Raw genomic sequence first — 88,753 nt, 5'->3', positions numbered from 1 at the left:
TAACTTCAAGAAGTAACGCAATGAAAATGGAATACAGGTTTCTAAAACTAAAACAGGCAATAGTAGGATGGGTAAACTATTTTGCTATCGCTGATATGAAAAATATTCTTAAAATACTTGATGAATGGTTAAGACGAAGGATAAGAATGTGCTTTTGGAAACAGTGGAAAAAGATTAAGACTAAACATGATAATCTTTTAAGATTAGGAATTTCCAATAATAAAGCGTGGGAATATGCAAACACAAGAAAAGGCTATTGGAGAATATCCAACAGCCCTATATTATCCAGAGCATTAACCAAAAAATACCTCAAAGAAATAGGTTTGGTTTCAATATCTGAGATTTATTCATGTGCACATTAATTTCTATTGAACCGCCGTGTACCGAACGGTACGCACGGTGGTGTGAGAGGACGCTGAATAAAATAATTATTCAGCTCCTACTCGATTAAAATTTTAAATTAATACAATTATTTCCTTGGAAATTTTTTGAAACATTATAAATTCTTCGTAATTTTTTATGCAGTAGCTTTTGAATTAAAGTAATACAAATTATAGCAGTAATGATGTTTTTAATTTATACTAGTACTGCTTCCAACAAAAATAGCACTCTCTATTTTTACACTAGAATATTTTTTTTAGAAATAGTAAATATTCTTAGAGTATGGAATGTTTATGTATATAGTAAATTTTAAAAAAATATAATTTATTATTACAATATGAGATTCTATTTTTAGGGGGACAATAGTAATGTTTAAATCTAAAGAATGGAGATTTATAGAAAATGAAGAAAAGGATACTATTGAAATAAATATAGATATAAAAAATATAGAAGATATATTAAAAAACAATGAAAGTGCTACTTCTATAGAAGAATGCTTGAATAAAGAAATAGAGGAATATTTATTTAAATCAATAAAATGTTATCCTCTTAGCCAAAAAATAAAGCTGCTTATTATTAAGGAAAATCAAAAACCATGTAATAAAAAGTTAGTTACCGAAATCATACATAGTCACTTTTGCTATAAGCAAAAGGAAACGGAAATATATCTAAAGCAGCAATTTAGACAATGGGTAATTAACTTTGTTATAGGTATTCTTTTTTTAATACTTTGTCTTATATTAGGAGAAATATTTGATAAGTTTGCTTATATAAGAATAATAAAAATAGCAAAAGAAAGTTTAGTTATAATTGGATGGGTAGCACTATGGGAGCCAGTAACTTTTATTCTTTTTGGTTGGAGAGTTATTCATAAGGATAAGCTATATTATAGAAAGCTCTGTAACATACCAATTGAAATTGTTGAAAAAAGGTTTATAACACCAATTAAAATAGGGAAATAATAAAATTTTAAAACTAGGTAGCTACCTAGTTTTTTGAATAAATATCATAAATTTAGTTGGATATTATGTTTTTATGGTCTATAATATGAAAATAGAGCGACAATATTAAATAAAATAGGTGAGATTATGTTGGAAAGACTACAAAAGTACATGGCCGAATGTGGAGTTGCTTCTAGAAGAAAGTGCGAAGAAATAATACTTTCAGGCAGAGTAAAGGTTAATGGAACAATAATAAAAGAATTAGGTTATAAAATAGACAGGGAAAAAGATAAAATTCTAATAGACGATAAGTTAATAAAATTAGAGGAAAGAAAGCTCTATATAGCTTTAAACAAGCCAGTAGGTTATCTATCAACCGTTAAAGATGAGAGAGGTAGAAGTACAATATTAGATTTAGTAAAGGTTAATGAAAGAATCTATCCTATTGGAAGGCTGGATTATGATACCTCAGGACTTATTCTTCTAACAAATGATGGAGAAGTTTACAATAAGGTTATTCATCCTAGGCAGGTAGTAGAAAAAACCTACATAGCAGAGCTAAATGGTATTCCCTTAGAAGAAGAAATTAAAAGATTCTGTACTGGTATTGACATAGGAGGTTATATTACAGCTCCTGCAAAGTTTAAAATATTAAAGCAAGGCTCTAAAATCTGTGAAGCTGAAATAGTTATACATGAAGGAAAAAACAGACAAATTAGGAAAATGTGCAGTGCAATTAATCATCCTGTGATAAAGTTAAAAAGGATTTCTATTGGTGCAATAAAAATAGGTAATTTAAAGCTTGGAACATGGAGATACTTAACAAAAAAAGAAGTAGATTATTTGAAAAATTTATAAAATGATGGTGATGTTATGTTTAAATATGTCGGAGATATAAGTAAAATAGCACAGAATATAATTTCTTTCTATTGCAGCAATTTTAATATAGCTGTAGATGCAACTCTAGGGAATGGATATGATACTGATTTTTTATGCGAAAAATTCAACAAGGTCTATTCTTTTGATATTCAGAAAACTGCTATTGAAAATTATTTAATCAGAAAAAAAGATAATGTAATATTAATAAACGACAGTCATGAAAAATTAAGTACATACATAAAAACGGAAGTTGGCTGTATTATGTATAATCTAGGTTTTTTGCCAGGAGGAAACAAAAATATAACAACGAAGACTGAAAGTACAATTAGTAGCATAAAGGAAGGATTATATCTTTTATGCCCTGGAGGAATAATGAGTATAGCTATCTACACTGGACATGATGAAGGTATAAAAGAAAAGGATGCAATTTTAAACCTTGTAAGCAGTCTCTCTAAAAAAGATTATGGAGTTCTCATGCATTCTTTTATAAATAGAAGCTCCACATCTCCATTACTAGTAATAGTAGAGAAAAACGGTATTTAAAGCTTAAATTTATCATACTAGAACACTTATAAAATTTATCAGTATAAAAGTTGAAGTATATTTTTATTTTAATAAAATTGAAAGTTGTATTGATAAAATTTTCATTAGATGATAAACTGAAATAAATAATTCATTTATCTGTCAAATGTGAAGAAAGGATTGAAAGTAACATGGAAGAAAATAAGCATGATTTGATGCGAACTATACAAATGAAATTTCAGAGAATGAGTAAAGGTCAAAAACTAATTGCAGAATATATTTTAAAGCATTATGATAAGGCTGCTTTTATGACTGCGGCTAAATTGGGTACAAGTGTTGGAGTAAGTGAATCTACAGTAGTAAGGTTCGCAAATGAATTAGGCTTTAGTGGTTATCCAAAATTGCAAAAGGCCCTACAGGAATTAATAAAAACAAGATTAACAACAGTTCAAAGAATCGAACTGTCAAATGATTTAATAAGCGAAGAAACTGCACTAAAGGGTGTGTTAAAATCTGATATGGAGAACATAAGATCTACCCTTGAAAAAATAAATCATAAAGCTTTTGAAGAAGTTGTAAACAGTATATTTAATGCAAAAAAAATATATATAATAGGACTTAGAAGTTCAACTGCTCTAGCAGAGTTTTTAGGTTTTTATCTAAATCTTATTTTGGATAATGTAAAAGTAGTTGCATATGGTATAAGCGATATATTTGAGCAAATGATTAACATATCAGATAATGATCTGCTTATTGGAATAGGATTTCCAAGATATGCAGCCAGAACTATTGAGGCTTTAAACTTTGCACAGAGCAGAGGAACTAAAGTAGTAGCGATAACAGACAGTTTATTGTCTCCTCTTGCTGCGAAAGCTGACTACACATTAATAGCTCAAAGCAATATGGCTTCATTCGTTGATTCATTAGTTGCACCTATGAGTGTAATAAATGCACTTATTATTGCAGTAGGTTTAAGAGAAAAAGAAAAAATTTCAAATACCTTTAGTGATTTAGAAAGTATTTGGGGAGAATATCAGGTATATTCATATAGAGAAAAAGAGGATGAATAACTATCCTCTTTTATTTTTAATTATAATATGATGGCACCTTATTGATAGTTATTTTTGACATTTATTATTGAATAAATTACATTAATATATTAAATTATAATAGTAAAAGATATTCAAAAGAATGGTGGTGATTTTTTGTCCACAGTTATAGTTATAGGAGGCGGTCCTGCAGGAATGATGGCTGCAATTGCAGCTGCAGATAGACATAATGTTATACTTGTTGAGAAAAATGAAAAACTAGGTAAAAAGCTTTTTATTACTGGCAAAGGACGCTGCAATATAACCAATGCAAAAAATATTAATGATTTTTTTAATTACATTCCTAGTAATCCTTACTTTCTATATAGCGCACTTTATAGTTATACAAATGAAGATACTATGAGTTTTTTTGAAAAACTTGGAGTAAAGCTGAAAATTGAAAGAGGAGATAGAGTATTTCCTGAATCTGATAAATCTTCTGATATTATAAGCGCATTTCAAAGGGAACTTCGAAGAAAAAAAGTAGATATAAGACTTAATTGTACTGTGAAAAAACTAATTGTAAAAAATAAAATTATAGAAGGAATAGAACTTCAAGATAAATCTATTATTAAAGGAGATTATTTTATAATTTGCACCGGTGGATTGTCTTATCCAAGTACAGGTTCTACTGGAGATGGTTTGTATTTTGCAAAAGAGCTTGGACATAATATTGTTAATCCTAGACCTTCTCTAGTTCCTATAACCATAAAGGAAGAATGGGTTAAAGAGCTTCAGGGATTATCTCTAAAAAATATAGAGTTAAGCATAATAAATAAAAATAATAAGGTGCTTTTTAGAGATTTTGGAGAAATGCTTTTTACCCACTTTGGAATATCTGGGCCATTAGTGTTAAGTGCTAGCGGAGTAGTTCATAAAGATAAGCAGATTAAGGCAGTTATTAACCTGAAGCCTGCTTTAAGCTTTGAAGATTTAGATAAAAGAATACAAAGCGATTTTATAAAATATGCTAACAAAAACTTTAAAAACAGTCTTGATGATTTGCTTCCACAAAAATTGATACCTGTTGTCATAAGACTATCGGGAATTAGCGAAGATAAAAAGGTAAATTCAATAACAAGAGATGAAAGAAAAAATCTTGTTAAGCTTCTGCAAAATTTCACTTTAACTATTAACGGTTTAAGACCTATCGAAGAAGCTATTGTTACTGCTGGCGGAGTAGATATCAAGGAAATAAATCCTTCAACTATGCAGTCAAAAATAATACACAATCTTTATTTTGCTGGAGAAGTTATGGATGTAGACGCTTATACTGGAGGCTTTAATATACAAATAGCACTTTCAACTGGATATTTAGCTGGAACAAAACTAGGAGAAAGTTATTAATATAAGCTTCAAAGAATAAATATTATAAATAAAATAGAAGGTTTTTTACAATTAATCTAGAATACTTATGTTAATGATTAATAAAATTATTATAAATAATCCAGTTATAAAAAACTAATAAATAATCTTTTTTGCCCCAATTATACCTAATATGTTATTTAGAAAGGCGGAATACAATTGAGATTGTCAGTGGCCATTGATGGACCTGCAGGTGCAGGAAAAAGTACTATTGCAAAACTTCTTGCAAAGAGATTTAATCTTATGTACATAAATACAGGTGCAATGTATAGAGCTGTTACTTTAAAGGCTATAAAAGAAGATATTTCACCAGAAGATAAGGAGAACCTGCTCAAATTAATAGATAAGATGGAAATGCATTTTGAAAATGATGATTTAATACTAAATGGTGAAAATATAAGTGAAGAAATTTACTTGCCTTTTATAAGTAATAATGTTTCAAATTATGCTGCTATACCAGAAGTAAGGGAAAAGCTTGTAGCTCTCCAGAGAAAAATGGCAGAAAAATATAATGTTGTAATGGATGGAAGAGATATTGGAACTGTAGTTTTAAAAGAGGCTTCTTTTAAATTCTTTCTTACTGCAAGTGCAGAAGAAAGAGCAAGGAGAAGGTGCGACGAATTATGTTCTAAAGGAATATCTGTTAATCATAAGGAAATATTAAATGAAATTATTAAAAGAGACTATATAGATTCACATAGAAAAATAAATCCTTTAACAAAAGCAAAGGATGCTATAGAAATAGATTCGTCTTATCTTACTATTGAAGAAGTAGTTGATAAAATGTCAGGTTATATAACAAAAGGGGGAAGCTCTAATTTAGCGAAATAGTTATGGAAATAATATTAGCAAACAAAGCTGGATTTTGCTTTGGTGTAAAAAGGGCAGTAGATGAAGCGATAAATGTTAAAGAAAAGTATGATAAAAAAATTTATACTTTGGGTCCGCTTATTCATAATAAAGATGTTGTAAATCATTTAAAAAAAAATGATGTATATCCTATTGATTTAGAAGATGTCAGTGAACTTAGGTCTGGAGATGTGGTTATTATAAGATCACATGGAGTTACTCCACAGATACTTAAGACTTTAAGCGATAAAGGTATTACAATAGTAAATGCGACTTGTCCTTATGTTTCAAATATACAGCAAAAGGTTAAGGAATATTTTAATAAGGGATATTCTATTGTAATAGTTGGAGATAAAAGCCACCCAGAAGTTATAGGTATTAACGGATGGTGTGATAATAAAGCTATAATTGCAAAAAGTGGAGCAGAATTAGAAATACTTTCAAAAAAAGTATGTGTAGTTTCTCAAACTACCGAAAAGCAGGCAAATTGGGAAAGTGTGTTAAATTATATAGTTAAAAACTGTAAAGAAATAGTAGCATTTAATACTATATGTAATGCTACAGAGGTTAGACAAAGAGAAGCTGAGGAACTTTCAAAGAATGTAGATGCCATGATTGTTCTTGGAGGATTTAATAGCTCAAATACTACTAAACTTTATGATATATGCAGACAGAATTGTGCAAATACAATACATGTTGAAAATTTTAGTCAAATACCTGATAATTTTATTAAACATAAAAATATAAAAAAGATAGGTATTACAGCAGGTGCTTCAACGCCTGACTGGATTATAGAGGAGGTAATTACTAATATGAATAATGAAAATAATTTAGATGTAAATGAGCAGCTTGAGTATATGAAAGAAAATGAAGTTGCAATATCTGTAGGTCAAATTGTTAAAGGGACTATTATATCCTTAAATGAAAAAGAAGCCTACGTTGACTTAGGCACTAAGTCTGAAGGATACATATCAAAGGAAGAGATTACAACGGATGAAAATATTAAACTTACAGAGCTACTCAATATTGGTGATGAAATAGAAGCTAAAGTTATAAGAAGAAAAAATGAAGATGGATATATAGTCTTATCAAGAGTTGAGATCGAAAGAGAAAATGCTTACAAGGAGATAAAAGCAGCTTATGATAATAAGACTGCATTAATAGTAACTGTTTCTGAAGCAGTTACTGGTGGATTGGTAGCACGTTATAAGGGTGTTAGAGTGTTTGTTCCAGCATCACACGTAGAACTTTTTCATGTAGAGGATTTAAACCAATATGTGAAAAAAGAATTGGAAGTAAATATAATAGAATATAAAGAGGAGAGAAAAGGAACTAAAATTGTTGCCTCCAGAAGAGAAATTTTAAAGAATGAGAAGATTGCAAAGGAAGAGGAAACGTGGGCTTCACTTCAATCTGGAGAGAAAGTAACAGGGGAAGTTAAAAGACTTACTGATTTTGGAGCTTTTATTGATATAAATGGTGTAGACGGTCTTCTGCATGTATCTGAAATATCCTGGGGAAGAATTAATAAGCCAAGTGATGTTTTAAAAATAGGAGATAAAATAGAGGTTTATATTCTTGAGGCTGATAAGGAAAATAAAAAACTATCCTTAAGTATAAAAAAATTAATAGAAAATCCTTGGACAAATGTAGAAGAAAAGTATCCAGCAGGAAATATAGTACTTGGTAAGGTTGTTAGGTTTGCAAGTTTTGGTGCTTTCGTTGAACTAGAACCTGGGGTGGATGGATTGGTTCATATTTCTCAAATAAGCAATAAAAGAATTAATAAGCCCGAAGATGTTCTTAAAGTTGGTGAGCTTATAAAGGCAAAAATTATTGAGGTAGATAAAGACGCTAAAAAGATAGGCCTAAGCATTAAGGAAGTTGAAGATTTTTAAACTTATAAAAAAGATCACTTATGTGATCTTTTTTATAAGTTTAAACAAAAAATAAAAAGACAGAACAAAGTCTGTCTTTTGGTGGAGGAAGATGGATTCGAACCATCGAAGTCAGAGACAACAGATTTACAGTCTGCCCCCTTTGGCCACTCGGGAATTCCTCCTTAAATGGAGCTGGCAATAGGAATCGAACCTACAACCTGCTGATTACAAGTCAGCTGCTCTACCGTTGAGCCATGCCAGCAAATGGTGGACCTTCAGGGACTCGAACCCCGGACCGACCGGTTATGAGCCGGTTGCTCTAACCAACTGAGCTAAAGATCCACAAGACATTTTATATTATATATCAACATATTTTTTTTGTCAACAATTAAGTAATAAAAAATTTTAGTTTTAATATAATTTAAGTGAATAAATTAAATCTAGGAGGCTGTTTTAAAATAAACCAGAATGAAAAAAATATTTCTTCTTTTTAACTTTTTAGGGTATCTGTGACTAAACATAAGTTTTTTGTGAGGAGGTGATAATATGGAGTGATATAAAAAAGATACGTTTGAAAATTTACCAAGTTTAAAAGAAAATATAACTATAAATAATTTGTTAAATAAATACAATTTCAATGTGAAGGATATAGAAAAAGTAAAAAATGCTTACAGAGTAAGTACAAATTTAGGAACCCTATGTTTAAAAAGATTAAATACTTCTAGATATAAAAAATTAAATGCTAGTATAGTTGCAGAGGCTTTAAGAAAAAATAATTTTCTTAACATACCTAGATATATAAGGACAAAAAATGGACACTTGTTTTCACAAACTAAAAAGTCTTTATTTTATGCTGAGGAATGGATTGATGGAGAAGAATGTAATTTCAATGAAATAAATGATGCCACAAATTATGTAATACTTTTAGCTCATAGCTCAGTTTCATAAATTAACTCAAATAATAGATTTAAGAGAATTAAAAATTAAAAGTAAGACGAAAAATTATACTAAAATATTTAACAGCTATCTTTTAGATCTTAAAAAATTCAAAAAGATGATTTACAAAAAAAGTATTAAAAATAAATTTGATGCAGCTTATTATAATCATATAGAGCAGTTTTATAATATAGGAATTACGGCTCTTCATATTTTAAATAGATTAAATTATCATAGATTTTTAAAAAAAGCAACGGAAAATAAAAGCATATGCTTAAATAGCTTTAGTCATAAAGATATAATAAAAAAAACCGGAAAGTACTATTTAACAAAATTAGATGACATAAGTGTAGATATTCAAATAAATGATTTAGCAAAATTTATTAAAATGCTTATGTATAAATCCTCATATAAATGGAGTTTTTTTAAAGCTAAACAACTAATAGATGCATATGAAAAAATTAATACTTTAGATAGAGAACAATTAGAAATTTTGCTTTCACTAATAATATTTCTTGAAAAATTTTGGAAACTTGGAAAAAAGAGATACATTAAACAGAAAAAGTGGGATGAAGCTAAGTATACTAAAAAGCTCAAGCGACAGTTAATCTATATTGATTTACAACAAAGTTTTTTAGAGGAATACTTAAAATATCTAGAGAAATATTATAATGAATAAATCTTTTGTTTGACTTAAACATTTACAACAATTATACTAATAATTGAATTTATATTAAGGTTATAAGAGGATTTTTTTATGTTTAATATTATTCCTTTAAATAATAGAAATATGTATCAATTCTTGAAGTTAAATAATTTAAGAAAACATTTTAACAATCTAAATGAAGACTTTTGTCAATATTATAATAATATGAATATATTAAAACAATTTCTACTTCGTAAAAGCATTAAAATTTTATGTTACAGCAATGAAATAATTGGATATATTTGGACAACTAGCTATGATAAAAACACTAATGTTATAAAATCTATGTATGTAAAAGATAATGATGATTTTTCCCAAAAATACAATTTTATGCTTCGTTCACTTATGTCAAAAAAAAATTTAATATATAGCTGCGAAAAAAATAGCTATAACTTTGACGTATTAGAGAAACTTGGCTTTAAAAAGCTTCAAGGAACTTTTGAAATGTGTGCAAAGGTAGAAGGTTATAAATATGAAGTTTTAGACACGGATTTAATTTTTCAAGTTTTAAAAAAAGGGGAAGATGAAGAGATACGGTGTAAAATACAAAATGAGGTATTTAAGAATGAAACAAGACTGCCTCTTACTGTAGAAGATATGTATTTAGATGAGACTCAACACTACTACTTTAATAAAGGGGCAATCTTTATTAAAAAAGATAATCAATATATTGGATATGGGCAAATAATCATAAACGGACAGATTCCTACTATAGTTAATTTAGGCATACTAAAAGAATTTAGAGGAAAAGGCTATGGTAAAGCTTTAATGAACTATTTGTTTAAGCTTTTAAATGATTATGGATTTAAGGAAGTTAACTTGAAAGTATCAGCTGATAATTATATTGCTTTAAATCTATATAAAAGCTTGGGTTTTATCTTAGAAAAAGAAATTTATAAGTGGGAGTACGGCGTTAAATAAACGCCGATTTTTTATTGATTTTTTAAGTCTATATAAGTATTTAATGCAATAGACAATACATTCATAGCACATTTTAAATCTTCAGAATTTATGCAATAAGATAATCTAATTTCATTTTTACCTAGACCTTTGGTTGCGTAAAAACCTTCTGCAGGAGCAAACATAACTGTTTTATTATCATAATTAAAATCTGTTAAAATCCATCTTGCAAAGTCATCTGCATCTTCAATAGGCAACTTTGCTATTATATAAAAGGCTCCTGTAGGTTTTTTACATATAACTCCAGGTATTTTAGAAAGACTTTCAAAGGCTATGTTTCGTCTATTCTCATATTCTGATCTTACTTCTTCAAAATACGCTCTAGGAGTATTAATCAAATTAGCGGCTGCTATTTGTTCAAGTGTAGCACAGCAAAGTCTTGATTGGCACAACTTTAATATTTGACTTATAATCTCTTTATTTTTTGAAGCTACTAAACCAATTCTAGCTCCACAAGCACTGTAACGTTTTGAAATGCTGTCGATAAGTATAACTCTATCTAATATATCTTCCATATACATTGCAGAAGTATATTGTAAACCATCATATACAAATTCTCTATAAACTTCATCTGCTATTAAATATAAATCATATTCCTTTGCGATGTCTGCTAACATTCTTACTTCCTCATATGTATATACAGTTCCAGTTGGATTTCCAGGATTAGTAATTAGTAATGCTTTTGTTTTAGAAGTTATTTTGCTTATTATTTCTTTTTTATTTGGCAAATGAAATCCATCTTCTGCTTTGGTTATAAAAGAAACTACCCTAACTCCTGCAGCATCTGCAAAGCTGTTATAGTTTGTATAAAATGGTTCAGGAATTACTATTTCATCTCCATAATCACATACCGCCATTATTGTAAAAAGCAGAGCTTCACTGCCACCATTTGTAACCAATAGTTCGTCCTTTTCAAAGTTAATGTTCCATTCTTTATAATATTTAATAAAGCTTTCTAGTAAGGAATCTATTCCTTGAGAACTGGAATATTTTATAACACTTTCATTGAAGCTATTGATTCCCTGAAAAAAAGTGTGCGGTGTAACTACATCAGGTTGACCGATATTAAGGTGAAAAACCTTTATTCCTTTTTCTTTAGCCATTTCAGCATAGGAAGCTAATTTTCTTATGGGAGAAAATTGCATATTTTGTATTCTTTTTGAGACGTTCATATTCATCCTCCTTAAATAAGCCACAGTATACTGCAGTATTGTTTGTAAAATTATTCAATTGACTAAAGATTAAACGCAATTGAAATTTTCCATATATTTTATTTCATTCTATTATATTATAAAATTACAGATTAGTATAGAGGAATAATTTTAATTTAAGAAAATAAACTTTAAAAATTAGCATAAATTATATATAATATTAATGATATATGTCAAAATAAAAGCTTACATTTTGACATAGATGTACATTTAGAAGGAGAATTATAATGAATAAAGAACTAAATTTAAAATATTTTATAGAAACTTGGGGATGCCAGATGAATGAAGAAGATTCAGAGAAACTGTCAGGCATGCTTAAAACTCTTGGATATACCAAAACAGATATAAAGGAAGAAGCATCAATTATTATATTTAACACTTGCTGCGTTAGAGAAAATGCAGAACTTAAAGTATACGGAAACTTAGGGGCATTAAAGAACTTAAAAAAGAAAAATCCTAACTTAGTTATAGCTGTATGTGGCTGCATGATGCAGCAGGAAGGAATGGCAGAGAATATAATTAAAAAATATCCTTTTGTAGATATTATATTTGGAACACATAATTCCTATAAATTTCCTGAGTACTTAAATAGAGTTAAACAAGAAGGAAAATCTATTATAGAAATAATGAATAAGGAAGAAGGAATTGTAGAGGGAATACCAATAGATAGAGAGAGCGCCATAAAAGCTTTTGTTACAATTATGTATGGCTGTAATAATTTTTGTACTTACTGTATAGTACCTTATGTTAGAGGTCGTGAAAGAAGCAGGAATCCTGAAGATATAGAAAGAGAAATAAAAGATTTAGTATCTAAAGGATATAAGGAAGTAACATTACTTGGTCAAAATGTTAATTCTTATGGAAAAAATCTTCAAGGAAATATGAATTTTGCAAAACTTTTAAGAAGAATAAATGAAATTGAAGGACTTGAAAGAATTAGATTTATGACTTCACATCCTAAAGATTTAACACAAGAGCTTATAGATACCATTGCAGAATGTGATAAAATTTGTGAGCATATTCATCTTCCAGTTCAATCTGGTTCAACTAATATGCTAAAAAAGATGAATAGACAGTATAATAGAGAGCAATACTTGGATTTAGTTAACAGAATTAAAAAAGCCATACCAAATGTAGCATTGACAACTGATATAATAGTTGGCTTTCCTGGGGAAACAGAGGAGGATTTTGAGGATACACTAAGTCTGGTTAAGGAAGTAGAATATGATTCTGCCTTTACATTTATATATTCAAAACGTAAAGGTACTCCTGCAGATGAAATGGAGGAACAAATCCCGGATGAAGTTAAACATGAAAGATTTAATAGACTTATAAGTGAAGTAAATATTATATGTGCTAAAAAAAATAATGAATATCAAGATAAGGTTGTTGAGGTGCTAGTAGAAGGTTTTAGCAAGAATGATGTGAATAAACTTATGGGAAGAACTAGAACCGGAAAACTGGTTAACTTTACAGGAGATTTTGAAAGTATAGGAAAACTGGTAAAGGTTAAAATTACTGAAGCTTTATCTTTCTCCTTAAATGGTAAACAAATTTAATTTTTTAATAAAAAAGCTCTTGTTTATAAGAGCTTTTTTAAAACTACAGGAGGCAATAATATGGTATTAACTCCCATGATGCAGCAATATCTGCAGGTTAAAGAAAAATGTAAAGATTGTATTTTGTTTTTTAGACTTGGTGATTTTTATGAGATGTTTTTTGAGGATGCAGTAACTGCCTCAAGAGAATTAGAACTGGTACTTACAGGTAGAGACTGTGGATTAGAAGAAAAAGCTCCTATGTGCGGCGTACCTTTCCACGCAGCAAATTCTTATATTGGAAGACTTGTAAGCAAAGGGTATAAAATTGCAATTTGTGAGCAGCTTGAAGATCCAAGCACAGCAAAAGGTATAGTTAAAAGAGATATAATAAAGATTATAACTCCAGGAACTTACATGGACTCAGATTTTCTTGAAGATAATAAAAATAATTTTATAATGAGCCTTTATATAGACTATAAAACAAATATAGCTGGAATTTGTTTTGCAGACATTTCTACAGGAGATTTTTACTGTACTGACACTAACATTCAAGAGAGTGTTATTCTTGATGAAATATCTAAATATTCACCAAAAGAAATGCTTGTTCAAGAAAATATTGAAGAGGTACTATTACAGAAAATAAATGAAAGATTTAATATTTTATATACAAAGAAAAACGATATATTTTTTTATGAAAATTCAACTAAAAATTTACAGAAGCAATTTGCAAATTTTCATATGAGACAGTTTAGTAATAGTTTGATTAATGCAGCTAATGGACTATTAAATTATATTTTAGAAACTCAAAAAATAAATTTGTGTAATATTGATAGTCTTGAATATTACAATATAGTTGATTTTTTAAGTATTGATATTAATTCCAGAAGGAATTTAGAGCTTACAGAATCTTTAAGAGATAAGACTAAAAAAGGTTCGCTACTTTGGGCTATTGATAAAACCTGTACAGCTATGGGAGGTAGGCAGTTAAGAAAATGGATTGAGCAGCCTTTAATCAACAAGGACAAAATAGAAGCCAGACTTGACGCAGTAGATGAGCTTACAAAAAACTTCTCTCTTCAGGAAGATTTAAGAAGTTCATTAAGCAAAATTTACGATGTAGAAAGAATGGTAGGCAAACTTGCTTCTAAAAGTATTAATGCAAAGGAATTAATTTCTTTAAAAAACTCTATAGAAAAACTACCAAAGCTTAAAGATGACTTAAAATATTTTAATTCCCCAAGGTTAAAGTATATATATGAAAATTTAGATGAGCTTAGGGATATATATAATTTATTAAATAAAGCAATAATGGATAATCCTGCTGTATCAGTTAAAGAAGGTAATATTATTAAAGAAGGGTATAATGCAAATGTTGATGAACTAAGAGAAGCAAAATCTAACGGTAAGGAATGGATAGCTTCACTTGAAAGTAGAGAAAGAGAAGTTACGGGGATAAAGTCCTTAAAAGTAGGATATAATAAAGTATTTGGGTACTATATTGAAATAACTAACGCTAATAAAGCACAAATTCCTGCTGGAAGATATATAAGAAAGCAAACCTTAGCTAATGCAGAGAGGTATATTACTCCTGAGCTTAAAGAAATGGAAGAAAAAATTCTTGGAGCAGAGGAAAAACTAAACATCCTAGAATATGAGCTTTTTGTTTCTATAAGAGATAATATTGAAAATCAGGTTGATAGAATAAAGGAGACAGCCAAGTATATTGCAGAATTAGATTGTTTTTGTTCTTTAGCTTTAGTAGCTTTAGAATATAATTATTGTAAGCCTAAAATTGCGCAAGACGGTAAAATCTTCATAGAAGAAGGAAGACACCCAGTAGTTGAAAAAATGATTTCAACAGGAACTTTTGTAGCCAATGATACAAGTATAGATAATACTGAAGAAAATTTACTACTAATAACAGGACCTAACATGGCAGGTAAATCTACTTACATGAGACAGGTCGCCCTTATAACTATAATGGCTCAAATAGGAAGCTTTGTTCCAGCTAAAACCGCTCATGTTTCCATCTGTGACAAAGTATTTACCCGAATTGGAGCTTCAGATGATCTTTCTGCAGGTAAAAGTACCTTTATGGTTGAAATGTGGGAAGTATCAAATATACTTAAAAACGCTACAAATAAATCCTTAGTTCTTTTAGACGAAGTTGGAAGAGGAACCAGTACCTATGATGGCTTAAGCATTGCCTGGGCTGTTATAGAACATATATGTAATAATACAAGCATTAAATGTAAAACATTATTTGCTACACACTATCATGAGCTTACTAGACTTGAAGGCTTAATATCCGGGGTTAAAAATTATTCAGTAGCTGTTAAAGAGGTTGGTAAGGATATTGTATTTCTTCGTAAAATAATAAGAGGAGGAGCAGATCAATCTTATGGAATTGAAGTTGCAAAACTTGCAGGACTTCCTGAAGAGGTTATTAGTAGAGCAAAAGAACTTTTAATAACTTTTGAACAAAAAGGCAGTTTAAAAGATAACAAAGCAGAAATATTTAAAATTGATACTACGGTTCAGAATGCTAAAATAAGAGAAACAGCTGTAAGTAAAGAAGATAAAACTCTACAGCTTAGTTTTAATGATATTGAAAAAGAGAATTTAATAAAAGATTTAAAAAACCTTGACGTGTTAAACCTTACTCCAATGGAAGGATTTAATAAGCTTTACGAATTTATAAAGAGAGCAAAAGCTTTATGATATACGAAGGTGATAAATTGAAGAGAATTAATGTACTGGATATAAACACTTCAAACAAAATTGCTGCAGGAGAGGTAGTTGAAAGACCTTTCTCTGTAGTAAAAGAGCTTGTAGAAAACAGTTTAGATGCTCAAGCTAAAAATATAACGATAGAAATAGTAGAAGGCGGCCAAAAATCTATAAAAATTACAGATGATGGAGATGGGATACACCCTGAAGATATAGAAAAAGCATTTTTACCTCATGCTACAAGCAAAATACAATATATAGATGATATTTATAAAGTAAATACCTTTGGTTTTAGAGGTGAGGCTTTAGCTAGTATTGCAGCTGTATCAGAAGTTAATATTAAAAGCAGAACTGCAGAATTTGATTATGGAAAAGAGCTTACTATATCAGGAGGAAAAGTAAATTACATTAAAGATGTAGGCATAAATATAGGAACCTGCATAGAGGTAAAAGATTTATTTTTTAACGTACCTGCTAGGTTGAAATTTTTAAAATCTCCTCAAAGGGAAACTGCACTTATAAATGATATTGTTGAAAGGCTTGCTTTGATTAATCCGTCAGTATCCTTTAAGCTATTCAATAATAACAACAAAGTTCTATCTACATTTGCCAGTAGTAATTTAACAGATACTATTAGAACTATCTACGGCAAAAATATACAGGAAAATATTATGTATTTTGAAAATCATTCTGATATGGCATCTGTGTATGGATATATAGGTAATGCAGAGATAAGCAAAGGAAGTAGAAACAATCAAAGTATCTATGTTAATAAAAGATATATTAAAAACAAGCTAATTACTACTGCAGTAGAAAATGCTTTTAAATCTTTTTTAACAATAAATAGGTTTCCTTTTTTTATTCTATTTTTAGATATATTCCCAGAGTTTATTGATGTGAATGTTCATCCTACAAAATCGGAAATTAAGTTTAAAGATGATAGATTTATATTTAAATTAGTTTTTGATGCAGTGCATGAAGCAATTCGTAGAAACTTACGCAACAGCTTTGATATACCTTCAGAAGATATTTTCGAAATGAAACCTACGGAGGAATTTGACAGTAAGACTTTAGTGCAGATTCCTTTAGATTTAAAAGAAAATTATGTATTCAATAATAAATTATTTAAAGACAATAATAGTCTACAAGATGTCGCATACACTAAAATAGAAAATAATAATTATTTAAAGGAATCATCTGCAGATTTTTTAGTGGAGAACTCTATAATTCAAACTGAAATGAATAATTCAACAAAAATTAATTTGGAATATAAAGAAGCAAAGTTTCCAGAACTTAATGTAATTGGACAATTCAACGCTACCTATATACTTGCTCAATATGGGGAGGAGTTATATATCCTTGACCAGCATGCTGCCCATGAGAAAATATTGTTTGAAAAGTACATAGAAGAAGTAAAAAACGGTCAGGTAATTGCTCAAGTGCTAGCTGCACCGGAAGTTATAGAGTTAAGCACTGAAAATTTTATAGTTTACAGCGAAAATATAGAAATATTTAAAACTACTGGATTTAATATCGAAATTTTTGGAAAAAATACTATTAGTATAAGAGAAGTTCCTATAATACTGGGAGAAATAAGTATTAGAAGTTTATTTCTTGATATCATTGATAATATTAAGATTATGGGAACAGGAGAAGCTACTGAGGTAAAATATGATAAAATTGCTAAGCTTGCCTGCAAATCAGCAGTAAAAGCAAACGATAAACTTTCTATTTTGGAGATGAAATCATTAGTTAATAAACTAAGATTTATTAATAATCCTTTTACTTGTCCTCATGGAAGACCTACAATTATTAAAATAACTTTAAATGAAATTGAAAAGAGGTTTAAAAGGATATAATAATCAATCCCGTTATAGAAAGGAGAAAAACACTATGAAAGATTTATTAATATTAGCTGGTCCAACGGCGGTAGGGAAAACCTCTATATCTATTGAGTTAGCTAAAAGAATAAATGGTGAGATAATTTCAGCTGATTCCATGCAGATTTATAAATATATGGATATAGGTTCAGCAAAAATAACCAAAGAAGAAATGTCAAATGTACCTCACTATTTAATTGATATTGTTGAACCTAGCGAAAACTTCAGTGTAGCAGAGTTTAAAAAATTGGCCTGCAAAGCAATTGATGATATATCATCTAAAGGCAAGTTTCCTATGCTGGTGGGCGGTACTGGTTTGTATATAAATTCGATTATATATAATTATGGTTTTACTCAAGCTAATAAAGATGAAGACTATAGAGCTTATCTTGAAAAACTTGCTTTGGAACATGGCAAAGAATATGTGCACAATATGCTTAAAGAGGTAGATATTGAATCTTATAACAGATTGTATTCTAATGACTTGAAGCGAGTTATAAGAGCTCTTGAAGTATATAAGCTTACCGGAACAACTATCAGTGAATTCAGTAAAAATGAAGATATATTCAACATTCCTTATAGAATCTTTTATTTTGTACTTAACATGGATAGAGCAAAGCTGTATAGCAGAATAAATAAAAGAGTAGATATGATGATAGAAAATGGGCTTATAGATGAAGTTATTAAACTAAAAGAAAGTGGATATAATTCAAATATGCAGTCTATGAAAGGAATAGGATATAAGGAAATACTCTCTTATTTAGAAGGAAAAATAAAGCTAGAAGAGGCAGTTGATATGATAAAACAGGGAAGCAGAAACTATGCTAAAAGACAGATAACTTGGTTTAAAAAAGATAATAGAGCTATCTGGATAGACAAAGATAAATTTAATGATGAAGGTGAGATCGTTGAATATATAATAAATAAAATAGATGAATTAAAGAATTTATAAAATTATAAAGGAATTTTACAATAATTATAGAATATTTAATTTATACAAATAATACTTGGAGGGGAACATAATGAACAAAACAACAAATAATCTACAGGACATATTTTTAAATGGAGCAAGGAAAGGAAAGATACCTGTAACCATATATTTGACAAATGGTTTTCAAATAAGAGGAAACGTGAAAGGCTTCGACAGTTTTACAGTTGTTTTAGATTGTGAAGGTAAACAAATGCTTATTTATAAACATGCTATATCTACAATAACACCTTTAAAGCCAATTTTATTTAACAATCAAGGTGGGGAAGAAGAATTAGTATAGTTTTTATATCAATTAAAAAGATTAGGTAATTAATTGCCTATTCTTTTTTTATGTGTTAATATTATTTAGTGTTTATATTAAGGTACTTATTGCTTTTTCTAGGAGGTAACAAGATGCTCGATATTACGAAAGAATTCTTAAAGAATAAATATAAAATTAATGATACAGTACTCAAGTTGTACAATGATGCTATGACCGATGTAGAAGATGAATTTAAATACTATGACAACATAAGAGAATATAATCAGTTGAAGGTTCTTAATGCACTGCAAGAAGAAAGAATAAGCGATGCTCATTTTACTAATTCTACCGGCTATGGCTATGGAGATATAGGCAGAGATGCTTTAGATAAAGTATATGCAAGAATTTTCAACTGTGAAAGTTCTTTAGTAAGACCTCATTTTGTAAACGGAACCCATGCTATAGGAGCTGCTTTATTTGGAAATCTTAGACCAAAAGATACTATGTTATCTATTTGTGGAACTCCTTATGATACATTGCATAATATTATTGGGATAAAAGAAGGAAAAAATATCGGTTCCTTAAGGGAATATGGAATTATATATAAGCAAGTAGATTTAAATAATGAAGGTAAAGTTGATTTAATTGCTATTAAAAAGCAGCTAGAAGAGGATGATACTATTAAATTAATACATATTCAACGTTCTACAGGCTATGGGTGGAGAAACTCTTTAATGATATCCGAAATAAGAGATATAATAAAATTTATTAAAAATATTAAACCTAATGTAATTTGTTTTGTGGACAACTGTTATGGAGAATTTATTGATAAATTAGAACCAACTGATGTAGGCGCTGATTTAATAGCGGGCTCTCTTATAAAAAATATCGGTGGTGGTATAGCTCCTACAGGAGGATATATAGCTGGAAAAGAAAAGTATGTAGAACAGGCAGCGTATAGGCTTACAATTCCTGGAATAGGAGGGGAATGCGGTTCAACCTTTGGAGTAATGAGACTTTTATACCAAGGTTTGTTTTTTGCTCCTCATGTAGCCATAGAAGCTGTTAAGGGCGCTATTTTTTGCTCAAGGATTATGGAGCTTGCAGGATTTGAAGTACTTCCTAAATATAACGATAAAAGAAGCGATATTATACAAGCTATAAAATTCAATGATAAAAACAAATTAATTAACTTCTGTAAGGGAATACAGGCAGGCTCGCCAATAGATTCTTTTGTTCAATGTGAACCTTGGGATATGCCAGGTTATGATGATCAAGTTATAATGGCTGCAGGTGCTTTTATACAGGGAGCCTCTATAGAATTATCTGCTGATGCCCCTATAAGAGAACCTTATATAGCTTATTTACAGGGAGGACTTACTTTTGATCATGCAAAGACCGGTATTTTAATATCATTAGCAAAAATTTTAGAACAAATATAATATTTATTAAAAAAGAAGGAACTACTAACTTTCCTTCTTTTTTAATAAACTAATAAATATAAAAATTAATATGTTCTATATATTCCTACTAATCTGCCAAGAATTTGACAGTCTTTAACAATAATTGGACTCATTGTACTGTTTTCTGGTTGAAGTCTTATATAATCCTTTTCTTTAAAAAATCTTTTTAGTGTAGCTTCATTTTCAATTAGTGCTACAACTATCTCCCCGTTCTCAGCTACATTTACCTTTTCTATTATAGCTAAATCACCATCTAGAATACCAGCCTCAATCATACTTTCTCCGGAAACATTTAAAATGAATAGTTCTTTATTGCTCTTAACATAATTTAACGGAATAGAAAAAGTATCTTCAATATTTTCTACAGCAAGTATAGGCTGTCCTGCGGTTATTTTACCTACAATAGGTATATCAATTATTTCTCTTTTAGTAACACTATCTTTAATGAGTTCTATCGCTCTAGGTTTAGTAGGATCTCTTTTGATTAAGCCTTTTTTTTCTAATCTTTCCAAGTGACCATGAACTGTTGAAGTGGATTTTAGTCCTACTGCTTCACAAATTTCTCTTACAGAAGGTGGATAACCTTTATCCAATACATAGTTTTTCATAAACTCATAAATTTCCATTTGCTTGCTGCTTCTGCCGTCTATCACTAATGAACACCTCTCAATCTTTATGTAAATTATAACATATAATTTCAATAATATCAAACTGGTGTTCTATGCAATATTGATTTATTTTAAACAGTTTGATATAATTGCTTCAGTATCGATAGGAGTGTTTGTTTTAAAGGTGGTGAGAAATATGAGTAAAACGTGTATTTTTTATAACGATAAACTTTGCAATGATTGCAATGAATGTTTTATCTGTGACCTTAATGCTAATAAAAAATGTAATAATTGCGGTAAATGCTTAGAATTAGAAGGTTATGATATGAGAGCTATCAATATTGATGAAATATTTGATGATGAATCTGAATTTAATGAGTATGAATATCTTGATAAAATACATAATCAGGCTAATATAAGCCTAAGTGAAGATAGTGAACAGTGGGATTATATTGATGATATTAAGGAATTAAAAGAGTTATTTGAAGAAGATAAAGAATTAAGTGTACTAGAAGAATTTCCAGGACTTATTTCAATAAATAAAAAAGAAAAGTAGAAGAGGCTTTGCTTCTACTTTTCTTTTTTATTTATTCATTTAAAGGATTTAAATTTACAGCTTCTCTTAGTTTTTCATCATCTACATGAGTGTAGATTTGAGTGGTTGAAATATTTTCATGACCAAGTATTTTTTGTAGACTTCTAATATCTACATTACCATGCTTGTACATCAATGTTGCTGCTGTATGTCTTAATTTATGAGGTGTATACTTTGACTTATCAAGCCCTGCAATTTCAATATATTTTTTTACTATTAGTTCAACAGTACGTTTATTAATTCTGCGTTTTCTTTCACTTATAAAAAGTGCATCTTTATCTCTAGGCAAAACTTCAATACAATTTCGTTCATTCATATAATCAGAAATTGCAGTTAAACAAGCTTTATTTAAATAAACAGTACGTTCCTTATTACCTTTACCTACTATTGTTAATATGTCACCTTTAATCTTTGAGATATCTATGCTACATAATTCCGAAAGTCTTAGACCACAATTAAGAAATAAAGTAATAATGCAAAAATCTCTTTTATTATGTTTATAGGTTTCATCTATAGAGCTAAGTAAATTTTTACTTTCTTTAAGAGTTAAATAAATAGGGTTTTTTTTACTGATTTTAGGAGACTCTAGATCAGAAGCAGGGTTTTCATATAAAATCCTTGTTTTAGAATAAAGATACTTGAAAAAGGATTTTATAGCAGCAACTTTTCTAGCTCTTGTGTAGGAGGTATTGTTTCTTCTGTTTTCAACAAAAGATAAAAAAGCATATAAATCGGGCAGCTTTATACTTCTTATAAAATTATCATCAACATCATTAATAATTATATCACTGAAGTTAATGTTTTTACCGCATAATTCTTTATAAAGCTTTAAAAACCTAAAAAACATAATCAGATCTATCTTATAGCCTTCTACAGTATTAAGAGATTTACCTCTTATTACTAATAAATAATTTAAAAACTCTCTTAGTCGCTCAGGAATGTTATTATTTTGAAAGCTTGTATAATTTTCGTTTATATAATCATCAGTTGAAGCAATCTTCAAAATTTTAACCTTTTTTCTTTTCTGAGCTTTTTTATTTCCTGCTATTTTTTGAGCTTCATATCTATTTCTATTAATTCCTAATTCTTTAAAAATATTTTGTATCTGCCTGATGCTAACTTTAAATATATAAGCTATATCAGAAGTAGAATAATTATTTTTATGAAACTTGTAAAGATCTTCTATTACTGATGAATAAGGTTTTGCTTTAAACTCTAATTTTAAATTATTTATTATAAGCTTATCTTCCTCTGTTAACACTGTATTATCTAATATTTTTTTATCATTATCCGTGTATGTAATTATTTCATATCTATTTTTCATAAAAATTACCACCCCCTCCTATTATTATACTTTATTTAATTTCGCTAGTAAAGCGAAATTTCACTAAATGTATATTTAGCGAAATTTTAAATCGAGTTTTAAGAAGGGTTAAAGCTTATATTAATTTAGATATTGTTATAAATTAATAATATTTAATAATTTACAAGTCGCTTAATTACAACTTACTTTTCTAAGACATACTAAATAATAAAAATATAGTTAAATATTTTTAGAAGCTAAAAATTGATAACTTACTAACGGCTTTTAAATTAATTATTTCCCAGATTTGATGCTAGGGTATATCAATGATGTTATACTCGAGCTATGACCTTTATATAGAGTTTTAAATACGTATACGGGGTATAATATTTTCGGTAGGATGCAAACAAATAAGTTTTTTACATTATTATGTAATTTTTGCTTTGAAAAATAAAAAAGGAGAATATAAATTCTCCTAAAGTTCTACTTTTGCTTCTATATCAATTGAAGAAGCATTTTCCTCTAAAATTGGATTAATATAGTTTTCGATAAATTCAACAACTTGACTTGGTGCTCTCCCTACGAATTTTTCAGGACATAAAATCGAAGATATTTCCTTATCAGTCATATTAAACGCTGGATCATTTGATATTCTCTGAAGCAAATCATTATTTAACCCTAATTCCTTTACTCGTCTTGCCGCTTCCATAGAATGCATCCTAATTCTTTCATGTAATTCTTGTCTATCTCCACCCTTTTTCACTGCTTCCATTAAAATATTTTCTGTAGCCATAAATGGTAATTCATTATCTATGTGGGCTTTTATAATCTTCTCATATACTACCATATTACTAGTAATATTAATATATAAATTCAAAACACCATCAAGTGCAAGAAAAGCTTCTGGTACTGCTAATCTTTTATTGGCAGAATCATCAAGTGTTCTCTCAAACCATTGTGTAGCTGCTGTAATGGCTGGATTAATTGAATCTACTATTATATATCTGCAGAGAGCACTCATTCTTTCACTTCTCATCGGGTTTCTCTTGTAAGCCATTGCGGAAGATCCAATCTGATTTTTTTCAAAAGGTTCTTCCATTTCCTTCATGCTTTGAAGAAGACGCAAATCATTGCTAAATTTATATGCACTTTGAGCAATTTCTGATAAAGTATTTAATATTATAGAGTCTACTTTTCTAGGATATGTTTGCCCAGTAACAGGAAATCTATCTTTAAATCCCATTTTTTCTGTTACAAGTATATCTAATTTTTTCACTGCTTCTTCATTACCATCAAATAACTCCATAAAACTTGCTTGAGTTCCTGTTGTTCCCTTTACCCCTCTAAATTTCATTTTTTCTATTACAAAATCTAAATTTTCTAAATCCATTAGAAGATCCTGCATCCAAAGTGTAGCTCTTTTACCTACAGTAGTTAATTGAGCAGGTTGAAAATGCGTAAATCCTAGAGTTGGTAAATCTTTATATTTTAACGCAAATTTAGAAAGATTATTCAATACTTTTATTAGCTTTTTTTTGATTAAATATAAACCCTCTCTCATTATAATTAAGTCTGTATTATCACCAACATAACAACTAGTAGCACCTAAATGTATTATTCCTTTAGCAGCTGGACATTGAAGACCATAAGCATAAACATGACTCATTACATCATGTCTTGTTATTCTTTCTCTTTTTTCAGCTTCTTCATAATTGATATTATCTATATTTTTTCTTAATTCTTCTATTTGTTCATCGGTGATATTTAAACCTAATTCTTTTTCACATTCTGCTAAAGCAACCCAGAGTTTTCTCCAAGTTTTAAATTTCATTTCGTCTGAAAATAAGTAAGACATTTCTTTTGAAGCATATCTTGTGTTTAGTGGTGTATTATAAGTATCTCTCATAAAGAACCTCCGTATATAAATAGTTTATCATTACTAATCATTCATATTATATCATACATTTATATAATTAAAATACATTTTTGTTCGTTTTTAAGTTAAATTTATTACTATAGTTCTTATTCAAACAAACAAACAATATAATTTACTATAAACATTATATATTCAAGGAGGAAATATGTACAAACTAAGCGTTTTGGATAAAATATCTTTTTTATTAGTAATTATAGGAGCTCTAAATTGGGGATTATACGGATTACTAAATATTGACTTAGTGCAACTTATATTTGGAACAAGTCTTCAAATACTATCAAGAATCATTTATATAATAATTGGAGTTGCAGGAATTGATATGGTACTATTCTTGTTTAAAGCAAGAAAAAGTAAAATATAAATAAAAGGCTCAAATATCTGAGCCTTTTATTTATTCCTCTAAAGAATCTATTAATTTAACAATTTCTTCAACTGCTAAATTTTCATCATCTCCAGAAGCTATAACTTTAACTGTGGAGTTTTTTGTAACACCTAATGATAAAACGCCTATTAGACTTTTAACATTAGCCTTTCTTCCGTTAAATTCTATACTTACGTCTGATTTAAAGGATGATGCTTTCTTAACTAATAAAGTTGCTGGTCTAGCATGTAATCCTGTTGAATTTTTAACTAACACTTCTTTAGTTACCAATTTTATATCACCTCTACACATAATATTATTAAACTATCATTAATATTATAGCATTTTTTGAATATAATACAATGATAAATTCATTATTTTAATTAAATGTTATAAGAGTTTTTTGTAATTTTATTTTAAGAAATTATTTAATTTTTGTCTTATTATAAATTATTTAAAAAATGCTCTAATCTATCTAATCCAATTTCAATATTCTTTATAGATGTAGCATAAGATAACCTAATATAATTATCAACTCCGAATGCACTTCCAGGAACAACAGCTACTTTTTCCTTTTCTAATAGAATACTTGAAAAATTTAATGAATTTTCTATAATGTTTCCATCAACTTTTTTATCTAATAAATCAGTAATATTAATCATTACGTAAAAAGCACCGCTTGGCTTTATACAAGATATATATTTCATACTGTTTATTCTATCTACCATATAGTCTCTTCTAGATTTAAACTCTTTAATCATATATTCAATAGTATCTTGAGGACCCGTTAAAGCTTCTACTGCAGCATATTGAGCTATGGAGTTCGGATTCGAAGTAGTATGACTTTGAATATTAGACATCAATTTAGCAATTTTTTCATTACCACAAGCTGCATAACCAATTCTCCAACCAGTCATAGCATAAGATTTAGATACTCCATTTATTACTATGGTTCTATTATAAGCATCTTCTGATATGGATGCTATACTTATATGTTTTTCTTCACCATAAATAAGTTTTTCATAAATTTCATCTGAGATAATAATTAAATCATTTTCTCTTGCAAATTCTGCTAAAGCATGTAATTCCTCTTTAGAATATACAGTCCCTGTCGGATTACTAGGACTATTTAATAATAACACTTTGCTTTTATTCGTTAATACCCTTTGTAAAGATTCAATAGTATACTTAAAAAAATTCTTTTCATCAGTTTCAACGAAAACTGGCACACCATCGGACAGTTTTACTAATTCAGGGTAACTTACCCAATATGGAATAGGAATAATCACTTCATCTCCAGGATTTAAAATTGATTGAAAGGCATTAGATAAGCACTGTTTTGCTCCTGTTGAAACGATAATTTGCGAGGAAGAATAAATTAAGTTATTATCTATTTTGAATTTATTTATAATAGCATCTTTTAATTCTTTAATTCCAGATGCTGCAGTATACTTAGTAAACCCATTTTTTATTGCATCAATTGCCGCTTGTTGAATATTAATTGGAGTATTAAAATCAGGTTCCCCTGCTCCGAAACCTATAACATCAATTCCTTGTGCTTTCATTGCTTTAGCTTTTGCATCTATTGATAAAGTAATAGACGGCGATATTTGTTCTGCTTTTTTTGAAAAAATCATACTAAATTCCTCCGATTTATTTGTTGAATTTTAAACTTAAGAATTTATTGGTTAGCTTCTCATCTATACCAACACTTCCCATAAGCAGTTCATTATCATGCATTACACCATGACAATCGCTTCCACCAGTTATTACAAGCGAATATTTTTTGGCTAAATTATAATAATCATTTATTTGTTTTGATGTATGAGAGGGATGGAATACTTCAATTCCTTTAAGTCCATAAACCTTGAATTCTTTTATTATTTCTTCAATAGAAATACCTTTATAAATTTCCCCCGGATGAGCTAGTACCGATAAACCATTACATTCACTTATTAATCTTAAGGCATCCTTATAATGGATTTTATATCTATCAACATATTCTGGTCTTCCTTTTATTAAATATTGATGAAAAGCCTCACGCATATTATTTGCATAACCAGCACTAACTAAAGCGTTAGCAATATGAGGTCTACCTATAGATACTTCATCCCTATATATATCTTCAAAATTAATATGTATATTTATTTTATTTAATCTATTAATAATTTCTTTAGCTCTAAAAATTCGACTTTCTTTTATTTTAGTCAATGTTTTTTTTAAATTTTCATTATGTATATTTATAAAATATCCTAAAATATGAATTTCTCTTTCTTTGTATTCAGTACTAAGTTCTAATCCTGGCACTACAATCACATTAAATTTCTCTCCTAACACTGAAACATTATGCTGAGAGTCGATTGTATCATGATCTGTAATAGATATACATTTTATTTTCTTTTTACTAGCAATACTTATTATTTTTTCTGGCCATAACATTCCATCAGAGTATCTTGAATGAATATGTAAATCTGAAAACTGCATATTAAACACCTATTTTTATTAAAATAAAATATTAAGATAAATTAATAATTAAAATATATACTTTAGTATACCTATTATAAATACTTTTTATTTATATGTACAGAATACAATAATATTGTTTAAACAATTATGAAATCAAGTGCCTTCGAAACTTATCTTGATTGGACTATAAGCTTTATAGCAGTTCTATTCTCACCTTCAATTTGTATATCTGTAAATGCAGGAATGCAGATTAAGTCAATTCCGCTAGGAGCTACAAAACCTCTAGCTATCGCTACTGATTTTATAGCTTGATTAATTGCACCAGCTCCAATAGCTTGAATTTCCACAGTACCATTTTCTCTTAATACACCTGCTAAAGCTCCTGCTACAGAATTTAGATTAGATTTTGCTGAAACTTTTAATACTTCCATGATAACTATCCTCCTAAAAATAAGAACTACAATAATTTTTGCATATTAACTATAATATTCTACATTAAATATAAAAATCCTTTTATTTGTCTAAAAAATTTTTAATATTATAATATAAGCTACTGACAAAAATCAGTAGCTTAACTATCTATTTTGCGTATTCAATAGAACGGGTTTCCCTAATGACATTAACTTTAATCTGACCAGGATATTCCAACTCATTTTCTATTTTTTTAACAATATTTCTAGCTAACTCAATAGCACCTGCATCATCAACTTCATCAGGTTTAACCATTATTCTTATTTCTCTTCCTGCTTGAATAGCATATGACTTATCAACGCCTTCATATAAGTTTGCAATTTCCTCTAATTTTTCTAACCTCTTAATATACGCCTCTAAGGTTTCTCTTCTTGCTCCAGGTCTTGCAGCTGAAATAGCGTCTGCCGCTTGAACAAGAACTGCTTCTAAAGATAAGAATTCTACATCACCATGATGAGCACCAATAGCATTAACTATAATAGGTGATTCATGATATTTTTTTGCTAAATCTGCTCCAATAATAGCATGTGGACCTTCTACTTCATGATCTACAGCTTTCCCAATATCATGAAGTAATCCAGCTCTCTTAGCTATCGAAACATCCAATCCTAATTCAGCAGCCATTAAACCAGATAAATAAGCAACTTCAATAGAATGCTTTAATACATTTTGGCCATAACTAGTTCTATACTTTAATCTTCCAAGGAGCTTTATTAACTCAGAATTAAGACCATGTATACCTGTTTCGAATGTGGCTTGTTCGCCTTCCTCTTTAATATGGTTTTCAACTTCTTTTTTAGCTTTTTCAACCATTTCTTCAATTCTTGCTGGATGGATTCTTCCATCTACAATTAATTTTTCTAAAGCTATTCGAGCTACTTCCCTTCTTATAGGATCAAAACCAGAAAGAATTACCGCCTCTGGAGTATCATCAATAATTAAATCTATACCCGTGAGAGTTTCAAGCGTTCGGATGTTTCTTCCTTCTCTTCCTATAATTCTACCTTTCATTTCATCATTAGGTAAAGCAACAACATGTACTGTAGTTTCCGCTACATGATCTGCTGCACATCTTTGAATAGCACAAGTAATAATTTCTCTTGCTTTTTTATCAGCTTCTTCTTTCGCCTTACTTTCTACTTCTTTTACTAACATGGCTGCGTCATGTTTAATTTCTTTTCTGACTTCATCTAACAGAATTTGCTTAGCTTCTTCTGATGTTAGGCCAGATAACCTCTCAAGCTCATTTCTTTGCTTTAAATAAAGTTCTTGTACTTCCTGTTCTAAAGCTTGAATTTCTTGCTGCTTTTTATTAAGGTTTTCATCTCTTTTTTCAATGGTATCACTTTTCTTATCCAATAACTCTTCGCGTTGAATCAATCTTCTTTCGAGTCTTTGAATTTCATTTCTTCTATCTCTAGACTCTTTTTCAAAATCTGTTCTGAGTTTATGAACTTCTTCTTTTGCTTCAAGAACAGCTTCTTTCTTTAATGATTCTGCTTTTTTAATGGATTCTTCAATAATTCTTTTAGCTTCTTCTTCAGCTTGTGAAACTTTTGCTTGAGATATATTTTTTCTTACATATACTACAGTAGCTAAAACCACTGCAGCAGCAATTAAAACGCCAATTACAAAAATAAAACTTTCTTGTGTCATATTAACACCTCCTTTGCTTCTTTTGCATAAATGAAAATTGTAATATAAAAGCTTAGAAAAGGTGTTATATTTATTCAATTGGCAATAATTTGAATATGCTAAACCAGTATTTGTATTCTATTTTATATTAGTTTTATTATAGTGTCAAGTCAATAAATAGTCTATCAAAGCTGAAGCATGAAAAATTAAGTAATTGAAAGGCTGATATCAATTACTTATCCTTATTATCTTTTTTTTGAGTTTCTACTTTTTCCACAGATGTTTTATTGAAAATAGGCAAGTTATATTTTTCTCTTATCTTGTTCTCTATTTCTAAAAGAATTTCAGGATTTTCTCTTAAAAACTGTTTCGCATTTTCTCTGCCTTGACCTAATCTAACTTCATTATAAGAGAACCAAGCTCCACTCTTTTGTATTATTTCTTCTTTTACACCTACATCTAGAACATTTCCTTCTGATGATATACCTTGACCATACATGATATCAAATTCAGCTATTTTAAAAGGAGGAGCTACCTTGTTTTTTATTACCTTTACTTTTGTTCTACTACCAATAACATCTTCACCTTGTTTTATTGAATCAGACTTTCTAACATCCAATCTAACTGAAGCATAAAATTTAAGTGCTCTACCTCCAGGTGTAGTCTCCGGATTACCAAACATAACTCCAACCTTTTCACGAAGCTGATTAATGAATATAGCAACACATTTTGATTTATTTATAGATCCTGCTAACTTTCTAAGAGCTTGAGACATAAGTCTTGCTTGAAGCCCAACATGAGAATCTCCCATTTCACCTTCTATTTCTGCTCTAGGAACTAAAGCAGCTACAGAGTCGACAACTATTACATCTACTGCACCAGATCTAACTAGAGCTTCTGCAATTTCTAATGCTTGCTCTCCTGTATCTGGTTGAGACACTACTAAGTTATCAATATCTACACCTAATGCTTTTGCATAAGTTGGATCTAAAGCATGCTCAGCATCAATAAAAGCTGCTGCACCACCAGCCTTTTGTGCTTCGGCTACAATGTGAAGTGCTACAGTTGTTTTTCCTGAGGATTCTGGTCCAAAAATTTCAATAATTCTACCTCTTGGTACTCCACCTATACCTAAAGCTATATCTAAATCTAAACAACCAGTGGATATGGAATCCAAATTTAATATACTATGTTCACCTAACTTCATTATAGAACCTTTTCCAAATTGTTTTTCTATTTGACCTATTGCAGCTTCTATTGCTTTTAATTTTTCGTTATCCATATAATTCCCCTAAGGGTTCACATCCTTTCTTTATTACGAACATTTGTTCTATATAATTATATTATATTATAATTATTTGGTCAACAGGTATAATAAAAGTTCCTAAATATTTCTAGGAACTTTTATTAAAATTATGCCCGATTTATGTCATTCTAATCATTTATCTATTTTAATTGCATCCTTATTTTTAATGAAGTAATCAATTCCAGATAATATTGTTACAAAAGCAGCAATATACATAACAAGTTTTGTAGACATTGTAAAGAAGATAGTTGTATAGTTCAAATTTAAAAGTGCAAAAATAATAGCTACAATCTGAACAAAAGTTTTTATTTTACCCCACCAGCTTGCAGCAATCACTACACCTTCAGATGCAGCAATTGACCTAAGTCCAGTAACAGCAAATTCTCTTGCAATTATAATCATAGCAATCCATGTTGGAATTATTTGAAAATCCACAAGAGAAACTAGTGCTGCAGTTACTAAAAGCTTATCCGCTAAAGGATCCATAAATTTTCCAAAGCGAGTTATTTGGTTTCTGCTTCTAGCTATATATCCATCTAATTTATCTGTTAGTGCTGCAATTATAAAAACTGCTGTAGCAATAATAGTACCGTAAGGAATTTCTTTAACAGCTATAAATATCAAAAAAATAGGAACTAAAAAAATACGAATAACTGTAAGTTTGTTAGCAAGATTCATAGTAAACAACTCCTATTAAATCATATTCTAATGCTTTAGTAATTTTAACAGGTACAATTTTACCGATATCTACTATTGTATCACAACTAAAGAAAATTTCACCATCTATTTCTGGAGCCATTTCAAAACTTCTTCCAACATACATTCCATTTTTAGTACCCTCTACTAAAACATCATATACCTTTCCAATTTTATCCATGTTTATTTTTTTAGATATTTTTTGCTGCAAAAGCATTAATTCTTTTTCTCTCTGTTCTTTTATTTCTGTAGGGATTTGGTTATCAAAATTTGAAGCAGGTGTATCTTCTTCTTGAGAATATTTGAATACACCTAGTTTATTGAATTTTATATCTTGAACAAATTCCTTTAATTCATTGAACTCACTATCTGATTCTCCAGGAAATCCAACTATAATAGAGGTACGTAAACACAAATCCATTATTTTATCTCTCATTTTAGTTATACTTCTTATTATTTCTTCTTTTTTACCTCTTCTATTCATTCTTTTTAGAACAGTGTTACTTATATGCTGAATTGGCATATCAATATACTTGCATACCTTTGAATTATCTGCAATTTCTTGTATTAATTCATCAGTTATTTCCTCAGGATAACAATACAGTAACCTTATCCACTTTATTTCTTCAATATTAGATAATTCTCTTATTAAAGCAGGCAGCTTTTTCTCTTTATATAAGTCGATTCCATACATGGTAGTATCCTGTGCTACAAGTATTATTTCAACAACACCATTTTGAGCAAGTGTTTTAGCTTCAGATACAATATCTTCCATTTTTCTACTTCTATACTTTCCTCTAATTTTAGGTATTATACAATAGGTGCATAAATTATCACAACCTTCACTTATTTTCAAATAAGCTGTAGATTTACCTGTTGTTATAACTCGTTCTCCCTCAGTAATTAAACTATCACTATAATCATAATAAGATAATCTATTTTTGTTTTTCAAAAATTCTTCTATACTTTCTAAAAGTTTATCGTAATTATTTACTCCTAACATAATATCAATTTCTGGCATTAATTCTAAAAGTTCTTCTTTATAACGCTGACTTAAGCAACCAGTTACTATTAGAATTTTACACTTATATCTTTTCTTATATTCTGCCATCTCAAGAATTGTATTTATTGATTCTTGTTTAGAAGATTCTATAAAACCACAGGTATTTACAAGAATAATATCTGCCTCTTTAGGGTTATTTACTAACTCATAATTTTTATTAAGTCTTCCTATAGCTAACTCTGAATCAATTCTATTCTTATCACAGCCTAAACTAATAATTCCAAACTTAAGTTTTTCCACAAGTCTTCCTCCCATAGTTAATATAAATACATACTACATTTTAAATCTGATTTAATAAATAAACAAGTACTATTTAAATTATTTGTTAGCCTGAAGGTAGTTTACATTTAATGCTGTTTCCTTATCTAGTAGTATTTGTCTAGGCTTACTACCATCTTTACTAGAGATAATTCCAAGTTCTTCCATTTGTTCGATTATTCTAGCAGCTCTGTTATAACCTATTCTCAGCTTTCTCTGTATTAATGAAGTTGAAGCTTGTCCTGCGTCAACAACAATTTTAACGGCTTCATTTATAAGACTGTCAAGCTCTTCTGAATTTGTTTCAGTACTATTATGATCAAGTTCTTCTAAAATTTCGTTTTTATATTCGATTTGCGTCTTTTGATTTTTAATAAAAGACACAACTCTTTCCACTTCTTCTTCTGATATAAAAGCACCTTGTATTCTTATAGGTTTTGATTCACCTACTGGATAAAACAACATATCGCCTTTCCCAAGTAGCTTTTCAGCTCCAGCAGTATCTAAAATAGTTCTAGAGTCAATTTGACTAGATACAGCAAAAGAAATTCTAGAAGGGATATTAGCCTTAATTACACCTGTTATAACATCAACAGAAGGTCTTTGTGTAGCTATAACAAGATGCATTCCAGCTGCTCTAGCCATTTGAGCTAATCTTCCTATATAATCTTCTATATCATTAGGACATACCATCATTAAATCAGCAAGTTCGTCTACAATAATAACAATCCAAGGAAGCTTATCTTCTAATTTACCTTTTTGGACAAGTTCGTTATAGCTTTCAATATTTCTAACATTATTTTCTGCAAAAATTTTATATCTTTTAGTCATTTCATTAACAGCCCAGTTTAATGCACCAGCCGCTTTTTTAGGCTCAGTAACAACAGGTATTAATAAATGAGGTATTCCATTATATACGCTTAATTCTACTACTTTTGGATCTATCATAAGCAGTTTTACATCTTCAGGTGAATATTTATAAAGCAAACTAACTATTAACGTATTTATGCATACACTCTTACCTGAACCAGTAGCTCCTGCAATTAGAACATGAGGCATTTTAGATAAATCTGAAACCACACAGTTGCCAGAAATATCTTTACCAAGACAAAAGGCCAAATTTTTGTTATTATCTATAAATTCTTGTGATTCAATTACTTCTCGTAAAAATACTGCGGTAAGTTCCTTATTTGGGACTTCAATTCCTACCGCAGATTTACCTGGTATAGGAGCTTCAATTCTAACACCAGATGCTGCTAAACTTAATGCAATATCGTCAGCCAAATTAACTATTTTGCTTACTTTTACTCCTGCCTGTGGTTGTATTTCAAATCTTGTAACAGAAGGTCCCTTAGTAACTTGAACTACTTTAGCTTCAACACCAAAGCTAATTAAAGTTTCCTCAAGCTTACTTGCATTATTTATTAACTCTCTTTTATCTTCTTTATTAAGCTTTAAAGAACTATTTAAATTTAATAATTCTGAAGAGGGTGCAATGTATTCCATTCCTGTATCGGTAGAATTTTTATTTATTTGTTCTTCAAGCTCAATATTTATTAATTGGTCTATTTTATCTTCTTGAATAGTTTGCTCTACTGCTTGTTCATTATTAATATTAGAAGATTTTATAAAATCTATTATCTTTATTTTATTATTTACTTTCTTAATGAAATCCTCTTTAGCTGCATCACTTGCAATTAGAACATCAGCTTCTACTTCGTTTTTTTCTTTTGAAAAAACCTTATTTTTTTCTATTTTTTTAAACTTAAAGTTTGAATTTAAGTAAACAATGACATCATACAAAGATATTTGCCATATCAATATGAAGGATAAAATATATAAGAATATCAATATAATAAAAGAACCAATAATTCCAAAAAGTTTATATAACGATATTGTAATAAGATAACTAATTATTCCACCGTGAATGACACTATTAGAATTATATATTTTTATAACTCCTGATATAATATCTTCATAATTATAGTATAAGTTAATATTTATCATTTGCAATGTTAATAATATAGTTTCTAATAATAAAAGTATACCATAAAATTTCTTACTAATGCTTATTAGCCCTTTTTTAATAATTAAACAAAATCCTAAAAATATTATAAAAAATGGGAAAATATATGCACCTAGTCCTAAGATAGAAAAAAGAATTTTTTTTGTAAAATGTCCTACAATTCCTGAGGACGAAGAAGAAAAAACACTAAGCAGTGAAAGTATCCCGAGAGTTATATATATTAATCCTTTAATATCATAATTATAACTTGACTTAGATTTTTTCTTTGACAAAGTACCCACCTCCTTAGTTTATATTCTACACAACCAAAAAATATCCTTTATTTATTTTAGTATTTGACATAATATATATCTAAAGTAATTTAAAAACAATATCTATATATACAATAGATATTAATTTTCGGTTTATTATAATTTAATCATAACATAAATTAACCATAGGAATTTACCTATGGTTTCAAATCATACTTTTCTTTTTTAGCTTTAATTAATAATTCGAGTTTTTCTAAAGCAGTACTAATTCCACCTACTTCATTAATCAGACCAATTTCAACTGCTTGTTTTCCTATAAGAATAGTACCCATATCATTTAACAGCTCATCAGTTTGAAGCATTAGCTCAAAGAATGTTTCTCGTTTTATATTACTAGTTCTCGTAACAAATTCTATTATTCTTTCCTGCATCTTATTAAAATATTCAAACGTTTGAGGTACTCCTATTATTAATCCATTCATTCTTATAGGATGAATAATCATTGTAGCAGTAGGTGATATAAATGAATAATCTGCAGATGTTGCTAATGGTACTCCTATAGAATGTCCTCCTCCTATAACGAGTGAAACAGTTGGTTTGCTTAAACTTCTTATCATTTCTGCAATAGCTAGACCAGCCTCTACATCTCCACCTACTGTGTTTAAAATAATTAATACACCCTCAACTCGTTCATTTGTTTCTATTGACACTAATTGAGGAATAAAATGCTCATACTTAGTAGCTTTTGTCTGAGGCGGCAAAGTTGAATGACCTTCAATTTGGCCTATTATAGGTAAAACTTGTATTCTTTCATCAGTTCGTAGAACATTTGTTATTCCTAATTCTTTAACAGTATCTAATTCTTTTTTTCCGTTATCTTCTGACATATACACTCCTCCTAGCTAAACTTAGTCTGTGCATAAGAGAAGATATATATTCATATAAAGTTATCCTAATTTAAACTCCTTATGAAGTGCATTTATAGCACTTTGAGTATTGTTACCATTAACTAAGCACCAAATAGTAGTATGCGAGTCAGCCGTTTGAAGCACTTCTATATTGGCTTTTGTCAAAGTTTTTAAAACTCTTGCCATTACTCCTGGAACTCCTCTGATTCTGCTTCCTATTAGAGCTATTTTACTGCAATTATCCGTATATGAATACTTTAATCCACATTTATTCATTATATTCTTAAACTTATTAATATCGTTTAAATCAATAGTAAATATATTTTCTTTAGGAAATACATTTATAAGATCGATACTTATCATATTTTCAGCAAGTATATCTAAAAGCTTAGTATAATTATCATTATCGAAATTTTCATCTAAACTTATTTTAATTTGTACTCTATTACTCATGTGAGTTATTCCAGTTATAATGTTATCAAAATTCAATGCCCCTGTAGTATTAATTATAGTTCCTGTGCAATTATTTAATGTATTTTTTATTACTAAAGGAATATTACCTTTCATTGCAATTTCCACTGCTCTTGGATGTATTACCTTTGCGCCTTGATCAGCAAATTGAAAAACTTCATTATAGCTAATTTCTTTTATTAAGGATGCTTCGGAAACAATTCTAGGATCTGCAGTCATGATACCATCTACATCAGTATAAATTTGAATTTCCTCAGCAGCTAGAGCAACCCCTAACAGTGAAGCTGTAACATCACTTCCTCCTCTCCCTAAAGTAGTTATAAATCCAGATTCATCCTGACCTTGAAATCCTGCAACAATAGGTATCTTATTGCTGTTTATTATTTTCATGAGATTGCTGGTATCAACTCTTAATATTGAAGCATTATTATAATTATTGTCAGTAATAATTCCTGACTGACCGCCTGTTAAAGGTAGTGCATCAATCCCAACTTCGTTTAATTCATTAGACATTACTACAGTACTTATTATTTCTCCACAGCTCATCAGCAAATCAACAGCAAGCGGATTAGTATCTTTTAATTTTTCATTAATCATTGATAGCAAAGTATCTGTTGAATAAGGATCTCCCTTTCGACCCATAGCAGAAACTACAACTACAGGAGTAAAACCTTCATTTAATGCAGACTTTATCTTTTCAATAACTAATAACCTTCTATCATGAGTAGATACGGATGTACCACCAAATTTTTGAACAAGTATCTTCATTATATAACCTCCATCACACCCGAGTCTTCTTCAAAGAGTTTTCCTCAGCATCTAAAATTATAGTTCTTGAACCAATTTTTTTTATACATTCCCAAGGTACTTCTATAAATTCATTACCACCGAATAAACTAAACCTAGTTTTAGTATTATTTAGTATTAAAAATTTTAAATTACCTTGTTCATCTATAACTATATCATTATTTGATAAATAGTTATATTTTTCACCATCATTAATATTAATAATTTCATATCTTTCCATCTCACTGTAATACTTTATATTATCACTCATATTTTTCCTCCTTAATATCATTTATTATAATAGAATACTATGAAAGATATGAAAAGTTTATTACTAAACTCCAGTAGAACCAAATCCATTTATTCCTCTACTTGTTTCGCCAATTTCACTAACTATTTCAATTATAGGAGTTTCAACTTTATTAAAAACAATTTGAGCAACTCTGTCTCCTTTGTTAATAATAAAATTCTCATTTCCTAAATTTATCATAATAATATTTATTTCCCCTCTGTAATCCCAATCTATTGTTCCAGGTGAATTTAATAATGTTATTCCAAAATTTGCTGTCAAGCCGCTTCTTGGTCTTATTTGAGCTTCGTATCCTTTAGGAAGCTCAATACAAATTCCAACAGGAATTTTTTTTCTCTCAAAAGGTTTTAAAATAATCTGTTCATTTATAGCCGCATATAAATCCATACCTGCAGCTCCAGTTGTCATGAATTTAGGTGTAGGCAAGTCCTCAAATCCTTTTACTTTTTTTATTTTTAAAAGCAACTATATCACCTTCTATAATATTAATTAAAGCATTTAAATCCACTTTAGGACCAACAAAAGCTGAATTTAAGATGCCTTTCTTAAAGGTTTTCTCCATAACTTCATGTAAATTTTCTTTGCTTATATTATCTATTTTTTGGATTATATCCTTTGGAGTATTTACTTTATTTAAGAATAAAATGGCCTTTCCATTGCTAAACATTCTGCTGCTAGTACTTTCAAGTCCTAATATATAGCTTCCTTTTAATTGTTCTTTTAATTTTATAAGTTTATCATCAGTAATATTATATTTTGTAAAATTAAATATTTCCTCTTTAATATGTTCAACTACCTTAAGTGAATGTTTAGGATTTAACCCAGTGTAAATACTAATAACACCTGTATTTTTAAACGCAGAGATATATGAATAAATTGAATAACATAAACCCAATTCTTCTCTTATTTTTTGAAATAATAATGATGAAGCACCTCCGCCAAACATATTATTTAGAAGCAGCAAACTATATATATCATCATTGCCTGTTTCTAAACCATACATTCCTAAACTTATATGCAACTGCTCAATATCCTTCTCTCTAAATAAATGATTATTTAAAATATTAAGAGTCGAATATTCAGTTATTTGTTTATCATCAACATAATTCCAATTTCCGAAATATTTAATAATTAAAGATTCAATATTACGTATATTTACTTTTCCAGCAATAGATATAACACAGTTTTCAGGAATATAATGTGATTTTAAATATTGAATAAGTTGATTTCTTGTAAAAGATTTAACCGTTTCTATAGTTCCTAATATAGGCATAGATATAGAATCTTCTCCCCATATAGCTGTACTATGAAGGTCAGTAAGCACATCCTCTGGAGAGTCTTCGCTCATATTTATTTCTTCTATAATTACTCCTTTTTCTTTTTCTATATCTTCATCCAAAAATTTACTATTAAATAGCATATCAGATAAAATATTCAAAGATAACTCTAAATGAGTATCTAATGTTTTAGTATAGTAGCAGGTAGTTTCTTTTCCTGTAAAAGCATTTATTTGACCACCTACATCCTCTATACTTTCTGCAATCTGCTTAGCCGTTCTATTAGTAGTACCTTTAAAAAGCATATGTTCGATAAAGTGAGAAATACCGTTATTAAATTTATTTTCATTTCTAGAACCATTTTCAACCCATAACCCAATACTTACTGAATTTACATAATCTATATTCTCAACTACCACTCTTAATCCATTGTTTAATTTAAATATATTATACATTTTATCCTCCATACAAAAGGTTCGAAATATAAAGCAATATAATCTTTATAAAAAATAAAAAGGCAATGATGCCCTTCTATTTTTGACTTTCATTTTCCTCATTTTCAGAATCTTTAATAGCATCTTTTCTAGAAAGATTAATTCTACCTTGATTATCAATTTCAGTAACCTTAACTAGAATTTCATCTCCAATAGATACAATATCTTCAACCTTGTTAACTCGACTAACGTCAAGTTTTGATATATGAACAAGACCTTCTTTACCTGGAAGGATTTCTACAAATGCTCCAAAATTAGCTATTTTAGTTACTTTACCTAAATAAATTTCTCCAACTTTAACTTCTCTTGTAAGGTCATCAATTATTTTTAACGCCCTTTGTGCACCTACGCTATCATTTGACATAATGAATATTTTTCCATCTTCTTTAATATCTATTTTTACACCAGTTTCAGCAATAATTTTATTAATAGTTTTACCACCAGTACCTATAACATCTCTTATCTTTTCTGGATCTATATTTATAGTATATACTCTTGGAGCATAAGGTGACAACTCTTTTCTAGGTTCTGGTATACATTCTTTAATCTTCTCTAATATGAATAATCTAGCTTTTCTAGCTTCATCCATTGATTTTTTTATACATTCATTTGATAAACCATGTATCTTTGTATCGACCTGTATAGCAGTAATTCCTTTTTCAGTTCCAGCTACTTTAAAATCCATATCTCCGAAGAAATCTTCGATTCCTTGAATATCAGTTAAAACTTCTTCTTCTGTTAAGTCTTCACTTGTAACTAAACCCATAGCTATTCCTGCTGCTGGTCTTTTTATAGGAACTCCAGCATCAAGTAACGCTAATGTACTTCCACATACGCTTGCTTGTGATGTCGAACCATTAGAACTTAATACTTCTGAAACTAGTCTTATAGTGTACGGAAATTCTTCTTCCGATGGTATTAGAGGCTCTAGTGCTTTTTCAGCTAAAGCTCCATGACCTATCTCTCTTCGTCCAGGTCCTCTTAATGGTTTAACTTCTCCTACACTATAAGCTGGAAAATTATAGTGATGCATGTATCTTTTAAATTCTTCTTCACCTAAACCATCTAATATTTGAACATCACCTAAAGCACCAATAGTTGCTACAGTCATTACTTGAGTCAATCCCCTTGTAAATAAACCAGTTCCATGAGTTCTAGGCAACAATGAAACATCACAATTTATCGGTCGTATTTCGTCAAATTTTCTCCCATCTGGCCTTATTTTTTCCTTTAAAATCATATTTCTTACTATATCTTTTTGTATTCTATAAACCACATCAGCTATATCTGAAGTATTATCAGGATACTTTTCATTAAAAACATCACTAATTTTTGCTTTTACAGCATCCATAGCTTCATTTCTTTTATCCTTATCCTTAATATACATAGCTTCTTTTATCATATTAAAGGCAAATTCAGTAACTTCTTTTTCTAATGTTTCATCAACTTTATAAAGTTCAGGTATAACTTTTTCTTTACCCACTTTATTCATAACTTCCTCTTGGAAATTAACAATTTTTTTACATTCTTCAAAACCAAACATTATAGCGTCATACATAATATCTTCTGGTATTTCGTCACCACCAGCTTCAATCATCATAACTCTATCTTTAGTAGCACATACGGTTAAGTTTAGAATGCTTTGTTCTCTTTCTTTCGAGGTAGGATTAACAATAAAATTTCCGTCAATTAATCCTATTGAAACTGCTCCAACTGGATCTTTATATGGAATGCTTGAAATGCATAAAGCCATTGATGCAGCATTTATTGCTAAAATTTCTGGTACATTATCTGGTTCTACAGATACCACAGTACAAACAATTTGAACATCATTTCTATATCCTTTAGGGAATAATGGCCTTAAAGGTCTATCGATAGCCCTTCCATTAAGTATAGCCCTTTCAGAAGGTTTACCCTCTCTCTTAATAAATCCTCCAGGTATTTTTCCTACTGCATATAGTCTTTCTTCATATTCAACACTTAAAGGAAAAAAATCAATTCCTTCTCTTGGTTTATCAGAAGCATTTACATTAATAAGAACCACTGTATCTCCATAGCTAGCCAATAAGGCACAGTTAGACAACATACCAACTTTGCCATAATCAAATTTTAATTTCCTACCTGCAACAGTAGTTTCTAGTATTTGACTCATATATTTACCTCCTTTCAATATACATTAATATTATTGTCAACTTAGGTTATTTTATTATAAAAATTATGTACAAGTTTTGTAATGTAGTATTTTTTAAAATAATAGAGCGGAGTTGACCCGCTCTTGATTATCTTCTTAGTCCAAGTTTTTCAACAATGTTACGATATCTTTCAATATCTTCATTCTCAAGATAATTTAAAAGACCTCTTCTTTTACCAACCATCATAAGTAGACCTCTTCTTGAGTGATGATCTTTCTTATGAACTTTTAAGTGTTCAGTTAAGTGATTAATTCTATCAGTTAGAAGAGCTATTTGCACCTCTGGAGATCCTGTATCTCCTTCATGTCTTTTAAATTTTTCAATAATCTGTTGCTTTGTTGCCTTTTCCATAATATACACCTCCAAAACTATCGCCTTTATCCCAAGAATTACGTTGGCAATTCGTATTTCTTAGCATAAGGTTCACGAAAGATATTATAACAAATAACAAACATATTGTAAATTATTTTTTTTATTTTTATGAAAATTTTTCTAAATGCTGTTTTTCTGCAAATTCTTTATCCTTTTTCAATTGATAAGCAAGTTCAATTAGTGAGTTGAACTTTATCTCATCTCTCATTCTTTTTATGAAATATAATTCAATATTCTCGCCATATATGTTCTTTTCGAAATTTAATATGTGGGTTTCAATCGATACATTATTTTCAACTGAATTTACTGTAGGATTATAGCCTACACTTGTTATTGCTTTATAAAACAGATTTTTATATTTTATTACAGTAAAGTATACTCCTATTCTAGGAATTAAAAGTGTATCATCATAACTAAGATTAGCTGTAGGAAATCCTATTGTTCGTCCTAACTGCTTTCCTTTAACTACAACTCCCCTTATCATAAATGGCATTAAAAGCATTTTATTTGCTTCTGAAACATTTCCTTCAGCAATAAGTGATCTTATTCTTGAACTACTAACAACCTCACTCTTATACATAACAGAATCTATCACATGTAAATCAAAGTTTAGTTTTGAGCTATAATCTTTTAATAATTCTATACTACCACTGTTTTTATAGCCAAATCTGTAATTAAATCCAACTACTATACCTTTTAAGTTGTAGCATCTATGCATATTAAGTAAAAAGTCTTCAGGAGATATTTTCATATAGTCATAATTAAAGTTGACCAAATTAACAATATCTACACCTAGTTTTTCCAATAAATTTAACTTTGTTTCATTATCAATTAATAATTTAGGCATTTTTTCTTTATTTACAACACTAAGGGGATGATTTTTAAAAGTGCATATCATGCTTTTTATTTTATTAATTTTTGATAATTCCAGTGTTTTGTTTATAAGACCCATATGTCCTATATGTAACCCGTCAAAACTTCCAAGTGCTATATAGGTTTTATCTTTTATTATGGTATTGAAATTATCTTCTAAAACTATCATAGTAACTGCTCCTAAACTAATAATTTAGTAATTTTAAATCCTTTATCATCCCTCATACCTAATCCAATAAATTTAATTCCATCTATGTACACTCTATATAATTTATCAAACTCTATTTTATTTAATACATACTCGTTATTTAGTTTTACACCGTTTAACAGTAATCTTTCATATCTACTGCTAATACATAATTTATCATAATTTTTAAGTGCATCCTCAATAGAGATTACATAATCTTGCACATTATTATTATTTATTTTATCTAACAATATGGAATCTTCTGCTTTAAATATACCACTTTGAAGTCTCTCTAAGTTCCACATAGTTCCGCCAACATTCAAAATTTTTCCTATATCATAGCATAAACTTCTAATGTAAGTCCCTTTTGAACAAGTTACATTGAAATCTATATATGGTAAAGAAATTCTTGTTATATTTATATCATAAATAGAAACCTTTCTTTTAGCTCTTTCTACTACTAAACCTTGTCTAGCGAGTTCATACAATCTCTTTCCATTAATCTTCAAAGCAGAATACATGGGAGGCTCTTGCTCAATATCTCCAATAAAAGAATTAAAGACATCTAAAATGGTTTTTTCATCTATGTTCACATCTTTTTCACTTATGATCATACCCTCTCTATCATAAGTATCGGTCTCAACCCCAAGTTTTAACTGCGCATTATATACCTTCTGATCACTCATTATAAAATCTACAATTTTTGTTCCACGTCCTACACAAATAGGTAATACCCCTGAAGCAAGCGGATCTAAGGTACCTGTGTGTCCAACTTTTTTAGTGTTGCATATTTTCATTATCTTTCTAACTACTTCAAAAGAAGTAACATTAGTAGGTTTATAAACATTTATTACTCCATTCATTTTATCAACTCTTTTTCAATGGCTTTTATAATAATGTGTTCTGCTTCAGCCAAACTCTTATTTATTAATAAACCAGAAGCACGTATGTGGCCTCCTCCACCGAAGCTTTCTGCAATTTTTCTTACATCTACTATTGATTTAGAACGCAAGCTAACCTTAATTCCTTCATCTGTTTCCCTAAAAAGAACTGTAACTTCAATAGTATCAATACTTCCCCCAATAGATATTATATCAGAAGTATCAGAGGCTTCAATACCTATCTCATCTAACATATTTTTAGTAAGTTTTATTACACATATATTATTAATAAGATACATCCCATCTATAGCTTTAGCAATTAATTTTAATCTTTTAAATTTTTTATTTTCAAAAACAATTCTATGAATGTCACTAAAATTGATATCATTATTAATTAGTTTACCAGCTATTTTATGAGTATCAGCAGTTGTGTTAGAGTGTTTAAAACCTCCTGTATCTGCTATAATGGATGTATATAGACACACTGATATATTCTTATCTATATTTACTCCCATTGAATTTAAAAGTTCATAGATTATTTCTCCTGTTGCTGCTGAATTTGTATTTACTAGATTTAAGTCGCCATAAAATTCGTTAGTTATATGATGGTCTATATTTATTAAATTATATGCTTTCAATTTTAGGTTTAAATTTGCAGATACACGTTCTAAATTACCACAATCTATTACTACCACACAATCAGTATCATCTAATATTGTTCCTTCTGAAATAATTATTTCATTGTAGGATGGAAGGAAACTGTATGTTTCTGGTAGGTTATCCTTGGTTACAATATACACATCTTTATGATTACTTTTTAGTCCAAGCATTAAAGCTAAAGAACTTCCCAATGAATCCCCATCAGGAGATACATGGAAAGTTATAGCTATCTTTTTACTAGCATTTAGCACATTGATAATATCATGTATTATCATGATTAGTTGTCTCCTTTATTTTCTCAATTAGAGAGTTTATGTGCATTCCATACTCTATTGTAGTATCTAATTCTAGTATAAGTTCTGGAGTGTATCTCAGATTTACCCTATGACCAAGTTCTCGTCTCAAAAAACCAGTTGAACTTTTTAAAACATTAAAAGAATTCATTTTTTCTTCATCATTACCAAATATGCTTACAAATACCTTTGCATATCTTAAATCTTTTGTAATATCAACCTTAGTAACGCTAATCATAGCAGTTAATCTAGGATCTCTTATTTCGTTATGGATTATATCACTAATTTCTCTTTTTAATTCCTCGTTTATTCTGCCACTCCTGTATTTAACCATACAATCCTCTCCTCTTATTACTTATAGATGTTTGGGTTTAATCTCTTCCATAGTATATGCTTCTATTATGTCACCATCTTTAATATCATTAAATTTCTCAATACTTAAACCACATTCATATCCAGAAGCAACTTCTTTAACATCATCTTTAAACCTCTTTAGAGAAGCCAGATTAGATTCAAAAATCACAATACCATCTCTTATAACTCTTATGCTGCTGTTTCTTGTAATTTTACCTTCTAAAACATAACAGCCAGCTATGGTACCAACATTAGAAATTTTGTAAGTCATTCTTACTTCAGCTTTTCCTAACACAACTTCTTTATATTCTGGCTCGAGCATTCCAAGCATTGCGGCTTTGATATCATCGATAGCATTATATATGATTCTATAAGTTTTAATTTCTACTTTTTCTTTTTCTGCTAAATTAGCTGCATTAGTATCTGGTCTTACATTGAAGCCAATAATTATAGCATTAGAAGCCGTAGCTAATATAACGTCTGTTTCTGTTATAGCCCCTACCGCACCATGAATTACTCTTATCTTTACATTATCTGTAGATAATTTTTCTAAAGATTGCTTTATAGCTTCAACAGAACCTTGAACGTCTGCTTTTATAATTATATCTAATTCTTTTACTTTTCCTTCTTGAATTTGACTATACAAATCTTCTAAGGATACTTTGTGAGTAGATTGAAGATATTCCGCTCGTTGTTTTTCTTTTCTTTTTTCAGCCATATCTCTTGCTGTCTTTTCATCTTTAGTAACATTAAATTTATCTCCAGCAGCAGGAACTTCTGAAAGTCCAAGTACCTCTACAGGTATTGATGGTCCTGCAGATTTTATTTTTTTTCCTTTATCGTCAAACATTGCCCTAATTCTACCGTAAGTTGTACCAACTAAAATAGAATCTCCAACGTTTAATGTACCATTTTGTACTAATAGCGTAGCAACTGGACCTCTTCCTTTATCAAGTTTAGCCTCAATAACTGTTCCCTTAGCATTTCTATTAGAGTTCCCTTTTAATTCTTGCATTTCAGCAGTTAAAATAAGCATTTCTAACAGATTATCAATGCCTTCTTTTGTATGTGCTGATACAGGAACACATATAGTATCTCCACCCCAGTCTTCAGCAATTAATCCATATTCTGTTAATTCCTGTTTTACTTTATCAGGATTTGCAGCTGCTCTATCAATTTTATTTATTGCTACAACTATAGGCACATTTGCAGCCTTACAATGATTTATAGCTTCTACAGTTTGAGGCATTATACCATCGTCTGCTGCTACTACTAAAATAACAATATCAGTAATTTGAGCACCACGAGCTCTCATTGCAGTAAAAGCTTCATGACCAGGAGTATCCAAGAATGTTATTTTTTCTCCGTTTATAGTTACAGTATAAGCACCAATATGTTGTGTAATTCCACCTGCCTCGCTTTCAGTAACTCTAGCTTTTCTGATAGCATCCAGCAAAGAAGTCTTACCATGATCAACGTGCCCCATTACTGTTACTACAGGTGGTCTTTTTTCAGTATCTAAACTAGTTTCTTCTTCTACTTCAACATCTTGTTCTATCTTTACTAACGTTTCTTCTTTTTTAGAAACTAAAACATTAAACTTTTCTGCTACTTTTTCAGCTGTTTTAAAATCAATTTCCTGATTTATAGCAGCCATTACACCTGTAAAAATTAACTGTTTTATAACTTCAGTAGATGGTTTATTTAATTTTTCTGCTAATTCTTTTACTGTAATAGTATCAGGAATCTCAATTATCAAACCTTCGGATTCATCATCTCTATTTTCATCTTCTGGATTTACAACGCTATTTTTTGACTTTTTCTTATTTTTCTTAACTTTAACCTTTTCTTCAGCAAAATCTTCATATTTTTCTAGTACATCAACTTCATCCATTAATGCTGACTGTACAGATGGTATTATTTCATTTTTACCATTCTCTTGCATTAATTCTTTTATAAGTTCCGCATCTTCTTCTTCAATGACACTCATGTGATTTTTAACAACAATGTTAAATTCCTCTGAAAGTAAATTTATTAAATCTTTACTAGAAACGCCTAATTCTTTTGCTAATTCGTAAACTCTTATTTTTGACAATATATACACCCCCGGTATTAAATTTTGTTTTTTTCGTTCCATAAACTAACAAGTCTTATACTCATATTTTTATCAGCTATACCAAGTATATTAATTTCAGTTCTTCCTATAGGAGTACCTAAATCCTCCTTTGAATATGCTTGCACAAACGGTACATTATATTTATTGCAATATTTTATAAACTTTTCTTTTGTATTTTCAGAACAATTATCAGATAATATTAGTAGAAATAATTTTCCTGATTTAATAGCCTCTTCACATTTATTATAACCTTCTAATAAACTTCCAGACTTCTTTGTTATACCTAAAAATTGAAGAAATTTATCTTGCATTGTTTATCTCTTCTTTCAAATTAGAGTATATCTCATCATCTATTTTAACTTCTAAATTTTTCTCTAATCTTTTAGCTTTGAACGCCTTTGCTAGACAATCTTCACTTTTACAAATATAGGCGCCTCTTCCTGGTTTTTTCCCTGTTAAATCTATAGAAATTTCACCTTCTTTGTTTCTAACTACACGAATTAATTCTTTTTTAGGTTTCATTTCCATACAACCAGTACACATTCTTTGAGGTATTTTTTTTATTTTCATAAACCCACCTACTTTTAAAGTGTATTTAATGATTCAAATTGAGACTTACTTTTTATATCAATTTTCCAACCTGTAAGTTTAGCAGCCAACCTGACATTTTGACCTTCTTTTCCGATAGCTAATGATAATTGATTATCATCAACTATAACTCTTGCAGATTTGTTCTCTTCATCTAAAGTTACATCTAAAACCTTTGATGGACTTAACGCATTACAAATATACTCTTCAGGAAGCTTACTCCATTTAATAATATCGATTTTCTCATTTTTTAATTCGTTGACTATATTTTGAACTCTTGTACCTTTAGGTCCTACACAAGCTCCCATGGCATCAACAGTAATATCATTTGAGTGAACAGCTATTTTGGTTCTTGAACCAGCCTCTCTTGCTATGCTCTTTATTTCTACTATTCCATTAAAAATTTCAGGAACCTCAAGTTCAAAAAGCCTTTTTACTAATCCAGGATGTGTTCTAGATACAATAACTTGTGCTCCTTTTGTAGTATTTTTTACTTCGACTATATATAATTTTAACTTACTATTAAAATTATACTCTTCTCCTGGCATTTGTTCGTTTGGACCTAAAACAGCTTCTATTTTTCCTAAATCTACAAATACATTACCTTTATCTTTTCTTATAACAGTACCAGTAATAATATCGTATTCTTTTGTTATGAATTCATTGTATATAATGCTTCTTTCTGCTTCTTTTATTCTTTGAATTACTACCTGCTTAGCTGCTTGAGCAGCAATTCTTCCGAATTTTTTAGGAGTTACTTCTATATCTACTACGTCATCAATTTGTAACCTTGGATTAATTTTTTTTGCATCTTCAAGAGATATTTCTTCAACTTCATTATTAGGCTGAGCAGTGACTTTCTTTTGAGAATATACGTGAATTTCTCCATTTTCTCTATTCATAGTAACTTTAACATTTTGAGAACTTCCAGTAGTATAATTTTTTTTATAGGCTGCAACTAAAGCATCCTCAATTGTAGTAAATAATAAATCCTCACTTATTCCCTTTTCTTTAACTATTTCTTTAAGAGCTTCGATAAACTCCTCATTCATTTTTACAACCTCCTTAGAATTCCCCTTTTAGATTCATTACCTTTATTAGTTTCCTTGGTATATTTAAACTATTTCCCTCAAAATTAATAGTAATATATTCAGAGTTAAAGTCTTCCAATATACCCTCATAAATTTTCTTACCATTAAATAATTTAGCCATTTTAATAGAAATAACACTACCAAGATATCTATTAAGATGTGCATCAGAAAACAATATTCTGTCAATCCCTGGCGAGGATACTTCCAGATAATATGATTCTTCAATAGGATCTACAGCATCTAGCATATCGCTTACAGCTCTGCTTACTTTTTCACAGTCATCAAGATTTATTCCATTATGACTGTCTATATATATTCTCAAATAGTTCTCTCCACATTCCTTTACATATTCTACATGGTAAAGTTCATAATTTCTTTCTTCTACAATTGGTTTAATCAAATCCAAAAGTTTCTCAATCAATTTATCTTTAATCATCTCAATCCCTCCTTATACATATGTTTTACAATATTTATAAAGTATATTACTTATAATAAGCTATTTAAAGTTTATAATGATAAAATTAGAAAGTTTGACTATAATAAAACGCAACATAAGTTGCGTTTTAAAAATAGAAAAAGCGGGTTTTTTAACCCACTCTCCTTGCAAAATTTATCGGTAAATATTTACTAAATTTATTTTAACATAATAAAAACTTTATTTCAAGAAAAAATTATTTTAATTAAAATAAAAACAATAGATTTATTTTAATATTTTAAAGCTTATCGATTTCATGTAATAATTCTTTAACTAAATCTTCTTCTTTTACCTTTCTAATTATTTTACCTTTTTTAAAAATAAGGCCTTCGCCATTACCTCCAGCTATTCCTATATCAGCTTCTCTAGCCTCTCCAGGACCATTTACTACACATCCCATTATGGCAACCTTTATATTTTTATTATTATTAACTAATCGTTCTTCTACCTGCTTTGCTATATTTATTAAATCTATTTGAGTTCTTCCGCATGTAGGACAAGAAATAAACTCAATACCTTTACTTACTAATCCAATAGATTTTAAAATTTCCTTACCTACTTTGACCTCATCTATAGGATCCCCTGTAAGAGAAACTCTAATAGTATCACCTATACCTTCACAAAGCAATGTTCCTATTCCAATACTAGACTTTATAGTTCCCCTCCATACTGTGCCAGATTCAGTTACTCCTAAATGCAATGGATAATCAACGTGTTTAGAAACTAGTCTATAGCTTTCAATCATTTGAACTACATTAGATGATTTAATAGATATTACTATATCATTAAAATTAAATTCTTCCAAAATATCTACATGTCTTAAAGCACTCTCTACAAGAGCTTCTGGACAGACCTTTCCATACTTTTGAAGTATATCTTTTTCAAGTGAACCAGAATTTACACCTATTCTTATAGGTATACCTTTTTCCTTTGCAGCTTCTGCTACTGCTTTGATTCTATCTTTATCACCAATATTCCCAGGATTTATTCTTAATGCAGATACACCGTTTTTTATTGAATTAAGAGCTAATCTATAGTCAAAATGTATATCTGCAACAAGTGGAATATGTATTTGCTGACATATATACTTTAATGCATCACTCGCTTCCATATCTGGAACAGCACATCTTATAATATCACAGCCTTCAGATTCTAATCTTAAGATTTGCGATACTGTTGCATCTATATTTCTAGTATCTGTATTAGTCATAGATTGAACTGTTATAGGTGAATCTCCGCCTACATATATATTCCCAACTCTTATTTTTTTAGTCTTTAGTCTATCCATAGAATTCTCCTCAATTTAGTTTAAAGTTTTATTGGATATAATATATCCTTTATAAGGATTACTATCATTAAAGTTATTAGTATAGCAAAACCAATATAATTTATTAATCCTATTTTATTATCATCTATTTTTTTGCGTGTAATAATCTCAAATAGCAATAAAAAAATCCATCCACCATCTAACGCAGGAAAAGGAATTATATTAAATATTGCAAGCTGAACGCTTAAATAAGCAGCAAAAGCAGCAAGCGGTATAATACCAGATTCTGCAACCTTTGTAGAAATTCTAATTATTGAAATAGGTCCACCAAAATCGTCTGCTGAAGCTTTACCAGTAAATATTGTTTTAAGCGCTCCAAAGGTTTGTTTTATTATAGTATTTGTTTGAGTTAAGCCATAGTATAAAGAATTAATTATATTTGGCTTTTCTAGCAGTGTTGGCCAAACTCCTACTATATATCTGTTCTCTTCTTTATTCATTACTGGTGTTACATTAATAGTTTTAATTTCGTTATTTCTTAAAAGCTTAATATTAAGATTTTCACCTTTAGCCATATAAACAACGGTAGAGAAATCATCCCAAGTAGTAACTTTCTTATTATTTATATTTATAATTTTATCACCTTTTTGAATTCCTGCATTATAAGCAGGTGAATTGATATCTACCTTATCAATAACAGGAATTAAAAAACCTCTTATTGCTCCTATTACAGCAAAAATAACAACAGCCAACACAAAATTCATAATAGGTCCAGCTGCAATAATACTTAACTTTCGAGCTGGAGTCTTTGATGAAAAGGCTCTAATATCTGAGACCTTCTCTTCCTCACCTAACATTTTAACATATCCTCCAAAAGGTAAGGCTTTTATTAAATATTCAGTTTCTTTACCTTTTATTCCAAACACCTTAGGACCCATTCCTATAGAGAATTCCTCCACTTTGACTCCATTTAGTTTGGCAAGGGTAAAATGACCAAGTTCATGTACTATCACTAGCACACTAAAGGCTAATATTGCACCTAATATGTAAATTAAATTCATTTATATACCTCCATTTAACACATATTTATTATAAATATATCTTCTTACATTTTCATTAGTTTCTAAAATATCCTCTATTGTAAACTTACTTACCCATGAGAATTTATTCATACATTCTTCAATAATATTAGCTATTTGTAAAAATGAAATTTTCTTTTGTAAAAATAATTCAACCGCAGCCTCATTTGCACTATTTAGAATTGTTGGGCAGGTACCACCTGTTTTCCCAGCTTCATATGCCAGCTTTAAACATTTAAAAGTTTCAAAGTCTGGCATTTCAAAAGTTAGATTACCTAAATTATAAAAATCTAATCTATCTACAATTGTTTTTCTTCTGCAAGGATAATTTAAAGCATACTGTATTGGAAGACGCATGTCTGTTGTTCCTAATTGTGCTATAACACTTCCATCATTATATTCTACCATTGAATGAATTATGCTTTGAGGATGTATTACTACATCAATATCGTTATAATCCATATCAAACAGCCAATGAGCTTCAATTACCTCTAGACCTTTATTCATAAGTGTAGCAGAATCAATTGAAATTTTTTTTCCCATATTCCATTTAGGATGTTTTAGAGCTTCATCAGCAGATACATTACATAAATCATTTAATTTTTTCCCTCTAAAAGGTCCTCCAGAAGCTGTAAGTATTACTCTATTAACGTCTTCTCTTTTGTTTCCTTGAAGACACTGAAATATAGCTCCATGTTCTGAATCCACTGGTAAAATCATTACGTTATAAGCATGTGCAGCGGCTTTAACAATTTCACCTCCTACTACTAATGTTTCCTTATTAGCTAGTGCGATATGCTTTCCTGATTTTATTGCATTTATAGTAGGTACTAATCCAATCATTCCTACAATTGATGTAACTATCATATCCACTTCAGGCAACGTTGCTACTATATTTAATCCTTCCATACCATAAATAACCTCTATAGATAAATTATTTATCTTACAATATTCCTTTATGTTTTCATAAGTAATTTTATCCATAACAGCTACGTATTTTGGTGAAAATTCTTTTATTATATCAATAGTTTTATGATAATTTTTATTAGATGATATACCAATTAATTTAAATTTATTTTTTTCTTTTCTAATGACGTCTAAAGTTTGAGAACCAATAGAACCAGTTGCACCTAAAATAGTAATATTCTTCAACTTTTGTACCTCCTATAAGCTTCTGTAATCAAAATATAAATATTTATTAAATAATAAACTAAGCAGTTATATAACCAGTATTTTATGAAACTACTTTACGGTATATAGACTGCTTTTTTATTAAAACACTATTAAAAATTTTATATTTATTATATGTATTTTAAATTCCCATAACAAAGGTTATATAATAATATACTACAACTGATGTAAAAAGTATGCTATCAAATCTATCTAATATTCCACCATGTCCTGGTATTAAGTTGCTATAATCTTTAACATTAACATATCTTTTTATGGAAGATGCACTTAAATCACCAAATTGACTAAAAATCCCACATAATATTCCTATTAATATATAATTATAATAATGTATATTCACTCCCAATTTAGTAATAATCATACCAAATAATGTGCATCCAATAATACTACCAAATAAACCTCCAATAGAACCCTCTATAGTCTTTTTGGGACTTACTCTCGGACATAATTTATTCATTCCTAAATATTTTCCAACATAATATGCGGCTGTATCACATAACCAAGAAGATATAAACACTAGCCATATTAAATAATTACCATATGATTTTTGATTTATCAAAACAATAAAACTAAAAAAAACTCCTATATATAAAAATCCAAATATAGTAATAGAAAGGTCAATAAAATTATATTTCACATTAATTATAGGTATACACAGCATTATAAAAACTCCTGCTATTATAAGTAGAAGGATAATATCAAATTTTATTGTATTACTTAATAATATATAATAAATAATGCATAACATATAACCTATATACTTCAAAGGGTTAATATTCTTTTGTTTTACAGTAGTATAAAATTCGTGCATTCCAATTAAGGACAAAATTAAAGTAAAATACTTAAGATACACCCCACCAATAAATAAAAATATTAACATTGGTGATAATAACACAGCACCTAAATATCGTTTATTCATAATTAACACCCCTACTTTATTCCACCAAACCGTCTATTACGTTTCTGATAATCTAAAATAGCTTGATGAAGATGCTCTTTTCTAAAATCAGGCCATTTTATATTAGACATCCAAAACTCGGAGTAAGCACATTGCCATAGTAGAAAATTACTTAACCTTTGTTCACCACTAGGTCTAATTATTATATCTGGATCAGGCATTCCAGCAGTATATAGATAACTTGATACTAAATCTTCAGAAATATCTTCTTCTTTTAGTTTCCCATACTTTAAATCTTTGTAAAGTTTTTTAAAAGCATTTACAATATCATCTCTACCACCGTAGTTAAGGGCCAAGTTCAAAACTAATCCTGTATTATTCTTGGTCTTATCATAAGCATACTTAAGCTCTTTCTGACAAACCAATGGAAGCTTTGACGTATCACCTATAGAATTTATTATTACATTATTAGAATTAAGTTCTTCAAATTCACCTCTTAAATATTCCACTAATAATTTCATTAATGCATTAACTTCTTCAATTGGTCTTTTCCAATTTTCTGTGGAAAAAGCATATAAAGTAAGATATTTTATTCCGAGTTTACTGCATTCTTTTACTATTTCTCTTATCGTTTCTACACCTGCTCTATGTCCAGCTGTTCTAGGAAGGTTTTTCTCTTTTGCCCATCTGCCATTACCGTCCATGATAATAGCAATATGCCTTGGCAAATTATCAATGTCTAATTCATCAGATATTTTATAGGAATCTTTACTATTCCATTTAAAAAGCTTCCACACGAGAATTCTCTCCATTCATATGTATTATCTGGTTTTTAATATATTTATTAATAAAACCTGCACGTATGCAGGTTTTATTAATAATCCACCTAAACAGACATAATTTCTTTTTCTTTGACTTCAATAATTTTGTCTATTTCTTTTATATAGTTGTCAGTTTTCTTTTGTATATCATCTTCTGCTTTTTTAAGATCGTCTTCAGATATTTCATTATTTTTCTTTAACGCTTTAATTTTATCATTACTTTCTCTTCTAATTGATCTAACAGCCACTTTACTTTCTTCACCTATTTTTTTTACGTTCTTTACTAGATTCTTTCTTGTTTCCTCAGTTAATTCTGGAATTATTAATCTAATAACTGAACCATCATTAGATGGAGTAAGTCCTAAATCTGATTTTAGTATAGCTTTTTCAATATTTTTTATAGAACTCTTTTCCCAAGGCTGTATCAATATTAGTCTTGGTTCTGGAGCAGAAACATTTGCTACTTGATTTATAGGCAGCATACTTCCATAATATTCTACTTCCAGCCTATCTAATATTGTAGGATTAGCTCTACCCGCTTTCATAGAAGCTAATTCTTTTTTTAAAACTGCAATAGTTTTATTCATTTTGTCTTCAGCAGTATGAATAATGTCTTTAATCATAGAATTCCCTCCTGTATTATTACCTATTATCATTATTTTGATACTAGTGTACCAATTTGTTCACCTAATATAGCTTTTTTAATGTTTCCACCTTCATCAAGGCCAAATACAATTATAGGAATGTTATTATCCATACATAGAGAAGTGGCTGTTGAGTCCATTACTTGAAGACCTTGCTCTAACACTTGAATGTAACTAAGTTTATCATATTTTTTAGCATCAGAATATTTATTCGGATCTTTATCATATACACCGTCAACTTTTTTTGCTAACAATATAGCATCAGCTTCAATTTCAGCCGCTCTTAAAGCAGCTGTAGTATCTGTTGAAAAATAAGGATTTCCAGTACCTGCTGCAAAAATAACAACTCTACCTTTTTCTAAATGTCTCATAGCTCTTCTTCTTATAAAAGGTTCTGCTACTTCCTTCATTTCAATAGCTGTTTGAACTCTAGTATTAACTCCAATATTTTCAAGTGAATCTTGTAATGCAAGTGCGTTGATGCATGTAGCTAACATACCCATATAGTCAGCAGTTGTTCTATCCATACCTTGGCCGCTTCTACCACGCCAAATATTACCTCCACCTACAACCGCACCTATTTCTACTCCAAGTTCAACAAGTTCCTTAATTTCTTCAGCAATTCGTTTTGTTACATTAAAATCAATTCCGAAACCATTTTCTCCTGCTAGTGCTTCACCAGAAAGCTTAAGCATTATTCTTTTATATTTAGCGGTTTCCATATATATTATACCTCCAAAGCAGTAAAAATTACATACTTAATAACAAATTTCCAAATTAAAAGACTTATTTTAAAAAAAGAGAACACAAGGTGTCCTCTTTTTACATTCTTATCCCTGTTGCATTTGTTTGCGAACCTCTTCAGCAAAGTTTTCTTCCTTCTTCTCAATTCCCTCGCCTTTTTCAAATCTTACAAATCTTGTAACAGTTATTGGTGCGCCAACTTCCTTAGATTTTTCTTGAAGATACTTTGTGATTGTGTAATCTGCATTTCTAATCCAAACTTGTTCAATAAGACAATTTTCTTTATAATATTTTTGTATTCTTCCTTGAACCATCTTTTCTGCAATGTTTTCTGGTTTTCCTTCATTCATAGCTTGAACTTTGTATATTTCTCTTTCTTTTTCTAAAGTTTCGGAATCTACCTGTTCTCTATTTAAGAATAATGGATTAGCTGCAGCAACTTGCATAGCTAAATCTTTAGCTACAGTTAAAACAACATCGCTTTCCTTTTCGCATGCTACTTCAACTAAAACTCCAATTCTTCCACCGCCATGAATATAGTTTTGTACAACACCCTTATCAATTGAAAATTTTTGAAATCTTCTAACTGCCATATTTTCGCCTAATTTAGCAATTAATGCGGTAACAGCTTCTTTAATTGTTATATTTGAATCTGCTATGTACTTTTCCTCAATAAATTCATCAACAGTTGTTGCAGTTGTTGATGCTGCTTGTTTAGCTATGTTTTTACTTAATTTAGAAAACTCCTCATTAGCGGAAACAAAATCTGTTTCACAATTAACTTCAACTATAGCTCCAGATTTGTTATCTTCACTAATATATGTTTCTACTAAACCTTCAGCTGCTATTCTTCCAGCTTTCTTAGCAGCAGCAGCTAAGCCTCTTTCTCTTAAAATTTCTATAGCCTTTTCTAAATCCCCGTTAGATTCGTTTAATGCTTTTTTGCACTCCATCATTCCTGCGCCAGTTCTTTCTCTTAACTCTTTAACCATTTGTGCGGTAATCATATCATATTCCTCCTGTAAAAAAGTTAATTTAAAAGGTAAATGAAGGACTCTTCACCTACCTTTTATCTTTTTTATCTAATTAACTGAACTATTCAGCTAACTGTTCACCTTGTCTTCCTTCAATTATAGCATCTGATATTTTAGCAGTTATTAATTTAACAGCTCTAATAGCATCATCATTTCCTGGTATTACATAATCAACTTCATCTGGATCACAGTTAGTATCTACTATTGCAACTACAGGTATTCCAAGAATCTTAGCTTCAGATATAGCATTTTTCTCTTTTCTTGGGTCTACAACGAATAAAGCTCCAATATTATTGCTTTCCATATTCTTTATTCCACCAAGATTTTTCTCAAGTTTCTCTTTTTCATTTCTTAACTTGATTACTTCTTTCTTAGGAAGAACATCAAACGTTCCATCTTCTTCCATTGCATTTAACTCTTCTAATCTTCTTATTCTAGCCTTTATAGTTCTAAAATTTGTAAGCATTCCACCTAACCATCTGTTGTTAACGAAATGCATACCGCTTCTAACTGATTCTTCCTGAATAGCTTCTTGAGCTTGTTTCTTAGTACCTACAAAAAGAATATCCTTTCCTTCAGCAGATACGCTCTTTACAAATTCATAAGCTTCTTCAATTTTTTTAACAGTTTTTTGTAAATCAATAATGTAGATTCCATTTCTTTCTGTAAAAATGTATGGAGCCATCTTTGGATTCCATCTTCTTGTTTGATGTCCAAAATGAACACCTGCTTCTAGTAATTGTTTCATTGAAATAACTGACATATTTTTACCTCCTTGGTTTTTACCTCCATTATCTTCATACTTATAAATTACCCCGTTAGAGCACCAACCTATAAGTTAGATAATGTGTGTATTTTCTCCTTATGTAGTATAGCATATTGATTTTTGCTATTCAACAATAAATTAGAAATTATTTAATAATTTTTTCAAATATCATAGATATAATGTATTTAATCACACCGATTATGATATTTATAAAATATTAACAAATTGCTACTTTATTTTTTTTAATTCATCTAAAAGTTTATCATTTAATATTTTGATATGAGTTCCTTTCATACCTAGTGATCTGGATTCTATAACGCCAACACTTTCAAATTTTCTAAGTGCATTTACTATTACTGACCTTGTTATTCCTACTTTATCAGCAATTTTTGAAGCTACCAAAAGTCCTTCATTGCCTTCAAGTTCATTAAAGATATGTTCAACAGCTTCTAGTTCTGAATATGATAATGTTCCTATTGCTAACTGAACAACAGCTTTTTTTCTGGCTTCCTCTTCGATCTCCTCATTTTTAGATCTTAGAATTTCTATACCTATTATTGTGGCGCTATATTCAGCAATAACTAAGTCATCATCTGTAAATTTCTCATTAAATCTTGCTAAAAGAAGAGTTCCTAATCTTTCTCTATTTCCCATAATAGGAAGAATAGTTGAAAGTTTATTTTCTACTTCACAATTCATTTCTTCTTCAAAAACACATATTCCATCATTTGTTAAATTAGCCTGTGTTTCGTGTATATTTAGCAACTTTGAATTGTAAATTTCCGGAAAACGCATTTCGTTTATAATTTTATTTTTTACAACTTCACATTCAAAATTTGATGAAAGATTATATCCAAGGATTTTACCTTTTCTACTAATTATATATACATTACATGATAAAACATCGCTTAATAATTTGCAAATATCATCAAAAACAACCGGCTCTGTTCCTGACTTCTGTAATATTTTATTAAGCATTCGAGTTTTACTTAATAAAGATGACATTTATATTCCTCCTTAGCTTTTGCTATATTAATAGAACCAAACCTTTAATAAAAACAAATTTTAACAAAACTGAAGTACACCTAAGTTTTAAATCTTATAGTTTGACTTTTTTAAAAATTTAGAATTGTTTAGTTTTACTTAATAATAATATCATAACATTAATTGTATTTCAACAATGTTTTTATTAATTTCGACATAAAATTTCTATTTACTACTTATCATTTTTATATATTTTGTTTTTACAATTTTCATTTGTACATTCATATGTTAAGCCTTTAGTTTTTGTATATTTTTTAACCATAAGTCCTTGACAAGCTGGACATTTTTCCAATATAGGTTCATACCAACTTACAAAATCACAATTAGGATAGTTACTACATCCGAAAAATTTCTTGCCTTTTTTACTTTTTTTTACAAGTATATTTCCACCACATTTAGGACATACAACATCTAATTGTTCTACAATTGGTTTAGTATTTTTACATTCAGGATACCCAGGACATGCAAGAAAATCTCCGAATCTTCCACGCTTTATAACCATATTTCTTCCACATTTATCACATATTTCTTCACTTACTTTATCCTCAATTGTGATTTTTGAAATTTCTTTTTCAGCAATTTCTACCGACTTTTGAATAGGTTTGAAAAACTCATCTACAACATTATTCCAGCGTGCTTTTCCTTCCTCAATACTATCTAATTTATTTTCCATTTCGGCAGTAAATTCAATATCTACAATTTCTTTAAAGTACTCACTAACAATACTATTTACAATAATTCCTAATTCTGTTGGAATAACTGTTTTTTTATCTCTTTGTATATATTTTCTATCTAATAAAGTAGATATAATAGGAGCATATGTACTAGGACGACCTATTCCATTTTCTTCTAATGTTTTTACTAATGTAGCTTCTGAAAATCTAGAAGGTGGCTGAGTAAAATGTTGTTTACCTTCAATAGATTTTTTTAGTAATCTTTCGCCTTCATTAACCTCAGGAATATTAGTGGTTTCTTCTTCTTCTTCAAAGTTATATTGATACAATTTCATAAAACCATCAAATTTTATATTAGAACCATTAGCTCTAAGCTGATATGGTTTATTTTCAACTTCTACAGAAATTGTATCCAATATACACGAAGACATCTGACTAGCTATAAACCTATTCCAAATTAAAGTATATAATTTAAACTGTTCATCTTTTAAACTGTCTTTAATTGAGTCTGGAGTTAAATCAATATATGTTGGCCTTATAGCTTCATGAGCATCTTGTATATTTTTCTTTCCCTTAAATATTCTAGGAGTGCTTGGAGCATATTTATCACCATAAGTATTTATTATAAAATCTTTTGCTGATTTTTGAGCATCCTCTGAAACTCTAACAGAATCTGTTCTCATATAAGTTATTAATCCTAATGTACCATGTCCTCTAACATCTACACCTTCGTATAATTGCTGTGCAATAGACATAGTTTTTCTGGTAGCAAAGTTTAATTTCCTATACGCATCTTGCTGCAGAGTACTAGTAGTAAATGGAGGTAATGGATTTTTATTTTTGTTAGATCTTTTAATTTTAATAACATTAAATTCCCCTTGTTCTAGCTCAGCTATAATTTTTTTACATTCTTCCTCTGTATTTATTTCAATCTTATGGTTATCTCTAGATACCAATCTTACTGTAAAACTTTTTTTATCACTGCTTTTATAAAGTTTACATTGAATTGACCAATATTCTTTAGATACAAATTCAGTTATTTCTTTTTCTCTATCACAAATCATTTTTAAAGCAACAGACTGAACTCTTCCAGCACTTAAACCCCATTTTACCTTTTTCCATAGTACTGGACTTATTTCATAACCTACTAGTCTATCCAAAACTCTCCTAGCTTGTTGGGCATCAACTAAACTAGAATTAATTGCTCTAGGAGCCTTTATAGCATTTTTTACAGCATTTTTTGTAATTTCATTAAATTCAATTCTACATTTTTCATCTTTATCAATATTTAGAACCTGAGCTAAATGCCAAGAAATTGCCTCTCCCTCTCTATCAGGGTCAGTTGCTAAATAGATTTTCTCACTTTTTTTAGCAACCTTTTTAAGTTTTTCTAATAATTCTCCTTTTCCTCTAATTGTTATATATTTTGGATTATAATCCTTTTCTATATCTACACCTAATTGACTCTTGGGCAAATCTCGAACATGCCCCATAGAAGCTTCAACTATATAATTTTTACCTAAATATTTTCCAATAGTTTTAGCTTTTGCAGGTGATTCAACAATAACTAATCTTTGACCCATAAATCCCCCTAGTTTATTTTACTTAATAAGTATATAAACCAGAGTGTCACCCCCTTGTAATAAATTTGATATTCATTTTAATTATTTGTTATTTATTTTATAATATACTTTACGTTTTCATTTAATAAAATAAATTCTATATAGTTTTTTTATTTCTTACATAGTAATTACCAGCTAAACATATTATTTCGTCTTTTAACTGCAACTCAAATAATACCTCATATAGATGATTTATGTCAATATTAGTACTCCTAAGTATGTCATCTATATGTATTGGATTCTCATTTAATATGCAATAAATCTTTTTTTCAAGTGTACTTGAAAATTTAGGTTTAACTTTAATACTTTTAGAATATTTTAAATTAATTAGTCTAAATATATCTTCAATACAGGTTACAGGATAAGCACCATCATTTATTAGTTTATTACATCCTTTACTTTGATTTGAGAAAATGGAACCAGGGACTGCCATTACATCTTTCCCCTGCTGTAGTGCTAATCCAGCAGTTATTAAAGAACCGCTTTTCATTCCAGCCTCTACTACTATTACAATATCACTAAGTCCGCTTATAATTCTATTTCTTATTGGAAAATTTTGCGGAAGCGGCTGAGTCCCTGGGGGGAATTCTGATATGATGCATCCGGAATAAATTATTTTATCATATAGTGATTTATTTTCTTTTGGATAAATGATGTCAATTCCACACCCGATAACGCCACATGTAAAACCATTATTATCTATACATGCTACATGAGCACAAGAATCAATTCCTTTTGCTAAACCACTAATTACATTTACGTTATTTTTGGAAAGTTCTGTAGAAATAATTTTAGTAACATTTATACCATAGCTAGTGCAGTTTCTTGAACCTACTATTGATACGGAATATTCTTCATTTAACTTATTTAAATGTCCTTTATAAAATAAAATAGAAGGAGCATCTTCATATACTTTTAATTTTTGAGGATACAAGTCTTCATTATAAAGTATTAAATTAATATTGTTTTCTTTAATAATTTTTTTTATTTCATTGATTTTTAATCTATCCCAACTATTTTTTAAGTGCATTGATAATTTACTATCTAGTATTTGACCTTCATTACAACAAATCCATATATTTTCTGTAGTACCATACTTTTTTAATAAATCTAACTTAATTTTATGTGATAAGTTTACAGTTGAAAACCAGATATTATATTCTATCATTTTATCTCCTAATATACAGCTAAATTATATTTTCACCTAAAAATTTTCTGTATTGAATTGCTTCTATTACATCTTTTTCATCGATTTGCTCTCTACAATTTAAGTCAGCAATAGTTCTTGAAAGCTTAAGTATTCTACTATAAGCTCTATTACTCAAATGATATTTTTCATATATTTTTTCAAGTAATTTACCACTGTTTTCACTAAGCTGACAGTATTCATTAATTAGCTTTTGATTCATTTGAGCATTACAATATATATTTTCTTTGCTAAATCTATCTTTTTGAATTTGTCTAGCCAGTTCTACTCTTTTTCTTATAACTGTAGAGGACTCACCCCTTTTTTTTCCTTTAATATCCTTATATTTCAATGAAGCAACAAATACAAAAAGATCTATTCGATCTAACAATGGCCCTGAAAGCTTACTGATGTACCTTTTCCTTTCATAATCAGAACAGGTGCATTGTTTTATATCGCTACCGTAATATCCGCAAGGACAGGGATTTAATGCTCCAACTAACATAAAATTAGCAGGGTAACTTGTGCAGCCCGTAGCTCTAGAAATACGTATTACTTTATCTTCTAAAGGTTGTCTTAATACTTCTAATACGCTCTTTTTAAACTCTAATAATTCATCCAGAAAAAGTACTCCATTATGAGCTAATGATATTTCTCCTGGAATTAGGTTTCGCCCACCTCCAACCAATGCTACATTTGAACTTGTATGATGTGGACTTCTAAAAGGTCTGTGTTTTATCAAACCTTCTTCTTTTAAATTTCCTGTAACACTATAAACCTTAGTAACCTCAAGAGCTTCATCATAACTTAGTTTAGGAAGAATACTAGGTACTCTATATGCAATCATGCTTTTGCCAGAACCTGGAGGTCCAAATAATATAATGTTATGCCCTCCTGCAGCTGCAATCTCAATGGCTCTTTTAGCACTTTCTTGTCCTACAACATCTTCAAAATCATAATTAAAAGAATTCGCACTTATATCACTTTCATCCATAGTTGGAATAAAAGGTAACATATCTTTATTTTCAAGAAAAGCTGTTACTTGTTTTAAATCATTAAAAGAATAAATACTTGAATTTTTAACAATTGAACATTCTTTAGCATTATTATTAGGAACAATATAATTTTTTATATTATTTTTCATTCCTTCTATAACTATAGGTAGTGCTCCCTTTACTTTTTTCAGCTCTCCAGATAAAGATAATTCCCCCATAAAAATATAGTTCTCTAATTCATCAAATTTAATTTGTTCTGTCGCTATTAATATTCCAATTGCTATAGGAAGATCAAATTGAGAACCATCCTTTCTTAAATCAGCTGGAGCTAGATTTACTGTAATTCTATTCACTGGAAAATCAAATCCAGAATTTATAATTGCAGATCTTACTCGTTCTTTTGATTCTCTTACAGAAGTATCTGGTAGACCTACTATATTGAAACTTGGAAGCCCACTAGTAATATCAATTTCTACAGATACCAAAACCCCATCAATTCCACTAAAAGCAGCAGTATTTATTGTAATAGCCATAAAATCACCTCTAAGGATAGATTATTGACAATTGTTTTATTTTTATAACAATAATTCATTTTATAATTATCAGAATTTTTAAAATTAGACCTTGTAAATACAACTTAGATATTCTAATATATTATAAATATCAATATATAACACTAATAATAAGGAGAAACAAATAATGAAATCTTTAAATAAAAATATAGGCTTTTATGGAGAAGATATTGCTGCTAACTATCTTAAAAATTTAGGATACATTATATTTGAAAGGAATTTTAGATGTTATATAGGTGAGATAGATATAATAGGAAAAGATAATACTTATATTGTTTTTGTTGAAGTTAAAACTAGATATGACAACAACTATGGCACTCCAGCAGAATCTGTAACTTATTCAAAACAGCGAAAAATATATAAGACTGCTCAATACTATATACTAAAAAATAATATACATAAATTAAATTTTCGCTTTGATGTTATTGAAATAATATTAAACGATACAAAAAATGCACCTACAATACGACTAATAAAAAATGCATTTCAAATATAAAAACTAAGCTTAATAGCTTAGTTTTTATGCAGAATATTACTTAAAAAGCATCTTCTATGTATTTTACAAGGTCCATATTTTTTTATTGAATCAATATGTTCTTTTGTACCATAACCAGCATTCTCTTCAAAACCATAATAAGGATATATCTTAGAATATTCTTTCATCAAATTATCTCTATAAACTTTTGCAATAATTGAAGCACATGCAATACTAGCGCTCTTTTCATCACCTTTTATTACATGTTCATTTTTTACATTATAATTTTTAATAGAGTATCCATCAGAAAGGACAAAATTAGGAGTTAAAGTTAGCTTGTTTATTGCTAGTTTAAATACTTCATTATTACACCAAGCTATTCCATTCATATCGATTATATTGCTATCTATTAGTCCTATACTATAACTAACAGCTTTTTGTTTTATTATTTCACAAAGATCCTCTCTTACTTTTGCAGATAACTTTTTTGAATCTTTAATTCCTAATATAAAATTTTTATCTTCTAATGTATGTAAATCCAATACTACAGCTGCAGCTACTATCGGTCCAGCCAGCGGACCTCTTCCAACTTCATCAACCCCAGCAAGGTATCCAGTATTTATGTACTGCTTATCAAAATTATACATACATTTAACTCTATCTAATTCTTCTTTTCTATTTTTTATGAAGTTTATAATTTTTATACCCAAATTTTGTACGTTTTTTCTTTTATCCATTTTTAGTATCTCTGCAATTTTATAAAAATGCTGGTCAGATAAATCAAAATCTAAATAAGATTTCTTCAAGTAATCAACATAATCTTTTATTTTTATATATTTAATACTTGAAAATTTATTTATATAATAAGTTTCATTAAAAATTTCCATAAAATATTCTCCCTATAACTAAGGTCTTTCTAAAGATATAGCACCAAGCTTTCCACCTCTAAATTCATCTAACAACAATACAGATATCCTATTATAATCAATACTCCCGCCAGAAGATAGAGTACCTCTCTTTCTCGCAATGCTATTCATATTAGTAAGTGGATCTTCACTTAATGAATCAAGCTTATATCTTTCTATTAATCTACCTGGATACAGTTTTTGAAGTCTTTCTAAAAGTTTTAGTGCTAATTCTTCTATATCCATAATTTCATCTTTTATAGCACCTGTAAAAGCCAAATTGAGCGCTACTTCAGTATCTTCAAATTTTGGCCAAAGTATTCCTGGAGTATCCATTAGCTCAATACCTAATTTCGTTTTAATCCACTGCCTACTTTTAGTTACACCAGGTCTATCTCCAGTTTTTGCTATATTATTTTTAGCCATTTTATTAATAAAAGATGATTTACCTACATTAGGTATTCCTACTACCATAACACGTGTAGTTATATTTATTATTCCTTTTGATTTTAATTTTGTATGCTTTTCCTTCAAAAGATTGTCTAACGCAGGCTTTATATTATTTAACCCTGATCCCGACATACTATTTACCGCAATAGCACATACATTTTCTTTAGACAATTTTTTTATCCATTGGTTAGTTATTTCACTCTCGCTAAGATCGCTTTTATTTAACAATATAAGTCTGGGTTTACTACCACAAATATCATCAATATCTGGATTAGTACTTGATTTAACAATTCTAGCATCTCTTATTTCTATAACTGCATCTATAACTTTAATATTTTCTTTTAATTCTCTTCTTGTTTTAGCCATGTGTCCAGGGAACCAATTTATAGCCATATTCTACCTAACCTTTCCTATCTTATTAAATGGATATATTCTTATTGAAGCTTTACCCACAACAAGTTTTAAATTTATAAATCCAACATCTGGAAATCTACTATCTTTACTGTTATTTCTATTATCTCCTAAAACAAAAATAGTATTTTTCGGCACAGTAGTTTCAGGGTAGTATCCATTTATAATTTTCTCATTTAAATAAGGTTCATTTTTTTCAATACCATTTACATATAACTTATTATCCTCAATTTTAACTTTATCTCCGCTAACAGCAATTACTCTCTTAATAAATTTTTCTCTTGTATCAGCAGGATATTTAAACACTACAATATCACCCACTTCAGGCTTTCTAAAATAATAAGATACCTTTTCAACTATTAATCTGTCTTTATGGTCTAGTGTAGGAAACATTGACTGACCATCTACACTGACTGTTTCAAAAACAAAAGTTATAATAAGTATAGCTGCAATTATAGCTATTACAATAGATTTAACTAACTCTACTATTTCTTTAATCAATTTAATACACCTTCCTATATACAAAAAAGGGCTTATAAAGCCCTTTTTTATATTAATTCTTTAACTTTTGCAGCTTTACCAACTCTATTTCTTAAATAGAACAGCTTAGCTCTTCTAACCTTACCTCTTCTAGTAACCTCCAATTTATCGATTATTGGAGAATTTACAGGGAATGTTCTTTCAACACCTACACCATAAGAAATTCTTCTTACTGTAAATGTTTCTCTAATTCCACCATTTTGTCTCTTAAGAACAATACCTTCAAAAATTTGAATTCTTTCTCTGTTACCTTCTTTAACTTTAACATGAACTTTTACAGTGTCACCAACATTAAATTCAGGTAAATCAGTTCTAATTTGTTCTGATTCAATAGATTTTATAATATCTAACATGTGTGCATTCCCTCCCTACTTTTATTTGACGTTCTTGACCGCTTTGACTGTCAGAGGAACGCCCGTACTAGCACAAATTGTATTTTATCATATAAATTATTATTATGCAACATATAATTGTCATTTTAACAATTCTTTATCTTCTTTTGACAACACAAGTTTTTTAAACAGATCGGGTCTTTTCTCACGAGTAACTTTAAGTGATTGTATTCTTCTCCAATTGTTAATATTTTTATGATGGCCTGATAACAAAACTTTTGGAACAAAATCTCCTTCAAAACACTCTGGTCTTGTATATTGAGGATATTCCAAAAGTCCATTATAAAATGACTCTTCCATATAGCTTTCTCTGCTAGATAATACTCCAGGGATCAATCTGCATATACTATCAACTATTGGAATGCAAGCCATTTCACCACCTGTTAGTACAAAATCACCTAACGATATTTCTTCATCTATATACTTATAAACTCTTTCGTCAATGCCTTCATAGTGACCACATAAAAAAATCAGCTCAGTATTTGTGGAAAGCTCTTTAGCAATTTCTTGGTCGAAAGTTTTTCCTCTAGGGCCTAAAAATATAACTTTACCTTTATTAATAGATTTAACTGTTTTTATACAATCAACAATTGGTTGAGGAGACATTACCATACCAGCCCCTCCACCGTATGGATAATCATCTACTTTTTTATGTTTGTTTTTTGAATAATCTCGTATATTGACTGTATTAATCTCCAATATATTTTTTTCAATAGCTCTTCCTAGTATACTATAATTAAAAACATGAAACATTTCTGGAAAAAGTGTTAAAATATGAATTTTCATTGCCACACCTCTAAGGGTTTAATGATTATTCTTCTCTCATTTACATCAATGTTTAATACTATTTCTTTAAGAGCTGGTACCAATACTTCAGTTTTTCCTTTAACCCAATATACATCGTTGCTTCCTGTTTTTATAACATCGCATAATTCACCTATTTCCACATTGTTTGAATCAAAAACCTTGCAACCAATTAGATCTGCTATAAAATATTCTCCTTCAGCTAATTTTACAGCATCTTTACGACTTACTTCAATATATTTATTTTTAAAAGCCTGAGCTTGTTCTATTGTGTCTATACCTTCAATTTTAAGTATAACTTTATCGCTTTGCAATTTACACCAAACTATTTTTTTTTCAATCCCGTCAATATACACATTTTTTAACTTTCTAAATCTTTTAATATCATCAGTTAAAGGATATATCTTAACTTCTCCTTTTATACCATGAGTATTTATAATCTGACCTACTGATAAAAACTCTTTCATTGTCATTTCACCTTCTAAGAGCATTAATATAAATAATAAAATAAGAGTTAGGATGCACCTAACCCCTATATTATTTCAACAACAACTCTTTTATTCTCTTTAATCGCTGCTGCTTTAACAACAGTTCTTATAGCTTTAGCTATTCTTCCCTGTTTTCCTATTACTTTTCCCATATCTTCTGGTGCAACTTTTAGTTCAAGTATAATTGACTGCTCACCTGCAATCTCATTGATTTGAACAGCTTCTGGGTTATCAACTAATGATTTAGCTATTATTTCAACTAACTCTTTCACAGAATACACCCCCAGTTATTACTTTGAAAGTTTTTCGCTAATTCCAGATTTTACGAAAAGTCTCTTTACTATATCTGATGGTTGTGCACCATTCTTAACCCATTTAGCAGCCTTTTCTTCGTCAATTTTAATAAGAGCTGGCTCTGTAGTTGGATTATAGTAACCTATTTCTTCAATAAATCTTCCATCTCTTGGAGATCTTGAATCAGCAACAACAACTCTATAAAATGGAGCTTTTTTAGCACCCATTCTTCTAAGTCTTATTTTTACAGCCATTTATTTCACCTCCTTCTAAAGCATAAACTATTAACTCATAAATGGTAATTTACCAAATATACCTTTTTTAAAACCTTTTTGCATATTTTTAGTTTGTTTCATAACTTTCTTCATCATCTCAAATTCCTTAAGGAACTTGTTGACTTCTTGAACAGTAGTTCCAGAGCCCTGAGAAATTCTCTTTTTTCTTGATGACGAACTAATTACAAGATTAGGGTTTTTTCTTTCATTTTTTGTCATAGAGGTAATAATAGCTTCACGCCTTTTCATTTCTTTTTCCCCTTGACTTAAATCAATATTTTGAAGCTCTTTTGCATTTACTCCAGGAATCATTTCTATTAATTTATTTAAAGGACCTAATTTTTTCATCTGACTCATCAATGTCAAATAATCATCTAAATTAAAATCTTGATTTAGCATTTTAGCCCCTAGTTCTTTTGCTTCCTTTTCATCTATAGCAGCTTGAGCTTTTTCTATAAGTGACAACACATCACCCATACCTAAAATTCTAGAAGACATTCTATCTGGATAAAATACTTCTAAGTCATTCATTTTCTCGCCAACACCTATAAATTTAATAGGCTTACCACTAACGGCTTTTATAGAAAGGGCGGCACCACCTCTAGTATCCCCATCCAGCTTTGTCAGAATGACACCTGTTATATCTAATTGATTATTAAAACTCTCTGATACATTTACAGCATCTTGACCAGTCATAGAATCTACCACTAACAAAATATCATTAGGATTTATACTAGCTTTTATATATTTAAGCTCATTCATTAAATCTTCATCTATATGAAGTCTACCTGCTGTATCCACTATAACCACATTATGATTATTATTTTTTGCATATTCTATTGAAGCTTTAGCTATATCTACTGGATTTACTTTATCCCCCATTGAAAATACTGGAACATCAATTTGCTTTCCAACAACTTGAAGCTGTTTTATTGCTGCAGGTCTGTAAATATCACAAGCTACCAATAGCGGTCTCTTATTCTTCTTTCTAATTTGTAAAGCTAGTTTTCCAGCCATAGTTGTTTTACCAGCACCTTGTAAACCTACAAGCATGATAATGGTTATACCATTATTAACGTAATTTATAGAACTCTCAGAACTTCCCATCAAAGCTGTAAGTTCTTCATTTACAATTTTTATAACTTGTTGACCAGGCGTTAGACTTTCCAACACTTCACTGCCTAGGCATTTTTCACTAACTTTTCCTATAAAATCTTTGACAATTTTATAATTAACATCAGCTTCAAGAAGTGCTAACTTAACTTCTCTCATAGCTTCTTTTATATCTTTTTCATTAAGCTTGCCTTTACCTTTTAACTTTTTAATAGTTTCCTGAAGCTTAGAGGCTAATCCTTCAAAAGCCATGATAATCCTCCCTATATATTCTCATTTATGTCTTTTTCTATTTCATCTATATAATTTAAAAGTACTAAATCATCTATTTTGTCTCTTATAAGTTTACATTTATTTAATATTGATGTTTTTACTAAATTAAATTTATTATATTTATTCATAAGTTCTAGTTTTTGTTCATATTCTAATAAAAGTTTATTACATCTTTTAATAATATCATGTATAGCTTGCCTGCTAGTATTGTTTAGTTCTGCTATTTCGCCAAGCGATAAATCTTCATTATAATACATAGTCATTATATCTTTTTGTTTTTGGGTTAAAAGCTCTCCATAAAAATCTAAAAGAATAGATATCTCAATTCTTTCTTCCATACAATCACCTTACCAACAAAAATAATAATAACAAATAACAAATATGCTGTCAAGTATTTTTGCTTAACAGCATATTTGTTACTCAATAGTTTAAAATAATGCCTCCACAAACTCTTTTGTATTAAATTCTTGAAGGTCATCAATGCTTTCACCTACACCTATTAACTTTACAGGAATATTTAATTGATGTTTTATTGAAATAACAACTCCTCCTTTTGCTGTACCATCAAGTTTTGTTAAGACTATGCCATCAATAGGACATACCTCCATAAACTGCTTAGCCTGTTGAACAGCATTTTGACCTGTAGTTGCATCTAAAACTATTAAAGTTTGTTTTGATGCTTCGCTATATTCTCTATCTATTATTCTGTTAATTTTACCCAATTCATCCATAAGATTTTTCTTATTATGCAATCTTCCAGCGGTATCGCAGATTAAAACATCAATCTTCCTTGCTTTTGAAGCTTGAATTGCATCATATACTACAGCAGCTGGATCGGAACCTTCTTGATGACGTATAAGGTCTACTCCAGCTCTATTACTCCAAACTTCAAGCTGGTCAATTGCAGCAGCTCTAAAGGTATCTGCAGCAGCAAGCATTACCTTATATTTTTCAGCCTTTAATTTTGAGGCAATTTTTCCTATAGAAGTGGTTTTTCCTACTCCATTAACTCCTATTACAAGAATTACTGCAGGTAAATTATTTTTAATAATGTTATTATCTTCTGAACCTAACATTTCAACTAAAACTTCTTTTAAGCAACCTTTAACTTCCTTAGGATCCTTTACCTTATTTTCTTTAACTTTAATCTTTACTTTTTCTATTATATCTAACGTAGTTTCAACTCCAATATCAGAAGTAATAAGTATTTCTTCTAATTCCTCGTATAATTCATCATCAATATTTACATACAAATTTAACATATTACTTATTTTATCTGTAAATCCATTCCTTGTCTTAGTAAGACCATTTTTAAGTTTTTCAAAAAAAACACTAAACATAATCTATTCTCCTTATAAAACTCTTTTTTATTATATTAGTATAGATTGTTTATTTAAATCAATAGAAACTACCTTAGATATTCCTTTTTCCTCCATAGTAACACCATATAAAACATCACTAACCTCCATGGTTCCCTTTCTGTGAGTAATAACGATGAATTGTATATTATTTGAAAATTTTCTTAGAAATTCTGCATATCTTGCAACGTTAGCATCATCTAATGCTGCTTCTATTTCGTCTAATATACAAAAAGGTGTTGGTTTCATTTTTAAAATTGCAAAAAGAAGTGCAATAGCTGATAATACTTTTTCTCCACCGGACATCAAGTTGATATTTTGAAGTTTCTTTCCAGGCGGTTCTACATTAATTTCTATATTTGCAGTAAGTTCATCCCCCTCTGTGAGTATTAAATCAGCATTTCCACCTTTAAAAAGTTCCCTAAAGGTTTCCTTAAATATTATTCTGAGATTATTAAGATTTTCACTAAAAACACTTTTCATTTTTGCAGTCATATCATTAATCATTTCTATAAGTTCTGATTTTGCTTTAGTTAAGTCCTCTATCTGTGAGCTCATAAAAACATATTTTTCTTTAACTTCCTTATATTCTTCAATTGCACCTACGTTTACAGTCCCTAACGCAGTAATTTCATTTTTTAGTTTAAATATATCTTTTCTATACTCTTCCATATTATGTATAGTATATTTATATTTTAACGCTTCAGCATAGGTTAAAGACATTTCTTCGTTTAATTTAGAATATAAAGCTTCTTTTTCTACATCTAATTTTGCTAATGATAAATCCTTCTTATGAATTTCTTCTTCTTTTTTATTTAATATTAAAGATAATCTCTCTAAGTCATCTTCAATTATTTTAATATTTTCCTTTATTTTTATTCTCTCAATTTCACTATCCTTAAATACTATTTCCAATTTTGATAAATATGATTCTATTTTGTTTAATTTTATTTTGTTTTCTTCAACACTTTCTTTACTAGATTTAATATTCATTTGGGATTCTTTTATCTCTTGAGATAACGCATTACTTTTCTTATTTAATTCATCTAATTCATTTGATAATCTTTGAAGTTCTCTAATTTTATTTATCACCATTTCATCAATTTGAGCTTTTTTTATTTTAAGAGTAGTATGCTTCTCTTTTAAATTTATAAGACTATCCCTTCTATCCTTTAGCTTAAATTCTGATTCCTTAATAGTAGTAGAATTAGTCTTTTCTAATGCAATCATATTCTGTAATAAAATTTCTTTTTGATTTAGTTTTTCTAAGTTAATGTTTTCTTTATTTTTTAAATCCTTTATTTGTTGTTTTGAGACAGTTAAACTTTGGGATATTCTATCATCTTCAGAAGATATAGCTGCTATTTTGCCATTTAATTTTGTTATTTCAATATTCTTGTAATAAACTTCATCTTTCAGATTTAAATATATTTCATCTAATTTTTTTACAGATTGTCTATTAACGTCTATTTTTTGAACTAATTCTTCAATCAGTATATTAGTTTGTTGCAAATCTAATGCTGTTTCTTCTATTTCTCTTTTTCTACTAATTATACTAGTAGACTTATTGAAAATACTTCCCCCTGTTAATGAACCACCTGAATTTATTATTTCTCCTGATAAAGTTACAATTTTATAATTATAGTTAGTTTTCTTTGCTATTTTTAAAGCTGTGTCTAAGTCTTTAGCAATAATAGTTCTTCCAAGAATATATTCAATAGCATTTTTAAATCTGAATTCATAAGATACTAATTCACTTGCAATTCCAACAAAGCCATCTAAAATTTTTATTTGTTCAATATTATTTAAAGGCTTACCTTTTATAATATTCAAAGGTAAAAATGTAGCTCTTCCTAAATTATTAATTTTTAAATAATTAATTAAAAGTTTTGCAGTATTCTCATCCTTTGTAATAATATCAGAAATAGCTCCACCTAAAGCTATTTCTATAGCTATTTCCAGCTCTTTACTTACACTTATAATATCACCAAAAACAAAACAATTAGATTTTGCATCAGGTATTTTTCCACTATTGATATTTTGCATTAAAATCTTCACAGATCTATTGTAACCATCATACTGCTTTTCTAAGTTTTGTAGCATCTGATAATTAGCTTCAAGTTTATTTGACTTTGCATTATATTCTTTTAATTTCTTTTCATCTTTATTTATATAACCATTCAGTTTTGTTATTTCTAATCTGTTTTTTTTGATTTCTTCTTCTAGTGTCTTAATTTTAGAACTCAATTCTAAAACATTGTTTTCTAACATAACTTTAGTATTTGAATTTATTTTTAAAGAATTTATATAATGCTCGCAAGAAGTTACAAGTTCCTGGATTTTCTTTCCTAATTGGATTTGTTCACTATTTATTATAAAAATTTCATTTTTAACTTCAGATATTTTATTTAATAATTTTATATTTTCATTTTTTAGTTCATTTAAAGATAATTCACTACTATTTAGCTGTTTATTAAAATCAAGAATTTCTTTTTCAACCAAATTAATAGTATTATTTAAATCTAATTGTTCTCTTTGATATTTATTTAAATTAGTTTCCTGCTCATCTTTAGAAAACTGAAGAGTTTTAAGTTTACTGTCAATTATATTTATTTCATGTAAGTTTTTTTCAATGAATGCTTGAAGATTTTTTATCCTTTCTTCTAAAAGATTAGTTTCTGAATAAACACTCTGGTAATCAGACTTATTTTTATAATATTCCTGCTGATCTCTTTGTATTTTCAATTCATGTTTTTCTAAATCATCATTTAATTTCTGTAATCTATTTTTATTAACTTCTTTTTCTTTTACATAAATACTTAAATCCTTTTGTGAACTTTGTATATTGTTTTTAATATCTTTAATTTTATCTTCAATAAATTGAATTGAGTGTAATAATAAATTTACTTCTTTCTCTTTCAATTGAGTAGATAAATTTAAAAATAATTTAGCTTTTTCACTTTCTATTTTAAGAGGCTCCAATCTCTCTTCATAAGTTCTTATAATATCTCCAATTCTAACAAGATTCTGTTCTGTGATTTCTAGTTTTTTCTCAGCTTCTTCTTTTCTACTTTTAAACTTTACAATACCAGCTGCTTCTTCCAAAAGACTTCTTCTTTCCTCTGGTTTTCCACTTAAAACTGCATCAATCTTACCTTGTCCAATAATAGAATAGCCTTCTTTTCCTATTCCTGTATCCATAAAAAGTTCCTGTATATCTTTTAGTCTACATTGAGTATTATTTATATAGTACTCACTTTCTCCTGAACGATATAATCTTCTAGATATTGTAACATCAGAATAATCAATTGGAAGCTCGTTATCACTATTATCAAGAGTAAGAGATACTTGTGCCAAACCTACAGGTTTCCTAAACTGAGTTCCTGCAAATATGACATCCTCCATTTTGCCACCTCTTAAACTCTTTACACTTTGTTCGCCTAAAACCCACCTAACAGCGTCTGAAATATTACTTTTTCCACTTCCATTTGGTCCTACTACTGAGGTAACGCCTTTCATAAAATTAAGTTCCGTTTTATCAGCAAAGGATTTAAAGCCTCTTATTTCAATTGATTTTAAAAACATAAGTACACTCCTTTATTTATCTAAATAGTGATGGTAATAACCCTATTAAGAAAATAAAAATAATAAAGTAAATAAGTATTTTTGTGTACTTTTCTCTTTGTTTTTTATTCATAAATTTATACTCCTAACAATTAAGCTAATTCTATACATAAGTTTATAGTAAATATAAAAAAATATCAATGTAAAAAATAAAAAAACCGTGAATCACACGGTTTTTAATATATTATCTAGGTTCAACTATAAATTTAATGGCAGTTCTCTCTTCTCCTTCAATGGTTATTTCTGAGAAAGCAGGGACCACAACTAAATCTATTCCATTGGGTGCTACAAATCCTCTGGTTATAGCAATAGCTTTAACAGCCTGATTCACTGCTCCTGCTCCAACGGCTTGAACTTCAGCAGCATTATTCTCTCTTAAAACGGCTGCTAAAGCTCCTGCTACTGATTTTGGCTGAGATTGAGCTGATACTTTTAATACTTCCATAAATAATTCCTCCCTACAAAATCTGTTAATACAAATCTTACAAAGATATAATTCTATAAAATACTAAAATATCCTTCTTTATATTTTCGAATTAAATAATCGTTAATCGACAATTTATTGCAAACGTCATCATATTTTATAACTATTTCTCCCCTATCTATTAAAAAACTCTGCATAATTTTAATACTTGATGTCTTTAATTGTTCTTTTGTGTCATTAAAAAACCTTTTTTTATCACAAAATAATTTCGATACATCTTTACTATTGATTTCTATTTTTACTTCTCCATGATAATTTTCAGGTATATTTTCCACGATCAAATCATTTAAAATACTTCCTTCTACTATCTCTCTAAAGGCAGGATGAAATGGACCTGCTACTATATCCCCATTCTCACTAATTTCTTCAGTAGTTTGCAGTCCCATTCTTATAACTTTTATTCCATGCGCATTTAATATACTATAAACTATTTTAGTAATTTTTATTGTTTCATCTAAAGAATATGGCTTATATAATCCTGTTTTGTACATTCTCTCCATTGGGGTATCTTTTATTACTAATGCAGGATAAATTCTGCAAATATTAGGTTGTAAACTCGCAACACTTCTTGCAGTTTCTATATCTTTTTCAAAAGTATCGCCAGGTAACCCTAACATAATTTGATGCCCTAGAATAAAACCATATTTTTTTATTAAATTAGAAGCATTTATAACATCAAATCTTGTATGTCCTCTGGCAGATTTTGTTAAGACTTCATTATCTAATGATTGTACTCCAAGTTCTATAATATCTACAGAAAAATCTTTTAAATTTGAAAGTATTACATCATCTATATAGTCGGGTCTTGTAGATAATCTTATAAAATTAACAATACCTAAATCCTTATAATATTTAGCTACTTTAAGTAATTCCTTCTGTTTTTCAATATTTATTGCTGTAAATGTACCACCAAAAAAAGAAACTTCTAAAATACGATTAGTTTCAGGAATAGTTTGTAAATATTTTTCAATTACATCTTTAACCATATTAGAAGTAATTTTTGTGTTAATCCCAGTAATACTGTTTTGATTGCAAAAAACACAATCGTGAGGACATCCTTCATGTGGAACAAATATTGGTATTATGTAATGTTTTTTACTCATACTTACCCTCCAATTGCGTTAATGCTTGCTTAGCCGCATTCTGCTCAGCTTCTTTTTTGCTGTATCCAACTCCTCTTCCTTTAACAACATTATCAACTAATACTTCAGTAGAAAATTTCCTTCTATGTGGAGGACCCTCATAGCCTGTTAATGTATATAAAATAGATACTTCACCATTTTGTTGGAGTGTTTCCTGAAGTTTAGTTTTATAATCTAATACTATTTCATTATTTATAGCTTTATAAATTATATTTTTAAAATAAATCCCTAAAAAGTCTTTAACTTTTTGTATTCCGTTATCTAAATAAATAGCTGCAATAATAGCTTCAACACAATCAGCTAAAATTGATGGCCTGGATCTTCCTCCTGTAAGCTCTTCTCCTTTACTCATAAATATATATTTCCCTAAATTAAGCACCTGTGCTACTTCAAACAAAGAATTTTCACACACGATGAGAGCTCTTATTTTTGTTAATTCACCTTCAGATTTACTTTCACAATTTTTAAATAAATATTCTGATATACAAAGTTGAAGAACAGAATCACCCAAAAATTCTAGCCTTTCATTATACTTTATTTCCTTATTTTGATTAATGCAAGAACTATGTGTTAACGCTTCTATTAGTAAATTTTTATTTTTAAAGTTTGTATTTAACTTATCCTCTAACTCACGTAAAAAAACTTTTTTATCTACCATCTACCAACTCTCCTTTATGTATCATAAGTTTATTCTTCAATTTGTTTAACAAACATATTCAAGAATAAACTTCAAGAATAAAAATTTAAAGCCCCGTTAATTACGGGACTCTATAATTACTCTTCAGTATGCGCTTTTATGTACTCCACAACATCTGAAACAGTTGCTATTTTCTCAGCATCTTCATCTGGAATTTCCATATCGAATTCGCTTTCTAATGCCATAATTAACTCTACTATATCAAGAGAGTCAGCACCTAAATCGTCCATAAAGGATGACTCCATTGTTACTTCATCGGCATCTACTCCGAGTTGATCTGCTATTATATCTCTTACTTTTTCAAATATCATATTTTCACCTCCTAAACAAAAACTATAATAAGATAATATTACATAACACTCTTAGCGTCAATATTAATAATTAAATAAAATTCTCCTTATAATGTTTCATTTTCTACTTCAATGTTTAGTTTTTCTAATTCTCCCTTAATCTTATCAACAATTTTATTATCATAAGAATTTAATGCCTGTCTAATTGCATTTTTAAAAGCCTTTGCATTTGAACTACCATGTGCTTTAATAACAATGCCATTTGCTCCTAAAAAGGCAGAACCACCATATTCAGTATAATCAAATTTTTTCTTAAATCTACTAAAAACAGGCTTTAAAAGTACACCACCTATTTTAGTTTTAAATGAGGACATTATTTCTTCCTTTAGCATACTAAAAACACTTGAAACAACTCCTTCTAAGGTCTTTAATATAGTGTTTCCTACAAATCCATCACAAACCAACACGTTTACATTACCATTTGGAACATCCCTTGGTTCTACATTTCCTACAAAGTTGAAATTAGTTTTCTTTAGAAGTTTATATGCCTCTTTGGTAAGTTCATTACCTTTCTCTTCTTCAGCACCTATATTAATAATTCCAATAGATGGATTAACTAAGTTTAATATACATTGAGAATATATATGCCCCATTAAAGCAAATTGAACAAGATATATAGGTTTACAATCAACATTAGCACCAGCATCAATAATCATAAAAGATCCATTTTTGCCAGGTAATATTGGAGCAAGAGCTATACGTTTAATCCCACTAATTCTACCTATAATAAGAGAAGCTCCAGCCATAAGAGCACCAGTACTACCAGCTGATAAAACAGCATCAGCCGCACCACTTTTTACTAAGTTTAAAGCTTTAACCAAACTGGAATTCTTCTTTTTCTTTAGTGCTTTAACAGGCTCCTCATTTGGAGTAATAATTTCATCAGCATTAACAATTTGTATTTTTTCATTAGGATATTCATATTTACTTAATTTTTGTTTAAGCAACTCTTCTGGACCAGTAATAATAATATCAACCCCATACTCCTTGATTGCGTCAATACAACCTTGTATAACTGCATCTGGAGCAAAATCTCCCCCCATACCGTCAACAGCTAGTCTCATAATTACACCTGGAAAGCCATCCAGGAGGTTCACTTCCTTTCATGCTATTGTTAAATTTAGTATTCATTATCATAAAGTATATTATATCCAATCTTAAAAAACAATATTAATTAAAAAATAAGAGAAAGTCTTAAGACTTTCCCTTTTATTACTTCTCTGAAGCAACTACTTCTTTACCTTTGTAAAATCCACAATTTTTACATACTCTATGAGCAAGCTTCATTTCATGACATTGAGGACATTCAACTATTCCTGGTAGGCTTAGTTTAAATGTTTGTGCTCTTCTTGAATCTCTTCTAGCTTTAGAAAATTTTCTCGCAGGATTTCCCATTGTAACACCTCCTTAATCAGCAGAAAACAAATCTTTTAACTTAGCAAGTCGCGGATCAAAGTCATCTTTTGCACAGCTGCAAGATGCTATATTTAAATTTGTACCGCAATGTTGGCATAAGCCCTTACATTCATCACTACATAATTTTTTTATAGGTAAGGACATAGTAATATTGTTTCTAATAATATCTGTGATATTAATAATATCACCATCAATAAAAATGATTTCATCATCTTTATTGTCAAGATTTGTTGAAAACTTTTCATGAATTGGTATGTCAATAGTGTGGCTAAAATTAATTAAACACCTAGAACAAGATAAAATCAACTTAGTTTGTATCTTACCTTCTAAGTTTATTATGTCTCCTGTAAGATATAACTCACCATCTAAAACTATTGGACTTGCAAACTCTATTTTTTCTCCATCATCATAAAAGCTTTCTCCAGTAAAAACTAAATGCACTTTCTTTTTAGATACTTTTTTTCTGTTTAAATCTACAACATCAATTGTCATAGTCTCACCTCAATGCATTAGCCACAATTTATTATATTAACAACCAATGCAAAAGTCAAGCTTAATTTGTGTTTTAAGGTATAATTTTGTAAAAACACTACCCTTTAACTATTTCTTTTACATCTCTTGCAATCATTAGTTCTTCATTAGTTGGTATAACTAATACTCTTACTTTAGAATCCTCTGAACTTATATCTACTGCTTTACCTCTTACTTTATTTTTTTCTTTATCTATCTTAACTCCTAAATAATCTAAACCTTCACATACATACTCTCTTGTTTCTGGTGAATTTTCACCAAGCCCTGCTGTAAATACTATACAATCAACTCCATTCATTACAGCTGCATAGGAACCAATAAACTTCTTAACCTTATAATAGTAAACATCAAGAGCCAATTGAGCTCTCTTATTTCCTTCCTTCCATGCTGCATCTTCAATATCTCTAAAATCACTGCTAACTCCAGATATTCCATATACACCAGATTTTTTATTTACAATATCATCTACTTCCTCTATTGTTAAATTCAACTCTTTCATGAGGAATGTAATAATAGCAGGATCAATGTTTCCTGATCTTGTACCCATTGCTATACCTTCAAGTGGTGTAAATCCCATACTTGTTTCTATAGATTTACCATCTTTTACTGCTGTTATACTAGCTCCGTTTCCTAAATGACAAGTTATTATTTTTAATTCCTTAATGTCCTTTCCTAATAAATCAGCAGCTGCTGATGATACAAACCTATGAGATGTACCATGGAATCCATACTTTCTAACTCCATATTTTTTGTATAATTCATATGGTAATGGATATATGTATGCATATTCTGGAATAGTTTGATGGAAAGCAGTATCAAATACTCCAACCATTGGTGTATTTGGCATAAGCTCCTTACATGCATTTATTCCGATAATATTTGGAGGATTGTGTAATGGAGCTAACTTTGAGCATTCTTCAAGTGTCTTCATTACATCTTCATCTATAAGTACTGAATTAGAATATTTTTCTGCACCATGAACAACTCTGTGTCCTACAGCTGAAATTTCTGACATATCCTTAATTACACCATTTTGACTATCAACTAAAGCTTCAAGAACTAATTTAATAGCATCTTTATGACTAGCCATAGGCTGTTTTATAACATATTTTTCTCTTCCTTCAACTTTTTGAGTAAGAATAGAGCCTTCTATCCCTATTCTCTCAACTAATCCCTTTGCAAGTACAACTTCACCTTCCATATCTATTAACTGATATTTTAAAGATGAACTACCACAATTTACCACTAATATTTTCAACTTAAACTCCTCCTTAAAATTGAATAAACTAAATATTTTGTGCTTGAACAGCAGTTACTGCTACAACATTAACTATATCTTCTGCACTACATCCTCTAGATAAATCATTTACTGGTTTTGCAAATCCTTGACAAACTGGACCGATAGCCTCTGCCTTTGCAAATCTTTGTACTAGCTTATATCCAATATTTCCAGATTGCAAATCAGGGAATATTAAAACATTAGCTTCTCCTGCAACTGAACTTCCAGGGGCTTTTTGGTTTGCAACCTTTTTCACTATAGCAGCATCTAGCTGAAGTTCACCATCAATTTGTAAATCTGGTCTTAACTCTTTTGCAATTTCAGTCGCTTTCCTTACCTTATCTACTAATTCATGATCTGCACTTCCTTTAGTTGAAAAAGAAAGCATAGCTACCTTTGGCTCCATATTACACAGTTTTTTTGCAGTATCAGCAGTAGAAATAGCAATAGCAGCCAATTGTTCCGCAGTAGGATTTGGATTTACAGCACAATCTGAGAAAAGAAGCATGCCATTTTTACCATATTCACAGTCAGGAATAAGCATAATAAAGAAACTTGAAACTGTAGAAATACCTGGTGCAGTTTTAATTATCTGTAATCCTGGTCTTAACAAATCACCAGTAGTATGTACAGCACCTGAAACTAATCCATCAGCATGACCAAGCTTTACCATCATAGTTCCAAAATACATTGGATCTTTTACTATTTTTTCTGCTTTTTCTATTGTAACTCCTTTGCTCTTTCTAAGCTCATAAAACTCTTTGGCATATGTTGAAACAAGTTCAGAAGATTCAGGATCTAAAATCTCTATACCTTTTATGTCTGCCTTTAAGCTTTTGGCTTTTTCCTTAATTTTTTCAGCATTACCTAATAAAACTAGTTGAGCTAATCCTTCTTTTTTAATTATAGCGCTGGCTAAAATATTTCTCTCCTCTTCACCTTCTGGAAGAACAATTTTTTTAATATCTGACTTTGCTTTTTCCCAAAAACCTTTCATTAAGTCCATAAAACATTTCTCCCTTCTGTATTTTACAATACATATACACCATATATTATAATAACTCATTTATAATATGATTTTCAACAAATAATATAAAAAATCCCAATATTTCATAACTTATTATTTAAAATTACAATTTAATCATTGAAATTTGTATTTAATAGGTGTATAAAATAATGTATAAAAAATTTTAAGGCGGTGTAAACATGAAAATATCAGCCATAATTGCAGAATATAATCCACTCCACAATGGGCACATATATCATATAAATAAGACTAAGGAGATAACTAATTCAGATGCTATTATTTGTATAATGAGTGGAAATTATGTACAAAGAGGTATTCCATCAATAATAGATAAATGGAACAGGGCTGAAACAGCTTTAAAATGTGGAATAGACTTAGTTATTGAGCTTCCTGTTATATATAGTCTATCTTCAGCAGAATTTTTTGCTTTTGGAGCAGTAAGCCTCTTAAATAGCCTAGGAATAGTTGATAATATAAGCTTTGGAAGTGAAATAGGAGATATAAATTTTATTTTAACCGTTGCAGAAGTTTTAAATAATGAACCAATTGAATATAAGGAAACTCTTAAACACTATTTAAGCAAAGGTCATACTTATCCTGTTTCTAGAAGTAAAGCACTAATAGATTATTTCTTAAAAAACAACTATGATTTTAATCATAATTTAGAAATATCATTAAGTTCTTCTAATAACATTTTAGCTATTGAATATTATAAAAGTTTGATAAGGCTTAATAGTAACATAACCCCAGTAACTATTAAACGTGAAGGTGGAACATACAATAGCAATGAATTAAACCATATTTTTTCAAGTGCTACCTCTATCAGAAAGTACATTAAAAATAATAATAGTCTTGAAGAACTTAAAACACATCTGCCTTATGCCAGCTTTAATTTAGTTAGTAAATTAAAAAAAGCCAATTATCCATTTGTTTATGAGGAATATATGCTGGATTTTTTAAAGCACAAGTATTTTACTTCAAGTGAAAGTATAACAAAACTTCCTGATGTTTCAGAAGGAATACATAACAAAATTTATAAAGCTTTAATACATTCTTATACCTATAATCAATTATTAGAAAATATTAAAAGCAAAAGATATACATATACTCGGATAAACAGAATACTTTGTCAATACTATGTTGGTTTTGAGAAATTTGATACTGAAATGCTAAGGACTATTCCATGCCCTTATGCACGAGTTCTTGGATTTAATGAAGTAGGTGCAAAGGTTTTAAAAAAGGCAAAAAATAATGCTTCTATACCTATATATGTAAAACTTCCTAAGAAACCTGAGGAAACTTTACTTCTAGATATACAAGCTACTAAGTCTTATAGTATAATTAATAAATCTATAAACCCTAATAGCGATTATATAATAAGCCCAATTAGATCATAGTAGTAATAATAATATATAAAGAATATATATACTAGTAAAGAGTAATTTATAAAAGGAGAAAATAAATTGAACTTATTATTGTATGCTATTTTTCTTTTAATACTAGTTCTTTTATATTTTTTATTAAAATCTTTAGAACAAAATTTGGTTATTACTATTATCTGTTCACTTATTATAATACAAATTGTACTTACACCAAAACTTTGTATAGATTCTGCACTTTTAGGAGCTAACTTATTTATAAATAGAGTTTTTCCTTCACTTTTTCCATTCTTAGTTGTAACAAGTATAATGATGGATTATAACGGGGTACATATTTATTCAAAATTTTTCGGTAAAATTTTATGTAAACCGTTAAGACTTCCATTAAGCTGTACCTTTGTTTTAATTGTAAGTATGTTATGCGGCTATCCCTTAGGTGCTAAATATGCTTGTGAATTATATGAGCAAGAAGTGATTGATTATAAAACTTGTGAAAGACTTGTAAACATAGCAAGTAATGCTAGCCCTTTATTTGTTATAGGAGCCGTTGGAACGTCAATGCTGAAAAACTCAAATATAGGATATTTACTATTAATATCTAACTACATATCATGTTTTATAATGGCATTAATAATAACTCAAAAAGACATACATAAAAAAAACAGCCTCAATGGTTTGAGAACTGTACCAAGTAAAAATATAGGTAATATAATAAAAAATAGTATAGAAAATTCAATAAAAACATGCTTGTCTATTGGTGGTTTTGTAATACTTTTTTCTGTTTTAACAAATATTATAAAAAACAATCTATTTTTTAACATTATTATAGAAAAAATAACTAACTTATTAAGTATAGATAAAAATATACTAGAAGGATTTATTTTAGGATTAATAGAAATAACTAATGGATGCTATTTAATATCAACTACATCAAAAAGTATGTATATAAAAGCAATTATTATAAGTTTTTTCTTAGGCTTCAGCGGGTTATCAATAATCTCCCAAGTTTATTCGTTTACTTACAAACATAATCTATCTTTAAAAAAATACACTATTAGAAAAGTGCTTCAAGGTTTTATATGTTCTACAATTACACTGATTTTATATAGAATATCCTTACCCAAAATAGCAATTCAAACATCTAATATAAAAACAAATACTAATCTATGGAGTTCATTACTTATTACATGCATAATTATACTTATAATACCATTTTTATTTAATAAATTAAAAAAACTATTTTATACCTCTTAATTCTTTTATATTATTTCTTATATCATCTAAATCTGCTGAAATATCATCACCTAATACAGATATAAATTGTTCTACTTGTTTTTTTATATTAAAAACCATGTTCTGACCCTTTTCATTTATCTCTTTCTCAAGCTGACACAATATTTCATCTGCGTAGTTTCTTGCACCTAACCTCATAGCCTTAGCATCTCTCTGAGCTGAGGCTATTATCTCTTCTGCTCTTATTTTTGCATCTTTCGTAATATCATGATTTTCTACCTGTTTCTTTAATATATCCATACTTTCTTTTCTCATAGTCGAAGCTTCTTCTATAGCTTCACCTAAAATTCTTTCTTTTTCATCTACAACCCATTGTGCTTTTTTAAATTCATCTGGAAGACAGTTGATTATTTGGTCTACTATTCCCATAACTTCTTTTTTATCAACTAAAATCTTTCCCATTACTGGTACCTTTGACGAAGTTTCAAATATTTCTTGAAGATATTCCAGTAATTTTATAACTTCCATAATTGATTATCCCCCTCTTTACTTAGTTTATTTATTATATCATTTATTATAATATCAGGAACTAAATCTTTAATACATCCCCCAAACATTGCAACCTGCTTTACAGATGAAGAACTTAAGTAAGAATACTTAGCATTTGTCATCATAAATACCGTTTCTATATTAGGATTTAACTTATTATTCATAAGCGCCATTTGAAATTCATATTCAAAATCAGATACAGCCCTTAAACCTTTTACAATAACTGTTGCCTCTACATTTTTCATAAAATTTATTAAAAGACCACTAAAACTTTCAACTTTTACATTATTAAAATTTTTAACACACTTCTGTATCAAATTTACTCTTTCCTCTATATTAAATAAACCATTTTTATTAGGATTTATTAAAACACCTACAATAACTTCATCAAAAACCTTTGAAGCTCTGCTAATAATATCTAAATGCCCGTTAGTAATTGGATCAAAACTTCCAGGATAAACTGCTCTTTTCATTTTATTCCTCCTTAAATTTATAGAAACATACAGTTGTATTTCCGTATACTCTGTGGTCAACAAGTTCAATTAAATTATTGCCTCTATACAATTCCTCTTTTGAATCAATTTTACATACTATTAGTCCATCTCTGTCTAATAAACCTTTTTCTGAAATTATTTCTATTGCTGGAGGAATCATTTCTTTTAAGTAAGGAGGATCTATAAAAATTAAGTCAAAAATTAATTTTTTTTGTGCAAAATCTTTTAAAGCCATATATGAATCCATATTAAAACACTTACATATATCATTAAAACCAAGATTTTCAACATTTTGTTTTAATAACTTGAATGTACTTTGTCCTTTATCTATAAGGTAACATTTCTCAGCACCCCTACTGACAGCTTCCAAACCTAAACTACCTGTTCCAGCAAATACATCTAAAACCTTAGCACCTTCTATTCTACTTTGTATTATATTAAAAATAGATTCTTTTATTCTATCTAAAGTAGGCCTCGTACCCATTCCTTCAGGAGATAACAATTTTCTACCTTTGGCAATTCCTGCTATAATTCTCATATCTTTTCCTCCCTTTGTTATATAGATTAATATAAAATTTACTATTTTTCAAGAAATATAAAATTAATATAATTGTAATAAATCACAAATTAACACATTAAAGATATAATATTAATTAAAACATATAAATTGTGATGTCTGTTCAATTTTTTTTATAATTTCATTTTTAAATTTTATATCTTCTTCCTTCTGACTTTTTAAAAGCTTTTTAGCTTCTGCATTAGCAGCTTTAAGAAGCTCTATATCATTAATTAAATCCGACAAGATAAAATTGCTCTCTCCGTGCTGTCTAACCCCAAATAATTCTCCACTGCCTCTTATTTTTAAATCTTCTTCTGCTATTTGAAAACCATCATTGCTATTTTTAAGTATTTGAAGCCTTTTTTCAACTATATCATTTTTAATATTTGCTATTAAAATACAATAGGATTTAAAACTTCCTCTCCCTACTCTTCCTCTTAATTGATGAAGTTGAGCTAAACCAAATCTTTCAGCATTTTCAATAATCATAACAGTAGCATTAGGTACATTAATTCCAACTTCTATAACTGTAGTAGAAACTAGAATTTTTATTTCACCGTTTTTAAATTTGTTCATTATCTCATCTTTCGTTTTATTAGCCATCTTACCATGAAGTATTGAAATTTCTTCTTCTTTAAAATAATTATTTACTAAATCTCTATATAGTTTTTCAACAGAATTAATGCTTAATTCATCGTTTTCCTCTACAAGTGGACATACAACATAAGCCTGCCTGCCTTTTTTTATTTCTTCAGCAGCAAATTTATATACTTTATCCTTTTTATTGTGTTCTACATAAAAAGTCTCAATTTTTTGTCTCCCTGGAGGAAGTTCATCTATAATTGACACATCTAAATCCCCATATAAATACAAAGACAAAGTTCTAGGAATAGGAGTGGCTGTCATAACCAAGATATCTACATTTTTGCCTTTATTAAACAACATACTTCTTTGAATTACACCAAATCGATGTAATTCATCAGTTACAACTATACCAAGATTTTTAAATTCTACATTTTCCTCTAAAAGTGCATGCGTCCCTACTATAATGTCTATATTTCCTTCTTTTAATTCGGATTTTATTATTTCCTTTTGTTTTTGAGAAACACTTCCAGTTAATAAGCTAATATTAATATTAAAAGACTTTAAAATCTGTTGAGTTTCTAAATAATGCTGATTAGCAAGTATCTCAGTAGGAGCTAGCAAGGCAGCTTGATATCCATTTTTTACAACATTAAACATGCTGATAATTGCTACAATTGTTTTTCCGCTCCCTACATCTCCTTGAACCAACCTGTTCATTTGTTTATTTTTTTTCTCATCTAATAATATTTCTCTAATAACTCTGCTTTGAGAATTAGTTAAATTAAATGGAAGTTGCTCTTTTAATACCTTTAAATCTGGAGAAATAGAAAAAGCTATTCCTCTACTATTATTTATAAAGTCCTTCAACATTATCATCTTCAATGAAAATATAAAAAGCTCTTGAAATTTTAATCTTTTTCTTGCTTTTAATAATGCTTCATTGCTTTCTGGATTATGAATGTTTCTTATAGCTTTGTCTAATGAACAAAATTCATATTTTTTTATTAGCCAAATGGGCAAATTTTCTGAAATAGTAATGCATTTTAAAGTTTCTGATATAATTTTTATTAAGAAATTATTAGTTAATCCTTCTCTTAACGGATATTTAGGAACCAGCTTATACCCTGCATTTTCATTTTTATCAGATAAATATTGAATTGATGAATTCATTATAATATTATCTTTATTATTAATTATAGTTGGATTAATTAACATTCTTTCG

89 protein-coding genes and 3 tRNA genes (1 of these 92 running past the window's edge) are annotated in these 88,753 nt (G+C 29.0%); 22 read left to right on the top strand and 70 right to left on the bottom strand.

All coding sequences use genetic code 11. The features are described 5' to 3' along the window. From M2651_RS06475 to M2651_RS06440, 8 genes are all read left to right on the top strand, one after another. The coding region (locus tag M2651_RS06475; RefSeq protein ID WP_286207945.1) for a group II intron maturase-specific domain-containing protein at positions 1-362 on the top strand (362 nt) is incomplete at its 5' end. Between the two features lie 387 nt (positions 363-749). Beyond that, a complete protein-coding gene (locus tag M2651_RS06470; protein ID WP_252131531.1) occupies positions 750-1,343 on the top strand; it encodes a hypothetical protein in 594 nt (197 codons plus the stop codon). A gap of 126 nt (positions 1,344-1,469) precedes the next feature. After that, positions 1,470-2,180 (top strand): pseudouridine synthase, encoded by a 711-nt coding sequence (locus tag M2651_RS06465; protein WP_252131530.1) that lies wholly within the window; start codon positions 1,470-1,472, stop codon positions 2,178-2,180. 15 nt (positions 2,181-2,195) lie between these two features. Next, the gene (gene mnmM, locus M2651_RS06460) at positions 2,196-2,744 is read left to right on the top strand and encodes a tRNA 5-(aminomethyl)-2-thiouridylate-methyltransferase MnmM (protein ID WP_252131529.1); all 549 of its coding nucleotides are present in this window, start codon (positions 2,196-2,198) and stop codon (positions 2,742-2,744) included. A gap of 170 nt (positions 2,745-2,914) precedes the next feature. Continuing rightward, entirely contained in the window at positions 2,915-3,793 is an 879-nt protein-coding gene (locus M2651_RS06455) for a MurR/RpiR family transcriptional regulator (protein WP_252131528.1), read from the top strand. Between the two features lie 135 nt (positions 3,794-3,928). Further along, the gene (locus M2651_RS06450) at positions 3,929-5,158 is read left to right on the top strand and encodes a BaiN/RdsA family NAD(P)/FAD-dependent oxidoreductase (protein ID WP_252131527.1); all 1,230 of its coding nucleotides are present in this window, start codon (positions 3,929-3,931) and stop codon (positions 5,156-5,158) included. 177 nt (positions 5,159-5,335) lie between these two features. Continuing rightward, the gene (gene cmk / locus M2651_RS06445; protein WP_252131526.1) at positions 5,336-6,007 is read left to right on the top strand and encodes a (d)CMP kinase; all 672 of its coding nucleotides are present in this window, start codon (positions 5,336-5,338) and stop codon (positions 6,005-6,007) included. A gap of 2 nt (positions 6,008-6,009) precedes the next feature. Continuing rightward, a complete protein-coding gene (locus tag M2651_RS06440; protein ID WP_252131525.1) occupies positions 6,010-7,923 on the top strand; it encodes a bifunctional 4-hydroxy-3-methylbut-2-enyl diphosphate reductase/30S ribosomal protein S1 in 1,914 nt (637 codons plus the stop codon). Positions 7,924-8,002: 79 nt separating this feature from the next. Here M2651_RS06440 and M2651_RS06435 read toward each other — a convergent pair. From M2651_RS06435 to M2651_RS06425, 3 genes are all read right to left on the bottom strand, one after another. Next, a tRNA-Tyr gene (locus tag M2651_RS06435) sits at positions 8,003-8,087 on the bottom strand. A 5-nt stretch (positions 8,088-8,092) separates the two neighbouring features. Further along, positions 8,093-8,167, bottom strand: a tRNA-Thr gene (locus tag M2651_RS06430). A 3-nt stretch (positions 8,168-8,170) separates the two neighbouring features. Further along, positions 8,171-8,247, bottom strand: a tRNA-Ile gene (locus tag M2651_RS06425). Positions 8,248-8,544: 297 nt separating this feature from the next. Here M2651_RS06425 and M2651_RS06420 point away from each other — a divergent pair. The 3 genes from M2651_RS06420 to M2651_RS06410 all read left to right on the top strand — a co-directional run bounded on the left by M2651_RS06420 (position 8,545) and on the right by M2651_RS06410 (position 10,468). Further along, complete coding sequence (locus M2651_RS06420; protein WP_252131524.1) at positions 8,545-8,853, top strand: protein kinase family protein; 309 nt, start codon at positions 8,545-8,547, stop codon at positions 8,851-8,853. Then, positions 8,837-9,520 carry a spore coat protein gene (locus tag M2651_RS06415; RefSeq protein ID WP_491524970.1) on the top strand — a complete coding sequence of 228 codons (684 nt, stop codon included), beginning with the start codon at positions 8,837-8,839 and terminating at the stop codon, positions 9,518-9,520. Before M2651_RS06420 ends, M2651_RS06415 begins: the two co-directional genes overlap by 17 nt. Positions 9,521-9,598: 78 nt before the next feature. Continuing rightward, positions 9,599-10,468, top strand: coding sequence for a GNAT family N-acetyltransferase (locus M2651_RS06410; RefSeq protein WP_252131522.1), 870 nt, complete (start codon positions 9,599-9,601; stop codon positions 10,466-10,468). A gap of 11 nt (positions 10,469-10,479) precedes the next feature. On the opposite strand, the gene M2651_RS06405 is transcribed toward M2651_RS06410, so the two are convergent. Further along, a complete protein-coding gene (locus tag M2651_RS06405; protein WP_252131521.1) occupies positions 10,480-11,679 on the bottom strand; it encodes a pyridoxal phosphate-dependent aminotransferase in 1,200 nt (399 codons plus the stop codon). Between the two features lie 266 nt (positions 11,680-11,945). Here M2651_RS06405 and miaB point away from each other — a divergent pair, with 266 nt between their 5' ends. The 6 genes from miaB (at position 11,946) to M2651_RS06375 (ending at position 20,543) form a co-directional block, all read left to right on the top strand. Further along, positions 11,946-13,277, top strand: a complete 1,332-nt coding sequence (gene miaB / locus M2651_RS06400; RefSeq protein ID WP_252131520.1) for a tRNA (N6-isopentenyl adenosine(37)-C2)-methylthiotransferase MiaB — start codon at positions 11,946-11,948, stop codon at positions 13,275-13,277. 60 nt (positions 13,278-13,337) lie between these two features. Beyond that, a complete protein-coding gene (gene mutS / locus M2651_RS06395) occupies positions 13,338-15,980 on the top strand; it encodes a DNA mismatch repair protein MutS (RefSeq protein ID WP_252131519.1) in 2,643 nt (880 codons plus the stop codon). 17 nt (positions 15,981-15,997) lie between these two features. Next, positions 15,998-17,848, top strand: coding sequence for a DNA mismatch repair endonuclease MutL (gene mutL, locus M2651_RS06390; RefSeq protein WP_252131518.1), 1,851 nt, complete (start codon positions 15,998-16,000; stop codon positions 17,846-17,848). A 34-nt stretch (positions 17,849-17,882) separates the two neighbouring features. Next, positions 17,883-18,821, top strand: a complete 939-nt coding sequence (gene miaA / locus M2651_RS06385) for a tRNA (adenosine(37)-N6)-dimethylallyltransferase MiaA (RefSeq protein WP_252131517.1) — start codon at positions 17,883-17,885, stop codon at positions 18,819-18,821. 70 nt (positions 18,822-18,891) lie between these two features. Then, complete coding sequence (gene hfq / locus M2651_RS06380; RefSeq protein WP_252131516.1) at positions 18,892-19,140, top strand: RNA chaperone Hfq; 249 nt, start codon at positions 18,892-18,894, stop codon at positions 19,138-19,140. A 113-nt stretch (positions 19,141-19,253) separates the two neighbouring features. Next, entirely contained in the window at positions 19,254-20,543 is a 1,290-nt protein-coding gene (locus M2651_RS06375) for a methionine gamma-lyase family protein (protein WP_252131515.1), read from the top strand. Positions 20,544-20,608: 65 nt separating this feature from the next. Here M2651_RS06375 and lexA read toward each other — a convergent pair whose 3' ends face one another. Continuing rightward, positions 20,609-21,190 (bottom strand): transcriptional repressor LexA, encoded by a 582-nt coding sequence (lexA, locus tag M2651_RS06370; protein ID WP_252131534.1) that lies wholly within the window; start codon positions 21,188-21,190, stop codon positions 20,609-20,611. A gap of 178 nt (positions 21,191-21,368) precedes the next feature. Here lexA and M2651_RS06365 point away from each other — a divergent pair, with 178 nt between their 5' ends. Continuing rightward, complete coding sequence (locus M2651_RS06365) at positions 21,369-21,728, top strand: hypothetical protein (protein ID WP_252131514.1); 360 nt, start codon at positions 21,369-21,371, stop codon at positions 21,726-21,728. Between the two features lie 31 nt (positions 21,729-21,759). Here the strand turns inward: M2651_RS06365 and M2651_RS06360 are convergent, their stop codons facing one another. After that, positions 21,760-22,743, bottom strand: a complete 984-nt coding sequence (locus M2651_RS06360; RefSeq protein ID WP_252131533.1) for a tyrosine recombinase XerC — start codon at positions 22,741-22,743, stop codon at positions 21,760-21,762. Positions 22,744-23,545: 802 nt separating this feature from the next. Then, on the bottom strand, positions 23,546-24,976 hold the full coding sequence (gene purB, locus M2651_RS06355) for an adenylosuccinate lyase (RefSeq protein ID WP_252131513.1): 1,431 nt from the start codon (positions 24,974-24,976) through the stop codon (positions 23,546-23,548). A 175-nt stretch (positions 24,977-25,151) separates the two neighbouring features. Between purB and M2651_RS06350 the strand changes: the two genes are divergently transcribed. After that, positions 25,152-25,367, top strand: coding sequence for a DUF378 domain-containing protein (locus tag M2651_RS06350; RefSeq protein WP_252131512.1), 216 nt, complete (start codon positions 25,152-25,154; stop codon positions 25,365-25,367). Between the two features lie 30 nt (positions 25,368-25,397). Here M2651_RS06350 and M2651_RS06345 read toward each other — a convergent pair whose 3' ends face one another. The 38 genes from M2651_RS06345 to M2651_RS06160 all read right to left on the bottom strand — a co-directional run bounded on the left by M2651_RS06345 (position 25,398) and on the right by M2651_RS06160 (position 64,365). Beyond that, positions 25,398-25,658 carry an HPr family phosphocarrier protein gene (locus M2651_RS06345; RefSeq protein ID WP_078681646.1) on the bottom strand — a complete coding sequence of 87 codons (261 nt, stop codon included), beginning with the start codon at positions 25,656-25,658 and terminating at the stop codon, positions 25,398-25,400. Between the two features lie 152 nt (positions 25,659-25,810). Beyond that, a complete protein-coding gene (locus M2651_RS06340; RefSeq protein WP_252131511.1) occupies positions 25,811-27,004 on the bottom strand; it encodes a pyridoxal phosphate-dependent aminotransferase in 1,194 nt (397 codons plus the stop codon). Between the two features lie 16 nt (positions 27,005-27,020). Further along, positions 27,021-27,851: a PHP domain-containing protein gene (locus tag M2651_RS06335; protein ID WP_252131510.1), complete on the bottom strand. Its 831-nt coding sequence runs from the start codon at positions 27,849-27,851 to the stop codon at positions 27,021-27,023. A gap of 152 nt (positions 27,852-28,003) precedes the next feature. Next, positions 28,004-28,264 (bottom strand): stage V sporulation protein S, encoded by a 261-nt coding sequence (locus M2651_RS06330; protein ID WP_252131509.1) that lies wholly within the window; start codon positions 28,262-28,264, stop codon positions 28,004-28,006. Positions 28,265-28,412: 148 nt separating this feature from the next. Then, positions 28,413-29,960, bottom strand: coding sequence for a ribonuclease Y (rny, locus tag M2651_RS06325; protein ID WP_252131508.1), 1,548 nt, complete (start codon positions 29,958-29,960; stop codon positions 28,413-28,415). A gap of 211 nt (positions 29,961-30,171) precedes the next feature. Further along, a complete protein-coding gene (gene recA / locus M2651_RS06320) occupies positions 30,172-31,221 on the bottom strand; it encodes a recombinase RecA (RefSeq protein WP_252131507.1) in 1,050 nt (349 codons plus the stop codon). 156 nt (positions 31,222-31,377) lie between these two features. Next, positions 31,378-31,923, bottom strand: coding sequence for a CDP-diacylglycerol--glycerol-3-phosphate 3-phosphatidyltransferase (pgsA, locus tag M2651_RS06315; RefSeq protein ID WP_252131506.1), 546 nt, complete (start codon positions 31,921-31,923; stop codon positions 31,378-31,380). Continuing rightward, a complete protein-coding gene (gene rimO / locus M2651_RS06310) occupies positions 31,910-33,244 on the bottom strand; it encodes a 30S ribosomal protein S12 methylthiotransferase RimO (RefSeq protein WP_252131505.1) in 1,335 nt (444 codons plus the stop codon). Before rimO ends, pgsA begins: the two co-directional genes overlap by 14 nt. A 78-nt stretch (positions 33,245-33,322) precedes the next feature. Next, positions 33,323-35,560, bottom strand: coding sequence for an FtsK/SpoIIIE family DNA translocase (locus M2651_RS06305; RefSeq protein WP_252131504.1), 2,238 nt, complete (start codon positions 35,558-35,560; stop codon positions 33,323-33,325). Positions 35,561-35,736: 176 nt separating this feature from the next. Beyond that, positions 35,737-36,426: a ClpP family protease gene (locus tag M2651_RS06300; RefSeq protein ID WP_252131503.1), complete on the bottom strand. Its 690-nt coding sequence runs from the start codon at positions 36,424-36,426 to the stop codon at positions 35,737-35,739. Positions 36,427-36,486: 60 nt separating this feature from the next. After that, a complete protein-coding gene (gene dapG, locus M2651_RS06295) occupies positions 36,487-37,686 on the bottom strand; it encodes an aspartate kinase (RefSeq protein WP_252131502.1) in 1,200 nt (399 codons plus the stop codon). 13 nt (positions 37,687-37,699) lie between these two features. After that, on the bottom strand, positions 37,700-37,975 hold the full coding sequence (locus tag M2651_RS06290) for a YlmC/YmxH family sporulation protein (RefSeq protein ID WP_252131501.1): 276 nt from the start codon (positions 37,973-37,975) through the stop codon (positions 37,700-37,702). 63 nt (positions 37,976-38,038) lie between these two features. Further along, positions 38,039-38,479, bottom strand: coding sequence for a dUTP diphosphatase (dut, locus tag M2651_RS06285; RefSeq protein WP_252131500.1), 441 nt, complete (start codon positions 38,477-38,479; stop codon positions 38,039-38,041). Continuing rightward, positions 38,445-39,746, bottom strand: coding sequence for a M16 family metallopeptidase (locus tag M2651_RS06280; protein WP_252131499.1), 1,302 nt, complete (start codon positions 39,744-39,746; stop codon positions 38,445-38,447). Before M2651_RS06280 ends, dut begins: the two co-directional genes overlap by 35 nt. Before the next feature lie 76 nt (positions 39,747-39,822). Then, positions 39,823-41,937, bottom strand: coding sequence for a polyribonucleotide nucleotidyltransferase (locus M2651_RS06275; RefSeq protein WP_252131498.1), 2,115 nt, complete (start codon positions 41,935-41,937; stop codon positions 39,823-39,825). Positions 41,938-42,064: 127 nt separating this feature from the next. Next, positions 42,065-42,328, bottom strand: coding sequence for a 30S ribosomal protein S15 (rpsO, locus tag M2651_RS06270; protein ID WP_252131497.1), 264 nt, complete (start codon positions 42,326-42,328; stop codon positions 42,065-42,067). Positions 42,329-42,455: 127 nt separating this feature from the next. After that, on the bottom strand, positions 42,456-43,391 hold the full coding sequence (locus M2651_RS06265) for a bifunctional riboflavin kinase/FAD synthetase (RefSeq protein ID WP_252131496.1): 936 nt from the start codon (positions 43,389-43,391) through the stop codon (positions 42,456-42,458). Between the two features lie 11 nt (positions 43,392-43,402). Beyond that, the gene (gene truB / locus M2651_RS06260) at positions 43,403-44,272 is read right to left on the bottom strand and encodes a tRNA pseudouridine(55) synthase TruB (RefSeq protein WP_252131495.1); all 870 of its coding nucleotides are present in this window, start codon (positions 44,270-44,272) and stop codon (positions 43,403-43,405) included. Further along, complete coding sequence (locus M2651_RS06255; RefSeq protein ID WP_252131494.1) at positions 44,269-45,225, bottom strand: DHH family phosphoesterase; 957 nt, start codon at positions 45,223-45,225, stop codon at positions 44,269-44,271. Before M2651_RS06255 ends, truB begins: the two co-directional genes overlap by 4 nt. Then, on the bottom strand, positions 45,212-45,577 hold the full coding sequence (rbfA, locus tag M2651_RS06250; RefSeq protein ID WP_252131493.1) for a 30S ribosome-binding factor RbfA: 366 nt from the start codon (positions 45,575-45,577) through the stop codon (positions 45,212-45,214). Before rbfA ends, M2651_RS06255 begins: the two co-directional genes overlap by 14 nt. A 21-nt stretch (positions 45,578-45,598) precedes the next feature. Then, positions 45,599-47,692, bottom strand: coding sequence for a translation initiation factor IF-2 (gene infB, locus M2651_RS06245; RefSeq protein ID WP_252131492.1), 2,094 nt, complete (start codon positions 47,690-47,692; stop codon positions 45,599-45,601). 17 nt (positions 47,693-47,709) lie between these two features. After that, positions 47,710-48,024, bottom strand: coding sequence for a ribosomal L7Ae/L30e/S12e/Gadd45 family protein (locus tag M2651_RS06240; RefSeq protein WP_252131491.1), 315 nt, complete (start codon positions 48,022-48,024; stop codon positions 47,710-47,712). Next, positions 48,014-48,283, bottom strand: coding sequence for an RNase P modulator RnpM (gene rnpM / locus M2651_RS06235; RefSeq protein ID WP_252131490.1), 270 nt, complete (start codon positions 48,281-48,283; stop codon positions 48,014-48,016). The genes M2651_RS06240 and rnpM overlap by 11 nt, the downstream gene beginning before the upstream one ends. A gap of 14 nt (positions 48,284-48,297) precedes the next feature. Then, positions 48,298-49,353, bottom strand: a complete 1,056-nt coding sequence (nusA, locus tag M2651_RS06230) for a transcription termination factor NusA (protein ID WP_252131489.1) — start codon at positions 49,351-49,353, stop codon at positions 48,298-48,300. A 13-nt stretch (positions 49,354-49,366) separates the two neighbouring features. After that, a complete protein-coding gene (rimP, locus tag M2651_RS06225; RefSeq protein WP_252131488.1) occupies positions 49,367-49,828 on the bottom strand; it encodes a ribosome maturation factor RimP in 462 nt (153 codons plus the stop codon). Positions 49,829-50,105: 277 nt separating this feature from the next. Next, a complete protein-coding gene (gene ispG / locus M2651_RS06220) occupies positions 50,106-51,155 on the bottom strand; it encodes a flavodoxin-dependent (E)-4-hydroxy-3-methylbut-2-enyl-diphosphate synthase (RefSeq protein ID WP_252131487.1) in 1,050 nt (349 codons plus the stop codon). Between the two features lie 20 nt (positions 51,156-51,175). Next, the gene (gene rseP / locus M2651_RS06215; protein ID WP_252131532.1) at positions 51,176-52,186 is read right to left on the bottom strand and encodes an RIP metalloprotease RseP; all 1,011 of its coding nucleotides are present in this window, start codon (positions 52,184-52,186) and stop codon (positions 51,176-51,178) included. A gap of 9 nt (positions 52,187-52,195) precedes the next feature. Continuing rightward, positions 52,196-53,365 (bottom strand): 1-deoxy-D-xylulose-5-phosphate reductoisomerase, encoded by a 1,170-nt coding sequence (gene dxr / locus M2651_RS06210; protein ID WP_252131486.1) that lies wholly within the window; start codon positions 53,363-53,365, stop codon positions 52,196-52,198. Between the two features lie 160 nt (positions 53,366-53,525). Further along, entirely contained in the window at positions 53,526-54,323 is a 798-nt protein-coding gene (locus M2651_RS06205; protein WP_252131485.1) for a phosphatidate cytidylyltransferase, read from the bottom strand. Between the two features lie 11 nt (positions 54,324-54,334). After that, on the bottom strand, positions 54,335-55,099 hold the full coding sequence (gene uppS, locus M2651_RS06200; protein WP_252131484.1) for an undecaprenyl pyrophosphate synthase: 765 nt from the start codon (positions 55,097-55,099) through the stop codon (positions 54,335-54,337). Between the two features lie 89 nt (positions 55,100-55,188). Continuing rightward, complete coding sequence (gene frr / locus M2651_RS06195; RefSeq protein WP_252131483.1) at positions 55,189-55,746, bottom strand: ribosome recycling factor; 558 nt, start codon at positions 55,744-55,746, stop codon at positions 55,189-55,191. Positions 55,747-55,778: 32 nt separating this feature from the next. Continuing rightward, the gene (pyrH, locus tag M2651_RS06190) at positions 55,779-56,489 is read right to left on the bottom strand and encodes a UMP kinase (protein WP_252131482.1); all 711 of its coding nucleotides are present in this window, start codon (positions 56,487-56,489) and stop codon (positions 55,779-55,781) included. A gap of 108 nt (positions 56,490-56,597) precedes the next feature. Further along, positions 56,598-57,518: a translation elongation factor Ts gene (gene tsf / locus M2651_RS06185; protein WP_252131481.1), complete on the bottom strand. Its 921-nt coding sequence runs from the start codon at positions 57,516-57,518 to the stop codon at positions 56,598-56,600. A gap of 88 nt (positions 57,519-57,606) precedes the next feature. After that, positions 57,607-58,308 (bottom strand): 30S ribosomal protein S2, encoded by a 702-nt coding sequence (gene rpsB / locus M2651_RS06180; protein ID WP_252131480.1) that lies wholly within the window; start codon positions 58,306-58,308, stop codon positions 57,607-57,609. Positions 58,309-58,539: 231 nt separating this feature from the next. Then, on the bottom strand, positions 58,540-59,316 hold the full coding sequence (codY, locus tag M2651_RS06175; protein WP_252131479.1) for a GTP-sensing pleiotropic transcriptional regulator CodY: 777 nt from the start codon (positions 59,314-59,316) through the stop codon (positions 58,540-58,542). A gap of 211 nt (positions 59,317-59,527) precedes the next feature. Further along, positions 59,528-61,612, bottom strand: a complete 2,085-nt coding sequence (gene topA / locus M2651_RS06170; protein WP_252131478.1) for a type I DNA topoisomerase — start codon at positions 61,610-61,612, stop codon at positions 59,528-59,530. A 136-nt stretch (positions 61,613-61,748) separates the two neighbouring features. Then, a complete protein-coding gene (dprA, locus tag M2651_RS06165; RefSeq protein WP_252131477.1) occupies positions 61,749-62,819 on the bottom strand; it encodes a DNA-processing protein DprA in 1,071 nt (356 codons plus the stop codon). Between the two features lie 19 nt (positions 62,820-62,838). After that, positions 62,839-64,365, bottom strand: coding sequence for a YifB family Mg chelatase-like AAA ATPase (locus tag M2651_RS06160; protein WP_252131476.1), 1,527 nt, complete (start codon positions 64,363-64,365; stop codon positions 62,839-62,841). Between the two features lie 166 nt (positions 64,366-64,531). Here M2651_RS06160 and M2651_RS06155 point away from each other — a divergent pair, with 166 nt between their 5' ends. Continuing rightward, a complete protein-coding gene (locus tag M2651_RS06155) occupies positions 64,532-64,900 on the top strand; it encodes a YraN family protein (RefSeq protein WP_252131475.1) in 369 nt (122 codons plus the stop codon). A gap of 17 nt (positions 64,901-64,917) precedes the next feature. On the opposite strand, the gene rnhB is transcribed toward M2651_RS06155, so the two are convergent. The 21 genes from rnhB to pta all read right to left on the bottom strand — a co-directional run bounded on the left by rnhB (position 64,918) and on the right by pta (position 82,711). Continuing rightward, positions 64,918-65,766: a ribonuclease HII gene (gene rnhB, locus M2651_RS06150; protein WP_252131474.1), complete on the bottom strand. Its 849-nt coding sequence runs from the start codon at positions 65,764-65,766 to the stop codon at positions 64,918-64,920. An 18-nt stretch (positions 65,767-65,784) separates the two neighbouring features. Further along, a complete protein-coding gene (gene ylqF / locus M2651_RS06145) occupies positions 65,785-66,627 on the bottom strand; it encodes a ribosome biogenesis GTPase YlqF (protein ID WP_252131473.1) in 843 nt (280 codons plus the stop codon). 3 nt (positions 66,628-66,630) lie between these two features. Beyond that, a complete protein-coding gene (lepB, locus tag M2651_RS06140; protein ID WP_252131472.1) occupies positions 66,631-67,146 on the bottom strand; it encodes a signal peptidase I in 516 nt (171 codons plus the stop codon). 47 nt (positions 67,147-67,193) lie between these two features. Beyond that, positions 67,194-67,538 (bottom strand): 50S ribosomal protein L19, encoded by a 345-nt coding sequence (rplS, locus tag M2651_RS06135; protein ID WP_252131471.1) that lies wholly within the window; start codon positions 67,536-67,538, stop codon positions 67,194-67,196. A gap of 120 nt (positions 67,539-67,658) precedes the next feature. Next, positions 67,659-68,363 carry a tRNA (guanosine(37)-N1)-methyltransferase TrmD gene (gene trmD / locus M2651_RS06130; RefSeq protein ID WP_252131470.1) on the bottom strand — a complete coding sequence of 235 codons (705 nt, stop codon included), beginning with the start codon at positions 68,361-68,363 and terminating at the stop codon, positions 67,659-67,661. Then, the gene (gene rimM, locus M2651_RS06125) at positions 68,360-68,848 is read right to left on the bottom strand and encodes a ribosome maturation factor RimM (protein WP_252131469.1); all 489 of its coding nucleotides are present in this window, start codon (positions 68,846-68,848) and stop codon (positions 68,360-68,362) included. Before rimM ends, trmD begins: the two co-directional genes overlap by 4 nt. Positions 68,849-68,913: 65 nt before the next feature. Next, positions 68,914-69,141 (bottom strand): KH domain-containing protein, encoded by a 228-nt coding sequence (locus M2651_RS06120; RefSeq protein WP_252131468.1) that lies wholly within the window; start codon positions 69,139-69,141, stop codon positions 68,914-68,916. Between the two features lie 18 nt (positions 69,142-69,159). After that, positions 69,160-69,417 (bottom strand): 30S ribosomal protein S16, encoded by a 258-nt coding sequence (gene rpsP / locus M2651_RS06115; protein ID WP_252131467.1) that lies wholly within the window; start codon positions 69,415-69,417, stop codon positions 69,160-69,162. A gap of 30 nt (positions 69,418-69,447) precedes the next feature. Continuing rightward, positions 69,448-70,803, bottom strand: coding sequence for a signal recognition particle protein (ffh, locus tag M2651_RS06110; RefSeq protein WP_252131466.1), 1,356 nt, complete (start codon positions 70,801-70,803; stop codon positions 69,448-69,450). Between the two features lie 11 nt (positions 70,804-70,814). After that, positions 70,815-71,162 carry a putative DNA-binding protein gene (locus tag M2651_RS06105; RefSeq protein WP_252131465.1) on the bottom strand — a complete coding sequence of 116 codons (348 nt, stop codon included), beginning with the start codon at positions 71,160-71,162 and terminating at the stop codon, positions 70,815-70,817. A 90-nt stretch (positions 71,163-71,252) separates the two neighbouring features. Beyond that, a complete protein-coding gene (gene ftsY, locus M2651_RS06100; RefSeq protein ID WP_252131464.1) occupies positions 71,253-72,164 on the bottom strand; it encodes a signal recognition particle-docking protein FtsY in 912 nt (303 codons plus the stop codon). A 30-nt stretch (positions 72,165-72,194) separates the two neighbouring features. After that, positions 72,195-75,767 (bottom strand): chromosome segregation protein SMC, encoded by a 3,573-nt coding sequence (gene smc, locus M2651_RS06095; protein ID WP_252131463.1) that lies wholly within the window; start codon positions 75,765-75,767, stop codon positions 72,195-72,197. 223 nt (positions 75,768-75,990) lie between these two features. Next, entirely contained in the window at positions 75,991-76,251 is a 261-nt protein-coding gene (locus M2651_RS06090; protein ID WP_252131462.1) for a stage V sporulation protein S, read from the bottom strand. A 53-nt stretch (positions 76,252-76,304) separates the two neighbouring features. Beyond that, complete coding sequence (locus tag M2651_RS06085) at positions 76,305-77,393, bottom strand: elongator complex protein 3 (RefSeq protein ID WP_252131461.1); 1,089 nt, start codon at positions 77,391-77,393, stop codon at positions 76,305-76,307. Further along, positions 77,386-78,090: a ribonuclease III gene (rnc, locus tag M2651_RS06080; RefSeq protein WP_252131460.1), complete on the bottom strand. Its 705-nt coding sequence runs from the start codon at positions 78,088-78,090 to the stop codon at positions 77,386-77,388. Before rnc ends, M2651_RS06085 begins: the two co-directional genes overlap by 8 nt. 116 nt (positions 78,091-78,206) lie before the next feature. Further along, positions 78,207-78,440: an acyl carrier protein gene (acpP, locus tag M2651_RS06075; protein WP_252131459.1), complete on the bottom strand. Its 234-nt coding sequence runs from the start codon at positions 78,438-78,440 to the stop codon at positions 78,207-78,209. Between the two features lie 86 nt (positions 78,441-78,526). Continuing rightward, the gene (plsX, locus tag M2651_RS06070) at positions 78,527-79,543 is read right to left on the bottom strand and encodes a phosphate acyltransferase PlsX (RefSeq protein ID WP_252131458.1); all 1,017 of its coding nucleotides are present in this window, start codon (positions 79,541-79,543) and stop codon (positions 78,527-78,529) included. Between the two features lie 148 nt (positions 79,544-79,691). After that, complete coding sequence (rpmF, locus tag M2651_RS06065) at positions 79,692-79,874, bottom strand: 50S ribosomal protein L32 (RefSeq protein ID WP_252131457.1); 183 nt, start codon at positions 79,872-79,874, stop codon at positions 79,692-79,694. A 12-nt stretch (positions 79,875-79,886) separates the two neighbouring features. Then, the gene (locus tag M2651_RS06060; RefSeq protein ID WP_252131456.1) at positions 79,887-80,387 is read right to left on the bottom strand and encodes a YceD family protein; all 501 of its coding nucleotides are present in this window, start codon (positions 80,385-80,387) and stop codon (positions 79,887-79,889) included. A gap of 97 nt (positions 80,388-80,484) precedes the next feature. Then, positions 80,485-81,684: an acetate/propionate family kinase gene (locus M2651_RS06055; RefSeq protein WP_252131455.1), complete on the bottom strand. Its 1,200-nt coding sequence runs from the start codon at positions 81,682-81,684 to the stop codon at positions 80,485-80,487. Between the two features lie 28 nt (positions 81,685-81,712). Next, a complete protein-coding gene (gene pta / locus M2651_RS06050) occupies positions 81,713-82,711 on the bottom strand; it encodes a phosphate acetyltransferase (protein WP_252131454.1) in 999 nt (332 codons plus the stop codon). Positions 82,712-82,911: 200 nt separating this feature from the next. On the opposite strand from pta, the gene M2651_RS06045 reads away from it, so the two are divergent. Then, positions 82,912-84,129, top strand: a complete 1,218-nt coding sequence (locus M2651_RS06045) for a nucleotidyltransferase (protein WP_252131453.1) — start codon at positions 82,912-82,914, stop codon at positions 84,127-84,129. A 66-nt stretch (positions 84,130-84,195) separates the two neighbouring features. Continuing rightward, positions 84,196-85,365, top strand: coding sequence for a sporulation integral membrane protein YlbJ (gene ylbJ, locus M2651_RS06040; RefSeq protein WP_252131452.1), 1,170 nt, complete (start codon positions 84,196-84,198; stop codon positions 85,363-85,365). Here the strand turns inward: ylbJ and M2651_RS06035 are convergent. The 4 genes from M2651_RS06035 to recG form a co-directional block, all read right to left on the bottom strand. Then, positions 85,348-85,872, bottom strand: a complete 525-nt coding sequence (locus M2651_RS06035) for an ATPase (protein WP_252131451.1) — start codon at positions 85,870-85,872, stop codon at positions 85,348-85,350. The genes ylbJ and M2651_RS06035 overlap by 18 nt on opposite strands. After that, on the bottom strand, positions 85,860-86,366 hold the full coding sequence (gene coaD / locus M2651_RS06030; RefSeq protein ID WP_252131450.1) for a pantetheine-phosphate adenylyltransferase: 507 nt from the start codon (positions 86,364-86,366) through the stop codon (positions 85,860-85,862). The genes M2651_RS06035 and coaD overlap by 13 nt, the downstream gene beginning before the upstream one ends. A gap of 1 nt (position 86,367) precedes the next feature. Continuing rightward, the gene (gene rsmD, locus M2651_RS06025) at positions 86,368-86,925 is read right to left on the bottom strand and encodes a 16S rRNA (guanine(966)-N(2))-methyltransferase RsmD (RefSeq protein ID WP_252131449.1); all 558 of its coding nucleotides are present in this window, start codon (positions 86,923-86,925) and stop codon (positions 86,368-86,370) included. Positions 86,926-87,036: 111 nt separating this feature from the next. After that, positions 87,037-88,753, bottom strand: the 3' portion of a protein-coding gene (gene recG / locus M2651_RS06020) for an ATP-dependent DNA helicase RecG (protein WP_252131448.1). Its footprint extends 365 nt past the window's final position; only the last 1,717 of its 2,082 coding nucleotides appear in the window; the start codon falls outside the window, past its right edge — the gene reads right to left on this strand; it ends in the stop codon at positions 87,037-87,039.

Source organism: Clostridium caldaquaticum (assembly GCF_023806125.1).
In the GTDB taxonomy this organism is placed as follows: Bacteria; Bacillota; Clostridia; order Clostridiales; family Clostridiaceae; genus Clostridium_AT; species Clostridium_AT caldaquaticum.
Note: the sequence above shows the minus strand (reverse complement) of the source record. Positions and strands in the feature narration are given on the sequence as shown.

What these genes read in the sequence shown, in the direction of transcription:
- M2651_RS06470 (WP_252131531.1), top strand. Translation starts at nt 750, where the DNA reads ATGTTTAAATCTAAAGAATGGAGATTTATAGAAAATGAAGAAAAGGAT.
- M2651_RS06465 (WP_252131530.1), top strand. Translation starts at nt 1,470, where the DNA reads ATGTTGGAAAGACTACAAAAGTACATGGCCGAATGTGGAGTTGCTTCT.
- mnmM (WP_252131529.1), top strand. Translation starts at nt 2,196, where the DNA reads ATGTTTAAATATGTCGGAGATATAAGTAAAATAGCACAGAATATAATT.
- M2651_RS06455 (WP_252131528.1), top strand. Translation starts at nt 2,915, where the DNA reads ATGGAAGAAAATAAGCATGATTTGATGCGAACTATACAAATGAAATTT.
- M2651_RS06440 (WP_252131525.1), top strand. Translation starts at nt 6,010, where the DNA reads ATGGAAATAATATTAGCAAACAAAGCTGGATTTTGCTTTGGTGTAAAA.
- M2651_RS06410 (WP_252131522.1), top strand. Translation starts at nt 9,599, where the DNA reads ATGTTTAATATTATTCCTTTAAATAATAGAAATATGTATCAATTCTTG.
- M2651_RS06405 (WP_252131521.1), bottom strand. Translation starts at nt 11,679, where the DNA reads ATGAACGTCTCAAAAAGAATACAAAATATGCAATTTTCTCCCATAAGA.
- miaB (WP_252131520.1), top strand. Translation starts at nt 11,946, where the DNA reads ATGAATAAAGAACTAAATTTAAAATATTTTATAGAAACTTGGGGATGC.
- mutS (WP_252131519.1), top strand. Translation starts at nt 13,338, where the DNA reads ATGGTATTAACTCCCATGATGCAGCAATATCTGCAGGTTAAAGAAAAA.
- miaA (WP_252131517.1), top strand. Translation starts at nt 17,883, where the DNA reads ATGAAAGATTTATTAATATTAGCTGGTCCAACGGCGGTAGGGAAAACC.
- hfq (WP_252131516.1), top strand. Translation starts at nt 18,892, where the DNA reads ATGAACAAAACAACAAATAATCTACAGGACATATTTTTAAATGGAGCA.
- M2651_RS06375 (WP_252131515.1), top strand. Translation starts at nt 19,254, where the DNA reads ATGCTCGATATTACGAAAGAATTCTTAAAGAATAAATATAAAATTAAT.
- lexA (WP_252131534.1), bottom strand. Translation starts at nt 21,190, where the DNA reads ATGGAAATTTATGAGTTTATGAAAAACTATGTATTGGATAAAGGTTAT.
- M2651_RS06365 (WP_252131514.1), top strand. Translation starts at nt 21,369, where the DNA reads ATGAGTAAAACGTGTATTTTTTATAACGATAAACTTTGCAATGATTGC.
- purB (WP_252131513.1), bottom strand. Translation starts at nt 24,976, where the DNA reads ATGAGAGATACTTATAATACACCACTAAACACAAGATATGCTTCAAAA.
- M2651_RS06350 (WP_252131512.1), top strand. Translation starts at nt 25,152, where the DNA reads ATGTACAAACTAAGCGTTTTGGATAAAATATCTTTTTTATTAGTAATT.
- M2651_RS06340 (WP_252131511.1), bottom strand. Translation starts at nt 27,004, where the DNA reads ATGATTTTTTCAAAAAAAGCAGAACAAATATCGCCGTCTATTACTTTA.
- M2651_RS06335 (WP_252131510.1), bottom strand. Translation starts at nt 27,851, where the DNA reads ATGCAGTTTTCAGATTTACATATTCATTCAAGATACTCTGATGGAATG.
- M2651_RS06330 (WP_252131509.1), bottom strand. Translation starts at nt 28,264, where the DNA reads ATGGAAGTATTAAAAGTTTCAGCAAAATCTAATCTAAATTCTGTAGCA.
- rny (WP_252131508.1), bottom strand. Translation starts at nt 29,960, where the DNA reads ATGACACAAGAAAGTTTTATTTTTGTAATTGGCGTTTTAATTGCTGCT.
- recA (WP_252131507.1), bottom strand. Translation starts at nt 31,221, where the DNA reads ATGGATAACGAAAAATTAAAAGCAATAGAAGCTGCAATAGGTCAAATA.
- pgsA (WP_252131506.1), bottom strand. Translation starts at nt 31,923, where the DNA reads ATGAATCTTGCTAACAAACTTACAGTTATTCGTATTTTTTTAGTTCCT.
- M2651_RS06300 (WP_252131503.1), bottom strand. Translation starts at nt 36,426, where the DNA reads ATGTCAGAAGATAACGGAAAAAAAGAATTAGATACTGTTAAAGAATTA.
- dapG (WP_252131502.1), bottom strand. Translation starts at nt 37,686, where the DNA reads ATGAAGATACTTGTTCAAAAATTTGGTGGTACATCCGTATCTACTCAT.
- M2651_RS06290 (WP_252131501.1), bottom strand. Translation starts at nt 37,975, where the DNA reads ATGAGTGATAATATAAAGTATTACAGTGAGATGGAAAGATATGAAATT.
- M2651_RS06280 (WP_252131499.1), bottom strand. Translation starts at nt 39,746, where the DNA reads ATGTATAATATATTTAAATTAAACAATGGATTAAGAGTGGTAGTTGAG.
- M2651_RS06275 (WP_252131498.1), bottom strand. Translation starts at nt 41,937, where the DNA reads ATGAGTCAAATACTAGAAACTACTGTTGCAGGTAGGAAATTAAAATTT.
- rpsO (WP_252131497.1), bottom strand. Translation starts at nt 42,328, where the DNA reads ATGGAAAAGGCAACAAAGCAACAGATTATTGAAAAATTTAAAAGACAT.
- M2651_RS06265 (WP_252131496.1), bottom strand. Translation starts at nt 43,391, where the DNA reads ATGATAGTTTTAGAAGATAATTTCAATACCATAATAAAAGATAAAACC.
- truB (WP_252131495.1), bottom strand. Translation starts at nt 44,272, where the DNA reads ATGAATGGAGTAATAAATGTTTATAAACCTACTAATGTTACTTCTTTT.
- M2651_RS06255 (WP_252131494.1), bottom strand. Translation starts at nt 45,225, where the DNA reads ATGATAATACATGATATTATCAATGTGCTAAATGCTAGTAAAAAGATA.
- rbfA (WP_252131493.1), bottom strand. Translation starts at nt 45,577, where the DNA reads ATGGTTAAATACAGGAGTGGCAGAATAAACGAGGAATTAAAAAGAGAA.
- M2651_RS06240 (WP_252131491.1), bottom strand. Translation starts at nt 48,024, where the DNA reads ATGCAAGATAAATTTCTTCAATTTTTAGGTATAACAAAGAAGTCTGGA.
- rnpM (WP_252131490.1), bottom strand. Translation starts at nt 48,283, where the DNA reads ATGAAAATAAAAAAAATACCTCAAAGAATGTGTACTGGTTGTATGGAA.
- nusA (WP_252131489.1), bottom strand. Translation starts at nt 49,353, where the DNA reads ATGAATGAGGAGTTTATCGAAGCTCTTAAAGAAATAGTTAAAGAAAAG.
- rimP (WP_252131488.1), bottom strand. Translation starts at nt 49,828, where the DNA reads ATGATTAAAGATAAATTGATTGAGAAACTTTTGGATTTGATTAAACCA.
- ispG (WP_252131487.1), bottom strand. Translation starts at nt 51,155, where the DNA reads ATGGATAGACTAAAGACTAAAAAAATAAGAGTTGGGAATATATATGTA.
- M2651_RS06205 (WP_252131485.1), bottom strand. Translation starts at nt 54,323, where the DNA reads ATGAATAAACGATATTTAGGTGCTGTGTTATTATCACCAATGTTAATA.
- frr (WP_252131483.1), bottom strand. Translation starts at nt 55,746, where the DNA reads ATGATTAAAGACATTATTCATACTGCTGAAGACAAAATGAATAAAACT.
- pyrH (WP_252131482.1), bottom strand. Translation starts at nt 56,489, where the DNA reads ATGGAAACCGCTAAATATAAAAGAATAATGCTTAAGCTTTCTGGTGAA.
- tsf (WP_252131481.1), bottom strand. Translation starts at nt 57,518, where the DNA reads ATGATTACCGCACAAATGGTTAAAGAGTTAAGAGAAAGAACTGGCGCA.
- rpsB (WP_252131480.1), bottom strand. Translation starts at nt 58,308, where the DNA reads ATGTCAGTTATTTCAATGAAACAATTACTAGAAGCAGGTGTTCATTTT.
- codY (WP_252131479.1), bottom strand. Translation starts at nt 59,316, where the DNA reads ATGTCATCTTTATTAAGTAAAACTCGAATGCTTAATAAAATATTACAG.
- topA (WP_252131478.1), bottom strand. Translation starts at nt 61,612, where the DNA reads ATGGGTCAAAGATTAGTTATTGTTGAATCACCTGCAAAAGCTAAAACT.
- dprA (WP_252131477.1), bottom strand. Translation starts at nt 62,819, where the DNA reads ATGATAGAATATAATATCTGGTTTTCAACTGTAAACTTATCACATAAA.
- M2651_RS06160 (WP_252131476.1), bottom strand. Translation starts at nt 64,365, where the DNA reads ATGGCTATTACAATAAATACTGCTGCTTTTAGTGGAATTGATGGGGTT.
- M2651_RS06155 (WP_252131475.1), top strand. Translation starts at nt 64,532, where the DNA reads ATGAAATCTTTAAATAAAAATATAGGCTTTTATGGAGAAGATATTGCT.
- rnhB (WP_252131474.1), bottom strand. Translation starts at nt 65,766, where the DNA reads ATGGAAATTTTTAATGAAACTTATTATATAAATAAATTTTCAAGTATT.
- ylqF (WP_252131473.1), bottom strand. Translation starts at nt 66,627, where the DNA reads ATGGCTATAAATTGGTTCCCTGGACACATGGCTAAAACAAGAAGAGAA.
- rplS (WP_252131471.1), bottom strand. Translation starts at nt 67,538, where the DNA reads ATGTTAGATATTATAAAATCTATTGAATCAGAACAAATTAGAACTGAT.
- trmD (WP_252131470.1), bottom strand. Translation starts at nt 68,363, where the DNA reads ATGAAAATTCATATTTTAACACTTTTTCCAGAAATGTTTCATGTTTTT.
- rimM (WP_252131469.1), bottom strand. Translation starts at nt 68,848, where the DNA reads ATGAAAGAGTTTTTATCAGTAGGTCAGATTATAAATACTCATGGTATA.
- rpsP (WP_252131467.1), bottom strand. Translation starts at nt 69,417, where the DNA reads ATGGCTGTAAAAATAAGACTTAGAAGAATGGGTGCTAAAAAAGCTCCA.
- ffh (WP_252131466.1), bottom strand. Translation starts at nt 70,803, where the DNA reads ATGGCTTTTGAAGGATTAGCCTCTAAGCTTCAGGAAACTATTAAAAAG.
- M2651_RS06105 (WP_252131465.1), bottom strand. Translation starts at nt 71,162, where the DNA reads ATGGAAGAAAGAATTGAGATATCTATTCTTTTAGATTTTTATGGAGAG.
- ftsY (WP_252131464.1), bottom strand. Translation starts at nt 72,164, where the DNA reads ATGTTTAGTGTTTTTTTTGAAAAACTTAAAAATGGTCTTACTAAGACA.
- smc (WP_252131463.1), bottom strand. Translation starts at nt 75,767, where the DNA reads ATGTTTTTAAAATCAATTGAAATAAGAGGCTTTAAATCCTTTGCTGAT.
- M2651_RS06090 (WP_252131462.1), bottom strand. Translation starts at nt 76,251, where the DNA reads ATGGAAGTATTAAAAGTATCAGCTCAATCTCAGCCAAAATCAGTAGCA.
- M2651_RS06085 (WP_252131461.1), bottom strand. Translation starts at nt 77,393, where the DNA reads ATGAGTAAAAAACATTACATAATACCAATATTTGTTCCACATGAAGGA.
- rnc (WP_252131460.1), bottom strand. Translation starts at nt 78,090, where the DNA reads ATGGTAGATAAAAAAGTTTTTTTACGTGAGTTAGAGGATAAGTTAAAT.
- acpP (WP_252131459.1), bottom strand. Translation starts at nt 78,440, where the DNA reads ATGATATTTGAAAAAGTAAGAGATATAATAGCAGATCAACTCGGAGTA.
- plsX (WP_252131458.1), bottom strand. Translation starts at nt 79,543, where the DNA reads ATGAGACTAGCTGTTGACGGTATGGGGGGAGATTTTGCTCCAGATGCA.
- rpmF (WP_252131457.1), bottom strand. Translation starts at nt 79,874, where the DNA reads ATGGGAAATCCTGCGAGAAAATTTTCTAAAGCTAGAAGAGATTCAAGA.
- M2651_RS06060 (WP_252131456.1), bottom strand. Translation starts at nt 80,387, where the DNA reads ATGACAATTGATGTTGTAGATTTAAACAGAAAAAAAGTATCTAAAAAG.
- pta (WP_252131454.1), bottom strand. Translation starts at nt 82,711, where the DNA reads ATGGACTTAATGAAAGGTTTTTGGGAAAAAGCAAAGTCAGATATTAAA.
- M2651_RS06045 (WP_252131453.1), top strand. Translation starts at nt 82,912, where the DNA reads ATGAAAATATCAGCCATAATTGCAGAATATAATCCACTCCACAATGGG.
- M2651_RS06035 (WP_252131451.1), bottom strand. Translation starts at nt 85,872, where the DNA reads ATGGAAGTTATAAAATTACTGGAATATCTTCAAGAAATATTTGAAACT.
- coaD (WP_252131450.1), bottom strand. Translation starts at nt 86,366, where the DNA reads ATGAAAAGAGCAGTTTATCCTGGAAGTTTTGATCCAATTACTAACGGG.
- rsmD (WP_252131449.1), bottom strand. Translation starts at nt 86,925, where the DNA reads ATGAGAATTATAGCAGGAATTGCCAAAGGTAGAAAATTGTTATCTCCT.